This window comes from Sphingobium sp. DC-2, from assembly GCF_000722555.1.
GTDB classification, from domain to species: Bacteria; Pseudomonadota; Alphaproteobacteria; order Sphingomonadales; family Sphingomonadaceae; genus Sphingobium; species Sphingobium quisquiliarum.
In genome coordinates this window covers 1-115,343 of the sequence record NZ_JNAC01000001.1, presented here as the reverse complement: position 1 = coordinate 115,343, position 115,343 = coordinate 1, and the positions used below count along the sequence as shown (strand labels likewise).

Sequence of the window (115,343 nt, the reverse complement as noted above, 5' to 3'; positions counted from 1 at the left end):
CGGCCCGCCACCGGCGGACACGCTCCTCTAAACCAACCGGGCAGCAACTGCCAGTCGGTTCCGAGCGAAATTACCGGATGCCGCAGGTGGGTGCGGGGTCTTCAGCGTGTCGATAGACGCGCCGCCTCGACCGGCCGATACATGTCCGCGCGATCACGCATTACACCCGTAAGCCAGGCGAGATGGCTCGCAGCGTCCGCCAACGGCAACGTGGCTACCGCGTCGAACAGGTTACGCTGATAGGGTGGACCGCTGTCGAGGATATCCACCAGCTTCTCCCGCGCGGGGCTATGGGGATCGGTGATCTCGGCATTGGCTTCGCGGGCCGCCTCCAGAAAGGCCTCAGCCAGTTCCTGGGTCGCATAGTAGCCGCTGTCGAGATCTTCCCCGAGCGCGAGGGCGGCGATCTGGCTGCGCACATCCGCGATGTCGGGGTCGTTGACCGCATCGATCAGCGACAGGTTGAAATCGAAGGTGGCGAGATAGTCCGCGATCATGGGGAAAGTCCTTTCATCCATCACTGGAACATAGGGCAAACATAGTCACAATGGAAATGATCCTCGCAACGGGAACGCGGTCATGAATCCGTCTTCCGCATGGGCCGCCCCGATCGGCCGGCATCCCGCGCCGTGATCGGGACGGTCGCACCCCTGCGTCTCCGGGGACGCCTGCGTCGAACCGAGCGCGGTTTCCTCCTCGATATGGAGGATGGCCACGTCTGGCGCCTCAATGGCGCGCAGGATTTCCCGCCGCTGGTGGACGCAGTCGTCGTCGTCGAGGGACGCAAGGCGAGCCCCAGCCTCCTCGACGTTCTCTGGCTCGGGCCGGCGTAGCATCCCCAGAGGCACGCTCTGTTTCCTTCCTCAAACGTCGCGCTTGCGGCACCGTCGCCGCGGACCTCGGCGAGGACGCCTCGGCCCGCAATCAGCGTCGCACGATGTCTGTCATCACATTCTGCGCCGCCTCGCAGGGTCTCGGCGTGCCAGGGCTGGTCGGGGCAAGCAAGGGCTGCCTCCGGCCAAGAAAACCTAGGAGTAGAAGGGGCCTGCCGACGTTGTCGCTTGGGGTAAGCGGTCGGCAGGCCCCTTCTACTCCAAGCTTTTCTAAAGGCCGCAGCGCGACGTCCCTTGCTTGCCCCGACCAGCCCTGACCCTTGAGCCCCGGCGACGGCGGCTCCGAATGCGATGACAGACGGCCACCGTCGCGTCCTCCGCTGATCAGGAAGGAATGGCTTCGCCATATTTTTCTTTGTTCGAGACGCTACCGCGTCCGTATTATTGGCTCTGGCTCACCAAATGCGATGAAATACTGTCAAGAAAACAATAGAATATACTCGAAAAAGGGGAGGGGGTATAAGTATAGGTGCAGATGGGGATTGGCCCCGGAAGCATCGTTTGGAGTAAAGGCTATGAATATCGGTGAGTTTAACCTTAACAAGGGCCGCATCATCGGATGGATTGCCACCCGCGCAATCGACCTGCCCAAGCTGGCCTTGCGCCCGGTGGAAAGCGAAAACGAACTGGCCCCGGCTTATGAGATCATCGCGCCCAATGTCGGGGGCCGTGTCGTTCAGGTCGGCGCGCTTTGGGAAGCCGTCGCCAAGAAAACCGGCGAGGTTTTCCTGCAAGGCCATGTTGATGACCCGTCGATGCCCGAAGCCCTGCCCATCGCGCTTTTCGGCTCGGTGGAGGAAGGCTATCGGGTGGCATGGCGCAGGCAGGAGCGCGACGATTTCGGCCCCGCCATTCGCACCCCCCGCGACAATGCGCCTTCCGGCAACCGTGGCGATGACTACGGTTTCGGTGACAGCACCGCCGATGGAAGCGGCGGACTGTCCAGCCAAGGGGCCGCATCCGATTTTGACGACGAGGTGAGAGTCTAGGAACCGGACCAAGACGGGCCGGGGGAGCGCAGCAACGCTTCCCCGGACCCTAACCGATCATCCTGCCATCAGGAGTCAGACCCATGACGAAGAAGTCAGCTAAGAAGGCCGTTAGCACATTTGCCGACCTGCCGGAACTTATCGCGGAGGAAACCGCAACCCCCGCTTTTGAAGCATCCTTTGGCGATCCGTTGCCGCTGTCCATCATCGAACACGGCGACGAACCGGGCGAACATGAGATGCCCGAACCGTTCACCGCGCAGAAGGTTTGCGGCGAACTTATCACGTCGCTTTATTGCCTCTTGACGGACACGCGGCTTGACCCGCTCGCCCCGGATATTGCTTGGGGTATCGTCAACAGCTTCCATTTTGTCGCTGGAACGGTGGAGCGCCGGGAGGATCGCCTAGCCGACAAAATCCGCGATATGACGCGGTGCATGGAACCGGGCGAGGTATTCAACAAAGACCTTGAGGATACCCAGCTTCAATGCCGCTCGCTTGCGGAACAGCGCGCCGCCATCGAAACGATGCGCGACTATGCCGCCGCCATGTATCGCGCTTGCTGGCGTCGCGCATGGGCACCGACCAAGGGCAGCAAGGCGTCATCCGTCACCACCGCAAGCTATATCAATGCGCTGGATTTCTTGCAGGAACGCGCCCTTGCCAAGCGCGAGAAGCACCAGCCGCAAGGCCCCGTCGTCATCTTTTCCGGCCCCGCCATCTGGGACGAATGGGAACCGCTTTGGGCGAAGCTGACAGAGATCAAGGCCCGCGTTCCGCATATGACGCTTGTTACCACCGGGCAGCGGAAAGGGGCGGACGCCATCGCGGCGGCATGGGCAGCGCGGGAAGGCGTCCCCGTTGTCGCTTATGGCCTCTATGGAGGCGGGCGCAAGGCTCCCTATCAGCGAAACCGCAAGATGGGCGAGCTTGAGCCGGTGGAAGCCGTCCTTTGCGAAGGGTCCGGCATCCAAGCCAATCTCTATCAGACCATGCGGAAACAAGGCGTTCCCATCCATGCTTTCCGCAAGCCCAAGGATGCCCCCGCATCCCGCAAGCCGCAGAACGGCGAGGGGGACACGTTCAGGCAAGCACGGCGCAGCGCCTGAAACCAAACGGCGCGGCGCTTCCCCCAGCGCCGCGCTACCCATCACACGAGACCCGCCAAGGCTGGCGCGCATCCCCGCGCGCTGGCCTTTTGTCGTGCCCCCGGCCGCCGCCGCGCCTGACGGCGCGGCGGCGGGAAGAACCAAAAGGGGAAGGGCCGACAGGTTCACGCCCCCACCGAAGGGCCGAGCGCCCCACCGTCATCCCCCTTTGCGGGCCTTGGCGCGGCTGGCGCTTTCCCCGAATGGGAAGCATCGGAGGCACCCGACGCCCCCTTGAGCGCAGCCAGCGCGGCAGCGCCGCCCAACCGCAACACATGGCCCAGCACGTCCCGGAACTCGCGTTCCGTCAATTGCTCGACCGGCAGCGCCGTCACCATTGCCGCATAGCGATCGCGTAGCCGCTTGCGTAGCGCAGCCTTCTCGACCGCAATCCTCTTCTCGCGATCTTCCAGATCAGCGAGCCTATCGCGTTCAGACATTTTAGGCATGACCAGTTTCCTTCTCAGGCTGGCCCGCTCGTCACGCGATCCTTGTCGCACAGGCGCACCCGCGCCACAAGCGACCCCACCGCATAGCGCGACCTATCTCCCCACATCGACCACCACCGCAATGGGTGCGCCCGGCAGCGGTAGGGATGACGCAGCAACTCCGTTGCTGCGGGCAAGCGACGCACGCGCTTCGCGGTTTGTAATGCACCGTACGCACGGGTGCTGTGGCCTGAAACTGCCCTATAATCAATGGTTTCCGTTGGCAGACGCGTCAGCCAGATTTCACGTTATTTGGCTGACGCGTCTGCCGCCTCAGTACTATTGCCCGAAAAAGCCCCGCAATTCCGCCGTTTCCGGCTGGCAGACACGTCCGCCACGCTGATTTTATTGTGATCGTCGCTTGTCTGCGCTATAGTTGCTGTGCGTCGTGACCTCCTTGTCGAAGCTCCAGTCGGAGCATCACCTTGGCAAGGGTCACAATCCGGATCGACGATGCCCTTTACGAGCGGCTGCAGCGCCGTGCCCGTAAAGTCGGCGTCAGCGTCGCCGAACTCCTCCGCCCCGCGATCGACCAGACCGCCGATCCCCGCGGCGGCTACGTCTACACGACGCAGGACGAAATCCTCTCCTGCGTCCTGCAGACGCTCTCTATCCTCGCGGCATCGGTGCGACGCCGGTCGCCCGAGACGCTCGAACAGGGCATGGCCGACGCCAGGGCGCTGCTCCTCGAAAAGGGGCTGCTCTCACCGGACGAACAGCCATGACCCGGCGCGCGGATCCCCACCTCGCGGACACATGCCCGGCCTCGCGTTCCCCCTCGGCGGGCTTCCCGTCCGGCCGCGCGATTGCCTGCGATTATTCCCTGCCGGTCAGGGCCATCCCAAATCCGGGGGCATGCCGTAGCGCACCGCCAGCCGTTCGGGGGAGGGGCCGGCCATGAGCATCTTCCGCAACGACACGTTGGGGAGCTGGACGCGGGGCGGGCAGGCGATCGTCCACAATGTCCGCATGACCACCCAGGTCTTTTTCCAGACCGTGCTGGCCGGGCTGATCCTCTGGTTGATGGGGACCTGCTGGTATGCGTTCGAAAAGTCGACCGACTATCAGCGCTTCGTCCTCGCCAAGCTGGTGGAGGCGACCATCAAGGCGGATGCGGCGCCGGGGACCAATGACCCGGTGCTGTTCCGCACCCCCGACGGGCGCCAATACTGGACCTCGGCCGACACCCTCGCCGACTCCGGTGTCGCGAAGCAGGCGCTCCACAAACTCGAAAAGGACCTCATCCACGGGGCGGCCATTGCCGGTGTGGTCGCCCTCTTCGGACTGGTCAGTGCCTGGTTCTATTTTACCAGAACTGGGAAGGGGCTCGGCTCCAACGAATATCTGCGCGGCGCCCGCTTCGGGACGGCCTCGGAAGTGCGGCGCGCGCTCCGGGGGCAGAAGAAGGGGGCGCTCACAATCGGCGGCGTCGCCGTGCCGGAAGCCTTCGAGCCCGAACATATCCTGCTGGTCGGCGCTCCAGGAACGGGCAAGACCAACCTCATCACCACCATGCTCGAAGGCATCCGCAAGCAGGGTAAGCGGGCGATCGTCTATGACACGGCCGGGAGCTTCGTTGAGAAATTCTATCGCCCCGGCAGGGACATCCTGCTCAACCCGCTCGACAAGCGCACCGACATCTGGAGTCCCTGGGTCGATGTTCCGCGGGAGTATCATTACGACCAGATCGCGGAATCTACGATCCCCGACAAACATGGCGATCCGTTCTGGAGCAAGGCCGCGCGCGGCACGCTGGTCGCCGTCCTGCGCAAGCTCGCGCGGCAGAAGCACACGCTCATCTCGGTCCTGCTTGATCGGGTGCTGCGTTCCCCGCTCGCCGATCTTGCCGCCTATGTGAAGGGCACCGATGCCGCCGCTTTCATCTCCGCCGAGGGAGAGCGCACCTCGGCCGGCGTCCAGGCCGAGCTTGCCTCGGTCATGCGCAGCTTCGCCTATCTCGACGATACCGAGGACGGCTTCTCGATCCGGCGTTGGGTCGAGGACGAGAAGGACGACAGCTGGCTGTTCGTCACCGTCAAGGCCGACCAGCTTCCTTCGCTGCGCCCCCTGATCACGGTCTGGCTCGACATCGCGATCAGCGCGATCATGAGCCTCACGCCCGACCGCGACCGGCGGCTCTATTGCGTCATTGACGAATTGCCGACGCTCCAGAAGCTCCCCAGCCTATCCGACTTCCTCGCCCGTGCGCGCAAATATGGCGGCTGCGGCATATTGGGGTTCCAGTCCTATCCCCAGCTGACCGCGACCTACGGCAAGGAGGATGCGGCGGCCATCACCGGCTACTGCTCGACCTGGGTCGCGCTCCGGGCGAACGATAGCGACACCTCGGAACTTATCTCCAAAAACCTTGGCCGGGTCGAGCAGGTCGAAGCCAACGAGGGGATGAGCTACGGCGTCAATGACATGCGCGACGGGGTGAACCTCAGTCGCATGCAGGTGACCCGCCCGCTGGTTCTGGACACCGAGGTCACCCATCTGCCGAACCTTTCGGGTTTCCTCCGTTTCGGGCGCAATCTCCCCGTCGTCCGTTTCACCGATCGCTTCAATCCGCTGCCTTCGATCGCGGCCGCGTTCGTTGAACGCACCGAGCCCCCCAAAAGGCTGCCGCTCGGCAAGGCCATCATCTCCCAGGCGTGGGCAGAGCGCCGCGCGCGCCAGGCGCGGGAGGAGGCCGCGAGGCGAGGGCAGGGTCCGGGACATCCGGACACGCCGCCGTCTCCCGGAACGGGGCAAGGCGATCTTTTTACCGGCGAGGCCAATCCCCCGCCGGCGCGGGAGCCGACCCAGGAGCCGCCCAGCCTGCCGGATCCCCAGGACGCCGTGCCGCAGGATGAGGTGTTCGGACCCACCGACCACAGCGATTCCGGCATGACGGACGAGGGAGCGCCGATCGACGATCATCCCGACGAGGAGAACAGGGTTGCCACCCCCATCCCCTTGTTGGGGGCGACGCGCGGCACGATCCGTGTGCGGCTCGACAGCCATGGCCGTTCCGAAGGCCCGCGTGAGAAGGCGAAGCCGGCATGATCCATCCTCGCCGCCTCAAGGGGACACCCGCCAATATCGGCCGCTACTATACAATCGGCGACTATTATACCAAGGGCGGCAACGAACCCTCCGAATGGGGCGGCAAGCTCGCCGCCAGCCTCGGCCTGTCCGGGCCTGTCGACCCCAAGCAGTTCGAGGAACTGCTCGCCGGCAAGGTCGGCGACCAGCAGCTCGGTCGCCGGCGCAAGGAAGGCATCCAGCATCATCCCGGCTGGGATTTCACGATCAGCGCGCCCAAGTCGATCTCGATCCTGGCGCTGGTCACGGGCGACGAGCGCATCCTTGCCGCGCACGAGCGGGCGGTCGGGGTTGCGCTTGCCTATGCCGAGGAACATGCCGAGCTGCGCCGCCGGGTGGACGGCGAGATCGTCCACGAGACGACGGGCCGGCTGCTGTTCGCGCGTTTCACCGAATATGCCAGCCGCGAGCACGACCCGCAGCTCCATACCCATGTCGTCATTCTCAACATGACCAACCATCTCAATGGCGACCGCATGTCGAGTCTCGAGACGCGCTCGATGTATGCCGAGCAGCTCGTCATGGGTCAGATCTATCGCAACGAGATTGCCCGCGACGTGCGCGCGCTGGGGCATGAGATCGTGTTCGATCCGCGTAAGGGGCTGTTCGAGGTCGAAGGCATGCCCGGCCAGCTTATCCGTGACTATTCGCAGCGCGCCGAGCAGATCAACGAGCATGCCGCGGAGCACGGGCTTGAGGGACAGGCCCAGCGCCGGATCTCCTTCTTCGCGACCCGAAAGGCCAAGGAGACGATCGGCCTCGATGACCTGCGCGAGCAATGGCGCGTGCGTGCTGAACCCTATCGTGAAGATCTCGACAGGCTCCAGGCCGCGGCGCAGGAGCGGGGTGAACGAACCATCGAGACCGATCCGCGCGTTGCCCGCCGCGCCGCTCTGTTCGGCATCCGCCAGAATGAAACGCGCGAGGCGGTCAACAATATAGGCCGTCTCTATCGCACCGCGCTCGCATCGCATGTCGGTGAGGTCCGCCTGGGCGACGTGCGGCCGCTCTACGATGCGCAGGAGAACAAGGGCAAGCTGCTGGTCACGGTGCGCCAGACCGGCGACCAGCCGCTTCCGCGCGGCCGGACATCGCGCCGGACCGCCAAACTCGAACTCGCCCTGTCCGAGCATCTGTCGCTGGCCATGGGCGATGCGAAGCCGGTTGCCACCCGTGAACGGCTGGAAGAGGCTGCGACGGCCGCCAGGCTGAAGCCCGAACAGACCGCGGCGCTGATCGCCATCGGCAGCGGCACAAACCGGGCGGTCGGCGTGCATGGTGTCGGCGGCGCAGGCAAATCCACCCTGGTCGCCGCGTTGGTCGATGCGACCCGCGACGACTATACCACCGTGGCGCTCGCACCGACCTCTTCGGCGGCGGCGGAACTCGGGCACAAGGCGGGCATCGAATCCCGCACGCTCGCCTCGCTGCTCGCGAGCGGCGGTTATGGCATTACCGACAGGCATATTCTCGCGCTCGACGAGGCGGGCCAGCTCGGCAACCGCCAGGCGCTGCGCGTGCTGGAGATCAGCCGCGCGACCGGCGCGCGTCTCATATTCCTCGGCGACAATAAGCAGACGGGCGCGATCGAGCAGGGCAAGGCCTATTGGCTGCTCCAGCAACTCGGGCTGCCGACTAGCCAGCTCAAGGAGTCGCGGCGCCACCTGACCGACGCGACGCAGGAGGCCGCGGACATGGCGCGCAAGGGCGACTATGCCGCGTCGCTCGCCGCGCTGGATCGCGTGACCACCGGCGACACCGCGGAGAACCTCGCCAAGGCGATGGTCGCCGATTGGACCCGGCTCAAACCGGAGATACGGGGCGAAACCAATATCCTCGTCCTCGACAACGCGACCCGTCTGATCGTCAACAGCCATATCCGCGAAGTCCTGAAACGCGAGGGCACCGTCGCGGCCGAAGACCATCGGCTCGAAGTGCTGACCCCGTCCGGCCTGACCGACCAGGAAAAGCAGATGGCGCGCTTCTACAGCGCGGGCCAGGTGCTCAAGTTCACGCGCGACAATCCCAGGCTGGGGATCGCACGCGACGCCGACTATCGCGTCGTCGGGGTCGGCCGGAACAATCATGGCCGCCAGGTCGTGCGCCTGGTCGACGAGCATGGCCGCCAGATCGAATGGCGTCCGGGCCTCGGCAAGGCGGCGCATGTCAATGTGTTCCTGCCTGAGAAGCGCGACCTTGCCCAGGGCGACCGCATCCAGTGGCGGCTGGTCAACAAGGAACTCGAGGTCAAGAATGCCGAACGCGGCACCGTTCTGGCGCTCGAGGGCAATATCGCGACGATCAGATGGGACCGCGGCGAGCGCGTCCAGCAGGTCGATCTCTCGGTCCACCGGACCTGGGATCATGGGTATTCGGAAACCGTCTATTCGTCGCAGTCCAAGACCTATGACCGCGTCTATGCGCTGGCGCCTGTGGAATCCGGCCTCGTCAACGGTCAGAACTATTACACCGCCATCACTCGCGCCGCCTATGGCGTGAAGCTCTGGACCGAGAGCCAGCAACGTCTCGCGGAAAAGCTCGCCTCGCGATCGGGCGAGAAGACCTCGTCGCTCGAAGGGCTCGGCCGGATCAGGGCCGACAGCCACAAGATGCGGGGACTTCGCCACAAGGACCGGCACGACCGCTCCCGCGAGGAGAATGCCCGCGAGCGCGCCGCCCGTAATGCCGAGCGGGAGCAGCGCGAGCGGAAACGGCAGGGCCGCTCCGAACCCCGCCCGAACAGTCTTGCCGAGATCCTCGCCGGCCGCGCGCAGGAGGCTGCCTCGCTGGTCGACCGCTTCCTGCGCGGCACGATCGAACGGGACCGTCAGCACGCGCCGGCGGAGCCCGATCGCGCGGGTACGCGCGAGCCTGTCCACCAACCAGAACCCCAATCCCAACCTCAGCCGCAGCACGATCATGGCGATCGTGGCGGCGGGCATGACCGATAGGAGAAGATGATGGAACTTTTGCTGATGGCGATCGCCTGCGCCGCCCTCGTTGCCCTGCTATACCGCCATTATCGCGTTCCGATCCGTCATCGCTGGCGACGCCGACAGGCTCGAACGATGTGCGAGCAGCTGCGCGGACCGGATCGCGATCAGCCCGCCGTCTTGCACTATGCCCGGCTGCGCGCGATGGATCCGCTGGCGTTCGAGGAATTACTGCTCGAAGCCTTCGAGCAGCGCGGGCACCGCGTCATCCGTAATCGCCGCTATACCGGGGACGGCGGCGTCGACGGGGAGGTCATCATCGATGGCCGGCGCTGGCTGATCCAGGCGAAGCGGTATCGCGATGCGATCAAGCCTGAACATGTGCGTGAGTTCGCCATGCTTTGCGCTGCGCGGCGGCGGCGCGGCATGTTCATCCACACCGGTCGCACCGGCGGGATGAGCCGCACGATCTGTTCGAGCGCCGATGGCATCGAAATCGTCTCCGGGCAGCGATTGCTTGCGCTGCTGACCGGCGCTCCGTTCGAGCCGGATGGTCTGCCGTCTCGCGATCTTCTTCGACGTGGCCCCTCCGATTTTCGTGATCGGATAGTGCAATGAGGGCGTGTCGATCAATGATTTTCCAGGCCTCGGTAGCGGGAAGGGCGCTCACCAGTATAGCGATCCTGTCCGTCATACTGACGCCGGCTCCTGTGCTGGCGAAGCAAGCTGCACCTGGTGAGGTCGCCGAAATCGCCCGTTGCATCCGCGTCGCCGCGCGGGGGCGTGCCTGGCTTGAAAAGACGCTTTGGGGCTTGCGGACACAGGAGGCTGGCTGGCTGGGCGCGGAGATCGCGAATACCAACGGCACCCACGATCTCGGGCCGCTTCAGATCAACAGTAGCTGGGTGCCGAAAATGTCCCGACTGCTCGAACGACCCCAGGAGCAGATCCGTCATTGGCTGCGCTACGATCCCTGTTTTAATGTCGAGGCGGCACGCTGGATATTCCTGTCCGGGCTGGAAGCGACCGGAGACTATTGGAAAGCGGTTGGCGTCTATCATAGCCCAACCGAGGCGAGGCAGGTCGCCTATGCGAAGAAGGTCGCAAGCCACATGCGTCGGCGGTTTGGCCCGGACGTGTTTGCGGCAAGCCGCGGGAACCTGGTGAGGTAGTTTTGGGCGATGAATACAAGCGGTTGAATAGCTTTCAACGCTGGACTCCAAGGCTGGGCAGGCAGCCCGTTCGCTGCATCTGCCCTCCGAGGTCATCCCTTTTCAGCGAACACTGGGATCGTACCTAAGATCGTGCGCTGGCCACCTGCGCTTTGCAGCTTCCGCCCCAATTCAGCGATGCGTCGTTCGCCGTCCTCTTACGTCAGTGTACTCCTTCGATGGGGCTGGCGGACTTGCACAGCTTGGCAGGCTTGGTGGACGGCCTGCGATCTGCTGATCGGTGAAACTGACGACAGGCAGGCAATGGCGCGATAGGGTGAGTATTACGCCCGCGCCCGCAGTTCGTCGATCATGCATTTGTGTTGCCCATAACCTGCTCTCGATCTTGGGCCATCCGGCCGGAGCTGATCCGGTCAATCTGATGATCGAGCCGAAGTCCATCGATACACTCAGGAGCCTTACGTAGTGACGTTGCCAGTCGGCGCGGTGATGGTGACCACAAAAGAGGTGGCTGGGTGAAACCTTGAGGCGGCCTCTGGCACCTTACGCAAGCTGGAGATGAGCTATGTCCAAGCCGATGATTTTGTGGTTCGAAGACATCGGTATCGCTGATGTGCAGGCCGTAGGCGGCAAGAACGCGTCTTTAGGCGAGATGACCGCGGCCCTCGCTCAGAAGGGCGTGAAGGTGCCCTCTGGCTTTGCCACCACTGCGGACGCTTACAGGGCGTTCATTCACGACAATGAGCTTGCACCCCGCATTACGGAACATCTCTCCGCCTTCCACTCCGGCGGATGCACCCTTCAGGAAGCGGGGCAGGCTATAAGGAGTCTGTTTCTGGAAGCGGAAATGCCCTCCCATATCGCCGAGGAGATTGTGTCCGCTTATGCGGAACTTGGCCGGCGTACCGGCACAGAGCGTCCCGCCGTTGCCGTGCGCAGCAGCGCGACCGCCGAAGATCTGCCGGATGCGAGCTTCGCGGGCCAGCAGGAAACCTTCCTCAATGTCCGGGGCCGGGCCGCACTTCTGGCGGCCTGTCGTCGATGCTTCGCCTCGCTGTTCACCGATCGCGCGATCAGTTACCGCGATGCGAAAGGCTTCGATCATCTCGAGGTTGCGCTGTCGATCGGCATTCAGCAGATGGTCCGCTCGGACCTGTGCGGATCGGGCGTCATGTTCTCGATCGATACCGAAACTGGCTTTCCAAATGCTATCGTCATCAGCGCCGCCTGGGGGCTGGGCGAGACCGTCGTCCAGGGGAGCGTAAACCCGGACAGATATGTCGTATTCAAACCGCTTCTCGCGCAGCCGGGGACCGAACCGATCATCGACAAGGAGTTGGGCGGTAAGGCGTTCCGCATGGTCTATGGGGAAGGCGGAAGCCACCGTACGAGGATCGTCGAGACAACCGAGCAGGAGCGTCAGAGCTTCGTTCTCGATAACAGCGATATCGTCCAGCTCGCGCGGTGGGCCGTGGCAATCGAGGACCATTACCAGCGTCCCATGGACATGGAATGGGCGAAGGACGGCGAGACTGGTGAACTCTACATCGTCCAGGCGCGTCCCGAAACGGTTCAGGCCCAGGCCAGCACTTCGACATTCCGGCATTACCGCCTCAAGGAGAAAGGCGACCCGCTATTGACGGGCGCGGCGGTGGGAACAGCCATCGCTGCTGGCAAGGCTTGTGTCATCCGGACCGCCGCCGACATCGCCCAGTTCCGGGACGGGTCTATTCTCATCACTGAGACGACTGACCCCGATTGGGTTCCGGTCATGAAACGCGCGGCGGGGATCGTGACCAATCATGGCGGCACCACCAGCCACGCTGCCATCGTCAGCCGCGAACTCGGTGTTCCCGCAATCGTCGGCACCGGAAACGCGACCGAGATCATTGCCGAGAACAGCGAGATCACGATCAGCTGCGCTGACGGTGACGTCGGAACAATCTACGCCAGCATACTCGATTTTTCCGTGACGGACGTGGATATCGGCTCCCTGCCGGCCACCCGGACGGACATCATGGTCAATATCGCGAACCCGGCGGCGGCATTCCAGTGGTGGCGGCTTCCTGCCCGAGGGGTCGGCCTTGCGCGCATGGAGTTCATCATCAACGCGCATATCAAGGTGCATCCGATGGCACTGGTTCACCCGGATCGCGTGAGCGCTGAAGCTCAACGGCAAATACGCGATCTGACCAAGGGGTATTCCGACCCATCGGAGTTTTTTGTCGATGTCCTCGCGCGCGGCATCGCGAAGCTTGCAAGTCCCTATTACCCGCACCCCGCCATCGTGCGCCTGAGCGATTTCAAAACGAACGAATATGCGCACCTTGTGGGCGGCGACGCCTTCGAGCCGGATGAGGAGAATCCGATGCTCGGCTTCCGCGGCGCCTCGCGCTATTACGATGAACGGTATCGCGAAGGCTTCGCTCTCGAATGCCGCGCGCTCAAGCGGGTCCGGGAGGAACTGGGCTTCTCGAACGTCATCGTCATGGTCCCCTTCTGCCGCACGCCGGCCGAGGCGGATCGCGTGCTCGAAGCGATGGCCGAGAACGGTTTGCGCCGCGGGGAGAATGGGCTGCAAATCTACATGATGTGCGAGATACCCTCGAACGTCATTCTCGCCGAGCAGTTCGCTACGCGCTTCGACGGATTTTCCATCGGCTCCAACGACCTCACCCAGCTTGTGTTGGGTGTCGACCGCGATTCCGGGATTCTGGCCAATCTCTTCGATGAAAGAGACGAAGCCGTCACCCGCATGATCTCGGAAGCCATTCGCAAGGCGCACGCGGCGGGCATCAAGATCGGCATATGCGGCCAGGGGCCGAGCAACCATCCGGACTTTGCGGCGTTCCTGATTTCGGAGGGTATCGATTCCATGTCGCTCAATCCCGACAGCTTCGTGCGAACGATCAAGGCCGTCGCGGAGGCGGAGGGACAATCGGGCTGAGCGCCGGGTGAAATGACACTGATGCGAGGTACAGGAAATTGCGTCTACCGGTGCTGATCCGCCTGGGTTCACCCGCATATTGTCGCGCAATCGCGAGCTCGGGAAGGTTACCCGAGAACGTCGTCTGAGTCCGGCGGCATTCGTAAAAGCCCTAATGGCCCCATCCTGGAACCGCCGATAGCCTTTGAGTGCTGGCTGGAATCGGGGAACAGGGTCCGGCCAGATGACGTTGATAGCAACAGTCGGAATGAGCGCCGCCGGTAGCGGGGAGACGGACGGCAACAGGAGGTTTTCCTATGTCTGCCGTATCTGCCTTTCCATCCTTCTCCCAGCCCCGAATGTCCGCGAAGACATCCGGCGTCGTCGCGTGCATCGATTGCACCGATCGCAACGCGTGGATCTATCCACACGCTCTTGCTCTGGCTTCAACGCTCGACGTTCCGGTAACGCTGCTTCAGGTCTTGGACAGAGACGCGTCGCCCGACGCACGGCCTGACCCCATCGAGTGCAATCTTCGTCGCCGCGAGGCCATGCGGGTGCTCGATCGTTGTGCTGCGACGATCGAACCGTCCTCATCTCAAACGACCATTGAGCTCGCAGAAGGACCGGCGGCGGAGGAAATCTGCCGGTACGTGCGGGAGTGTGACGAAGGGATGGTCGTGCTGGGCAGGCGCGGACGAAAGGAAGCCGGCCGCGACGGCGTCGGGGGCACAGTCCACAAGGTGCTGTCCCAGGCACCAGGCCCTGTCCTGCTTGTTCCGGTGGAAGCGCCCGTCCCGGGTTCGGCCTATCGACGGATCGTGGTGCCGCTCGATGGCTCGCGCTGGGCCGAAAGCGTGCTGCCCCTTGCGGTGCGCCTCGCGAAGGCAGCCGACGCTGAGCTGCTGCTCGTTCATGTCGTCCCCACGCCCGAAATGATCCAGGCGCGACCCCTGGAAACCGAAGACGAGACGCTGCGCGAAAACCTGATCGAACGCAACGAGCAGGCCGCGCGCAGCTATCTGGATCGGACCAGGTCCAATCTTTCGGCGATGGGCCTTCGCGCTCGCGCGATTGTCATCCGTGGCGGCGACGTTCGCGACACGCTTTGCGCGTTGATCGATCGCGAAGCGGCTGATCTCGCGGTGATGTCCGCACGCGGGCACGGGCATCAGCATGTCAGGGACGTCCCGTACGGAACGGTTGCCTCCTATCTGATGGCCCATTGCAGTGTCCCGATGCTCGTCCTGCCTTCGGCGAGTCGCAAGGCGCAAATGACTTCGCCTGCCGCCAGCCAGAGCGTGAGATTGCCAACGGCCATTCAGGTCTGATTGATGGCCGATTATGAGGAGCGCGATCCGCTCGCCGGGGCGGCGGAGGAGGTCGCCGACCGTCATCGCCTGACAGGACTGCTCGGCAAGTCGGTGCCGCTGCCCGCATGGGCGCATCTCGAGGAGATGAAGACCTGGCTGAGGCAGGCCCGACAGGCGGCCGCCAAGGCCGACAAGCGCGCAGGCGCCGCGGCTGAATGGCTGCTCGACAACGATTATCAGATACAACGCGCCATCCTGCAGATCCGCGAGGATCTTCCCGGAGAGTTCTACGCGAAACTTCCGGCGATCTCCGGGGACGGGCTCGGTCGCCCTCGCGTGCATCAGCTTGCCCATGCCTTGCTGCAGGCTTCTCACCTGCAGGTCTCGCTGAATGGCGCGGTGCTGTTCGTAGAGCAATATCAAAAGAAGATGCCGCTCAGCATCGCCGAGACCTGGGCCTTCCCGACCATGCTGCGCATAGTCTGCCTGGAATTGCTCATCGGAGGTTTCAGCCACCTCTTCCCGGAGGTCGAGCCGCCCTTTGAGATCGTCGAGACGCCCGACACGGCGATGGTTGGTTTTGACGATACGGAATGCGTCGCGCGCGCAATCGCGAACCTTGGCGTGATCGCGACGATTCAATGGAACGACTTCTTCGATCGAACGAGCCAGGTCGAAGCCATCCTCCGGCGCGACCCGGCAGGCGTCTATCCACATATGGACTTCGATACGCGCGATCGATATCGCCATGCGGTCGAGCAGCTTGCCGACCAGTCGGGACTCCCGGAATGGGATGTCGCCGAGCGTGCCTTGCGCCAGTGCTATAGCAGCGACGAAGCGCCATCGGGCCATGTAGGCTTCTGGCTCATCGATATCGGACGGCCTGCCTTTGCCGACGCGATCGATCCTCGTCCATGGACGCCGGGCTCGATATTGCGACGCGCGCTGCGTTATCCAGGCCTGCTTTATGCAGCCGCCTTGCTGCTCGCGGGCCTTGCGGGCTTTGCTCTACCCGCAGCCTATCTGGTTTCCACCGGCGCCACCGCCGGATCCTGGCTTCTAGGGATCGCGCTCACCCTGCTACCCGCATCGATCCTGAGCATCACCTTCGTCAATTGGCTCGTGACCCACATCGTTCGGCCGAACGTACTCCCCAAGCTCGATTTCAAGGACGGCATCCCCGAAAGTTCGGCGACGGCAGTCGTGATGCCTGTCTTGGTCGCGCGATTGTCGGATATCGCGCCGCTGCTTCGGCGCCTGGAGGCACACCGCCTTTCCAATCCCGATGCCGCGCTCGAATTCGTGCTGCTCAGCGATTTCGCCGATGCGTCACAGGAAAGTGTCTCGGTCGATGCCGATATCGTTCGCGCGCTGACCAGCGGGATCGAGGAACTCAACGCGCGCTTTGCCAATGCCAAGGGACATGGGCCGTTCCATTTGCTGCATCGGCCACGACGGTTCAACGCGGCCCAGGGCTGCTGGATGGGCTGGGAGCGAAAGCGCGGAAAGCTTGAGCAGTTCAACGCCTTCATCCTGAACGGAGATGCGTCCCCCTTCAATGTGACCGTCGGTAGCATCGAACGGTTGCGGCGATGCCGTTTCGTGATGACGGCCGATGCCGATACCAGGTTGTCGGCCGGCATCGTCCGGCGACTGGTGGGGACGCTATCTCATCCCCTTAACCGCGCCCACTTCAACGCTGCGACCGGCGCGGTCGAACGAGGATATACGGTTCTTCAGCCGCGCGTTGAGCTGGCGCCGGAAGCGACCGGCCAATCCTTGTTTTCGCGCCTCTATGGCGGTGACACGACCATCGATATCTATTCGCGCGCCGTATCCGACGTCTATCAGGATCTGCTCGGCACAGGCGTCTACGTGGGCAAGGGCCTCTATGATGTGGCGGCCTTTCATCGGAGCCTCGAAGGGCGCGTTCCCGAGAATACACTTCTCAGCCATGACCTGTTCGAAGGACTGCACGGGCGAGCGGCGCTGGTCAGCGATGCGATCGTTTATGAGAGCTTCCCGACCAGCTATCTCGACTTCACCTGGCGCTGGCACAGATGGGTCCGTGGGGACTGGCAGATCCTGCCATGGCTCTTTCCCTTCGTGCCCGGCGGCGATGGCCGATGGCTGCGCAACCGGCTCGGCTGGTTCGATCGGCTGAAGATATTCGACAATTTGCGGCGCAGCATAATTCCAGCGAGTATTGTGGCGCTGCTGGTGGGTGGATGGTTTCTTCTCCATGGGCAGCCCTGGGTCTGGACCTTGCTTGCCGTCATCGCGCCCGGTGCATATCTCTTTACGGACCTCGTGACCGGCCTCGCGCAGGGCCGCCGCCGCGGCGTCATGCAGAACCTGCTGCGACGTCTGGCGGATCACGCGGGTCGCTGGTTTCTCGCTATCGTCTTTCTCGTCAGTGACGCGATGATAGCGCTGCATGCCATTGCCATCACCCTATGGCGTCTCCATTCGGGCCAAAGAAAGCTCGAATGGACGTCGGCCGCCCACATGGCGACGCGCAACGCGGCGCGACATCCGCGACTGGCGGCATGGCGTGACATGGCCGCCTCTCCGGTGTTCGCGCTGATCATCGGCGCGGGTCTGTTCCTTGCGGCGCCCGCTTCCCTGCCTGTCGCGGCTCCCCTGCTGCTGCTCTGGTTCATTGCGCCTGAGATCGCGATCCGGATCAGCCGTCCGATTGAGCCGGCAAAGGACACGCTGTCCGAAAACGATCGAAAGTTCCTGAGACTGATGGCGCGGCGCACCTGGCTCTTTTTCGAGACCTTTGTGCGCCCCGAGGACAACTGGCTGCCACCCGATAACTATCAGGAGCCGCCCGACGAGGAAATCGCGCACCGAACCTCGCCGACCAACATCGGAATGATGATGGTATCGGTCCTCACTGCCTGGCGCCTCGGACATATCGGCCTCAACGAGGTTGCGACACGGCTTCACAACACGCTCGATACGTTGGATCGCCTGGACCGCTACCGCGGCCATATTCTCAACTGGTACGAGACGAGAACGCTCGCGGCCCTGGAGCCCCGATATGTTTCGACCGTCGACAGCGGAAATCTCGCGGTCAGTCTGATCACCGTCGCGCGAGCCCTTCAGGAAGCCAGAAGCTTGCCACCGGTCGCCACGGATTTGTGGCGAGGGTTTGACGACAATATCGAGTTGCTCGCCGAAGCGATTGCGACGATCGACCTCGAAGCGGCCTCCGCCGCCGGCTCGATCCTTGAGGCTATGCGGGAAACCGCCCGCAGGATTGAGGAAGGGAGGCAAGACTGGGCCGAGAGGATCGACGATCTCCTGTCGATCGATCTTCCTCGCCTGCGCGAGCAGATTACCCTGATGGCCGAAAGCGTCGGCGAGGATGAAATCGCCTCCCTGCGGAATGTCCAAGCCTGGCTGGAGCGGCTCGAACATCATCTGTCCGGCATGCGGCGAGACCTTCGGCTGTTCTCGCCCTGGTGGGAGACGCTCGCGGCGCATCCGGCAGAGTGTTCGAACGTCGCGGCAAAAGTCGCCGACCTGTTGGCGAACGACCGGCTGCCGTCCACGCACGCGGGCGCCGCGGCAGCAATTGGCGTCCTCAATGCGGCGAGAGACCAGCTACCGGCGGAAAGCCGGCAATGGGCGCACGATCTCCAGGCGGCGATCGAGGAAGGCCAGGCGGCCCGGCAAGCGCTTCATGACCGCCTCGATGACCTCTCCAGTCGCGCTAACGCCGCCGCGCACGCCATGGACTTCTCGTTCCTGTTCGATGCCGGCAGCCGGCTCTTTCATATCGGCTACAATGTGAGCGCCGATCGAATAGATCCGCACCACTACGATCTGCTCGCCAGCGAAGCACGCCTCGCCAGCTTTTTCGCCATCGCGAAGGGCGACATAGAGCCTCTGCACTGGTTCCATCTCGGGCGGCCCATCACCAAGCAGCACGCAGGCCTGGCGTTGATATCGTGGAACGGCTCGATGTTCGAATATCTGATGCCGAACATCTTCCTGCAGAGCGATCCCCAAACCCTGCTCGGAATGAGTGACCGGACCGCGATTGCTATCCAGATCGCATTCGGGCGGTCACATGATATGCCTTGGGGTATTTCGGAGTCGTCCTTCGCATCGATGGGCGAGGACCGCGTCTACCGATATCACGCATTCGGCGTCCCTGCGCTCGGCCTCCAGCGAGGTCTGGGGCGCGATCTGGTTATCAGCCCCTATGCGACGGCGCTGGCGCTGACGATCCGGCCCGCGCTGGCGACGCGCAACCTTCAAACTCTGGCGGATCTTGGCCTCATCGGCCGATACGGATTTTTCGAAGCGGTCGACTTCACGCCCGAGCGGGCGCCTGACGGTGAACGCTTTGCCGTCGTGCGCTCCTACATGGCTCATCATCATGGCATGAGCCTTGCCGCGCTCGGAAACGCGTTGTGCGATGACATGCTCGTGCGCTGGTTCCACACCGATCCTCATATCCGCACCGTCGACCTGCTCCTTAACGAAAGGATTCCATGGGAGCTGCCGCCCGAGATCGCGCGGCTTGAGGTTCGTGAGCCACAGCCGGAACCCGACGAACTGATTCCGGGCCTTTACGGCTGGGCACCCACTCGGCGCCGTGGGGAGCACGCGTGGCAGATTCTCGGCAATGGCCGGCTTTCGAGCCGCATTCGGACAGACGGTGCAGGTGGGCTGAGCTGGAACCAGCATGCCCTGACCCGTGGGGACGCAGGTTTCTGGATCTATCTGCACGACCGGGATGCAGATGTTACCTGGTCGGCAACGGGCGGCCCCTTTTCTCGACCCGAAGACGCGCCGGAGGTGATCTTCCAAGCGCATCAGGTGGAGTTCCACCAGCGCGCCCACGGCTTGTCGGTCACGACAACGATCAATGTCGCCAATGCCGACGACCTGGAGATCCGGCGTGTCGCTCTTGTCAATGATAGCGATAAGCCCCGGACCATCGAAGTCACGGGCTACGCGCAGATCGTTCTGGCTCCGGCCCAGGACGCGGCGCGCCACCCTGCCTTCAGCAAGCTGTTCGTGGGGGCGGAAGCCTTGCCTGGCAATGACGGCCTGCTTTTCACGCGGCGGCCGCGCAGTTCGGCGGAACGTCCGCCCGTCCTGCTGACCCGTGTGATCGGGGATGAAGATGGCGTTACCCTGCTCGGTCTCGAAGCCGATCGCAGCGCTTTCATCGGACGATATGGGTGCCCCAGGCGGCCCGCATTGTTGACCGGGGAACTGCCTGGTGGCCCGCTCGGCTGGACGCTTGATCCGATCTGCGCGATCAGGATGACGGTGGAACTGCCTCCGCGCGCGCGACGTGAATTCGCCTTCGTCACCATTGCGGCTGGATCCCGGCAATCGGCCCTCGAACTTGCCGAGCGCTTTACCACCCTGCCGTCACTCGACTGGGCTGTGAGCGATACGGCAAGTGCGGCGGCGCGCGAGATGCACAAGCTGGGCCTGCAGCCGCACATCGTGCCGCAGGCGCAGGCGTTGCTGTCCACTCTTCTCACCAGAGCGGCAGAGCCGGGATCGGCCGGCGCGCGCACATTTCGGCGCGGGGACCTTTGGGCGCTCGGGATATCGGGCGACCATCCTATTTTGATGCTGCGTTCCGGAACCGCGGAGCAGCAGGACCTGCTTCGACAGCTTCTCTCCTTCCACAAGCTCATGCGGCAGCGTGGTATGCCGATCGACCTGGTGGTGACGCATGAAGGAACGTCGGGCTATATCGAGCCCGTCCGCGAGCGTCTTCTGGAAGTGCTGAAGGATGCCGGGCTACAGGATCGCCTTGGCACCCATGCCGGGATACACCTCGTCGGCATCGGTCCATCCGATGGCGAGCGGGCGGCGCTTCTCGATCAGGTTGCCCGCCTCATCCTTGACGAAGCCGGCGGCAGCCTAGTCGACCAGCTTGCGCGATACGACCAGCCGCCGCATCCGGGCCCGCTGTTCGCGCCGGTCGGGGCGAACTCCGGTACAATCATGACGGCGCCCGTACCGCGCCCGGCTGATCTGCAATTCGATAATGGGTGGGGAGGCTTCGATCCGGATACGGGCGACTATACTATCTATCTGGAACCCGGTGCGCCGACCCCTGCGCCCTGGGCCAACGTCCTCGCCAACGACGGCTTCGGGACGATCGTGACCGAGGGCGGTCTGGGCTTCACCTGGGCGATAAACAGTGGTGAAAACCGTCTCACGCCGTGGTTCAACGACCCTGTCGAAGATCCTCAAGGCGAACGCCTTTATCTGCGCGATGAGGAAAACGCACGGCTCTGGACGCCGACGCCGCTTCCGGCCGGTGGAGACACGGCATGCCGCATCGATCACGGCCCCGACCGTACGTCCTGGCACCGGCATAGCGAAGGCCTTGAACAGGAGCTCTCCGTCATCGTGCCGACGCACGACACCGTGAAGCTTGTCCGGCTTCGCTTGCGTAATCAGTTGCCGCGTCCGCGCCGGATCACGGCTACCTACTATGCCGAATGGCTGATGGGCGCTGTGCAAGGAGAACAGGCGCCCCTGCGCCGCTCATTCTATGATCCGATCTCGCACGCGATTCTCGGCCAAAATCCCTGGACCGACGAATTTGCCGACCGCATCTCCTTTCTTGCTTCGACACTTCCGGTCCACACGCTCACCACCTCACGCTACGATTTTCACGGCGATGACGCCGACCCCACCAGTCCCCTCGGACTTCTGAACTGGGATCTTGGTCACCGGCAGCATGCTGCCGGTGACGACTGCTGCGCCGCCCTGCAGGTCCATCTTGATATCCCGGCTGAAGGAACCGCAGAAGTTTGCTTTGTGCTGGGGCAGGGCGACGACCTGGATCACGCGCGTGACCTTGTCCGTCGCTGGCAGGACCCATCGGCCTTCGAGACCGCGGCGCGGGAGTGTGCCGGTTTCTGGAAGGACAGGCTGGACGCGGTGCAGGTCAAGACGCCCGATCCCGCCTTTGACCTGATGGTCAACCGGTGGCTGCCGCACCAGTCGCTCAGCGCCCGCATCCGCGCTCGCGCGGGCTTTTATCAGGCGAGCGGCGCTTTCGGTTTTCGCGACCAGCTGCAGGATGTTCTGGCACAGATCCATGCCGATCCGAATGCAACACGGCAGCATATCCTTGCCGCGGCTGCCCATCAGTTCGAGGAAGGCGACGTGCTGCATTGGTGGCATCCGCCATTGGATCGCGGCGTCCGCACGCGCTGCTCGGACGATCTGGTCTGGCTACCGTACGCCGTTGCTCATTATGTTGAGGCGACCGGAGACAAAACCATCCTGAGCGAGCTGGTTCCTTTTCTGCGGGCGCCCCCGCTCACGGCCGAAGAAACCGATCGCTATGCGCGTTTCGAGGTGAGTGACTACACGCAATCCCTGTTCGTTCATTGCGAGCGCGCGCTTTCCCACGCCTACCGCCTCGGGTCTCATGGCCTCCCGCTGATTGGTGCAGGGGACTGGAATGACGGCATGGATCGCGTGGGCAACCGGGGGCATGGCGAAAGCATATGGCTCGCCTGGTTTCTCATCGCGACCATCCGAAATTTCACGCGTCATTGTGTGGATGCGGACCGGAACGAGTTCCGCGACCATTGGAACGGCCGCGCAGAGACGCTTGCGGCCGCGGTGGAACGGTCGGGGTGGGATGGCGAATGGTATTTGCGCGCATTCGACGACGACGGCCGTCCATGGGGCGCGTCGGAAGAACAGGAATGCCGCATCGATTCCATCGCGCAGTCGTGGTCCGTATTGTCGGGTGCCGGCAAGGTCGAGCGTACCCGATCGGCGCTCGCTTCGGCCAGACGATATCTGGTTCGGGATGACGACAGTCTCGTGCGTCTGCTGGATCCGCCCTTTGACCGCACGCCGCGTGAGCCGGGTTATATCAAGGCCTATCCGCCGGGAATTCGCGAGAATGGAGGCCAGTATACCCACGCGGCAAGCTGGCTCGCGCTCGCGTTCGCGCGCACGGGGGATGGTGATGGGGCCAAGGCGCTCTTCGACCGAATCAATCCTATTCAGCATGCCGCGACGGCTCGCAGCGCCGCCCATTATCGAACCGAGCCTTATGTCGTGGCGGCTGACATTGCCGGCATGGAGCCCCACCTCGGCCGAGGTGGCTGGACCTGGTACACGGGTGCCGCAGCCTGGACATGGCGGTTGGCGGTAGAGGAGATTCTTGGCGTTCGGCTCGTGGGCGGCGAACTTCAGGTGCGCCCCGTCTTGCCCAGGGACTGGGAGAGCGTCGAATTGACCCTGCGGCGAGGCCGTGGGTCTATTCATGTGACGATCGAGACGGATGATACTCTGGAGAGCGAAGAACCGGTAATCGAGGTTGAAGGGACGCTCTGGGACGCACGCGGAATCCCGTTCCCCGAGAACGATCATACGCGGATAGTCGTCGTGCGGGTTGCGCAGCGAGCCTGAAGAGCAATCCAGGACCGGGGCCAACGTGTATCCGGTGCTTTACGTAGCGCCCAGTGCTTCAGGCTCGGCTACAGGAACACTTCTCAACACCTTGTTGCCGGGGAGCGACCGATGAGCACCATTGAAGAACTTAAGGCTGATCTTGCCAAGCTCCGGGACGAAGCCAAGGTCCAGGTGCATCTGGGCGCGATGGAAGCTCGCGAGGAGTGGGACGAGCTCGAAACCAAATGGCACCATTTCGTTGCAGAAGCTCGCCTTCAGGAGAGCGGCGGTAACATCAAGGCCGCGCTCCAGGTGCTCGCTGATGAACTTCGTTCGGCTTACCTGCGTCTGAAGAAGGCGCTATAAATCTGCACCGAACCCCAAGCCGATTTCGGTACCTACTGTTCTGAAGGAATCTCCGTGACTGACACAGCCGCCATAGAAGAGCGCCTGACAGAGCGACTGTCGGAACTTCGCGCTCGGCTGACGCGAGTGAATGCGGATCTGGCTGAGCCCCTTAATGCGGACTCATCGGAACAGGCCGTCGAAGTCGAAGATGATGCGGGTCTGGAAGCCGAGGCAAGCTTGATCGTGCGGGAGGCCGCTTCGATCGATCGTGCCCTGGAGCGAATTGCGAAGGGCACCTATGGCGAATGCGTTCGTTGTGGGTCGCAGATTGCACCGGCTCGGCTGGATGCACGGCCGGAGGCAGCATTGTGCATCGATTGCGCGCGCGCCGAACAATGATCGGCATCGCGACCTCACCGGATGGAGAATCCCTTCGGCTGGGGCGACATGCGCGGCCTGCATCATTCCCCGTCACAAATGGCGAACATCCAGGACGTCCATGACTTGCGTTGCGACCGTCTTGCGGTCATCCGCCGCGTTGACGCGGTGCCAGTCGATCTCACCCAGATCATAGCGAGTCTGCAATTCGACAACGGCGCCGTTGGCGTCGGAAGCGTCATGTGTCCGGGCGGATACCCTCGCCGTCAGCATATCGGGTGATGCGTCGAGCCATATCCCATCGAACCGCACATCTCGTCGCAGTGCGACCTGATGGATCTCCGTGCGCTCTTCAGGCTTCGCATGGACAGCGTCGGCCACCACCGAATGCCCGGCGTAAAGCATGTGTCCCGCCAGCCGTCTCAGCTCTGTGTAAATCGCTGCGTTCGCGGACAGGGTATATGCGTCTTTGGGAAGCGGCGATTCTGGCGGCACGCCGGCAAGTCGCTTCCGCAGCACATCGGATCTCAGAATACGCGCGCCTGGAACCTCGCCGAGGGAATGGCCGATCAGTTTCGCTATTGTGGACTTGCCGGATCCGGAAAGCCCGCCAATGGCGACGAGCCGCGCGGGCACCGGTTCGAGCACTGCGCGCGCCAGCGTCAGATAGGCGCTGGCCTTTTGGGTCAGAGCTTCGTCTGAACCATCGCTCGCCTGTGCGGCCGATGTATGGGCGCGAATCCCGGCTCGGATCGAAAGAAACAACGGCACAAGGGCCACGCCGGCATCGTCCTGAGGGGAAATGTCCAGATAGCGATTGAACAGGGCATTCGCTTCGCAATGAAGGCCGCGGCCCCATAAATCCATGAGTAGGAACGCAAGGTCGTAAAGGACATCGCCGGTCGCAAGTTCGGGACTGAATTCCAGGCAGTCGAACAGGACGGGGCTCCCGTCGATCACGGCAATGTTACCCAGATGCAGATCGCCATGGCCATGTCTCACGCGCCCGCTTCGCGCACGTGAATCGAGCAGATCGGAGTGCTGGGCCAGCAGGGCGACTTGCCTGTCGATCAGGTCTCTCACGAGCCGAGCGGGAAGAATGTCGGGGAATCGAGCCATGCTTCGATCATTCCCGGCAATGACGGCTTCCAAACGGCTGCGCCCCGATCCGGACAGGCACGTCTCGGCGCCATCATGAAATGCCTTGATCCGGTCTGCGAGCTGCGTGATCAGCACATCGGTCAGGCCACCTTGGGTTGCCACATGATCGAGCAAGGCGTCATCGGGAAAGCGGCGCATCTCCAGAAGCCAATCGACAGGTTCTCCGTCGCCATCGAGGTTCAGGCAGCCCGCCGAATTCTTGGATACCGGGCGAACCGCCAGGTAGAGTTCCGGCGCGGTCCTGCGATTAAGCCGTAGCTCCGCTTCCAGGGCGGCGCGGCGTCTATCGGCGGTTGAAAAATCCAGATAGTCGAACTGGACGGCACGCTTGAGCTTCCATGCGCGATCGCCGACGAGGAATAGACGCGCCGCATGCGTGTCGATCCGACGCATGGGCTCTCCAGAGCCGAAGGCTCGTCCCTCGAGAAGGGTTATGACGTCGGCTTGCGGGTCTGCGTGGTGCCGAGGTCCCGTCGAAGCCTCCGGCAAACTGCTATGCCTGCCCGATTTCGATCTTCCGACTCCGCGCTGGCGCATTTTCATCCTTGGTCAGTGTGACGGTGAGGACACCATCCTTGAATGCAGCGGTGATCGCGTTCGGGTCAACGTCGCTGGGCAAGGATACCTGGCGCCGGAAGGAGCCATATCGCCGTTCGCTGAATACATAGCCCTTGTCCTTGCGTTCGGTCTCCTCCTTCTTTTCGCCGGCTATCGTCAGGAGACCGTCAGCGACGCTGATATCGATATCATCATCGGACAGGCCAGGGAGCTCGGCGGTGAGGCGATAGGCCTTGTCCTCATCGACAAGTTCAACAGCCGGAACTGGCGCGATTGAAGATCGATTGCCGACACCGAACAGACTGGCGGCGGGGCGGCCAAAATCTTCGAAGAGGCGGTCAATCTCCGTGCGAAGCCAATCAACCGGATGATCGAGAATTGGGCTGATCGGATTGGCCTTGGACGTGGTCGCTGGAACCTGATCATTCATGGCGGACCTCCTGCGAAATGAATGCTCGAGGTCCGGATTGGGCGGGGGGGGATGGCCGATGAATCAGGCCAACAGCGATCCGGCCCTCGAGCGAGGAGGAGGCTATGCGGTTGCCTGGGTGGGCTCTATCCGGAAAGTTACTGAGGGGCGTTTGGGGCGCTCACCATCTCACAATGGACCCGCGGGTCCATTGGTTCAGGTAGCAGCGCGCAAGTCGCACGGATGATGACAATCCGAAGAGCCCGGCCTAAAGAACGCCGACGGTTTGAAGCTCGTGGATGCGACGGTCTGGACATGTTTCCAGCGCTGAACTCCAAAGCAAGTAACATCATCGTTGAGATGGTTGCCAATTTTAATGGATCGCACGAGGCGCTGTTGATAGGCTTGAGACAGAAAGGGGTATCAGCGCTTGCTGCTTCCTTCTGACGACGAAGAGGCAGAGTCATCATTAAAACCGCTCCGCGATCCGGGAAATTCCTCCATTCATGGCAAGCGGGTGCCATTGCGCCACTGGTTGACCGTTCGATCCATGCCCGGCTTTTGACCGCGTCCCTTGCGGGACTGGCTATCGCCGTCATCGCGGTGGTCACACGATGGCAGCTTGGCCGGCAGATCGACGAGAGCGTTCATTATTTCGTCTCTCTCGGCGTGGCCGGTATGGTGCTCGTGGCGCTCAGGCCGGATATCGTGGTGTTGGCGGGCGTCACGCTCGTTACCCTTACGACGCTCGCAATCGTTGACGGTTGGCCGACCGTGGCAGAACAGTGGGTTGCCCTGTTCCTGTTTCTCGCCGCCATGGCTCTGCTTTGGCGGAATCACCATCGTACTCTCTCACGCGCTCGCGATCTCGCGGACGGGACGAGGATGCTGGCCGCAGAACTGAACCTGCTCATCGATGGGGCGGAAGATTATGCGATCTATATGCTCGATGCTGAAGGACGGGTCACGATCTGGAACGGGGGCGCCGAGCGTCTGAAAGGCTGGACAGAGGCCGAGATGGCCGGCCAGCTTACAGATCGGTTTTATCCGGCCGATGTCGTCGCCAGCGGCAAGCCGACGTCCTTGCTTGCCGAAGCACAACACCGTGGCAAGATCGAGATCGACGAGTGGCAGATTCGTAAGGATGGCAGTGAGTTTCTGGCTCACATTTCCATCACCGCGTTGAAAAAACCCGACGGATCGTTGGGCGGTTTCGCGACAATTGTCCACGACATCACCGACCAGCGAGCAACGCTGAGCTCTCTTCGCAACAGTGAAGCGCATCTTCGTTCGATTTTGTCGACGGTCCCCGATGCAATGATCGTCATCGATGAAGGCGGCACGATGGTGTCGTTCAGCACGGCGGCCGAGCGTTTGTTCGGTTACACTCAGGAGGAAGTCCTGGGTTCCAATGTCAGCATGTTGATGCCCTCGCCTTATCGCGAACGCCATGACGGTTTTCTCGAGCGCTATCTGCGTACAGGAGAGAGGCGCATCATCGGGATCGGACGCGTGGTTTTTGCACTGCGAAAGGATGGGACGACCTTCCCGATGGAGTTGTCGGTTGGAGAAGCGGCCGGCGAGAGCCAGCGGCTGTTCACCGGCTTCATTCGCGATCTGACGGATCGCCAAAGGACACAGGAGCGGCTAGAGCAGCTTCAATCCGAACTGATCCACGTCGCGCGCGTCAGCGCGATGGGGACGATGGCGTCGACGCTCGCCCATGAGCTGAATCAGCCGATCACCGCCGTAGCCAACTATCTCGAAGCGGTCCGGGACCTGCTCGACCAGCCAGATCCCGATGATCTGCCCGACATCCGGGAGGCGCTGACAGACGCCGCGGGGGAAGCGATGCGCGCGGGTCATATCGTGCGCCGTTTGCGTGATTTCGTTGCCAGGGGGGAGGTCGAGAAGACTGTCGAGAACTTGCCCAACCTCATTAACGAAGCGGCTGCCTTCGGCCTGATGGGCGCGGGCGAGAAATCGATCGAAACCCGCATGGACATCGATCACGAAGCTGCGACGGTCCTCGTCGATAAGGTCCAGATCCAGCAGGTCCTCGTGAACTTGATCCGCAATGCGGTCGAGGCCATGAATGCGCGCGCCAGGCCTGTGCTCACCATCCGCACCGGTCCCGACCAGGCGGGTTTTGTGCGTGTCACGGTGTCCGATACCGGCACGGGAATGGCCCCCGAGGTCGCTGCCCAGCTCTTCAAGGCCTTTGTCAGCACCAAGTCGGACGGCATGGGGTTGGGTCTCTCGATTTGTCGAACGATTGTCGAAGCCAATGGCGGGCGCATCTGGATGGAGCCTGCGGAAGGGGGCGGCACGCAATTCCATTTCACACTGGTCAGGGCAGATAGGGAGCAATCTTATGGAGGATAAGCGGATCGTCCACATCGTCGACGATGAAGATGCAATCCGTCGATCTGCCGGTTTCATGCTCAAGAAATCAGGTTTCTCGGTCGAAACCTGGTCCTCCGGTGTTGAATTTCTGAAAGACGTGAGGAACGCGGCCGAGGGCTGCATTCTCCTCGATGTGCGTATGCCTCAGATGGATGGGCTCGAAGTCCAAAAGGAATTGAACGAACGCGGTATCGCGATGCCCGTCATCATCCTGACCGGGCATGGCGATGTGTCGATCGCTGTAAGCGCGATGAAGGCCGGCGCAGTCGACTTCATCGAGAAACCGTTCGAGAAGGCGGTGTTGCTCGCGGCTATTGAAAGTGCCTTCGAACGGCTTGCCGACGTTGAAGGCAGGGCAACCCGCGCCGCCGACGCAACGATCCGCATCGCCGCTCTGTCCGGGCGCGAACAGGATGTGCTCAAGGGGCTTGCGCGAGGACTGCCAAACAAGACGATCGCTTATGATCTTGGGATTTCGCCGCGCACCGTAGAGGTGCATCGCGCCAACCTCATGACCAAGCTGGGCGTTCGCAGCCTGTCGGAGGCGCTCCGTATCGCGTTTTCCGCGGGGATCACGGGCTGAGGATCGGGACACTTACGTAGCGACCCGGGGATCGTTTCCTGACATCGTCCGAGGGACCAGCAATGCCGCTGGGCCGATGGTGTGAGATGTCAGGCGAGAATATTGCGGCCCCGTTGCGGGAACGCCCGCGTCTTCTTCTGGTCGAGGATGACGCCGGTGTTCGCCGTTCACTGCAGCTTCTCTTTCGTGCGCAGGGTTTTGACGTCCGGGCCTATGCGGCTGGTGCGGCGCTTCTGGACGATCCGTTATCGGGGGATGCCTGCTGCTTCGTTGCTGATTTTCGATTGGAGCAGAGCGATGGCATCGAGGTGCTTTGCCGCCTGCGCGAACGTGGCTGGCCGGGTCCAGCCATACTCATCACCGCGTTCCCATCGGCCGAACTGACCGAGCGTGCCTTGGCGCAGGGGTTCGCCCAGGTTCTGGAAAAGCCCCTGCGGGAACATGCGCTGACTGGCGCGCTTGCCAGGCTGACGGGCGTGGGAAAGCGCATTTGAAACGACGCTCGACCAAAAGGGAGTGCGCAGCATAACAGGAGAAACGTGTGACAGCAGCGGAACAGAAACAGCAGGCGCCCTATGATCTGGTTGGAGGGGCCGTCGTCGTCCGGAATATCGTAGACCGCTTCTATGATCTGATGGATCAGGAGGACGCCTATCGGGAGTTGCGTGCGCTACACGCCCCGGAGTTGGGGCCGATGCGCGTTTCGCTTGCCGGTTTTCTCAACGCATGGCTGGGCGGACCGCGAGATTGGTTTGATGATCACCCTGGCGTTTGCATGATGTCGGCCCATGCGCGCCTGCCGATCACTGGTGAGACAGCGGATCAGTGGTGTGACGCGATGCGCCGCGCCATCGCTGATTCGACGGTAGATCCTGCCCTGGGCGTCAAGATGGCCGAAGCCTTGTCGAACATGGCGCAGGGCATGGCGGCGCGTGCCGCGTCGGCAGCGTGACCCCGCGGCGCGAACAGGCGAAGAAATCACTATGACCGAGATGTTCGCGATGCAGCTCGAAGCGGTCGGCACGCCGCTGCGGCTCGTTGCGCGACAGGTTCCAACGCCTGGTCGAGGCGAGCTTCTCATCGAGGTCGCTGCTTGCGGCGTCTGCCGAACCGATCTGCATATCGTCGATGGGGAGATCGAATCCCGCCTCCCCATCGTTCCCGGGCACGAAATTGTCGGCATCGTTGTTGCGGCGGGGGAAGGGGTCGCCGATGTCGCGATCGGTGATCGCGTCGGCGTTCCCTGGCTCGGACATAGCTGCGGCCATTGCGACTATTGCCGAACAGGTCATGAAAATCTGTGCGATAGTCCCGCATTCACGGGATGCACCCGGGATGGCGGTTATGCGACCCATACGGTTGCGGACGCTCGCTTCTGCTTCAGGATACCCGACGCCTTTTCCAATGAAGAAGCCGCGCCCTTGCTGTGCGCCGGGCTGATCGGCTGGCGGTCCCTGCGCGCTGCGGGGGAGGGAACGCGGATCGGTCTCTACGGATTTGGCGCCGCCGCGCATATCATCGCCCAGATTGCGCTGTGGCAGGGCCGGGCGGTTTATGCCTTTACCAGGGCGGGAGACGACGAGGGACAGGCTTTTGCGCGATCACTCGGCTGCGCCTGGGCCGGATCATCGGAGGATGACCCGCCCGTGGAACTCGATGCGGCGATCCTCTTTGCCCCCGTCGGTGATCTTGTTCCGCGCGCGCTGCGTGCAGTCCACAAGGGAGGCAGGGTGATCTGCGCAGGGATCCACATGAGCGACATTCCGTCGTTCCCCTATGCTGACCTCTGGGGTGAGCGAACCATTGCATCGGTGGCTAATCTGACCCGCGAAGACGGCACAAGCTTTTTCGAGATCGCGCAGAAAGCCAACGTCAAATCCGTGACGACGGTCTTTCCGCTGGCTCAAGCCAATGTCGCGCTTGAGCGGTTGCGCAGTGGCGCCGTTGTTGGAGCGGCCGTCCTGGTGCCATCGAACTACGCGAAGGCTTGAGTATGCACTCGCCGCGAAGCGCCCTCTTCACGGCCCCAGGGGCGAGTGCGCGTCACGCGGTGCCTCTGTAAAGTTACGGAGTGCGGTCATCAATGGCCGGGGCCATGATGCGATCATGAGCAGCATTTCACAGATCAAACATGTGCTCGTCGTCGTGGACGGTGCAGAGCATTCCCTGACCGCCGTTGATCAGGCGCTTGCCTATGCCGGTATGCATGAAGCGGCGCTTACGATCGTCGTCGTGACCGAAAATCTCGCATTCGCCGCGGCGGCTGATGCGATGGCTTTCGCGCAGGCCATCACGGTATCCGAGGACCAGCGCGACGAACATCTGGCGGCCGTTCGCGAACGAACCAGGAATACCGCGATCGAAGTAGAGGTTCACTCGGTGTTCGAGGCCAGCGGGCTGATACCCGGTCTCGTGAAGGCTGAAGGCCAGTACGCGGATATCGCGCTGATTCCGGGTGTCGGGCGCTGGCAAAGGGATGGCTTGAGGCGCCGTATCTCCGAGGCGCTTCTGTTTACGGGCGTGCCGACGGTCATTTTGCCGGCCTCCTGGAATCCTGGTCCCATCGATCACGCCGTATTGGGCTGGAACGCATCACTTGAATCGTTCCGCGCCGCGAGGGCGCTTCTCAATCTGGCCGAACCCGATGCCCGTATCGACGTTGCGATTGTCGATGATCCGGGTGTCGAATCCGGGGAGCACCGGGGCGGTGTCCAGATCGCCCGCCTTTTCGCGCGACATGGCCATAGCGGCGGCGTTTGTCCGATCAGCTCATCCGGTAAGGATACGTCGGCTGTCCTTCAGAATTACGCAGTGGAGCAGAAAGCCGATGTGCTCGTGATCGGTGGCTATGGGCGTTCGCGCGCACTCGAGTTCGTGCTTGGCGGCGTGACGCGGGAACTGATCGATCATCAGCGCCTGCCGATCGTTTTCGTACACTGACTGGCGAACCCGTCTAACGGTTGAACGGAGGAGATCATGAAAGCTCTCGTTTATCATGGCCCCGGCGAGAAGAGTCTCGAGGATCGCCCGAGGCCGGCCTTGCAGGCACCCGGCGATGCGATCGTGCGGATCACGAAGACCACCATTTGCGGCACCGACCTGCACATCCTGAAGGGGGATGTGCCGACGTGCGAGCCGGGCAGGATCCTCGGACATGAGGGTGTCGGGATCGTGGAGGAGGTCGGAACCGCGGTTGGAGCCTTCAAGCCCGGAGATCATGTCCTGATCTCCTGCATCACCTCTTGTGCCCGGTGTGAATATTGCCGGCGCGGCATGTATTCGCATTGCGTCGAGGGCGGCTGGATATTGGGCAACAGGATCGATGGCACGCAAGCCGAATTCGTGCGCATCCCCCATGCCGACAACAGCCTTCACGCGATCCCGCCGGGGGCCGATGAGGATGCCCTCGTCATGCTGAGCGACATTCTTCCGACGGGCTATGAGTGCGGCGTCCTGAACGGGAAGGTTGCACCGGGCAGCAGCGTCGCGATCGTCGGCGCTGGACCGATCGGCCTGGCGACCCTGCTGACTGCGCAATTTTATGCACCGGCCCGGATCATCATGATCGATCTCGACGACAATCGCCTCGCCGTCGCGCGCAAGTTCGGCGCGACGGACACGTTCAACAGCGGACGTGATCCGGTCGTGAGCCTGGTTCGAGAGCTCACCGACGGCAAGGGGGTCGATACGGCTATCGAAGCAGTCGGGATCCCTGCGACATTCGCGTTATGCGAAGAACTGGTCGCGCCCGGCGGGGTAATTGCCAATGTCGGTGTCCACGGCGCCAAGGTCGACCTCCATCTGGAGGAACTCTGGTCGCGCAACATCACCATCACCACCCGGCTCGTCGACACCGTCAGCACGCCGATGCTCCTGAAGACGGTCGAGGCCAAGCGCCTGCGGCCCGAACAGCTCGTCACCCATCGTTTCGTGTTGTCGGACATATTGGAGGCGTATGAGACGTTCGCGCGCGCAGCCGATACTCATGCCTTGAAGGTGGTGATCGACACGTGATCGGGGTTTCCAGCGATATTCCGGGCGATGCGCAGCAATTCCATCCGAATATAGGGAGTTCCGAACCGGCGGAACCATCGTTCGCGCGCGCGCGCCGGCTGCGCCTTCACACGCATCATGAGCTGGTCGCGATCATGCGGACCGACAGCCCGGTGTGCCATGCCGAGGGCCTTGCCGCGCACACCCAGGTCTATATCCGCAACGGCAGCCAGCCGATCGCGGCCACGCTCTATCAGGTGGAGGGCGACTTCCTGGCCGGCGACGAGATCGGTCTGTCCGAAGCGGCCTGGGTCGCGCTTGGCGTGGAGGAGGGAACCGTTGTCCAGGTCGGTCATGCGCCGCCCCTCGAATCGATCGCCTGCGTCCGCCAGCGCATCTACGGACACAGGCTGAACGGGGCCGCGCTGACCAGCATCGTCGGTGACGTGGTGGCGGGCCGCTATGCCGATGTGCACCTCGCCGCCTTCCTCACGGCTACCGCCACGCTTCCCTTCGACGAGGACGAGACCTACCATCTCACCAGGGCGATGGTCGAGGCCGGCGACCGTTTGCGCTGGCCGAGCGAGATCGTCGTCGACAAGCATTGCGTTGGCGGTCTGCCGGGCAACCGCACGAGCCCGATCGTCGTCGCCATCGCTGCCGCCTGCGGTCTGACCATGCCCAAGACGTCGTCGCGGGCGATCACGTCCCCGGCGGGAACGGCCGATACCATGGAGACGCTCACCCGGGTCGATCTCGACCTTGGCGCCATGCAGCGCGTGGTGGCGGTCGAGGGCGGCTGCCTCGCCTGGGGCGGCGCGGTCTGCCTCAGTCCCGCCGATGACATCTTCATCGGCGTGGAACGCGCGCTCGACATCGATACGGAGGGGCAGCTCATCGCCTCCGTTCTGTCGAAGAAGATAGCGGCGGGCGCGACCCATGTGGTGCTCGACATTCCGATCGGGCCGACCGCCAAGGTGCGCAGCGTCGCGGCGGCCGAACGGCTGGAAGCCACGCTTGGCGCCGTCGCCGCCCGTTTTGGCCTTGTTATCCGCTGTGTCCAGACCGATGGCACCCAGCCCGTCGGCCGGGCGATCGGGCCCGCCCTGGAGGCGCGCGACGTGCTGGCGGTGCTGACAGGCGATGCCGATGCTCCGCCGGGCCTTCGGGACCGCGCCTGCACGCTCGCCGGCGTGGTGCTCGAACTCGGGAAGGTCGCGGAAGAAGGCCAGGGACGCGCGCGCGCCGAACGCACATTGGCCGACGGCAGCGCCTGGGACAGGTTCCAAAGGATATGCCAGGCCCAGGGCGGCATGCGCACCCCGCCCACGGCCAGGCTCACCCATCCGATCCTGGCGGCGCATAGCGGCCGCGTCACCCATATCGACAATCGCCGGATAGCGCGCCTTGCGAAGCTGGCGGGCGCGCCCGACTCGCCGGCCGCGGGCATGCTTCTTCATGTTCGCCTGGGCGACGACGTTATCGCTGGCCAGCCTTTGCTGACCCTCCACGCCCAGTCGCAGGGTGAAATGGCTTATGCGCTGACCTACGCCGCCGCCAATGCCGACATGCTTGCGATCGTGCCATGACGGCGATGCTGTTTTCCATGCCCGGGAACGAACGGCTGGCCGCATCCATCGCGGAACATACCGGGTGGGCGACAGGCACGCTCGAGGTTCGCCGGTTTCCCGATCAGGAGAGCTATGTCCGGCTCCGCTCCGGGGTGTCGGGATCAGCCGTGGCCGTCATATGCACGCTCGCGCGGCCCGACGACCAGATCATGCGGCTGCTCTTTGCTGCAAGGCTGCTGCGCGAGAGCGGGGCGCGGTCGGTCCATCTCGTGGCGCCTTATCTTGCCTATATGCGACAGGATCGGCGGTTCAAGGATGGCGAAGCGCTGACGTCCCGCCAGTTCGCCCAGCTCCTTTCATCCGAGTTCGATGGGCTCGTGACCGTCGATCCGCATCTCCACCGCTACGCGGATCTGGGGGAGATCTATTCGATGGAGACGGCTTCGCTCGCGGCATCTCCGCTTCTGGCGGACTGGGTCCGGGCCAATGTCGATGCACCGCTCATCATAGGACCCGACAGCGAGAGCGAGCAGTGGGCGGGCGCAATCGCCAGGCTTATCGGAGCGCCCCATGCGGTCTTCGCGAAATCGCGGCGCGGTGATCGGGACGTCCTTATCGCGGCCTCGGACCTGGGGGCATGGAAAGGCCGCACGCCGATCCTCGTCGATGACGTGATTTCGTCGGGACACACCCTTGCCAACGCCGCGCGCGAGATCATCGACCAGGGCTTCCCTCCGCCGATCTGCCTGGCTGTTCACGGCCTCTTCGCGGCTGGTGCCGAGGCTTTGCTCAGGGAAGTCGGCTGCCGCATGGTTACGACCGAAAGTATCTCGCATGCCAGTAACGCGATCACTCTTGGCGCACTGCTTGGCGATGCGCTGGCCCGGCAGATGGAAGGGGGCGCCGGTCGGCTACGTATAACACCCGAATGAATCACATCACGGCGCTGGGTAGCAGGAATAGCTCAAAGCTGGAGGGACATATGGCTATCAAGGACATTCTCGCCGTCGTCGATACCGGAGACAAGGACGAGCGGTTTTTGCGCGATGCGCTTGCCTTTGCCGAGTTCCACGACGCCAGCCTTGCCATCGTCGTGCTGTCGGCTCTCCCCGCGAGCGACTATGCCCTGACGGTTGCACTGCCTTATGTACTTCTTCCCGATTATACTGAAGCGGTGGAGGCGAAGCAGCAGCGGATCGCGATGCTCGCCCGCTCCACGAACGTAGAGGTGAGGACGATTTCGGACCAGCCGGCGGTGATCTTCGCCAAGACCGCGGTCTATGCCCGTTATGCCGACCTCGTCCTGTTCGGTCCTTCGGACAATTACGACCATCCGCCAATTCGACGTGATACGCTTGAGCGTTGCCTGTTCGCATCTGGGCGTCCCGTTCTGATCCTGCCCACCGGCTATAAACCGGCCGCCATCGATCACTTGGCGATCGGCTGGAATGCGACCCGCGAGGCGACGCACGCGCTGCGCGACGCGACCATGTTCGCGGCGCCTGGGGCAAGGATCGATATACTCATCCTCGATGCGAAGCCGACGGTCCAGGGCCACGGTTCCGAACCGGGAGCCGATGTCGCCCACCATCTCGCCCGGCATGGCTTTACGTCGACCGTAGTTCCCATCCAGGGCGGTGACGTGTCGGATGCGGAGGCGCTGGTCGAAGCGGCTCACCGGCGTGGCGCCGGGATGCTCGCGCTTGGCGCTTATGGCCACTCTCGCCTGCGCGAGATGATCCTGGGCGGCGTCACGCGCGACCTGCTCACTGGCGCGCCGCTGCCGCTGCTGTTTGCGCATTGAAGCCCATTCAATCGGCGGCACGCAAGCGCGGAACCGCGGGCCGGGAATGAAACCGGTCCGCACGGTCTTCGCTCCGCATGCTCAACACGAGATGGTTTGATGTAATACGAAAGAGATTTGATGTCAGGACCCATGGAAACTTCCGAAGTGCGCTGGCATATGCTGTCAACCAGCGAAGTTGCCACGGCACTCGACGTCGGTTGTGCGGGTCTCTCTTCTCCGGAGGTGGATCGGCAATCGGCCCGCTTTGGGCCGAACGCGCTACCCCGGTCGGCGCGTCGCAATGTGTTCCTTAGGTTCCTCGCGCAATTCCATAACACGTTGATCTATGTGCTTCTTGCCGGGGCATTGGCCGCAGCGCTGCTCGATCACATGATCGACGCGGTGGTCATCGTCGCCGTCGTGATCGTGAATGCGGTGATCGGGCATATCCAGGAAGGAAAGGCTGAACAGGCGCTTGAGGCCATCCAGCAGATGATCGCGCCCAAGGCCAGCGTGGTGCGTGACGGCGTGAGGCAAACGATTCCCGTCCGCGAGATCGTGCCCGGCGATCTCGTGATGATCGAGGCCGGTGATCGCGTTCCCGCCGATCTCAGGCTTCTCCATGCGCGGCGAATGCTTATCGACGAGGCGCTGCTGACGGGCGAATCGGTGGCTGCCGAAAAGCAGGAAGCGGTGCTGCCCGAGCAGACCGATTTGGCGGATCGGCGTAATATGGCCTTTTCGGGCACGATGGTTGCGGCTGGGCACGCAAGCGGGCTCGCTGTTGCCACCGGATCTCGCACGCAGATCGGACGGATCAGTTCGCTTATCCAGTCGGTCGAACAACTGGCAACCCCGCTGCTGAAGCAGATCGACGGTTTTGCCCGGCGCTTCACCTGGTTCGTACTCGCGGGGGGGCTTGCGCTGTTCGCCTTTGCCGTTCTGGCGCGGAATTACGATTGGATCGACGCGCTGATCGCCGTGGTCGCGCTCGCCGTGGGGATCGTGCCGGAAGGGCTGCCGGCGGTCATCACGATTACTCTCGCGATCGGCGTGCGGCGGATGGCGGGGCGCAACGCCGTCATCCGAAAGCTCCCGGCCGTCGAAACGCTCGGCGCGACCTCGGTGATATGCACCGACAAGACCGGCACGCTCACACGCAACGAAATGACGGCCCGCCGCGTCATCACCGAGCGGCATACGATGATCGCGAGCGGATCCGGCTATGTTCCCGATGGTCAAATCCGGATCGTCGGGTCCGGGGACCAGGCAGAGGCTATGGCCGATGCGATGCCACTGATCCGCTGCGGGCTGCTGTGCAACGATGCCGCGCTGCGCAAGGTCGGTGCGGAATGGCGTGTCGAGGGCGATCCGATGGAGGGGGCCCTCTTCGCCCTGGCAATGAAGGCGGCCATCGATCCGGAGCAGGAGCGGGCGGAATGGGAGCGGCTCGACGAGATTCCCTTCGACGCCGCGCATCGGTTCATGGCGACGCTCTGCCGGGGTTCCAACGGCACGCGCTTGCTGTTCGTGAAGGGCGCGCCCGAAGCGCTCTTGGCGATGACCGCGCCCGACAATTGTTCCTATTGGGAGAGTTCCATCGCTACCGCCGGAAGCGATGGCGAGCGCGTTCTCGCCTTCGGCGCGAAGGAAATGCCTGCCGGCAGCGAACGGATCTCGTTCGAAGATCTCTCGACTGGCGTGTGCCTCCTGGGCCTTGTCGGCTTCATCGATCCGCCTCGTGCGGAGGTCAAGGACGCCATCGCCGAATGCCGGTCCGCCGGAATCGGCGTCAAGATGATCACTGGCGATCATGCGGCGACGGCGCTGGCGATCGCCCGGCAACTCGACCTTGCCGACGACCCGCGCGTGCTGACCGGGCTGGAACTGGAAAAGCTTCCGGACACCGAACTGGAGCAAGCGGTCGCGGATGTCTCGGTCTTTGCCCGGACCAGCCCGGAACATAAATTGCGGATCGTCCGTGCGCTGCAGGCTCAGGGAAAGATCGTCGCGATGACGGGGGACGGCGTGAACGACGCGCCGTCCCTCAAGCAGGCCGACGTCGGGGTCGCCATGGGCATCAAGGGCACCGAAGCGTCGAAAGAAGCGGCTTCCATGGTGCTGCTCGACGATAATTTTGCCTCGATCGTCAGCGCCGTTCGCGAAGGCCGAACGGTCTACGACAACATTCGCAAGGTCATTTCCTGGGAAATCCCTACGAACGGCGGTGAAACACTGGCGGTCGTATTGGCGATCCTGCTGGGCTTCGCGCTGCCGATGACGGCGACGCAGATCCTCTGGGTGAACCTCGTCCTCGCCGCCACGCTCGGCCTCGTGCTGGCGTTCGAGCCCACGGAACCCGGTGCGATGTTGCGCCGGCCACGGGAGCGCGGCGCGCCGTTGCTTTCGCCGTTCCTGCTTTGGCGTGTCCTTCTCGTCTCTGTGCTGTTCGCGGCCGTCACTCTCGGAATCTTTTTCCATGTTCTGGCGCAAGGCCGGAGCCTGGAGATGGCGCGCACCATGGTCGTCAACATGTTCATCATCGCGGAGATCTTCTACCTCTTCAACGTCCGCTATCTCCACATGACGTCCCTGACATGGCGCGGCGCGATCGGTACTCCCGCCGTGTTGATCGCGATCGGCGTTCTCGTCATCGGCCAGGCGCTCTTCACCTATGCGCCGTTCATGAACGCGATTTTCCACTCGCAGCCGCTGGGCTTCGCGGACTGGGTGTTGCTGGTGGCGTGCGGCATGCTTCTCATGCTGTCGCTGGAGGTGGAGAAGCATGTGATGCGGCGACTGGGCTGGTTTAGCGAACTTAATAATCAGGAGGACATGCCATGACGCGTGACGGTTTCCCTAAATGCATCGCGCTCGCGACCGACCTCAGCCATCGTTGCGACCGCGCCTTCGATCGCGCCCTGCTGGTAGCCCAGGCATGGCGGGCGGAGCTTATGGTCATCCACGCGCTGAACCCGCCGGAAGACGGGATGCTGTCCGTCCGACTCGGCGATCTGCCGTCCTGGCGTCGGCCTCTCGAAGACCCGGTGCGGGCGGCGCGCCATCGCATCTACCACGACCTTGTTCGCGAGGCGCCGCCAATCGACATTTCGGTCCACGTCGAAACCGGCTCGCCGGCACCGGTCGTCCTCGATATCGCCGGAAAGGGCGAGGCGGGCCTGATCGTCACCGGCGTGGCTCGCGATGGGCCGCTGGCCCGGATGCTGCTCGGCGATACCGTGGACCGGCTGATCCGCAAGGCGCCCGTTCCGATCCTGATCGTACGCGACCGCGCTTTCGAGCCTTACCGCGCCATGGTGGTCGCGACAGATTTCTCCGCGCCCGCCCGGATCGCTCTGGAGACCGCCGTCCGCTTTTTTCCCGATGCGGCTATCTCCCTTTTCCACGCCTACGATGTGCCCTTCGCGGGCTATCTCGGCCGATCGGAAATCGAACGGCAATTCGAGGGTTATGGCGAGGCTGCGGCCGACAAGTTCCTTGCCGAAGCGGGACTGTCTGATGTGGCGGCCCGGAACGTCACGCGCATGATCGAGCACGGGGTTCCCGAAGCGCTGCTTCGCGACCGTGCGGAAAATGCCGCACGTCACCTGACGGTCGTTGGAACCCATGGCGGTGGCCTCGTCTATGAGGCTATGATCGGCAGTACGGCGCGCAAGATCCTTGATGCGGTCCCGGGCGATGTCCTCCTCGTACCCGATCCCGCCAGGCGCAAGGTGAACCCGGCCGGATGACGCTGGCGATCGTTTCCAGCCTCATGGGGCTCGCCGCCCTGATCGCTGGTGCGGAGTGGCTGGTGAGGGGAGGCTCGGCGCTGGCCGCGCGGCTGGGCGTTTCGCCGCTGCTCATCGGCCTCACGATCGTGGCGCTGGGAACGAGCACGCCCGAACTCGCCGTCGGGATCGAGGCGGCGCTCCAGGGAAACGGCTCGCTCGCGGTTGGCAACATCGCCGGCACCAACACCGTCAACATCCTCCTTATCCTCGGCCTCAGCGCGATGCTGCAACCACTTGCCATTCGGATGCAGACGCTGCGTCTGGAACTGCCTGTCATCGTCATCGCGTCGGCCGCGCTACTCGTCTTTGCCTGGGACGGTGTGCTCTCGCGCCTTGAGGGGCTGTTTTTGATCACGATGGGAATGGCCTTCACGCTGACCGTCATTCGCGTCGCCCGGCGGGAAAGCATCACGGTGAAGCTGGAGTTCGCGCGGGAATTCGCGGCGCCGCGCTTTTCCCGCCGCCACGGTTTCTCCGCAATGGCGATGCTGGCCATCGGCCTCGTCGTGATCGTCGTGGGCGCCAACTGGCTGGTGGATGGTGCGGTCGCGCTTGCCCGGTTGTGGAACGTATCGGACGCCTTTATCGGACTGACGATCGTTGCGATCGGTACTTCCGCTCCTGAACTCGTTACGACGATCATTTCGACGATTCGTGGCGAGCGCGACATCGCGATCGGCAATCTGATCGGCAGCAGCGTTTACAATATTCTGGTGATTCTCGGCGCGGCCTGCCTGTTTCCGTCGAACGGGATCGAGGTCAGCGCGCAACTGATCCGGGTCGACATCCCGGTCATGTTGGGGGTCGCGCTGGCCTGCATTCCCGTATTCATCAGCGGACGCCAAATTTCGCGGTTCGAGGGTGGAATGTTTGTGAGTGCCTACTTGCTATATCTTGCCTATTTGATCAATGATCGGATTTAACCGATAAGGAAAGCGCGAGGGCATCTTTTGACAACGCCGCGATTTTCCCGCCTTTCGTCTATTATCCAGTGATTTTGGGTCGCAGGCGGTGGCTGCTGCTGTCAGGTTGCTAACGCGGGTCTTTCGATCCCGGTAGAACTTCGCACCCTTTCGATCGGAGCCTTCGCATTCGTGGACCCGCGATAGCGTAACGATTAGGGAAATCCCGGATAGACCCGAGCCCATCCGGGTCCCTCAATGGCGGCCATGATGAACATCGCGACCCTCACCCTGAACCCGACGATCGACGTCGCCTATGAAGTCGATCATGTCTACCACACCCGTAAAATGCGGACGAAGACAGAATTCTATTCGCCGGGTGGCGGGGGAATCAACGTGGCCCGTGTCTATGTCCGGCTCGGCGGGAACGCGCGGAGCTACTATCTTTCGGGCGGTGCAACCGGCCACGCGCTCGATGGTCTGCTCGACCTGCACCAGCTGGTGCGCAACCGTATCCCGATCAAGGGGCATACCAGGGTGGCCACCGCAGTGCTCGAGCGCGAAAGCGGGAAGGAATATCGCCTCGTTCCGTCCGGACCGATGGTCGAACCTGCAGAATGGCGGCAGTGCCTCAATCAGCTCCAGACGGCACAATGTGACTATCTGGTCGCGAGCGGTTCGCTCTCACCCGGCATTCCGGATGATTTCTATGGCCAGGTCGTCGCGATGATGACGGAACGCAATATACCGGTCGTGCTCGACAGTTCAGGCGCTGGCCTGCGCGGAGGCCTTGAGCAAGGCGGCGTCTTCCTCGTCAAGCCCAGCATTGGCGAGTTGCGCCAGTTCACCGGTCGGGATCTTCCCGACACGGAGTCGGTGGGACGGGCGGCCATGCAGATCGTCGGGGGCGGTCATGCGCAATATGTGGCGGTGACGATGGGGCACGAGGGCGCTCTCCTTGCCTCGGCCGAGCGCCAACTCCTGCTTCCCGCAGTGGACATCGAGGTCAGAAGCGCGGTCGGCGCGGGCGACAGTTTCCTTTCGGCGATGGTCTTTGCTATCTCCTCAGGCTGGGAGATCGAAGAAGCGTTCCGCTTCGGCATCGCGGCAGGCGCGGCGGCCGTGATGAATCCGGGGCACGATCTTGCGCGACCCGAAGACATCCGGCGGCTCTATTCGCAGGTCCGTGCAGCCTCCTGAACCTTGCGTTGAACTTGAGCGTACTCCACCGACCAGTTCATGATCGTGGTTCCCGGTCGCGAAATTCGCGACCGGTTCGGCGCACTGCCGGTCAAGTGTTCGGCTGTTTCGATTTCACGGCGTATTATTGTTTCGCTTGATCGGAGAACTGATCGAAGGCCTCGACCGCCTGCGCGGCATACATGAGGCTGGGGCCAGCGCCCATGTAGAGCGCCATGCCCATCGTCTCCATCACTTCATCGCGCGTGGCGCCATGCTTGACGGCGGCCTTCGAATGGAAGGCAACGCAGCCGTCGCAGCGGATGGCGACCGAGATGGCAAGAGCGATCAGTTCCTTGGTCTTGGCATCGAGCGCCCCGGCCTTGGTGGCCGCAGTCGCCATGGCGGAAAAGGCCTGCATCACGTCGGGCGTGCCGAGCCGCACTTCCTTGATGGCGCCATTCAGCTCGGTCGCCATTTTCGGCCAGTCCTTGTGCATATCGTCTCCTGTAAAGTTCAGCGTCCGAGAAGGGCAAGCAGTCGGTAAGCCGCGACGATGCGATCGCTTCGCGCGCGAGCTTCGCTGACCGCTGCGGCGGTTGCCTCGCGTTCGGCATCGAGCAGATCGAGCTGGGGCTTCATCCCCACGCGAACCTCGTGGCGCACGCTGTCGCGCGCCTGTCCGGCGGCAAGGGCTTGCTGGGAAGCAGCCGCTTCGACCAGGGCGGCCGAGCGCACCCCGGAAAAGGCGCTGATCGTCTGTTCATCGACGGCGGCGCGTGCGGCGCGCATACGCGCATCGGCGGCCCTGACCGCACTATCGGATTCGGTAATCTTGGCTGAGACTCGCCCGCCCGCGAATATCTGCCAGCGCGCCCGCACGCCGACCGTGGCGGCATCGGAGCGATAATCGGGAAAGAACTGGTCACGCACCGTCGAACCTTCGGCGAAGGCGCCGATCGTGGGCAGGCGTTCGGCCCGCGCGCCCCGCGCGCCGGCCTGGGCGGCATCCAATGCCGCTTCGGCTTGCGCCAGCGCCGGGTTGTTCCCGCGGGCGCTGTCGAGCGCTTCATCGAGCGAGGCAGGCAGGACCGGACTTGCCGGAATGGGCTGGAGATCCTGCGGGGCAAGGCCAGTGAGGTTGGTGAATCGCGCATCGGCCGAGATGGCAAAGCCGCGCGCGCCTTCAAGGGCTGCCTGTGCTTCGGCAAGGCGCGCCGCCGCCTGCGCAACATCGGTGCTGGGGCTTTCGCCTGCCTTGAAGCGGAGCCGGGCCTGGCGCTGGATCTCCTCCATCTGGCCGACCATCTGTTCATAGAGCGCTATCATTCGGTGCGTGGTCAGCACGTCGCCATAGGCTTGGACCGTCGCGACAACGATCTGGCTGCGGGTCATCGTTTCACCGGCGCGTGCTGCTTCGCTGCCCGCTTTCGCCTGTGCGATCCCGGCGCTGACCCTGCCGCCCATAAAGAGGGGCTGTTCGATAGTGAGCTGCGCCGCGCGCGGCGTGACGTTGGCCGCCGGAAGCCCGAAGAAACCCTGCGGATCGAGTCGTCCATAGCCGATCGTCCCGCTCAGCGTCGCGGTTGGCAGACCCTGGCCGCGTGCTTCCCTGATCCGGGCGTCGGCCGCATCGGCATCGGCCCCCGCCGCCTCGATTTCCGGCGCGTGGTTCACGGCGGCCGCAATGGCTTCTTCAAGCGTCGTTGCCTGCGCGGGCATGGCGACACTCGCCAGCAGGCCGGCGAGCAGGGGGAGGGGGATCGTCCGCCTGAGCGTCATTTGAAGGCGGTTCCCGGACGGACGCCGAACGCCTTGAACACCATCGCAGCCGGGCAGAAACCAGTGAAGCTTGCCTGAAGCATATTGAGGCCGGCAAAGGCGGTGAGCGCGATCCACCAGGGATGCACGGTCAGCGACAGGACGACGCCGAGCAGTACGACACAACCGGCGAACGCCATCACGGCACGATCGAGAGTCATCAGTCTCACTCCTTCGCTTGGGAAACCAGAAGCCGGGGCATCAGAAACGCAGCTTGCGGATGCCCATCGCGTGCATGGCGAGCTTTTCGTAGAAGGGCTCGCTCTCGCCCTTGCGGACCTTGCGCAGGAAATATTTCTCAAAGCCGACCTTGGCCAGATGGACCCATTTGCCGCTGGACGACCAGTTGACGTTGCGCGGCGGGATCTGCGGCTGGGCGACGAAGGCGACGCCTCCGTCGCCAAAATCGGCGAGACACACCGCGTTCCACGTCGCTTCCGCCGTCGGCTCCTGGCCGTCGAGAACCAGCGAGAGATTGGCGGCGATCGCCGTGACCATGGATTCGATCATGAAACCGGTCTTGGGCACGCCCACCGGAACCGGCGTCGGGCCGGTCGGCGGGATGGCGACACAGACACCGAGCGCGAATATCTCGGGGAAGGCCGGATTGCGCTGGTGCTTGTCGACGATGATGAAGCCGCGCGGATTGGCCAGCCCTTCGATATTGCTGACCGCGGGGACGCCCCGGAACGCAGGGAGCATCATCGAGAAGCCGAAGGGCAGGTCGTGCGTCTTCTTCACCGCGCCGTCCTCGCCGACTTCCTCGACGTGCATGACGCCGGGCTCGACCTTGGTGACGCGGGCGTTGGTGATCCATTTGATGTGGCGATCACGCAGCTCGCTCTCGAGCAGCGACTTGGTATCGCCGACGCCGTCGAGCCCAAGGTGGCCGATATAGGGTTCGGGCGTCACATAGATCATCGGCACCTTGTCGCGGATCTTGCGCTTGCGCAGTTCGGTGTCGAGGATCATCGCGAATTCGTAGGCCGGGCCGTAGCAGGACGCGCCCTGCACCGCGCCGACGACGATCGGGCCGGGATTTTGTGCAAAGGCATCGAACGCATCGGCGGCGGCTGAGGCGTGGGGCGTCTGGCAGATGGAGAGGGTATGGCCGCCATGCGGACCCAGCCCCTCGATCTCGTCGAACGCGAGTTCCGGGCCGGTAGCGATTACAAGATAATCGTAATTGATGGATGAGCCGTCATTGAGTTCGAGTCGCTTTTCGCCGGCATGCAGCCGCTTCGCGCCGACCGAGGTGAAGCCGATCTTCTTTTTGGCGAACACGGGAGGGAGGTGGACCTGGATGGCTTCAGGCTCGCGCCAGCGCACGGCGACCCAGGGATTGGACGGGATGAAGTTGTAGGTATCGCTATCGGATACCGTCATCACGTCGGCGCGGTCTTTGACGGCAGCCTTGATCTCATAGGAGGCGATCGTGCCTCCCAGACCCGCGCCCAGCACCACGATCAAAGGCTTGCCCATCTGCGATCCTTCCATGTCTCAATGGCATTGACGAATATCATCATTACACGTTATATGCAAATAACAAAGTTGAGGAAGCTGCCATGTTCGGATTCAAGAAACGTGATGCCCACCGTGAGATCGGCCCCGCCGAGCTGGACGCCATGCTGAAGGGCGGCAAGGCGCTCCTGATCGACGTGCGCGAGACAGGCGAGTTCGCCGCCGGCCACATACTGGGCGCAATAAACATGCCACTGTCGGGCTTTTCACCTCGTAACATCCCTGATCCCAAGGGCCGGACTGTCGTGCTGCAATGCGCGGGCGGAAAGCGCTCGGGCCAGGCACTCGATCAATGCGCGGCGGCGCAGAGCGCGATCGACACCCACCTCGCTGGCGGGATCGGTGCGTGGAAAGACGCCGGCTTCCCGGTCGTTGGTGATTGAGAGCCTGAAAGAGAACCAAAAAAGAGGGGTATCGGCGGCATGATGAGCGGCAGGGGCAAGTGGCTCTGGTTGGCGGGCGCCGCGCTGGCGCTGTCGGCATGCGGGAGCAAGCCGGAGCAGGAGCAGGCGGCGGCGACGCTACCCGCCGGGGAAACTCTGCGGCTCGCCGCAACCGAAATCCCGGACATGAAGGTAGTCGGCGCGGAGATCGCCACGCGCGACCAGGCCGAAGTGCTCGCCCGCATCCCCGGCATCCTCACGTCGCTTTCCGTCCGTGCCGGCGACACGGTGCAAAAGGGCCAGCGGATCGGCATGATCGTCGATTCGCGGCTCGGCTATGAGACAAGCGCCTATGGCGCCCAGACCGCCGCCGCCCAGGCCGAAGCCGCGCGGACCAATGCCGATCTCGCCCGCATTCGCGATCTCTATGGCCAAGGCGTCTATGCCAAGGCGCGCCTGGATCAGGCCGTTGCGGCCGCGCGCGCGGCCGATGCGCAGGTTGCTGCCGCTCGGGCGCAGCAGGGCGCAAGCGTCAGCGTCGCGGGGCAGGGGGCGGTGATCGCCCCGGCGAGCGGTCGGGTGCTTCGCGCCGATATTCCCGCCGGATCACCGGTGGCGCCGGGCATGTCGATCGCGACGGTTACCGCGGGGCCGCCGGTGCTGCGGTTGATGCTGCCGGAGTCGGTTGCCGGACAGGTCCATCCCGGTGCGCGCGTGATCGTCAATGAAGCGGATATGCCGTCCGGGCAGCGCGAAGGCAGTGTGGCGCAGGTCTATCCCGCGATCACTGGCGGCCAGGTCCGCGTCGATGCGACTTTGCCTGGGCTTTCCACCCAATTCATCGGCCGCCGCGTGAGCGCGTCGGTCGAGATCGGCACGCGCAAGGCGCTGGTCGTGCCGCGCTCCTTCATCACCACGCGCTATGGCATGGATCAGGTGCAGATCGTCGCGGAAGGCAAGCGGCTCAGCATGGTGCCGGTCCAGATCGCGCCGACGGCCGATCCCGCCCTGGTCGAGATATTGAGCGGTGCGGCCGCCGGCGACGTGCTGTTCGCCCCCGGTAAGCCGGCCAAGGCTCCGCGGCCATGAATCTCGGTGTTTCCGGTCGCCTCACCAGGGCCACTATCGCTTCCCCCCTGACGCCGCTGTTTCTGCTGGCGGCGATCGCTGTCGGTCTGCTGGCTCTTCTTTCCATCCCAAGGGAGGAGGAACCGCAGATCAGCGTGCCGATGGTGGACATTCAGGTGATGGCGCCCGGCCTGTCCGCCGCCGATGCGACCGAGCTGGTGGGCATTCCGCTCGAAACCATCGTCAAGAGCGTCGACGGGGTGGAGCATGTCTATACCCAGGCGCAGGACGATGGCGTAATGGTGACGGCGCGCTTCCTCGTCGGGTCGAACCCGGAGGATGCAGCGATCCGCATCGAGGAGAAGCTGCGCGCCAATTGGGATCGTAAGCCGGTCGGCATCCCCGATCCCAAGGTGACGGTGCGCGGCATTAACGACGTTCCCGCTGTCGTCCTGACCCTTGCCCCCAAGCCCGGCGCGGCAGGGCAGTGGAACGATGCCAGCCTCTACGAACTCGCCGCGAAGCTGCGCACCGAGATCGCCAAGGTCGACAATGTCGGGATCAGCTTCCTCGTCGGTGGCCGCCCCGAGGAAATCCGCATTGCGCCCGATCCGGCCAGGCTCCGCCAGTATGGCGTGCCGCTGGGGAGCGTGATCGAGGCCGCGAGCCAGGCCAATCGGTCCTTTCCGCTGGGTAATATCCGCGAGGACGGCAAGGCGGTCGGCGTCACGGCGGGCCGCACCCTGTCATCGGCGCAGGAGGTCGGACTTCTGACCGTGCGCTCTGCCTCCGGCTCGCCCGTCTATCTGCGCGACGTTGCCAGCGTAACGCAGGGGCCGCGCGAGGATCAGGCGCGGGCGTGGCGCTGGGCGAAGGAGGAAAACGGCAAGTGGCATAGCGCCCCCGCCGTCAGCATCGCCTTCGCCAAGCGCGCCGGCGCCAATGCCGTGGTGGTGTCCGATGCGATCCTCGAGCGCGTCGAGAGCCTGAAAGGCAAGCTCATCCCCGATGACGTCACGGTCGCCGTCACCCGCAACTATGGCGAGACGGCGAACGAGAAGGCCAACGAGCTGCTGTTCCATCTGGCGCTGGCGACCGTCTCCATCGTCGTGTTGATCGGCTTCGCGATCGGGTGGCGCGAGGCGGGCGTGACCGCCGTGGTCATTCCGACGACGATCCTGCTGACCATGTTCGCCTCGAACCTCATGGGCTACACCATCAACCGCGTCAGCCTGTTCGCGCTGATCTTCTCGATCGGCATCCTCGTCGACGACGCGATCGTCATGATCGAGAATATCGCGCGCCATTGGGCGATGGACGATGACCGCAACCGTACCCAGGCCGCGATCGAGGCGGTGGCGGAGGTCGGCAATCCCACGGTGGTCGCGACATTGACCGTGGTTGCGGCGCTGCTGCCGATGCTGTTCGTTTCCGGCCTGATGGGCCCCTACATGGCTCCCATCCCGGTCAATGCGTCGGCGGCGATGATCTTTTCCTTCTTCGTCGCCGTGGTCATTGCGCCGTGGCTGATGATCCGTTTTGCCCGCAAGACGCTCGGCTCTGGCCACGGCCATGACGAGAGCGGCGGCAAGCTGGGGCAGCTCTATGCCCGTGTCGCGCATCGCGTCATCGATACGAAGAAGTCCGCCCGCAATTTCCTGATCGCGGTGGGCGTGGCGACACTGGTCGCCTGCTCGATGTTCTATTTCAAGGCCGTTACCGTGAAGCTGCTGCCCTTCGACAACAAGTCGGAGGTTCAGGTCGTGGTCGATATGCCCGAAGGCACCGCGCTCGAAAACACGGGCCGCGTGCTGGAAGATGTTGCCGGCGTGGTGCGAGGCTTGCCCGAAGCGACGGCGATGGAGGCCTATGTCGGCACATCGGCGCCGTTCAACTTCAACGGCCTTGTCCGCCATTATTTCCTGCGCTCGCAGCCCGAGCAGGGCGATGTGATGGTGACGCTGCTGCCCAAGGGGGATCGCAGCCGGTCCAGCCATCAGATTGCGCTCGACCTGCGCCAGCGGCTGAAGGCGCTGCGCTTGCCCAATGGCGCATCTATCAAGGTGGTCGAGACGCCTCCAGGACCGCCCGTCCTCGCGACCCTGCTGGCCGAGGTCTATGGCCCCGACGAAGTCACGCGCCAGAAGACAGCGTCCGAGCTGGAAAAGATCTTCAAGTCCGTCCCCTTCATCGTCGACGTGGACAACAGCTTCGGCGAGGCGCGCCCGAAGCTCCGCCTCGACGTGCAGCGCGACCGGCTCGATTATTACGGCCTTTCCCAGCGGCAGGTCGCCGACAGCATCGGTATGCTCATGGGGAGCCAGACTGTCGGCTACGCGCCGCGCGGCGATGGCCGCAGCCCACTACCGATTACAATCGCGCTGGAACAGAAGGACCGCAGCTGGACGCAAGCCTTGTCGAGTATGCCTGTCGCACAGACGCCGGGCGGCCAGCTCATCGACCTTGGCGCGGTGGTCGAAGCGCGCACCGAGACGGGGAGTCCTGCGATCTTCCGCCGTGACGGTCGATATGCCGACATGGTCACGGCCGAGCTGGCCGGAGCCTATGAAGCGCCGATCTACGGCATGATCGAAGTGAACCGCGCGGTCGATGCCTATGACTGGGCGGCCAAGGGCCTCCAGAAGCCGGAAATCCGTCTCAACGGTCAGCCCGAGGATGAGAGCGTGCCGTCCCTGCTCTGGGATGGCGAATGGGAGATCACCTGGGTCACGTTCCGCGACATGGGCGGCGCCTTCATGGTCGCGCTGCTGGCGATCTACATCATCGTCGTCGCGCAGTTCAAAAGCTTCCGCCTGCCGCTCGTGATCCTGACGCCGGTGCCGCTCACGCTGGTCGGGATCGTCATTGGCCACATGCTGTTCCGTGCACCGTTTACGGCAACCTCGATGATAGGGTTCATCGCGCTCGCCGGTATCATCGTGCGCAACTCGATCCTGCTGGTCGACTTCATCCGCCATTCGGCCACGCCGGACAAATCGCTGCGCGACGTGCTGCTGGAAGCCGGCACGATCCGGTTCAAGCCGATCGTTCTCACGGCCGCCGCGGCGATGATTGGCGCGGCCGTGATCCTGACCGATCCGATCTTTCAGGGTTTGGCGATCTCGCTGCTGTTCGGCCTTGCGTCCTCGACGCTGCTGACCGTGCTGGTTATTCCGGCCATTTACATCGTGCTTCGAGATGATGGGAAACCCGCGACCAGATGATGCCGCTTGAGACGCCCCTTGCACAACTCGCCGAGCACGCCGCCCATGCGGCGAGCGTGCTGAAGCTGCTGGCCAATGAACAGCGTCTGCTGATCCTGTGCCGGCTGACCCAGGGCGAATTCTCCGTCGGGGAGATGGTGGAGTTGTGCGGGCAATCGCAATCCAGCGTGTCCCAGCATCTGGGGAAATTGCGAGAAGGGGGTCTGGTCAAGACCCGGCGCGAGGCGACGACGATCTACTACAGCCTTGCTGACAGCGACGTCCGCAAGTTGATCGACATGCTCTGCGATCGCTTCGGTCCCGGTGCTGGACAATCCTGAGAAATCCGATGCGACGCGCCGTCCTTCCGCTCCTGTCCATGGTCTCTCTCGGGGCTTGCGCCTCGAATGAGCCGCCGTCGGATCCGGCGGTGATGGTGCAGGAGGCACAAGCGCGCTCCGATATCCTGGCCGACCGCTTCCAGAAGGAATTATTGAGCGCGCTGACCGCCGCGATGGCGGCGGATGGTCCGCAAGGCGCGATCAGCGTCTGTTCGAGCATAGCGCCCGCGCTCGCCGCGCAGATCTCCGAGGAAAGCGGAGCGACCGTCCGGCGCACGGCGCTGCGCACGCGTAATCCCGCTGCCAGTCCTGACGCTACCGAACGCCGCGTCATGGAGAGCTGGGCCGCCGCGCCGTTTGGCGTCGACGGCAAGCCCAGGCGCTGGTCGGCGTATGAGGGCGGGCAATATCGCTATATGCGCGCCATACCGACCATGCCCATGTGCCTCGCTTGCCATGGCGAGAATGTCGCCCCGGAGGTGATGGCGGCGATCCGCGCGCATTATCCCGCAGATCAGGCGACGGGTTTTGCTTCCGGCCAGCTTCGGGGCGCCTTTTCGATCCGGTGGGAGGAGGCAGCCCTGGCGCGTGCGATCAAAGGCGGGGAGGGCGCGCAGCGAGGTCTGCACCCATGACGATCTTGCGCGCGCTTGCGCTGGCCCGATTTTACAGCGCTGCGGCAGCTGTCGCCTACCGCTCAGCGGCGCCGTGATCGCCAGAGTGCTTTGCCATCAGGTTCGGCCCGGCAGCATTCGGCGCAAGGTATCATCCTTGACGATGTAATGATGGAAGAGAGCGGCAAGGGCGTGAAAGCCGATCAGGAAATATCCGATGGTCCCGACTGTCTCGTGCCAATCCTTCATCTGTCCCGCCAGGGCTTTGCTCTGGCCGACAAGAGCCGGCAGTTCCAGACCGAAGAATGGAATCGGCTTGCCCGACGCACTCAGGATCACCCAGCCCGCCAAGGGCATCGCCAGCATGAACGCGTAGAGTGCGAGATGCGTCGCATTGGCTAAAAGCGTCTGCCATGACGGCGGTTCCGGCGTGATCGGGGGGGTGCGCTGGCTGAGGCGTGCCAGCAGGCGGATGATCGCCAGCGCCAGAACGGTGAGTCCGAGTATGAAATGCCAGGTTTTCAGCCCCTCGCGGATGTCGGTTCCCTTGGGATAGTTCTCCCGCAGGAGAATGGTAGCGTAAACGACCGAGATCAGCAGCACCATGAGCCAGTGCAGAGTGATCGACAGGGAAGAGAAGCGGTTACGGATATCGGTTGTACTCATGGCGAACCTCCCATCAATTTTCATATTGCCAGCGAGATGAGAAAAATGCCTTGATCCTTCTCAAGAAGCTTTGCGCCGAACAACCGCAATAACCGGTCAGCTGCGCTTGCGGACAAATTCCGCACGAAGCACCAAACCTTTGATGCCTTCATACCGGCAGTCGATTTCCTGCGGGTCATCCGTGAGGCGGATCGACTTTATCAGCGTTCCCCGCCTCAGAGTCTGGCCGGCGCCCTTGACGACCAGATCCTTGATCAACGTGACCTGGTCGCCGTCGGCAAGCAGGTTGCCCACGGCATCGCGGACTTCGATCCGGTCCGCGGTGGCGCGCCGTTCCTTCAGTTCGGATGCAGCCATCCATTCACCGGATTCTTCATCGTAGACATATTCATCTTCGCTCATGGAGTTCTCCATCGGTCAGGAATGTGCGTCAGGCACCGAACAGATCGCGTTCAATCAGCCAGGCGCGCATTGCCAGCAATGCGGCGACGAGGGCAGCCACGGCAAAGGCTCTGGCGTCGAGCGTGATCCACGCAACAGCGCCTGCAAGCCCGCCAATAAGGAAGACCAGCCAAAAGGATGCATGCAAGCCAAGCTGGCGATAGTTCGCGTGATGCCGTCCGCCGGCCAATGCCTCCCCGAACCGCACGACCTGCGTGGAGGGCGAAATAGCCTCCTGCAGGTCGGGATCATCCCTCTCAAAAGTGCAATGAGCACTACCCATGGCCATCGCGATCAGCACGGCCGGGATGATCGCCAGATGCGAGAGGAATGTCAGATAGGCGGCGGCCAACGCGATTGCGGTACAAACGAGCGCGATTGTGCGCCGGTACCGGCCTAGCCAGTGCGTAATCAAGGTCGTGAGGACCACACCCCCCACGAAGCTGAAGATCATTCCGCCCACAAATTTCGTGATACCAAAGCCACCGGGAAGGCTCGTGCCCAGAACAGTGGCGTTGGCCTCGGGCGAGGCAAGGAAGACGTGCCCGAATGCCAGAAAGCCGGCTGCATTGATCGCGCCGGCAAGGGCCGCCAGCATGGCGGCCAGTTGGACCAGCGCGCGCTGCGCTCTGCCGATATCCAGGGAGCTGGGCCGTCTGCCTGTCCGATCCGGTTCGCTCATGCTCGCCTCTTACGCATCCTGGCTCGGCAATCGCTCGATCACGAGTGCAATGCCTTGTCCGCCGCCAATGCACATGGTCACAAGCCCGTAGCGGCCGCCAATACGCTCGAGCTCGTAAAGCGCCTTGATGGTGATGATGGCGCCGGTTGCCCCGACGGGATGCCCAAGTCCAATGCCGCTGCCATTGGGATTGACCTTCTCGGGCGGGAAATCGAGCAGTTTGGCGACCGCGCAAGCCTGCGCGGCAAAAGCCTCGTTCGCCTCGATCACGTCGATGTCGTCAAGCGATAGTCCGGCCCGCTTGAGGGCGATGGGCACGGCTTCGACGGGACCGAGCCCCATCACTTCGGGGGCAACACCGGCATGTCCCCAGCTTACAACCCTGGCGCGGGGTGTCAGGCCGTGTCTCTCGGCGGCGGCGGCGGAAGCCAGCACCAGAGCCGCGCCAGCGTCGTTGATGCCGCTGGCGTTGCCCGCCGTTACGGTCCCGCCATCCTTGCGGAAGATGGGCGTGAGTGCGCCGAGGCCTTCGCTGGAAACGTCGGTGCGCACATGCTCGTCGGCCTCGAACATAAAGGTGCCGCTACGGCCCTTGACCTCGACGGAAACGATCTGCTCGCGAAAACGGTCTTCCTGCTGTGCTCTTGCTGCCCGGCGATGGCTTTCGGCCGCCAGCGCGTCCTGCTCGGCCCGGGTGATGCCATGACGTTCGGCAACGTTCTCGGCAGTGACCCCCATGTGACCTGCACCGAACGGATCGCTCAGCGTCGCGTTCATCGCGTCGATCATCATTTCATCGCCCATCCTGCGCCCCCAGCGCAGGCCCTTGAGAACGTGTGGGGATTGGCTCATGCTCTCGACACCGCCAGCAACGGCGATGTCACACTCGGCCAATGCGATCATTTGGGCGGCGGAAATAATCGCCTGCACACTCGATCCGCAAAGGCGGTTCAGGGTGAGCGCCGGGGTCCGATCGGGAATCCCCGCCGCGATAGCGGCAATTCGCGAGACATATGCATCGCTGGGTTCGCTTTGAATGACCTGGCCAAGGACAACATGCTCGACATGGCCTGGTTCGATTCCGGCCCGCTTGATGGCTTCGGCAATGACGATGCGGCCAAGCTCCCACGGCGCGACGTCCTTAAGGCTGCCTCCAAAATCCCCGATAGCGGTGCGCACACCCGACAGGATCACGACGTCGTTCAAATTTCCTTCCTTTCGACAATATGTTCGCCCGAACCGCAGCAGGGTGCGCCGATCAGTGCGGCTGAGTTTTGGGCGCTTCGAGCAAGCTGACCGCGAGCGACTGGGCGCTGGCGAAGTCCGCGGCATAGAAAAGCTTGTCCGAACCAGCTTCCAGGTGAACGCGCGCAAGCATCGACTTCGGTTGCGGCTGCACGCCGGACAACACGACCGTTGCGCCGGCGACGCGCGCTTGTTCGATGAACTGTTCGAGCGCCTGGACGCCGCTTGCATCGAGCAGGGGAACGAGCCGCATGCGCAGGATGATGACTTTGGGCGACTGACCGACGCGGCGCAGCGTATCGAGCAGTTCGCCTGCTACGCCGAAGAAGAACGGGCCGGTGATCCGGAACACCTCGACACCCTCCGGCAACGCGTCGCGCTGGTGAACGTCTTCGGAATCGAGATCGATGTCCTGCCGGCCGCTGCTGTCGACCTCGACAGCCTCGCTCATGCGGGCCATGAAGAGGAGCGAGGCCAGAGTTACGCCGACGCCGATTGCGACGGTGAGATCCACCAGTACCGTCAGGCCGAATGTCAGTAGCAGCACGGCCCGGTCGCTGTTGGGCATGTGCAGCAAGGCAATGAACCGCTCATATTCACTCATGCCCCAGGCGACCATGAACAGGATCGCGGCAAGCGCGGCCATGGGTACGAATGCCATCAGGTCCGTGGCGAACAGGATGAACAGAAGAAGGAACACGGCATGCATGATTCCGGCAACCGGGGTTCTGGCCCCGGAGCGGATATTGGTGGCGGTACGCGCAATCGCGCCCGTCGCGGGTAGCCCACCGAACAGGGCGGATCCGATATTGGCGACGCCCTGGCCGATCAATTCCTGGTTGGAGCGATGCCGCGTTCCGGCCATGCCATCGGCGACGACGGCCGACAGCAGGGCTTCGATGCCGGCGAGAAATGCAATGGTGAATGCCGAAGGCATCACCGCATTGATCTTGGCGAAGGTGAATTCCGGCAGGGACGACATCGGCAGGCCGGAAGGAATGTCCGGGAAGCGGGAGCCGATAGTGTCGACCGGGAGCTTGAGCAGAGCGACGGCGAGGGAACTTACCACGACCGCGATCAGGAACCCGGGCAGTCTGGGCGCGAGTTTGCGCAGCACGATGATGGTCGCAAGTGCTCCGACCCCGACGCCTAGAGTTGCCCAACTGGTGCTCGGCAGAGCGGCGAGATAGGACTGCCATTTGGGCAGGAACTCAGCCGGGACCTCGGTCATCGAGAGCCCGAGGAAGTCCTTCACCTGACTCGAGGCAATGATAACGGCGATCCCCGCGGTGAATCCGGTGACGACCGGATGGGGGATGAATTTGATCATCTGCCCGAGGCGAAACGCACCGGCGGCAATGAGGATGATGCCTGCCAGGAGCGTCGCGATCAGCAGCCCATCATAGCCGTGCTGGGCGATAACATTGAAAATGACGACGACAAAGGCGCCCGTGGGTCCGCCGACCTGGACCCGCGATCCGCCGAGCGCGGAAATCAGGAACCCCGCCACCACGGCCGTGACAAGCCCCTTGTCGGGAGAAGCGCCGCTGGCGATGCCCAGGGCCATGGCAAGAGGCAGCGCGACGATCGCGACCGTCAGGCCCGCTATGGCGTCGGCGCGGAAGGTCTGAGCGGTGTACCCTTCGCGCAAGGTCGTGATGAGCTTGGGCGTATAGGCTTTCGCGCTCACCTGACCGGTTCCTCCGCCTTGTCATAGAGAAGCGACTGCCCCTGGCCGCCGGACTTTCCCGCGGTCGTTTCGCGCAGACGCACACCGCGGCCCACGCCCGTGCTGGGCGCATTCTCGCCCAGCAGTTCGATGCCTGCGCCTTCCAGCGCGGTGATCACCTTGACCAGCGTGTCGACCACACCGCGCACTTGGCCATCGGATGATTCCATGCGCTGGATGGTCGGCAGGGAGAGGCCGGCCAGCGCGGCGAGCTGGCGTTGATCAAGTCCGAGGAGGGCGCGCGCGGCGCGCATTTGCTGCGACGTGATCATGTTGGCTCCATGATGTTTAATACATCAAATATCACTCTTAACAAATTAGGAGGGAGTTGTATATGTGCATTGTACCGGATAATCGATCACACGCGCTTTGTCGGGGTGAGGTATTTCCGCGTCTGAGAAAGCCGATGGTCTTGAGGGCTGCGACCTTCGAGCCTCCAGATCGGAGATGAGCAAATGATCGTGGAGAAAAAGCACCGCCGCAAAGGTGCAGGTCGACAGGCGCCGCCATCGGATGCCCCGGCGGCGGCGAGTCCGGTGTCGCAACCCGATCGTCTTCGGCGCCCGAAGCTCAGGCTGAAACTTCCCGTCGGAACAGGTTCGGGCGACGCCCGATCCGCCTGCTTCCTTCCAACCCGATCCGAAAGGCCACACAGCAAAATCACGCAGATCCCCGCAGCTTTGGACATCACGGTCAAATCCGGTGGGACGCTTCACGAAAATCTCGATACGCCCGAACTCGTCGAGATCGCCTTGCGGCGCGGTGAAGGCCGCCTGTCCGAGCATGGCGCCTTCGTGGTTGAAACCGGAAAACATACCGGCCGTTCGGCCCAGGACAAATTCATCGTCCGTGATGAGGTCACCAGGGATGATGTCTGGTGGGGGGCTTCCAACAAGCCGATGTCGGAAGAAGCCTTCGCCAATCTGCGCGAGGATTTCCTCAAGCATCTTGCCGCACTCGACGACGTCTTCGTCCAGGATCTGTTCGGCGGCTCGCAGCCGGAATTCCGTGTCGGAGTCCGGGTCGTCACGGAACTGGCCTGGCACTCGCATTTCGTGCGCACCATGCTGGTTAGGCCGACGGCGGATGAACTCACGCATTTCACGGCGGATTACACCATCATCGACTTGCCCGGCTTCCGCGCCGATCCCGAACGCCATGGCTGCCGGTCGGAAACCATCATCGCGATCGATTTCACCCACCGGCTGATCCTGATCGGCGGCACCGGCTATGCCGGCGAGATGAAGAAGGCGGTGTTCTCGGTGCTGAACTATGTGCTGCCGCAAAAGGGCGTCATGCCGATGCATTGTTCGGCGAACATCGGTCCCGATGGCGACACCGCGATCTTCTTCGGCCTCTCGGGCACCGGCAAGACCACTTTGTCCGCTGATGTTTCGCGCACGCTGATCGGCGACGACGAGCATGGCTGGTCGGACAGCGCCGTCTTCAATTTCGAAGGCGGCTGCTACGCCAAGATGATCCGTCTCTCGGCCGAGGCGGAGCCTGAAATCCATGCGACCACCCGCCGCTTCGGTACGATCCTCGAGAATGTCGTCATGGATCCGGAAACCCGCGCACTCGACCTCGACGACGCCTCGCTCGCCGAGAACAGCAGGGGCGCCTATCCGATCCACTTCATCCCCAATGCCTCCGCCGAGAACATGGGGCCGGTGCCGAAGAACATCATCATGCTGACGGCCGATGCCTTCGGCGTGCTCCCGCCCATCGCGAAGCTAACGCCCGAACAGGCGATGTATCATTTCCTGTCCGGCTACACAGCCAAGGTCGCGGGCACCGAACTCGGTGTCACCGAACCCGAAGCGACGTTCTCGACCTGCTTTGGCGCGCCGTTCATGCCGCGGCATCCCAGCGTCTACGGCAATCTGCTTCGCAAGCGTATCGCCGCGGGGAATGTCGATTGCTGGCTGGTCAACACCGGCTGGACCGGCGGCCAATATGGAACGGGATCGCGGATGCCGATCAAGGTGACGCGCGCACTGCTCAATGCTGCGCTTTCCGGGACTCTCGAAGGCGCACAGTTCCGCACCGATCCCAACTTCGGCTTCGTGGTCCCCGTTGCTGTAGAGGGTGTGGATTCGAGTATTCTCGACCCGCGTTCCACCTGGGCTGATGGGGCCGCCTATGACGGCACGGCGCGTTCCCTGGTCGACCGCTTCAAGCGCAACTTCACGCAGTTTGTCGCTCATGTCGACGAAAGCATCCGCGCGGCGGCCCCTCCCGGATGGTTCGATGCCTGACCTCATCCGGTTCCCCTTTGACAAGTTTCACGAAAAGCCAGAATCCATGCCCGCTCATGAACAGGGATCGGTAACCGGCAAGCTTGTCTTGCCGGTCACAGGTTGGGCCGCGATCCTGCGCGGGTTGCGCGGGCGATGCCCCCGGTGCGGCGAGGCGCGCCTGTTCATGCGGTTCCTGAAACCGATCCCTCATTGCCCGCAATGCGGCCAGGACTGGACGCATCAGCAAGCTGATGATTTCCCGGCCTATGTCTCGATCTTCGTGACGGGGCATCTGATGGCGCCGCTCATTATCGCCGTGACCAGTCGCGCGGAAATGTCCGTGCCGATGTTGATGGCGATCCTGCTTCCGTTGGCGTTGCTCCTGATGGTCGGGCTGCTTCAGCCCGCCAAGGGAGCCATCATTGCCTTGCAGTGGTGGTTCGGCATGCATGGGTTTCGCAGGGAACGCCCGGGAGCAATTCCGGACGACGCCGATACATGATCTTCAGCTTCGGCCGTGGCCAGTCTCGAGATTGACCAGGGTATGAGGCTGTCGGGCCGATGCGCGACTTCTCAAATTCAACTTTTTGCCGGAGAACTTTGTCTTGCCTCAGAGCAAAGTCCTGACGCGTTACGTGAACGCCATTTCAACGGGTCAGCTGCGCCCTGACGACGCCCAGCGGCAGGTCGCTCTGCGTTTCGGCAAGGCGGTTGCGGAATTGGAAGCACAGGCGCGCCGTCAGGGCCTCCTGTCGCGTTTCGTCAGGCGCAAACCCGATCCCGTGCGGGGAGTCTATCTCTGGGGAGGGGTCGGCCGCGGCAAATCGATGCTGATGGATCTCTTCTTCGACTGCGTCGAGATCGCCGGGAAACGGCGCGTCCACTTCCACGAGTTCATGCAGGAGGTGCATGACCGGCTACGCTCCGAACGCGCCAAGGAGACCGGCGATCCGATATTGCCGGTCGCCGATGCCATCGCGGCCGAAGCGCGGCTGATCGCCTTCGACGAAATGATCGTAACCAATTCGGCTGACGCGATGATCCTGTCGAGGCTGTTTACCCGGATCATCGGACATGGCGTTACCGTGGTCGCTACATCCAACCGGCCGCCTCAGGACCTCTACAAGAACGGCCTCAACCGCGAACATTTTCTGCCATTCATCGCGCTCCTCAAGGATCGGCTCGATGTGCTCACCCTGGATGGGCCGACTGACTATCGCATGCAGCGCCTTGGAGGGTTCCAGACCTGGCACGTGCCCAATGGCGATGCGGCGACGGAAGCCCTGAGCCGGGCGTTCTTCCGGTTGACCGATTTTCCGGTCGAGGACCGGGAGCATGTTCCCTCCGAAACACTGGCAATCAAGGGCGGACGAGAACTGTTCGTGCCCAAGTCGCTGAAAGGCGTGGCCGTCTTCTCATTCAAGCGGCTATGCGGCGAACCGCGCGGCATTCCCGATTATCTTGCATTGGCCTACCGCTATCACACCGTGATCCTGGTCGGGATCCCCGTTCTCGACGCAAACCGGAAATCGGAAGCGGCGCGATTCAAGACACTGATCGACGCCTTCTATGAAAATGGCGTCAAGCTGCTGGCTTCCGCCGATCGCGAACCCGACGCGCTGTATTGCGCGGCAGACGACGCCTTCGAGTTCGAGCGGACGATCTCGCGCCTCAACGAAATGGGATCGCAGGACTATCTCGCCCGCGGTCATGGAGTGAGCGACGAGGTCGCGCTCGCCGAGGTTCAGCGTCCATCGAGAACACAAAGGCTTATGGAATGATTCCGAAACCGGATCTCAAGCCGGCAGTCCGAAACAGCGATGTCTATCTGAACAGACGTGATGTGTGCCTCGCCGAGGCGAAGGAAATGTACGAGAAAGCGCAGCTGTTCGAGGAACGCCAAAGGCGCTGACGCCGACAGGTCATGCCTCGCGCCCTCTGTCGATGCCATCCACCGTCGATTACGGATCCCAAAAGCAGCCTGTGCCTGAGTGATCGCGATTGAGGGAGGCCGTCACGAACGGCGATCGCGTTCCCGCTCCAGGCATTGCCTGAAAGCTGGAAGGTGGCGCTCGCGCGAGGCGGCCTGCAGGTTTTCCATCACCTGGCGCGCCGCGGGGTCGTCGACCATCGGGATCAGCCGGTCGTAAAGCGCGATATTCTCGATCTCGCCCTGGACCGCGCTTTCGCAAGCCTGCGCGAGAGAAGCTGGTGCCGCCACTTTCCCCGTCCATGGATCGGGCGGTACGTCGATGCCCAGCCGGGCAAGCTGGCGCTCAAGTGCGGCGGCATGGCGCTGTTCGGCCTCTATGATGTTGGAAAAGGGCCGGACAGGGCCGAACTTTTCGATCACGGCGGCATAGGTCGCCTCCGCCTTCCGCTCGTCTTCGAGCGCATCGAGGAGGATGTTTGCCAGCTTTGACGTAGCCAAGGTCTCGTCCTTTCAATGGCGGCAGTTCGCTAACGGCCCCGGCCTCGCAGAGATTGCGCGGCCGGGGCCAGTCGTTGAGCGTGTCTTACTCTTCGAGCAGGGCGCGCAGCATCCATGCGGCCTGCTCATGCACGCCGATCCGTTGGGTGAGCAGGTCCGCGGTCGGCTCGTCGCTCGCCTTCTCGACCAGAGGGAACAGCGTGCGCGCCGTGCGGGCGGCCGCTTCATGCCCCTTGGCGAGGATGTCGACCATGTCGAGCGCCTTCGGCGGCACTTCCGGCGCGTCGGGCAGGGAACTGAGTTTGGCGAACTGCGCGTAGGAACCGGGTGCGGGCTGTCCGAGCGAGCGGATGCGTTCGGCGATCGGGTCGATCGCGTTCCACAACTCGGTATATTGCGTCATGAACATGGCATGGAGGCTGTTGAACATCGGCCCGGTCACGTTCCAGTGAAAGTTGTGCGAGGTCAGATAGAGAGTGTAGGTGTCCGCCAGGAGGCGGCTCAGGCCTTCGCAAATCGCAACCCGATCTTCCTCGCCGATTCCAATATTCACTTGTCTGGTCATGGTCTTCTCCTTGATCGAAACTCTACTTCAGATCGCGTAGTCCCGCGAGCAGGGCGGCCCGCGAGATTTCACCGACATGGAGCGCACGGATCACGCCTTTGCTGTCGACGAACAGCGTCGCGGGAAGCCCGGCCGAGCCGGTCGCGGCAGCTATGCGCAGGTCGCGGTCGAGATGGACGTGCGCCGCTTCAAGGCGCTTGCTGTCCAGCCACGCACGTACGTTGTCTGCATCCTCGCCCTGATTGACAAGCAGGATCGGCACGGCCGAGTGTGCCGCTTCTACGACCATCATCGGCATTTCACGCTGGCACGGCGGGCACCAGGTTGCCCAGAGATTGACGACGAACGGCTTGCCCCGGCGATCGTCGAGCAGGCTCGTTCCGCTGTCCAGCGACTGGAGAACGATTCCTTGCGGTAGAGGTCGCTGCGCCGAGGCAAGGGCCGCTGCCGTGGCGCCGGATGTGACCGCGACGCAGCCCGCGAAGACGAGTGTCAAAGGTGCTAGGGCGCGAGATCGCCGTAGTGACACGCCCAGCACGATTGCGGCAGTCACCAGACCGGGGAGCGGCGAGAAACCTCCTTGCCAGACATAGAGGATGGTTGCGGGTTCGATGGCGAAGGCATGCCAGTTCTGCGCCACAAAACCCGCGCGAGCTGCAACGAGGCCAGCGAGCAATGCCCGCCACGCGGCCGTATCGCAATCCACGCCGCGACGGCGGCCTATCCAGTTCGCCGCCGCCAGGAAGGCGATGATCCCGAGAATCGCGAACAGCCGTTCCAACGCGAGCGCGAGAGGGCCGATGGCAATCATGATCCGTCGCGGTCAGGCCGCAATGTCCTCATCGGGATCGGCGTGGAATTCATGCCACATGCCGTTGAGGATACCGAACCCGACGGCGAGGCCCACGCCCAGAATCCAACTGAAATACCACATGGAAAGTCGTCCTTTCAGTAATAGTCGGGGTTGGTGTCGACATCGCGCAGCGTGATGCGGCCGAACAGGACCTTGTAGACCCAGGCGGTGTAGAGCAGGATGATCGGCAGGAAGATCACCGTCACGGCCAGCATGATGAACAAAGTCACATGGCTGGACGAGGCGTTCCAGACCGTCAGGCTCGAGGCCGGGTCGATCGAACTGGGCAGGATGAACGGGAACATCGAGAGGCCCACGGTCGCGATGATGCCGATCGCGCCGATCGATGAGCCGCCAAAGGCCAGAACCTCGCGGCCCTTGCGGATGCCGATCCACGCCAGCAGCGGCCCCGCGAAGCCGAGGATCGGGGCGATCAGCATCCAGGGATGGGCGCCATAATTGTTGAGCCAGGCCCCCGGCGCCGCGACCGTTCCCGACAGCAGCGGATTGGACGGGCCGAGCGGATCGGCCGCATGGGTCAGGCGGAAGCCCATGCCCATTTTCGCGACCATGACCCCGCCCAGCGCGAACAGCAGGATCGACGCGACCGCCGCGACCTTGCCGAAGGCGCGCGCGCGGTCATGCACGACGCCGCGTTCGATCTTGATCGCAAGCCAGCTCGCGCCGTGCAGCACGATCATGGCGACCGAGAGCAGCCCGGCGACCAGCGAGAACGGATGGAACAGGCCGAGCAGGCTGCCCTCGTAGAAGGAGCGCAGATCGCTATCGAGCCGGAAGGGGATGCCGGTCAGGACATTGCCGACCGCGACGCCGAACACCAGCGCAGGCACGAACCCGCCGACGAACAGCGCCCAATCCCAGCGCGAGCGCCATGTGGCATCGGGCTTCTTCGAGCGGTATTTGAAGCCCACGGGCCGCAGGATGAGCGCGGCGAGGACGAGGAACATGGCCAGATAGAAGCCCGAGAAGCTGACCGCATAGACGAACGGCCAGGCCGCGAAGATCGCGCCGCCGCCGAGGATGAACCAGACCTGGTTGCCTTCCCAGGTCGCGCCGATCGAGTTGATGACGAGACGCCGTTCGGCGTCGGTCTTCGCGACGAAGGGCAGCAGCGCGGCGGTGCCGAGGTCGAAGCCGTCGGTGAGAGTGAAGCCGATCAGGAGGACGCCCATCAGCAGCCACCAGATCAGCCGGAGCGTTTCATAGTCGATGGGAGGTGCCATGACCTGTTCTCCTTATTCGGCAGGGATGGGCGCGTAGCCGCTGTGGGTTTCGGGGGATGGCGCCGGAGGCCGATGCTGGTCCGGTCCCTTGCGGATTGCCGCCAGCATCAGCCGCACTTCGATGACGGCGAGCGCGCCATAGATCACCGTGAACCCGATGATCGTCGTCCAGAGCTGCGCGACGGTCAGGCTCGAGGCGGCAAGGAACGTCGGCAGAACGCCATCGATCGCCCAGGGCTGGCGGCCGATCTCGGCCAGGATCCAGCCAAATTCGATGGCGATCCACGGCAGCGGGATGACCCAGACCGCCGCGCGCAGGAAGGTGCGGCAGAAGCGGCTGTCGCAGTTCAGCTTGCGGATCGAAGCCATCCAGAAGGCGGCGCCGAAGAAGGCGATGAAGAAGAAGCCGAGGCCGGCCATCACCCGGAACACCCAGAACATCACCGGGACATTGGGCACGGTCGACCATGCGGCCTTTTCGATGTCCTGGGGCGTGGCTTGCCGCGGATCGGCGACGAAGCGTTTCAGCAGCAGGGCATAGCCAAGATCGGCCTTGGCTTCCTCGAATGCCTCGCGCGCGACCATGTCCTTCTGGTCCACCTTCAGCTTTTCCACCGCATCATAGGCCTTGATGCCGTTCTCGATGCGGTCCTGCGCCCTGGCGACCAGTTCGAAGATGCCGGAGACTTCGCCCGTCAGGCTGCGCGTGGAGATGAGACCGAGCACATAGGGGATCTTGACCTCGAAATAGGTCTCGCGGTCGGCGACGCTGGGAAAGCCGACAACGGCAATGCCCGCGGGCGCGGGCTCAGTGTGCCACATGGCCTCGAGCGCGGCGAGCTTCATCTTCTGGTTATCGGTCAGCGCGTAGCCGCTTTCGTCGCCGAGCACGACGACCGACAGCGACGAGGCAAGGCCGAAGGCGGCGGCGACCGTGAAGCTGCGCCGCGCGACCGCGACCCACTTGCCCTTGAGCAGATACCAGGCCGAGACGCCCAGCACGAAAACGGAGGCGCAGACATAGCCCGCGCTCACCGTATGGACGAACTTCGCCTGCGCGACCGGATTGAACAGCACCGCCATGAAGTCGGAGACTTCCATCCGCATCGTTTCGGGATTGAAGCGCGATCCCACCGGATTCTGCATCCAGCCATTGGCGACGAGGATCCACAGCGCCGATAGGTTCGAGCCGAGAGCCACCATGAAGGTGGTGAGCAGATGCCCGACCCTGGACAGCTTGTCCCATCCGAAGAACATGAGGCCCACGAACGTCGCTTCGAGGAAGAAGGCCATCAGCCCTTCGATGGCGAGCGGCGCGCCGAAGATGTCGCCGACATAATGCGAATAGTAGGACCAGTTGGTGCCGAACTGGAATTCCATGGTAATGCCGGTAGCGACGCCCAGCACGAAGTTGATACCGAACAGCTTGCCCCAGAAGCGCGTGACGGTGCGCCAGATCTCACGGCCCGTCATCACATAGATGCTCTCCATGATGACGAGGATGAAGGAGAGGCCGAGCGTCAGGGGGACGAACAGGAAATGGTAGAGAGCCGTCAGGGCGAATTGGAGGCGTGAAAGCTCGATCACAGCCATGTCCATGGCAAGACTCCTTGCGTTCCGGCCCGGCTTCCATGGGTGTCCTGAGTCGGTTGAAAAGATTATGATTATTCGTTACTCGTAATTGAGTATATGAGCAACCCGTTAGATAGACAGGCTGCGGCCCTTTTCTGGATCGGCGACAGCGGCGCGGCGATCCTCATGGCGGCGGCGCTGGCCGGAGCCGTGGCATCAATGGAGCAAGGGGCGGGGCAGGGCCATCTTGCGCTTGCCGCGGGCGGACTGATAGCCGCCGCCCTGCTTCGCGCCGGGATGCAGATCGGTGCGACCAACGCCGGCGAAGCGGCTGCTATGCGCGTCAAGACGAACTGGCGCCAGCGGGTGTATCCAGGCATTCTCGTCGCCGCGCCGGGGGATCGCCGGATGCTGGGCGAGGCGGTCGCCGATGCCGTCGACCGGATCGAGGACCTGGGCGGCTTCCATGCCCGCTTCCTGCCGCTGCGCCGCGCCGCGGTCCTGTCCCCGCTCATAATCGCGATTGCTGCCGTATTTGGGAGCTGGGTCGCCGGCGTGATCATGCTCGCGACGCTGATTCCCTTTGCCATGGGCATGGCGCTCGCAGGAACGGCGGCCGCGCGGGCCGCCGCGCGCCAGCTCGATGCGCTGAGTCGCCTGTCGGGCCTGTTCGTCGACCGGGTGCGCGCGCTCCCGGTGATCGTCGCCTTCGCCGCGCAGGACCGTATCGGCCGCCACCTTGCCGACGCTACCCGCGAGGTCGCCGCGCGCACGATCGATGTGCTCAAGGTCGCCTTCGTGTCGAGCGCGATCATCGAGTTCTTCGCGGCGCTGTCGGTGGCGCTGGTCGCGCTCTATTGCGGCTTCAACCTGCTCGGCATCCTGCCCTTTCCGGCTCCCGAAAAGCTGACCCTGGGCCAAGCCCTGTTTGTTCTTGTCCTCGCGCCGGAATTCTATCTTCCCATGCGCCGCCTTGCCGCCGCCTATCACGACAAGCAGGTCGGGGAGGCTGCGGTGGAACGCCTTGAAGCGCTCGCGCCCGCTTCTCCGCCCGCGCCGAAACCCGCGATCGAAGGGCCGCCAGCGCTGCGCTTTGACGGCGTGGTGATCGACTATGGCGAGACGGCCATCGGTCCCTTCACGCTGGATATCCCGGCGGGCACCAGCCTTGCCCTGCGCGGAAGCACCGGGGTCGGCAAATCGAGCCTGCTCCATGCGCTGCTGGGGCTGGCCCCCATTGGTGGGGGACGGATTCTGGTTGACGGCCGGGATGCGGCCGAGGTTGCGCTTCCCGGCCATGTCGGCTGGGCGGGCCAGACGGTTGCGTTCGTCCCGGGCACGCTGGCCGACAATATCCGTCTTGCGCGTCCCGATGCCGACGATGCGGCAGTCGAAGCCGTGGCCCATCTGGCAGGCCTTGGGCCGATGATCGAAGCGCGCGGACAGGGATTGGCCTTGCCGCTCGATCATCGCGGGTCGGGCCTGTCCGGTGGGGAACGCCGGCGCGTCGGCATCGCGCGCGTGTTGCTCAAGGACGCGCCGCTCTGGCTGCTCGACGAACCGACCGCGGATCTCGACGCGGGATCGGCGGCCGACATCGCCGGGATACTGGCGTCCGCCGCAAAGGGCCGCACGGTCCTGATAGTGACGCACAGCGCCGAGCTGGCCGCGATCGCCACCAAAGAAATGGTGCTTTCATGAGCCGCGCGGATATGGACCTGCTGCTCGCTGAAGCTATCGGCCCCGAACGCCGCGCCTTCCGAATCGCGGGCTTGCTTGCCTCCGCTGCGACAATCGCCGCGGTCCTGCTGCTGGGCCTGTCTGGATGGTTCATCACCGGCGCGGCACTGGCCGGGCTGGGCGGCGTGTTGGCCGCGCAGGGTTTCAACTACCTGGTGCCGAGCGCGATGATCAGGCTGCTCGCGATCGTAAGGACGACGGCGCGTTACGGCGAACGGCTCTATGGCCACCGCGCGGCCTTGATGGCGCTCGCCGCGGTTCGCGCGCGCCTGTTCGACCGCATCCTGTCGGTGCGCGACGTGCGGGCCGTATCGGCGGGCGATGCCGTGACGCGGCTCGTGCAGGACATCGGCGCGCTGGAGGACAATCTGGTCCGTAAGCCGGCATTGCCCGCCGCGTTCGCCGGCGCTGCCATCGGCCTTGCCCTTGCGTGGCTGGCCAGCCCCTGGACGAGCCTTGCCTTGCTGGCGTTGCTTGCCGGTCTTGTCCTCTGGGCGCATCTGGCGACCCCCCGCCTGCTGGCGAGCGCCGCGACCGATATGGCGGAGGCGCTGGCGCGGCTCAAGGCGAGCATGGTGGACTATGCCGCCGCTTCGCCCGAAATCCTTGCCTACGATCTCGCTCCGGCGATCGGGCGAAGCCTCGCGGTCGAGACGGCCGAGTTGGACAGCGCGCGACCTCGGTTCGCGCGCGGCGAAGCGATCATCGATGCGGGCCTCGTGTTGGGTGGGGGCATCGCCATGGGCGCGATGCTGATCTTCTCCCATGCCTCCCTGCCGGTGACGGTCCTTGCCGTGCTGGCGGCGGCGGGCGCGATCGAAGCGCTTTCCGGCTATGTGCGCGGGGTGTCGCGCGGCGCGCTGGTCGCGGCCGCCCTCTCGCGATTGGAGGGCATGGCGGGTCAACCGTCTGCGCCTGTCCGAAAGGCGACGGCATCCATGGCGCCCGCGCGGACCATTGCCTTTGACCGGGACGGCATGAATATCCGGATCATGGCGGGCGAGCGCTTGGGGATTTCAGGCAAATCCGGCAGCGGCAAGACCAGCCTTCTGGAAACGCTCGCTGGTATTCGGCCCGCTGGCGAGCATTGCGGCATTGCTCTTGATGACCAGCTTCTTGCTTCCCTGCCGTCCGAGGACGTGCGAGCGGCATTCGCGCTCTCGCCCCAGGATGCCCAGCTCCTGTCGGGAACCATCCGCGACAATTTGCGTGTGGCGCGCCCCGGCCTCAGCGACGAACGGCTTTGGGCGGCGCTGGAAGTCGCCTGCCTCGCTGTCGATATTCGCGCGATGCCGCATGGGCTTGACCAATGGGTCGGCGACGGCGGAGCGCGGTTGTCGGGCGGCCAGCGCAAGCGGTTGTCGATCGCCCGCGCCTTGCTTGCCGGCAGGCCGTGGCTGCTGCTCGACGAGCCGAGCGAGGGGTTGGACATGGCGACGGAGGCGCGGCTTGCGGGCCACCTCGACGCGTGGCTTCGCGAGACAGGGACCGGAGTCGTGGTGGTGAGTCATCGACCGATTTTCTTGAGTCTCGTCGGCAAGGGTCGAACAATCAACTTGAAGGATCGCCGCTAATATAGGGATATCTGTAGCTGGCCTGGGGGCGGATCGATTTGGCGCGCGTAATCAAATCCATTCAATCCACGTCGCGCATAAGGAGGAGCCTATCTGCCGCGTTCATACTACCGTTCCCGATCGATTACCTTGCCGTGGAGTGATCATTTGATATCGCTTGATATGGAACTGCTTCGTTCGCTTGCTGCGGCGCTCGCGGTAGGCGTGCTGATCGGTATCGAGCGAGGCTGGCGGCAGCGCGAGGCAGCGGATGGCAGCCGGGTCAGCGGTTTGCGCACCTTTGGCCTGCTCGGTCTTGCCGGCGGCCTTGCCAGCCATATGCCCGAAAGCCTTGCGGCGGTAATCGGGCTGGCGGTCACTGCCAGCCTGGTTCTTGGATATCGCAGCGAACAAGCCCGCACGGCCAGCCTGTCCATCACCAATACGTTGGTCGGCATTATCACCTTCGCCTTGGGATATATGGCCGGGCAGGGCCTGGTGAGCGAGACGCTGGCCGTCGCGGCGGTAACCACCTTGATCCTGACGCTCAGGCAGCAATCCCACGCCATGCTCAAAGGGATGAGCCACAAGGAGGTCGAATCGATCGCCACGTTCGCGATCGTCGCGTTGGTCATCCTGCCGCTGCTGCCGGATGCGAGCTACGGCCCCTTTGAGGCCTGGAACCCGCGGCAAATCTGGATGGTCGTCGTCGTCGTGCTCGGACTCTCCTTCGCCGGCTATGTCGCCAGTCGTCGGCTCGGCGCGGACAAGGGGGTCATGATAACCGCTTTGTTCGGGGCATTGGTATCGTCCACGGCGGTCACTGTTGCCTATGCCCGGCGTTTGCGCGCCAATGATGGTCCGCAAGGCCCCTTGATTGCTGGTATTGCGCTCGCCTCGCTCGTGATGTTCGCGCGCGTCCAGATACTCTCTTTTACCCTCATCCCCTACGCCAGCACATCGCTCGCGCTTGCAATGGTTCCGGCTTTCGTCGTCGGCGGTCTGACAACCCTTCTGGCGCTACGCTCCAAGGTGGATGGTGATGGCGCCAGCGAGGTGAAGCTGGGCAATCCGCTGGATTTCGGGCCGGCGCTTCTGCTGGCGGGCGCGGTTGCGTTGATTGCTGTCCCGGCACGTTGGGCGCTCGCGCGGTTCGGCGATCAGGGCATTGTCGTTGTGCTTGGCCTTACGGGCATGTGGGATGTGGACGCAGCCGTACTCACGCTCGCGGGGCTGCCTGAGGATATGCTGAAACCCGACACGGCCGGACTGGTGCTTGCGGTGCCCGTGCTCGCCAACACGATGTGGAAGGCTGTACTCACGCTGGTACTGGCAGGGCCATCAAAGCAAGGCTGGAAGGCGTCCGGCCCACTCTTCGCATCAGTTCTGGCATCTGCTGCCGGTATCGCCGCGCTCATGGTGTTTCGCTAGGAGCGATGAGCGGGCAGCTCGTGACTGGTTCGAAGCTGGTTCAGGTCCATTCCTGAGCGGGGATGCGCGCTTTCGTTGCTGGCCGTGAATTTGTGGCGACGCAGAGCCATGGCCGGCTATTGTCGTAAGGGCCGAACGCGCGGCATCCGGCCCTTGGGCAGATCAGGCGGCCTGCGACAGGGCTTCGGCGATCTGATCCTTGATCGCGAGGCGGCGCTTGCGAAGTTCGGTCTCGTGATCTTGCGAGGTCGGTTCGATATTGGTTTCAGCCACGTGGATTTCGTCATTCACGACATCATAATCGAGAAGAAGCTGCGCGAAGCGAGAGTCCGAAGCCTTCAAGGCGTGAATCTTGTCCATCTGACCGGGGAATTCCTCGCTCAGGGTGTGGGGGGTATTCGACATAATTACTCCTTTGATGAAACTATGATATATAGCGAATTCGCGGGTGGCCGCACCCGTTTATGTCTGGGGCTGGTCACTTTGTTTTCGCCGATCAGCTCGATCGGCTCTTACGATGCTCGCGATAGGCCTGATAGGAATGCAGAATCTCGGCCATGCGGGCGAGTGCCTCGCGCCGGCCCGACGCGCTCTCGATATTCTGCAGTTCTTTTTTCAGATGGGTCGAAAAATCCGCATAGTCATTCTGCCAATCGCGGCCGACAGCCTCCTGTAGTTCCGGCTTTCCGGTCTTCAGGCGCTTGGACGGGGCGCGTGACGGCAGTGAATAGGTTTCCCCGATCTTCGGCGTGACAATCGATGCCGCGGCATCGTCCGCCTGCATCAGGCGGCGGAACGTCTCGATCGAGCCCTCTTCGCCGTGTCCCAGGAACAGGCTGCCATCGATCGGCTTCCGCGCCCTTATCCAGCGCTGCAGATCCTTCTGGTCGGCATGCGCCGAATAAGTGTCGATCCGCCGGATCTGCGCGCGCACCGCGACGTCCTGCCCCCAGATGCGCACGCGGTTCGCGCCATCGAGGATTGTCCGGCCAAGGGTGCCTGCGGCCTGGAAACCGACGAACAGGATCGTCGATTCACGGCGGCCGAGATTGTACCGCAGATGGTGACGGATGCGTCCCGCTTCGCACATGCCGGATGCCGCCATGATGATGGCTCCGGACATGTCGTTGAGCCGCATCGATTCCATCGTGCTGGCAGTGTAGTGGAACGAGGGGTGACGGAAGATTTCACCCGAGCCCATGTCTTCGAGTTCCCCGGCATGTTTGGCGAACACCTCTGTCGCGCGGGTCGCAAGTGGCGAATCGATGAACACCTGCGGATGCGCCAGGCGTCCGGTGTTGATCAGGGTCGCGATATCGAGGAGCAATTCCTGGGTGCGTTCGAGCGCGAAAACGGGAATGACGAGGTTGCCGCCGCGCGTAAGCGCTGCATTGATCTCGGCTTCCAGCAAAGTCCGGCGCTGCTCGATCGTCACGTCCTCGCGGACGCGGTCGCCATAGGTGCTCTCGCAGAACACATGATCGAGTCCTGCCGGACCCTCGGGATCGGCATGAAAGGCCTTGTGGTCTGGACCCAGGTCGCCGGAGAAGAGCAAGTGCACGCCACCGACCTCGATCTCCACGGATGTGGAACCCAGGATATGGCCCGCATTCCACAAGCGCGCCCGAAAACCGGCGGCAGGTGCGAACCAGTCGTGCAGCGCTACTGTCTCGACCTGTTCATAGGCCGCTTTGGAATCCGCTTCGGTATAGATCGGTTCGATCGGCTCCTCGTCCCGGCGATCCTGCCGTCGATTGCGGCGCTCCGCATCGCCCTCCTGAATTCGTCCGGCGTCGGGCAGCATGTAATACAGAAGGTCGCGGGTTTGCGGTGTCGCGAAGATCGGCCCGCGATACCCTTCCGCCGTGAGCCTGGGCAGCAGGCCGCTATGGTCGATATGCGCGTGCGTCAGGACAACGGCGTCGATCTTGCGCACGTCGAACGCGAAGGGGTCGCGATTGAGTGTTTCCAGCGTCCGGGATCCCTGGAACAAGCCGCAATCTATGAGGATCGTCTTTCCGCCATGGCGTAGTTCCATGCAGGAACCAGTGACTGTGCCGGCAGCGCCGTGGAAGGTTATGGTGGGTACGCTACTCATCGGTCCTCTCATTCTCTCGCCGGCGGTCCAATAGGCTGGTTATGCGCGGGTCGCAGGCCAATCATCTGTAAACTCGCCGATCTTCGTCTGTCCTTACGTATGGTTCCGAATTTGATCGGTGAAGCCCGGATCGATAGTGGCGCTGAGATTGATTCCATGGAGTTCTTGCAAGGACGTGGGCGACGTCCGCGAACTGGTTGAGCTCAAGCAGGGAAAATGGAGGACGATGCCGCCCTCGAAGGCCAGACCTCGCTTCTTGACCGCGAAATTGCTCCCATGAGCCGGGCGCTGGAGCGGATCAGGCGAGGCGCTTACGGCGAATGCTTGCAGTTATGGTATTCCACAAGCCTCGAAATGCTCTCTAACGTTGCAGCGATGATGTTCAGAACTTTCTTGGAAGACATCGTCCAGGACAATATCGTCACAAAATCTTGGCGAAGGTAGCGACCGATCCCTGGGGAAAAGGTCGCTTTGTTTTCGCGGCAGTGTCTCCTCTATTTATCGGAGTTCCCGCTAGAGCGCATAGCAATTTCGCTGTTCCCTCCATATTGGCCGATACGATGCTATAGAAAACGAGTTTCGCATCGCGGCGCGTCTGAACCAGTTCCGCCTTGCGCAAAATTGCGAGTTGTTGGGACAGGCCCGGTTGACCGATGCCGGTGAGGGCTTCGAGTTCGCCTACAGACTTCTCGCCATGTTCGAGGAGCGTCCGCAGGAGCTTCAGGCGGACGTCATGGGCGATCGCCTTGAGGACGCTGGCAGCCTCTTCAAGCTGCGTATCGGTGAAAGTCATCACTTGCCTGTCTTCCCATGCTTGTCGGGCTGCGTGCGGTGGAACCAGCAGCCATCGCCCGCCGCATCGAGCGCACCGTGCTGGTCCTGATAGGGCGGAAGAAGCACGTCATCGCCGGGATGCCAGCCTTCGGGGGTCACTATGTTGTCGTTGTCGACCCGTTGCAGCGCGGTCAGGACTCGAAGCAGCTCCTCCACCGATCGCCCGATGGTGGCTGGATAGCAGAGCTTGGCGCGGACAATGCCTTCGGGGTCGATGAAGAAGGTCGAGCGCAGCGTGGCCGCGTCGGGGGCGTTGTCCGCGAGCATTCCATAGGCGCGGCCGATCACCATCGAGGGATCTTCGACGATCGGGAAAGCGATGGTCACGCCGAAATGCTCGCGGATCGCCCTGATCCATCCGAGATGGGAATAGAGGCTGTCGACCGACACCGCGACCAGGTCGCAGCCGAGCGCCTTGAACCGATCGCTGGCGCGCGAGAGGGCGACGAATTCACTGGTGCAAACCGGCGTAAAATCGGCGGGATGAGAGAACAGCAGTACCCAGCGGCCGCGATGGCCGGACAGGGTCATGTCGCCCATCGTCGTGCGGGCGCGGAAATCAGGCGCGGGATCGCCGATCTGGATAGGGGAGCACACGGCATTGTCGTCTGCGTTCGAGTTCAACTTTCTCACTCCTGCAGAGAGGCAAGTCTTGAACCCTCTCCCTTACACGGTTACATCATGCGGGTAAACGATTAAGCGGTATTGGCGTTCCACAGGAGAGAAGCGCATGTCCGATGTCCCGCTGGTAGCCTGCCCGGTTTGCGCGAGCATCAACCGCGTTCCTGCAGCGAAGATCGGCGCGGCGCCAATTTGCGGGAAATGCGGAATGCCGCTTTTCCAGGGACAGCCGGTCGATGTCGACCAGGCGGCATTCGATCGGCATGTAGGTCGCGGAAGCCTGCCGGTTCTCGTCGATTTCTGGGCGAGTTGGTGCGGACCTTGCCGCGCCATGGCGCCGGCGTTCAAGGCGGCCGCTGCGGAGCTGGAGCCGCATGTCCGGCTCCTGAAGGTCGATACCGAAGCTGAGCAGGGTATTGCCGGGCGCTACCGCATTCAGTCGATTCCGACGCTGATCCTGTTCAGGGGTGGCCGCGAGGTCGCCCGACAGGCCGGGGCGATGGACCGTGCGCGACTCGTCGCCTGGACAAGGCAGGCGCTCGTCACCGCCTGATTCGGGGTGTGATGACCCCATACTTAGCATAAACGATGCTTTGACGTGTTCGCGCCTCTGGTCCCGTGCGCTGCGAATCCGGCCTAATTCGGCCGATTGCAGAAGTGATTGAAAAATCCGATCAAAGGAATTAGATTTATCGTGTTATCACGATTAATAGAAATGTGTATTCAATGTCTGTCACTCACTCAGTCATAGGAGACGATAAAATGACAGACCAGGTCACTCCCTCCATGCCGCGGATCAACGAACCGGCGCCTCCCTTCAAGGCCAAGACGACCCACGGCGAACGCTCGCTCGACGATTACAAGGGCAAGTGGCTCGTTCTCTTTTCCCACCCCGCCGACTTCACGCCGGTCTGCACGACCGAATTCATGGGCTTCGCCAAGGCCGCCGACCGCTTCAAGGCGCTCAACTGCGAGTTGCTGGGCCTCTCCATCGACTCGGTGCATTCGCACATCGCCTGGATGCGCAGCATCGAGGAGAAGTTCGGCGTCGAGATCCCGTTCCCGATTATCGACGATCTGTCGATGAACGTCGCCAAGGCCTTCGGCATGATCCATCCCGGTGCCTCGGACACCTCGGCCGTTCGCGCCACCTTCATCATCGACCCCGAAGGCATTGTCCGCGCGATGGTCTATTATCCGATGTCGAACGGCCGCTCGGTCGATGAATTCGTCCGCCTGCTCACCGCGCTCCAGACGTCCGACGCCAACAAGGTGGCGACGCCTGAAAACTGGCAGCCCGGCGAGCCGGTGATCGTGCCGCCGCCCGCGACGGCCGAAGCCGCCAGGGCCCGCAAGGACGAAGGCTACGACTACACCGATTGGTATTTCAGCAAGAAGACCCTCTGAGGCAGCTGGGCCGGCTTCGCGTCCCAAGTGCGAAGCCGGTACGCCGGGCCAGACAGGAAAGGACAAGGCCATGGCCGACCCGCAAATCCGTGAAGCCACCCGCATCGTCGAGGCCGCGAGCAATGCGCGGCCCGCCGTCATCCGCAGCTTCTTCGACGAGGACACGTTTACCGTGACCCACGTCATCTCAGATCCCGCCACGGCCAAGGCCGCGATCATCGATAGCGTGCTCGATTTCGATCCGGCTTCGGGGCGCACCTCCTTCGCGTCGGCCGACAAGGTGATCGACTATATCCGGAGCGAAGGGCTCGAGGTCGAATGGCTGCTGGAGACGCACGCCCATGCCGACCATCTGTCGGCCGCGCCCTATCTTCAGGAGAAGCTGGGCGGCACGCTGGCGATCGGTCGCCATATTCTCACCGTGCAGGAGGTCTTCGGCAAGATCTTCAACGAGGGAACGCGCTTTGCTCGCGACGGCTCGCAGTTCGACCGGCTGTTCGATGACGGCGACCGTTTCAGGGTCGGCTCGATCGAGGCGATCGCGCTGCATGTGCCGGGCCATACGCCCGCCGACATGACCTATGTGATCGGCGATGCGGCGTTCATCGGCGACACGCTGTTCATGCCCGACTACGGCACGGCCCGCGCCGACTTCCCGGGCGGCGATGCGCGCACGCTTTATCGGTCGATCCGCCGCCTGCTGTCGCTCCCCGATCAGACCGGCCTTCATCTTTGCCACGACTACAAGGCCCCCGGGCGCGACACCTATGCCTGGGAAACGTCGGTCGGCGAGGAGCGAGAGCATAATGTCCATGTTCGCGACGGGGTGAGCGAGGACCAGTTCGTCGCCATGCGCGAGGCGCGCGATGCGACGCTCGGGATGCCGCGCCTCATTCTGCCGTCCATCCAGGTCAACATGCGCGGCGGCCACCTGCCCGAGCCGGAAGACAATGGCATGCGCTACCTCAAGCTGCCGATAAACGCGCTGTAAGGCCATGGCACTCGAATCCATCCAATATCTGCTTGGTGCCGGATCGGGCTCGCTCGTCGGATTCACGCTGGGGCTGGTGGGCGGTGGGGGCTCAATCCTCGCCGTCCCGCTCATGGTCTATCTGGTCGGCGTCGCCTCGCCGCATGTCGCGATCGGCACCAGCGCGCTGGCGGTCGCCGCCAATGCCGGGGCCAATCTCGTTCCCCACGCGCGCCAGCGGACGATCAAATGGCGTTGCGCCGGCATGTTCGCCGCTGCTGGTGTCGCCGGCGCCTATGCCGGATCGACACTCGGTAAAGCGTTCGATGGACAGAAGCTGCTGTTCCTGTTCGCTCTGCTGATGGTCCTGGTTGGCGGGCTGATGCTAAAAAGCCGGGGCGATCCCGGCAATCCCGATGTCCAATGCCGGCGCGAGAATGCGCCCAAGGTGATCGGTTATGGGGCCGCCACTGGTCTCTTTTCCGGGTTCTTCGGCATCGGCGGGGGCTTCCTGATCGTGCCGGGACTGATGGCTTCGACCGGGATGCCGATGCGCAACGCCGTCGGATCGTCGCTGGTCGCCGTCACCGCTTTTGGTCTGACGGCCGCGCTCAACTATGCCCTTTCCGGCTTGGTTGATTGGGGGCTTGCTGCGGCGTTCATCGCCGGCGGCGTCATCGGCGGCCTTGTGGGCGCGGCGCTCTCTCGGCGGCTGTCGGCGCACAAGGGGGCGCTCAATACGATATTCGCACTGCTGATCTTTGCGGTTGCCGCCTACATGCTGTGGCAAAGTACCGCCGCGATCCTGGGCTGATTCTTGAAACGACGATGGGAGTACATCGATGAACGATGCTGGCGAGAACAGGGAAGGTTTGGCCGCGCACGATTGGGCCGGCCAGGCGGGCATGCGTTGGCTCGCCCAGCTCGACCGCTTCGAAAGCATGATCGAGCCGATCGGCAGGGCGTTGCTTGCCCAGGCCGCATACAACGCCGGCGAAACGGTGGTCGATGTCGGATGCGGCGGTGGCTGGACCACGCGGCAGATCGCCACGGCCGTCGGCAACACCGGATTTGCGCTCGGCCTCGACATCTCACCCGATCTGGTGGGGATGGCCAGGGAACGGGCACAGCGCGCGGGCCTTGCCAATATCCGCTTCGAGCAGGGCGATGCCGCGACGACGATGCTGGAGGAAGCGCCGTTCGATCGGCTGTTCTCGCGCTTCGGTTCGATGTTCTTCGCTGAGCCTTATCCCGCTTTCGCCAATCTGCGCCGGATGTTGCGCGATGGCGGGCGGCTCGACATCGCTGTCTGGGCGTCCATCGCTGACAATCCGTGGCAGCTTAGTGTCATGGGCATCATCAAGGAGCATATGGACCTGCCGACGCCGCAGTCGCGCGCGCCGGGACCATTCGCGCTCGGCGAGCAGGACTATGTGATCGACCTTCTCCAAAGCGCGGGTTTCTGCGAGGTCAGATTCGATGCCTGGACAGGTGAGCAGCGCGTGGGCGGCCCCGGCAGTGATCCCGAGAGCGCCGCTCGCTTCGTGCTTGAGGGGATGCAGATCGGCGATCTTGTTCGACAGAACGGGGCAGAGGTACGCAAGGCCATTCACCAGCATCTTGTCGAGCTGTTCGAGCGCCATTGCGATGAGAATGGCGTTCATATGGGGGCGAAGGCCTGGCTGGTGAGCGCACGGGCCTGAGAGCATTCAAGAAAAGGGTGATAATATGGCGCGCAAGAAGCTATCGCTTCGGCTTCCGGGGAAAGGTTCATCCGATGGTGACGCTGCCAATTCCGAGGAAATAGCGGCGGCGCTCGCACTGATCGAGACGCATGGGCAACGTGCCGGACAGGCTCTTGTCGATGAGGCGCAGGCTGCCATCAAGGCTCGCGACGATCACCGTGTTTTGTTTCTGGAACGTGTGCGCGTCGCCCTATTGACGATCGAGCCATCCTCGTCCGCCATGCGGCCTCAATGAAAGCTGAATGGTATCGTAAAGACCAACTGCTCGCTTTCCACGCCCATAGGCGGTGTTGGAAAAGGAGCAGCATTGCGCACCGTGCGGAGCGCCAGGCGATCGAGCGCGGCATTCCCGCTGCTGCCGGCCAGCTCGACGGCAATCAGCGCGCCGTCAGCCCCGACGATGAAGCGGACCGTTGCGACCCCGTCGAGGTGGATCCCCGCGGGCTTGCGCGCGGCTATTCGCGCCCAGAGCTGGCGCTGATAGGCCGCAAGCGCGGACTGTTTCTTATCATCCTGGGCTTGCGGCGGCGCGACCTCGGGTTCCGGCGCGGGCGGTCTGCTTACCGGCGCGACAGCGAACGGAGAGGCGATTGCTGGAGCAGCGGGTATAGGCGACGAAGCTGGTCCGCCTCTTTCTCCCGTCGTAGCCAGCTCGGGCGGGTGCGCAGGGCGCCGCTCCGGCGATAGGCGGGCCTCGTCTGTCCGCGATCGCGACAACGTTGAAGGCGGTGGTGACGGTGGCGACGGGGTAAACAACCGGAAGCGGCTCACCTGCACAGGCTGCGTCATTCGCAGCCGTCCCGATAGATTGGCATTGAGCGCCACTAGCACCAGCAGGCAGCATGACGCGGCGGCAAGGCCCGCGCCCAGGCGCTGCGACCAGGCCGAGGGCTGGCCATAGCCTGCCCTCGGCTCCTCGTTCATGTCGTGCGAGTTCGGGAGCATGGGCGCTCAAAACGCAATCGTGATCCCGGCGTTGACCGATCGCCCCCGGCCCGGAACCGGGCGGCGCACGCCGGTCGCCTTCAGATCGCCGAGCGACATGCCGCTAAGCGGAGCATAATAGGCCTTGTCGAACAGATTGTCGGCGCCGAGCGTCAGGCGAACCTTGTCGATGCGATAGGCGAGCTGGACATTGAGCAGCGCGTAGCTGCCCGTCCGCGGTTCGTTGCGGGTCGGATCGGCGCGATCCTTTTCCGTCACGATGTCGAGGTCAATCCGGGTTTCGAGGCCGCCGATCCGATGCTCGAGGCTCAGCGCCGCATTGAACGGCATCTGGTGATAGAGCGGTGCGTGGTCGGTCAGATTCTGGCCGTGCAGCCAGCTCGCGCGCGCGGTCAGACGCGCGGTGCCGGCCGACGACGATGACCATAGCGGCACGGCGCCCGATATGTCGATGCCGTAGATCTCTGCCTTCTGGTTGGCGAACTGCAATTGAACGAACCCGGTCGGACTGCCCATCATGTCGGTGAAGTCCGCCAGCTTAAAGGCGTCGATATATTCGTCGACATGGGTGTAATAGGGCGCGATCTTGAACGACCAGCCATCCTTGCCGCCTCCGGAAATGGCCAGGGCGGCGCTCAGCGTATCGGCCTTTTCGGGGCGAAGGTCGAGGTTGCCGACATAGCCGTTCCCGTCGCCGAACCACCCGATCATGCGGCTCGCCATGCTGCCCCGGCCCCAGCTATAGCGCTCGTAGATATTGGGCGAGCGAACCTTGCGGGCATAGCCGATCTCGATATCCGCCCCGTCCGAAAGCGCGTAGCGGACCAGCAGGCTGCCGCTCCAATTGCTGTCGTGGCGCTTGCGGTCGGCCTTGTTGAACGCCGCTGCCGCCATGACATCGGCCATCTGCATCATGCCGGTGCCATAGGGCGCGACCTTGCCGGTGTTCATCCAGACCTGATCGTTACGGATGCCGGCGATGAGGGAGAAACCGCTATCCCAGCGCGTTTCCCACTCGAGGAAGGTGCCGAGCCGATCGCGCTTGGCCCCGTTGACGTTGATGAACGCATTCGGCCCCATCATCATATTGCCCACAACGGGCGGCCAATAGTCGTTGAGCCATTGATGCTGGAATTCGCTGCCCAGGCGCAGCGTGCCGCCGCCGAGCAATATATCCGCCTGGACGGTATAGCTCGCGCTGTGGACCTCCGTGTTCATCGGCATCCCGCCGGTCGCGGTCCCGCCCTTGTCGGCGAGGAAGTTCATGACGTGGTCGGTGTCGCGCCAGCTCGCCCGCACATCGAGATTGCCCCAATCGAAGACGCCGGCATAATGGCCGTTCAGGAACCACGACTTGTTGGACGTCATGTCCATATATTGGTTCGGGAAACCCTCATAGGGCGCGAAATGATAGCCGCCTTTCAGCTCGATCAGGCCGTTGCTGACTTGCGCTGCGAGATTGAGGCTGTGGTCGGTCTTGGCATATTCGCTGGATCGCACGACGCCCAGCGAGCCGCCGCCCTTGAAATTGTCGGCTTGAGTGTAGGAGCCATTGTAAGTCAGGCTGACCTTGTCGCTCGCGGCCGTCACTGACAGGGCGCCGCCGAACCCGTCGCCATTGCTGCGATAGAAGGCCGAGGTTTCGCCGGTCAGCAGCGTTTCCCCTTGCTTAGCAAAGCGGGGCGGAGCGCTCTCGACGCGAATGATCCCGCCGATGCTGTCGCCGCCATAGCTGACTGGCGAAACGCCGGTAATGACGTCGATCGCGCTCACGGTTTGCGGATCGGTGTAGGACAGGGGCGGATTCATATCGTTCGGACAGGCCGAGGCAATCGCCACGCCGTCGACCAGCACGGTCAAGCGCTGCGCTTCAAGGCCCCGGATCACCGGCAAGGTCGAGAAGCCCCCGGCCCCATAGCCGCTGACGCCGGGTACGCTTTGCAGGATCGCTGCGGTATCGCTCGAGCCGACCTGAAGGTCGCGCAGGCGCGAGGGGGAAAGCCGCTCACCCGAAACCGTCGACCCCGCCTCGCTCGCCGAGCTAACGTCGACCTCTGGCAGCGGCGTCCCGTCCTGGGCGAAGGCTCGCGAGATGGGGGCGCCCGCCAGCACAGCGACGAGTGCGGGAAAAGCGAAGCTCCCGGCGAGGCGAACCTTGAAAGTTGGTTGCTTGCTGGTGGAGCGAGCGAAGGCAGGCATGGTGGTTGCCGCGCAATGCGCGGAATCAAGCATAATCGTCATGTCGGAATCCTGATTCACATGCGGCGCCCCGGCGAGGGGCGCCCATCAACGGGGAATGTCGAAGGAATCAGGTGGTGGGAGGACCGATCGCCGGCGGGCGCAGATAGGTGCCGCGCCGGAGGACTAGGCGGTTTGGACGCCGAAAAACCGTTGCGAGGATGAAGGCGAGGGCGACGGCTAGGAGCAGCGCATCGACGGCCGCGAGCGATGGCGAGGACAGGCCGGTAAAGGCGCAAGGCGCTTCCGCCTTCTTGTGCTCGTCATGGTCCTGCTCGCCGCCTTTGCTCGGCAACTTGATTGCGATCTTCTGAGGCCCTTGCCCCGAGCACAGCTGGACCAGGATCACGCCATTCGAGACGACCGGCATGAAACCCGCCGGCACCAACGCCTTCACGAGCAGCGCAGCGCCTAGCAGGAGCGCGCACAGCCAATGGTGCCGGACAAGGAATTTGCGAGCTTCGGTCACGCAGCATCCTCTAAGTGCAGGCTCGTTTCATGTCGAGAATGTTTGCTTGCCGTATGTTAGCTAGTCGTGCCCCGCTTCATCTGGTGCCCAGATGCTGTGGGAATCGATCTGGATCTTGAGCAGAGCACGATCGGCTTCGGAGCGCGCCTCGATTTCCATTCGGCGCGCGTCATTGGCCTGCCGGCGGGCATAGAGCATATCGGAGAGGTCGATCTGCCCGAGTTGGTAACCGCGCACCGTCCTTTCGGCGGCGTCGCCGGCGCTGCGCGCCGAAGCGTCGGCATTGCGCCAGGCATCGAGCCGGGTGTGCGCGTTGGAAAGGTCGGCATTGGCGGTCGCCTCGATGCTGCGCTGCACGGCCGCGAGTTCCATGCGCGCGGCATTGGCCTCGGCTGACGCCTGATCGGCTGCGGCTCTGCGATAGCCACCGCCGAGCGGGATTAAAGCCACCACGCCCGCGCCGGCTTCCGCGCCGCCGCGCTCGCTGAACAGGCGGACGCCGAAGCTCGGGTCTGCGATGCGATCCGCTCGCACCCGACGCGAAGTCACGTTCAGACGCTGCGCTTCCTTGTCGGCGGCGCGGATCTCGTGACTGCGCTCGATTACCAGGTCGCGCATCGCTTCCAGCCCCTGGGCGGGCAGCATGGGGTCGGCCAGTTCTGGTGGTTCGGAGGGGAGCGGGATTTCCGGAAAGGACGCTGCGAAGGTCACGCGCGCCTGTTCGCGCAGCGAGAGTGACGATGCGGCCTGCGCGCGCGCCTGAGCCAGCGCCGCCTGCGCCTGGTCGAGGTCGAGTTGGGCGGCGTCTCGCAGCGTGACCCGCCGCTTTATGGCGGCGATTGCCTCCTCCAGCCCGCGGACGCTGTCGAGATCGTTGCGATAATGGCTTCCCGCAGTGAGCCAGTCGTGCCAATAGCCGGCCAGCAGCAGCGCGGTTTGATGGCGGACATCCTCCATCTGGTTTTCCGCGACCTCAATGCCGAGCGCACCGGCTTCGCGGTCGAGCGCGGCCTTGCCCGGCAGGCGGAATGGGCGGCTGATTGTCGTATCGAATTCGTCGAACCCGCCTTCGCGATCGACGGTTCGGCGAATGTAGCTGCCGCTCACCGTCACTTCGTGGGGGCCTTTGCGCAGCATATCGCCGCGTGCCCGTGCGGCTTCGACGCGCGCAATTGCGGCGGCGACGCTGGGGTGATTGTCGAGCGCTTCGTTGACCTTGTCGGCAGGCGGCAGATCGGTATGCTGGGCCAGGGCAGGCGCGGCCGTCAGAAGGCCGAGAGCGGCGAGTACGATCCGCATCAGGCGATCCTTCCATGATCGAGCAGGGGCGTCGTGCGCCACCGGACCGGCAGATCGCGCCGCGCGTCTTTTACGGTGCGGAGCAGGTCGGGCACCGCGTCCGCGCTCACGATCAGTTCGAGCGTCGAACGCTTCAATTCGCCCGACACGCGCTCGGCGGTTCCCGCATCGCCAAAATCGCGACCTCGCACAGCTTCCCCGCGGACATGGATTGGCGTGGGGGAGACGGCGCGGATCGCGTCCACGAGAAGCTCGGTATCGCGGGTGGCGCAATGGAGGGTGAACAGCAGGTCAGGCATTAGCGGCCTCCCCGGCGCTTTCCCCGAAGCGCTCGAACAGGATCGGCAGCAGGACCAGCGTCAGCAAAGTGGAGGTAATGAGGCCGCCGATCACCACGATCGCGAGCGGCCGCTGGATCTCGGACCCCGGCCCGCTGGCGAACAGCAGGGGGACGAGGCCGAAGGCCGTGATGCCGGCAGTCATCAGCACCGGTCGCAGCCGACGCTGCGCGCCCAGGCGCACGGTCTCGGCCATACCCACCCCGTCGGCGCGCAACTGGCGGAAATAGGCCACCAGCACCAACCCATTGAGCACGGCGATGCCGAGCAGGGCGATGAACCCCACCGACGCCGGGACCGAGAGATACTCGCCCGACAGCCACAGCGAGATCAGCCCGCCGACCATCGCGAAGGGGATGTTGGAGAGGATCAGCAGCGCGGCGCGCAATGAGCGCAGCGCCGCCAGCAGGACGAGGAAGATCAACACCAGCGCTACGGGCACCACCATCATCAGCCGGGCCGATGCGCGCTGCTGGTTCTCGAACTGACCGCCCCAGACGATGCTGTAGCCTGCCGGTAGCCGTACCTTGGCGGTGACCTGCGCCTTCGCCTCATCGACATAGCCGACCAGATCGCGGCCGGAGACGAAGGCCTGCACCAGCGCGAAGCGCGAGCCGTTCTCGTGATCGAGCTTCACCGGTCCCTGCGTGCGCTCCACCCGCGCCATGTCGCTGACACGCGCCAGCGTGCCATCGGGCGTGCGCAATTGCAGGTCGGCGAAACGGGCCGGATCGCTCCGGATGCCGTCGTCACCGCGAATGACGATCGGAATGCGTTTCTGACCTTCGGCCACGACCCCGGACCGCACGCCCTCGACCTGTCCGCGCAGCGCGTCCTGGAGCTGGTCGACCGGCATCCCGAACCGCCCCGCTGCCGCGCGGTCGATGTCGAGTTGGAGATAGTCCACATTGTCGTTGGCGACCGTCAGGACCTCCGATGAGCCGTGGATGCCGGACAGGATATGCTGGATCCGACCCGCGAGCTCGGCGAGCGTTGCGGTGTCAGGCCCGAAAATCTTGACCGCTAGATCGCCGCGCGCGCCGGTGAGCATCTCCGAGACGCGCATCTCGATCGGCTGGGTGAAACTCGATTGGATACCGGGCAGGCCGTCCAGCGCCTTGCGCATTTCCCCGACGACGAAATCCTTGTCCCCGCGCCATTGCGAGCGCGGCTTCAACTGGACGAAGCTGTCGGTCTCGTTCGGTCCCATCGGATCGAGACCGATCTCGTCGGAGCCGACGCGGGCGATCACGTCCTCCACCTCCGGCACGGTGCGGAGCGCGCGCTGCACCGCCATGTCGCCGGCCACCGATTGGTCCAGGCTGATCGAGGGCAGCTTGGTAAGCTGCACGATCACCGAGCCTTCGTCCATCGTCGGCATGAAGGTCTTCCCGGCCGCGCCATAAGCGAGGCCCGCCAGCACCAGCCCGGTGGCGGAGAGACCATAGACCAGCTTCTTGTGCGCGAACGCCGCGTCGAGCAGCGCCTGGTAGCGTGGGCCGATCTGCCGCATGATCCATGGCTCACCATGATGGCCGCTCCTGAGGCTGAAGGAGGCAAGGACCGGCACCAGCGTCAGGGCGAGCAGCAGGGAGCCCGCGAGCGCGAAGACGATGGTGAGCGCGACGGGCGCGAACAGCTTGCCCTCCAGCCCCTGCAGCGAAAGCAGGGGCAGGAACACGAGCGCGATGATGACGATGCCCGCCGACACCGGCACGATCACCTCGCTGGTTGCGCGGAATACGTGGTTGAGTCGGGGCGTGTCCTCGCCCTGGGCATGGCTCAGGCGCTCGACGACATTCTCGACCACCACCACCGCGCCGTCGACCAGCATCCCGATCGCGATGGCGAGCCCGCCGAGGCTCATGAGGTTCGCGGACAGCCCCATGCCGCGCATGAACAGGAAGGTGATGAGCGCGGCCATCGGCAGGGTCGCCGCGACGATCGTGGCCGCACGCCAGTCGCCGAGGAACAGGATCAGCAGCACGACGACCAGCACGGTCGCTTCCAGCAGCGCCTCCTCGACCGTGCCGACCGCGCGCCCGATCAGATCGGAGCGATCGTAGAAGACATGGATCTGCGTGCCTGCGGGCAAGCTGTGCTGAAGCCCGGCAAGCCGCGTCCGCACGCCATCGACCACCGCCCGCGCATCCGCGCCGCGCAGCGCGATCACCAGGCCCTCCACCGCCTCGGCCTTGCCGCCGCGCGTCACCGCCCCATAGCGGGTGAGGCTGCCGGTGCCGACTGTGGCGACGTCGCCCAGGCGGACGATGCGGCCGTCCCGGCTGGCGATGACCAGCGTTTGCAGATCCTCCACGCTGCGGATCGCGCCCACGGCTCGGACGATCAGCGATTCCTCGCCATCGGTCAGGCGCCCCGCGCCGTCATTGCGATTGCCGCTTTCGATCGCGGTGCGCAGATCGGAGATCGAGAGCTTCGCGCTCGCCAGCGCCACCGGATCAGGCCGGACCTCGAAGGTACGAACATAGCCGCCCAGCGCGTTCACGTCCGCGACGCCGGGCACTGTGCGCAGCGCCGGGCGGATCGTCCAGTCGAGCAGTTCGCGTTTCTGCTGGAGAGACAGCGGCCCTTCGATCGTGAACATGTAGACGTCGGACAGGGGCGTCGAGATCGGCGCGAGACCGCCGGTCACGGCAGCAGGCAGATCGCCCGTCACGCCCGCCAGCCGTTCGGCGACCTGTTGGCGCGCCCAGTAGATGTCGGTGCCGTCGGTAAAGTCGATGGTTATGTCGGCGATGGCATATTTGGCGCTCGAGCGCAGGATCGCCTGGTTGGGAATGCCGAGCATCTCCGTCTCGATCGGCGTGATGACGCGGCTCTCGACCTCCTCCGGCGTCATGCCGGGGGCTTTGAGGATCAGCTTCACCTGGGTCTGCGCGATGTTGGGATAGGCATCGACCGGCAAGTTGACAAAAGCCCAGACCCCGAGCCCGGCCGTGGCGGCGGCAAGGATCAGGACGAGCAGACGATAGGACAGCGCGGTGGCGACAAGCGAACGCAGCATCGGGAGAGCCTATTGCGCGGTGGCGAGCGCCTTGAGCGCGCTCGTACCGGAAACCACCACCTGTTCACCGGGCCTGATCCCGGAGAGCAGCACCGTGCGGCCATCACTGCCGCTGCCGCCGGTCACGGCGCGCACGGCAAAGCCGCCGCGCGCGGTCACGAACACAACCGGCTTGCCGTCGATCATGGTGACCGCCGTATCGGGCACGCTGACCGCGCCCGCCGGCGCCGGGCCGACGATGACGATGCTGGTTGCGCGCCCCGCGACAACACCGGGTCCGGCCGGAATCTCCGCCTTGAGGCCGGCCGAACGGGTCGCGGGATCGATGGCCGTTCCCACCGCGACGATCCGGCCGGTGAGGTTGGGAAGTAGCCGCACGCTCATGCCGGGGCGCACTTGCCCGATCAGCCGTTCGGGCAATTGGCCGACCACTTCATAGCGATCCGTCGCGTCGATCACATAGGGCGCGGTGGTGCCGTCCACCGGATTGCCGGTCTGGATGGAGGCGCTGGTGACGCGACCCGCGATAGGAGCCGTCAGCGTATAGGAGCCGCTGGCGCCATGACCGCCCACCATCGCCAGGATGCGCGACTTTTCCGAAACGTCGGCGCGAGCCTCGGCTGCGATGGCATTGGCTTCGTCAGCGCGCGCGCCTGCGATGATGCCTTCGCGGCTGAGCAGGGAGAGCCGCGCGGCATTGGCCTCGGCTACGCCACGCCGCGCGTTCGCGCGGCTGAGGTCCGCGCCGATCGTCAGCACGTCGCGGCTGGCGATGATCGCCAGCGGCTGGCCCCGCCGCACGCTGTCGCCCTCGACCACGAGAGTCCGCAACACGGTGCCGGGAAAGGTCGCGGCCACCGCCACCCGGGCGTTGGCGGGAGGCTCGATCATCGCGGGGATGGTGGCGAGCGCCGCATCCGCGGCTGCCGTCGCGGGCATAAGGCGGATACCCATCTGCGCGGCGCGGCGCGCATCCACCGCCAGGATCCCATCTGTCGGTTGGGCGTTGCTTGCCGGCGCGGAGTTGCCCGTCTCGACCGGTCGACTGGCGAACCACCACAGGCCTGATAGAATCAAGGCGATCGTCGCGGCGCCCGCAATGAGGGTGTATCGTCTGGACATGCGCTCGGGCTAGGGAGCGTTCCTGACCGAACCCTGACGGGATATGAGGATTGAAGATCAGGTCGCGGGAAAACGCAGCACCAGTTCACGGTCGGCCGGATCGGTCTCAAGCGTGCCGCCATGGGCCGCCATGATCCGGTCGACGATAGCGAGGCCGAGGCCGGCGCCATCCTTGCTCGCATGGTCGGCGCGGCGGTGGCGTTGCACAAGGTCGCGCAACCTTTCGAGCGCCAGCCCAGGGCCCTCGTCCCGCACGCCCAATAGCGCGTGGGGGCCGGCGAAGACCTGGATCGTGCCACCAGCCGGCGTCACGCGCGCGGCATTCTCGATCAGATTGCGCAGCGCTGCCGCAATCGCTTCGCGCCTGCCGTTCACGACCGCAGCCTGACCGCGGGTATCGAACGCGATCAGCTTGCCTTGTGCGATGATCCCCGGCGCCACGGCGCTGACGACCTCGCTCGCCACATCCGCGAGTGACACCTGTTCGGGAGCGGTCTGGGCGGCCTCCGCCGCGTCGATCTGCGCGAGCAGCATGAGTTGGTCGATCAGCCGGCGCATGGCCGCCACGTCTTCCTTGAGGCGCGCGCCGTCGTCATAGTCAAGCCGGTCGAGTTCGAGAGACAGGAGGGCGAGCGGCGTGCGCAACTCGTGCGCGACGTCGGCGGCGAACGCTTCCTGCCGCCGCGCGGCCTGATCGAGCCGCGCCAACAGATCGTTGACCGCATAGACGAAGGGTAGCGCCTCGGCGGGCATTTGCGACGCATCGATGCGGAACCCTCGTTCGTGGCCCTGTGCAGCCTCGATCCGGGCGGCGGCATCTTCCAGCGGTGCGAAGGCCTGGCGGATCACTCGGAGCACCATGATCGCGACGGGAACGAGCAGGACGACAAGCGGCAGAGCGACATGCTCAAGCATTTCCTTGATCGCGCGGATCATCGCCGCGCGTGCATCGAGATGTGTGAAGGTGACACTGTAGAAGAAGGCGACCGCCGCCAGCAGCAGAACGGTGCCCGCCACACCAATCAGGCCCAAACCGCGTTTGAGGCGCCGTGAGATGGAGCGCTGCACGGTCATGCCTTCCCGTCCTTCAGCATATAGCCGACACCCCGAACGGTATGGAGCGCGCCGGCCACGCCCGTGTCTTCGAGCTTGCGGCGCAGACGCGAAATGGCGGCTTCGACCGCATTGGGGGTCACCGGATCGTTGAAGCTGTAGAGCGCGTTCTCGATCACTTCGCGATGGACCACCGTGCCGGCTCGCCGCATCAGCAGTTCCAGAAGGTCCGCCTCGCGGCGCGAAAGGTCGATCTCGCGATCGCCAATGCTGGCAGAGCGGCTTGCCGTGTCGAAACGCAGCATGCCGACTTCGATGACGGGCTGGGTTCGAACGCCAGGCCGGCGCAGCAGGGCGCGGATGCGCGCGGCGAGCTCGTCGATCTCGAAGGGTTTGACGATATAATCGTCTGCGCCGGAATCGAGACCGGTGACGCGATCCTCCAGCGCCCCACGCGCGGTCTGGATGATGGCAGGCGGCATCTGCTGATATTTTCGGCGGCTCGCGAGCCAGTCGATCCCGTCGCCGTCGGGCAGGCCGAGGTCGAGTATGATGGCATCATAGCTCGCGCTGCCCATCGCAGCGTCGGCTTGTGCGAGATCATGGGCAACATCGCACACGAAGCCCCGGCGCTGAAGACCGTCGGCGATCAGTGCCGCCATTCGCTCATTATCTTCGACGATGAGAAGGCGCATGGGTTTAATGTAGACTTTCCACCAGGAACGAAAGGCAAGAAGGATTGAAGCTTTCTACCAGACCATCAACCGATGTTTTCAATCCCTTTCCTCGTGCGAACCGTGATGGGAATGGCGTTGCTGCGGCGCGAAGGCGGTCGGATCCACCATGACAATGGCGATGATTGCCAGAACGATCGCTGCGGCACCAAGTAGAGCCGCAAACAAGCCTGGTCCCCGAGCCTCACGCACATTCGGATAGAGGCTGTTCTTCTTGCGGCCGCTGATCATCGCGCGAACAAGGTTTTCGCCGGTGAGCAGCGACATCAACAGCACGGCGCCGACATGAAGCCCGATCAAAGCAAGCAGGCTGTAGGCGAGGGTTTCATGAAGGTCTTTGTCCATGCCGCCTGCCGCAACGCTGCTGCCGCTCCAGATGACGATTCCGGTCAATCCGATCAGCGCCACGACTGCGATCGCGCCCAGTGGATTATGACCCACGGAACGTCGAGGATGGCCAGCTAGAAGGTCGCGTGCATGGGTGGCGATTGCTGTTGGCCGAATGAAATTCACGAACCGGGCATGCTCGCCTCCGACGAAGCCCCAGATCAGACGGAACGCAAGCAAGGCAGCAGCAGACCATCCTGCGACCATATGCCACGATGCGATCGGACTATCGTCGTCGGAAGAGAGAAACGCGATCGAGATCGCTAGGACCAGCAGCCAATGGAATAGCCGTAGCGGCGTGTCCCAAACCTTGAATGTCCTTGTATATTCAGAATTTGTCATCACGTTCGCCTTTCCAGCTGGAAGGGCTACGGGTGTTCACTGACCGAATCCTGACGATGTGAGCAGCGTGGTTCAAACCACTGTTCCGAACAGCCTCCCGATGCCCGCGGTCGCAGCCAGGGCCAGCGCGCCCCAGAATGTGACCCGTAGGATTGATTTCATGGGGCGGGCGCCCCCGGCCCAGGCGCCAAGCGCGCCCAGCAGTGCGAGAAACAACAGGGTTGCCGCGACCTCGATTGCGACGAGGCTATCATGCGGAACGACGGCGACCAACAACAGGGGCATGAGGGCGCCTGTGCTGAAAGTTGCGGCGGATGTGAGCGCGGCCTGGATAGGGCGGGCGGTCACGACTTCGGAAATGCCGAGTTCGTCGCGGGCATGCGCGGCCAGCGCATCCTTTGCCATTAGTTCGTCGGCTACCTGCCGGGCCAGTTCCTCATTCAGACCGCGTTTGACATAGATGTCCGCCAGTTCCTGATGCTCGAGCACCGGTTGAACGGCGAGTTCACCTCTTTCCCGGGCGAGGTCGGCATTCTCCGTGTCCGCCTGAGAGCTGACCGAGACATATTCGCCGGCGGCCATCGACATGGCGCCTGCCACCAGCGCCGCCATCCCTGCGACCAGGATATTGGCCTTGCCCGCGCCGGAGGCTGCGACGCCGACGATGAGGCTCGCGGTCGAAACGATCCCATCATTGGCTCCCAGCACTGCCGCGCGTAGCCAGCCGATGCGTGACACCGCATGGCGTTCGGGATGGGATCTTAGTCGGCTCATGGTGTCCTTCGTAAAATGCCGTGAAAAAGTTCAACAGTCTTTCCTGACGAAACCCTGACGATGATTGGTAGCCGGCATAGCTCAGCAATCCCTACTTGAATCGGTCTACATTTGTCGCACCACGCTGAAATCGGCACTCGGTGAAGGGGCCGTCACGCTTGAATCCATAGAGATTGGAGAGACCCGGCCTAGTTCATGTGATCATGGCCTCCTGCAGGCGGCTCATGAGAGGCAGCGCCAATTCCAGATCATCCGGTTCGACGGCTGCCTCCAATATGGTTTCGACGTGCATGACGGCTATGTTCACAGCTTTGGCCTTCGCATGACCGCGGGGATCGATTTCGGAATCCGTCTTCTTGCGAAACTTCGGGGTGAAGAGACTGCAAAAATTACGTAACTCGCGATCGAATATGATCCAGCCCCCCGTTCGATACGGGTCGTCCACGTAATGCGAGTCCTGAACTAATCGCGACAGCGCGTGCGATTATGGGTGAGGATGCGGCCTATCAGGCCGCTTTGATCGCTGCGGAACGTCGCGTATGAGTGAGAGGCGCGTTAGAGGGGCTTACAAGCCGCATCAGCTTCCAGCCCAGGAAATAGCGGAACGGGAGCCGAACTGGGCAAGGATAACTTGCACTGCGTCGCTCAATAACTGCGGCAATCCCCATTCGGATAACGGAAACCGAGCGTATATTGCGAGATGAAGTGATACGGCCTTCCGCTCGAACATGATCGCCGTCGCTGGACAATGGAAGCCGTGGACCGAAAGGGAGGTCCACGAAATCGTAGCCCGATCACGGGAAAGGAATTATCTTTCCCGATTGCTGACCCACATGCTTGCCGTTTTTCGCTGGCGGATGATCGAACAAGATTGGCGGCGCCTCCTCTCGCTGCTTGCTCCGTCAAAGTGAGCGGTTTCGCGCGGGCATCGTCCCCAGTCTACCGTTTCGGCGCCTTTGGGCGCTGCGCGCGGATTTCCGCCAGCAGCACGCCAAGATATTTCTCAGCTTCGGCAGCTTCGCTTTCGGGATAGGCGGCCGTCATGCGTCCGCTCCAATAGCCATAGTCGACTGTCGTCAGGCTGGAACGCCATGGTTTGCCGTCGCGATAGCCGGTGAAAGTTCCGCGATAGGCCTTGAGGCGGCGATTGGTTGGGATCGTCGCCGGTCCTTCCGACACGATGGTCGGCGCGGCAAAATGGGACATCGTAGCCTGACGCATGATCATATAGTGGTCGCGTGGCGACATCTGGTCGATATGGACCACCGCCATCCGCACCACGATGCGATCGTCGCCGGTGCCGAGTGGCCGGTCGTAGCCGATGGCGATATACTCGCAGCCCGGATCGAATGCCCGTTCCCTGAGGCGGGTAAAGCCCTCGAATTCCTCCGGGAAGCGCAGGCCGCTGGCCACGTGGACAAGAGTTGTGCCGTCCGGCGCCAACTCAAATCCGTCGGGTACCGCGATTGCCGTGGCGTCGGCCGAAGGCGGCGCAGCGGGCGCGGTTTCAGCCAGTGACGGAGCCGCCGAGGACAGCCCCAGCAGGATGGCGGCGGCAAGGGAAACTGGAACGCGCAATGATCGGGACATCGAAGTCAAATCCTCTGGTGAGTATGTCGTAATTAGGCCGGTCTTCGCAATTATGGCAGGGGGCTGTTTGGAATCAGGCGGTAAGACGCTGCGATGGACGCGAAGTCGGGATTGCGCAACGTCATCGTTCGTTTGTATCCGCTTGGGCATCCTCGCCCGTGAGCACGGTCAGGGATGTGCCTGTACTCCCGCTTTCGAGGGTATCGGCCGTGACGATCAGCGTGCTTCCCGGTTTGAGCACCGACAGCAGGCCCCGTCTGAAGTCCTCGGGAAGGATTAGCCGCTCCCGGTCCTGCCGCGAGACTTCCCCCGTCTGTGCACCGCCAAATACAGGGAGGAACATCCAATGCGTCCCGTGTTCGTCGATGGAGGCGAGGTTGAAGGCCTGAAGGCCGGAGATCTTGCCGCGGATGGCGACAGGCGCCGAACCGATTTCGATGCCGTTTCGCAACACCACGGCGCGCTGGTCCGCCGCGCTGACGATTATGGAGATCGGCCCTGTGAGTGCTTTCTCTGGCTGCCAGACCGTCAAAAAGGCATTCCCGAACGACGAGCGCCGGGCCGTATCCTGCAGGATACGGGGAGCTGGGGCAAAGCGCGGAATCTCGCTTGCCTGCGTGATGATGACCGTCAGGCCAAGCTGCGTGACATCATAGAGGTGCTCGGCGAACGTCAGGGGAAACCGGATGCATCCGTGCGAGGCGGGATAGCCCGGAAGATTGCCGGCGTGCATGGCAATCCCGTCCCAGGTGAGGCGCTGCATGTAGGGCATCGGCGCGTCATTGTAGAGGTTCGATCTGTGCGCGACTTTCTTTTGGAGGATGGTGAAAACCCCGGTCGGCGTTTCGTGGCCGGCTGCGCCGGTGGAAACGGTCGAGATGCCGATCAGGACGCCGTTGCGATAGACATAGGCCCGCTGCCTGGCGAGGCTGACGATGATGACCACCGGACCATCGGGAGCCGCTTCGGGCGCCCACAGGAACTCTCCTGGCCGTAACGCTTCCACGCTCGCCGCGATCGATCCTGGATCAAGCGCCATAGCGCGGATCGGAGCGGCGGTCAGGCAGAGCGCGGCAGTCATGGTGCCGGCAAGAAGCGTTCGGCGCGAGAAGCGTGTCGATGGTGCGTGGGATGCGCCGGCCGTTGCCACGGCAGTGAGCGTCGGGGTTCGCAATATGATGTCTGGTGTTGTGATTTTATCCATCCTCTTCTGATCAGGCCATAATATCGGTCTGCTTCGCGACGGCCAGCGAATCCTTGCCGAAGAACATTTCTGTCCGTCCTGCAAATACACGGCGACACGTTCCTTGGTTGGCGGACCACTGCTGATATGTTGCGTCGATATGACCCCGCGAACGATTCTGTTTCCAACCGATTTTAGCGGTCGCTGCGACCGAGCCCGCGACCGCGCGATACAGCTGGCGAGCGAGTGGCGCGCACATCTGGTTCTTCTCCACGTTCAGAGGGATCCCGATCCCGCAGACATGCTCGACGGACTGCAGGCCGCCGAGAGTCGCCTTCATGCCCGCTTGCGGGCGGAGGTGGCGGACCCGGATATTCCGGTCGAGACACGCCTCGCCACCGGCGCCGTCTCGCAGGCGGTGCTGGAAGCGTCAACCGCATGCGGGGCGGATCTCATCGTGACCGGCATCTCGCGCCATGACGATATCGGGGATTTCCTGATCGGCACGACCGTGGAGCGCATGATACGCCATGCTCATGCGCCGGTGCTTATCGTGAAGGAAAAGACCCAGCACCACTATCGCCGGGTCTTGGTCGCAACCGATTTCTCCGGCTGCTCGGCCCAGGCGCTTCGCACGGCCATGGCCGCATTCCCCGCTGCCGAGATCACTCTCGTTCACGCCTATCACGTGCCGCTGGAGGCACTTCGGGGCCGGGAAGGGCCGGCAGCTGCGCTGCAGGCCAGGATAGCCTATGATCTGGATGCCTTTCTGGACAGGACCGATCTGCCCGCCGACGCACGCGACAGGCTGGATATCAATGTCGACTATGGCGAGGTTTGCGAGGTTGTCCGCAATCATGTGAAGCTGAGCGAAACCGACCTGGCCGTGATCGGAACGCACGGTCGATCGGCCCTGACGGTGGCGGTGCTCGGCAGCACGGCGCGGGCGCTGCTCAGCCGTCTCGATTGCGATGTCCTGCTCGTGCGCCAGCAGCCGCAGGCGGATGCTGCCGTCTGATCCGGATCGTCATCCTTGCCTGCCTGGGCTTCGTCGCGGCGTCGATGCTCGCGACTTGGGTCTACGGCCTGTTCGCCAGTCGCGCGCAGGGGGAGCCTTCCTACGCACTGTCGATCGAACGCGGCCGGACGCCGCTCGATCAGCGTATCGGCGCCACGACGGATGCGCACCCCGGTGAGAGCGGCCTGCTTTTGCTGGACGAGAATCTCGACGCCTTCGCGGCACGTGGATTGTCGGCGCGCAAGGTCGAGCGCTCGCTCGATCTGATGTATTACATCTGGCACGACGATCTGACCGGCCGCCTTCTTCTGGCCGAGGCCCTGTCCGCGGCCGATCGCGGCGTCAGGGTGCGGATCCTGATCGACGACATCGGCACCAGCCATACATCTGATGCGATGATCGCCATGGCGCATCATCCGCATATCGAGATCCGTATCTTCAACCCGACCCGGGCGCGGCAGGGCGGCTTGCGGCGCGGCATCGAAATGATGCTGCGCGCCTTCAGCGTGACCCGGCGCATGCACAACAAGGCCTGGATCGCTGATGGCCGCGTTGCCATCCTTGGCGGGCGCAATATCGGCGACGCCTATTTCGATGCCGCGACGCAAACCAATTTCCGCGACATGGACGTGCTGGTGATGGGGCCAGCCGTCGCCCAGACGGAGAAGATCTTCGACGATTACTGGAACAGCGGCCTGGCGTTGCCGGTCGATAGGCTTTCGCCCTTGAAAGATCCTGGCGCGGCGCTGACGCGGATCGCCGCCGAATTGAGCAACGCTGCCAATGAGGCTGCCGCGCGCCCCTATCTGGAGCGCATCGCCAAACGGCTCTCGCTTCTCGATCCCGAGACCACGCGGCCCGACTGGACTCGCGCCGCCCGCGTGATCGCCGATCCGCCGCGCAAGGTGCTGGGCAAGGAGGGCAAGAACTGGCTGATGCACGACCTGCTGCCGGTCTTCGATGCGGCGCGGGAAAGGCTTGAAATCACTTCGCCCTATTTCATCCCCGGCGAGGAAGGCACGGCGGCGCTCGCCGCGATTGCGGCAAAGGGGGTTTCGGTCTCGGTCCTGACCAATTCTCTTGCGGCAACCGATGTCGCCGCGGTCCATGGCGGTTATGCGCGCTACCGTGTTCCGCTGCTCGAGGCAGGGATCAAGCTCTGGGAATTGCGCCCCGAGCATCAGGAGCGGGACTTTTCCCTGCGAGGATCGAGCCGGGCAAGCCTGCACACCAAGGCTTTCACTGCCGACGGGCATATGGGGTTCATCGGCTCGATGAACCTGGATCCTCGTTCGGCTTCCCTCAACACGGAAATGGGCGTCCTCTTCGAGTCCGAGGCCCTGGCCCGGAAGATGGCTGCCATCTGGCAGCGCGATACCGCGCCCTCCCGCAGCTATGAGGTCTGTCTGACGTCGGATGGCGACGTGGCATGGGCCGGGAGCCGGAACGGCGTGCCCGTCCGATACGACCGGGAACCGGAAGCCTCGTTCTGGCGCAGACTAACCGCACAGGCCATTGGCCTTCTGCCGCTGGAATCGCAGCTTTGACCCAAGCAGGCTTTCGGCGCCGTCTTCAATTTTGCGTGTTGCCGACGAATGGACCGTCTGCGACGGGGACCTGTTTCCTTGAGATCATGCGCTTGAGCGCGGATCGTTGTCGGAGCGCAGAAATCTGCTCCAGTCGATCTGGGCGAGCGCAGCAAGCAGGATGATCATGCCGATCTGCATCGCGATGCCCCACGGACTGGTGAGGCGCTCGGTAAAGACGTCACCCAGGCTCGATTTGCGGATCACGCCTGCTGTCGCGGCATAGATCGAATAGGAGACGAGACGCCCGACGAAAAACGCTGCTGTGAACTTCCCCAGCCTGATACCCGCAAGGCCGGCCGCTTCGAACAGTTGCGCCGAGGGAAGCGGAGAGAGCGCGAACAACGCGAGCCCGAAAATCGCGCTTTTCGGTCGGTCCTCGACGACTTTTTTCGCTGCTTCGAGGTTGCGCTTTTGTTTCGCGGGCAAATAGTCCTTGAGAAATCGAAAGCCCCAGGCAAGCAGCAAACGTCCAAGAGCGGCCGCGAGCGCGCCAATGAACACGATCAAGGCGACAGGCAGATCGGTCGTCAGGCCATAGAGAACGATGATCGACCATGTCGGGGGACCGAACGCGGGCAACAGGTTGATACCAAGGACGATCAGGAAGAGAATCAGGCACGCGGTCATTTCGCCTTCGGCGTTATCGCATTTGCGCAGGGTCAGCGAGCCGGATGGGAGAGGTGTCTTTCAGCCTGTCAATCCATGCGTCTACTTCTCGACGCGCGTCCAGATCTGCGACCGGCACCCGATGCGCCCGACGAGGCAGCCGTTCGCCTCGAGCCTGTTGCTGTCGAGTACCGTGACGCGCCCGGTGAAGGTCCGGCCGATATCGGGCACGAAAACGCGGCCGCGCCACACGCCGGGCTGCTCCTGCTCGAAATCACGAAACAGCTGTGCGCCCACCAGAGGATCCGGGCTGCCCTTGCGCGCATCGGCTTTCGCCTTGTCGTTAGCCCAGACGACGACACCGCACATCCTGTCGTCGCACGGTTGCGCGCGGATATGCACACTGTTTGCAGGGTTGCGCCAGATAGTCCCGGAAATGCTCGATGCCGGAGCATTTCCGACCGTTGCCGCCAGGATGAGCAAGACCGAAAGCGGTTTGTATCCTCCGATCATCCTGGCGTTTCCTTTGTTGTTCGGGGCAGGGCACCCTTGCCGCACTAAGTCTATAGCTTACCGATGCGGCGCAGACCCATGGCGAGGATGATGAGGAAGGTTCCTCGCAGCAGGAAGCTCAGGCCGACCGCCAATGCCAGGAAGGCAAGTCCGGTCGCGGGATCGCTGAACAGGAGGAGACCGCCCAGAACAGTGTCGAGAACGCCGAGTAGCAGGCGCCAGCCCCGGTCATGCGCAGACTGGAATGCGCCGACGATTTCGAAAACGCCGATGATGAGCAACCAGGCGCCGATCAGCGCGACGAGCGTCAAGGCCCCGGCGAAGGGATTGAAGAAAGTGATGGCGGCCGCGACGAGGCTCAGCACGCCGAGGAGGATCTCGATCCAGCGTGCGCGCCGGGAGAGCGAGGACAACCCGGCCGCGATAGCCAGTATTCCGTATATGAGGAGCGCCACGGCAAGGAAAACACCTGTCGCGAAGCCCGTCGCGATTGGGTTGAGGAGCGCAAAAACGCCGATCAGGATCACGAGCAGCCCATAAGCCAGGACCCAGCCCCAACTGGTCTCCAATGCCGGGTCGGCCATACCATAGGGGCTGGAATAGCGCCTCGATTGTGACGGCATGTGAAGGGCTCCTTCTTGGTGACTCGGAACTTTTGCTGTGAGCGTGTCGACTATTGCCAGAGTGCAACCTCAAGTCGAGCAGGAAGCGCTGATGTCGCAGGAGGCGTCGCTCAAGTGCGTGATGTGCATGAAGGCGGGTTTCAACGCACCAGTGCCACGCCCAGACGAAAACGGGTCGTATGGCGATCATAGTCGAGCAGATTCTCGCCATAGCCGATGAAGCTCTGGCCGAAGAGATAGAAGTCGGGTCCCCCGCCCAATAGCCGCGAGAGCGGATAGGAAAAATCGGCGGCGAGTGCGCCTTTGCCGCTGGAGACGCTGAACCGCGTGGATGTCGTAAGGCGTAGGCCGTCATCTTTCCCGACTTCCAGGAAGAGCGAGCTATTGCCTCTGTAGCGGCGGATATCGGGATTGTCGGATTTGTCGCCGACAAGGAGGGAGAAGCGCGGAGCTACCGACAGGCGATAGCCGCCGCCGAGCGGGAAGGCGGCCATCGGCGCCACATAGAGCGTGTTGAGGCTGCGGGAATCGAGACCGGAGCGACCGTTGGATTCATGGCGAAAGCCGCCCTGTGCGCTCAGCGAGATGCCGCGTGTCAACGTAGCTGAAGGGGTCAGGTAGAAGAGTTCCGGCTGATAGTCGATGTTACGAAACGGCGAGGAATCCGCGCCAAGATCCCAGAACATGCGCTGGGTATAGGCAAAATGCAGTCCGTCGCGCCAGGAAAGTGGCAAGCCCTGGGCGCGTCTCGTTCCGAAAATCTGATATTTGAAGCTGATCTGGATGCGTGCGGCGCTGTCGGTGCCCGGACCATAGACAGCATAGATCGGTTCATAGGCCGACAGGTTGGCGAAAAAGGCGTTGCCCGCCGACCGGTCCGAGGGAGGCGGCACAGCCTTGTTTTCCAACCCCGGCGCGTTGGGAGGCCCGGATTGCGCGGAGGTGTTCGTGGCTATTTGCGCCCCTCGGTCCGCGGGCCGCAATGCCAGCGTGATCTGCCGCGTGCCCCATGCGGGAACGGAGATCGCGGCGCCTTCCAGCGACAGATTGGTCCTCCGCGCAAGCCGGTAGGTCGCGCGCGTGAAACCGCCAGGTGGAATGATCGGGTTTGGAGGCGTCGTCGCCATGCGCTCCAGCCAGGCGGTGCGAGAGACGCCGCTCTGCTCCACCTGCGCTTCGATGCGGTCCGGAAGGGCCATGCCCTGCGGATCGCCGCTGTCATTGAGCAGGCGCAGATCGACTAGGACAGCGCCGGTTTCGTCCTCCTGCCCGGCATCGCTGATCAGGATTTCGACGGGCGATGCGGCATGAGCCGCGGCAGGGACGGCAAGCGCGATGGTGGCAAGGCTTATCGCGCGCCTCATGATGGATTCTCCCCCAGCACGTGCAAGGTGTGGAGCGCGATCATCCGTTCCTCGTCGGTGGGAATGACGCGCACCGCGACATGGCTGCCGGGCGTGCTGACAAGCGGGGCGCCGGCAGCGTTCGCCTGTTCGTCGAGTTCCACGCCCAGCCATGCGAGGCGTGCGCAGATACGCTGGCGCATCGCGGCGTCGTTCTCTCCGATCCCGGCGGTGAAGACGATGCCGTCCAGCCCGCCCATCGACGAGGCGAGCGCGGCCGTCTCGCGCGCGGCGCGCCAGGCGAACAGCGCCATGGCTTCTTCCGCTTCCGGCGCATCGCTGGCCGCGAGCGCCCGCATGTCGCTCGACAGGCCGGACACGCCGAGCAGGCCGGACTGCCGGTAAAGCATGTCCTCCACATCGGCCGCGCTCATGCCCATGCGGAGCTGAAAGTGCAGGATCACGCCGGGATCGATAGTGCCGCAGCGCGTGCCCATCACCAGGCCGTCGAGCGCAGTGAAGCCCATGGTCGTATCGACGCTCCTGCAGTCCCGCATGGCGCAGAGGCTGGCCCCGTTGCCCAGGTGCGCCGCGACCACGCGGCCCGCGGCCAGCGCCGGGTCGATCTCCGCGAGACGCATTGCGACATATTCATAGGACAGGCCGTGAAAGCCGTAGCGGCGGATGCCCTGATCGTGGAACTTGCGCGGGATGGCCAGGCGCGAGGCGACGTCCGGCTTGTCGTGGTGGAAGGCCGTATCGAAGCAGGCGACCTGCGGCAGGTCGGGTTTCAGCTTCGCGATCGCGCGGATCGCCGCGAGGTTGTGCGGCTGATGCAGCGGGGCGAGGGGGCACAGCGTTTCCAGCCTGTCCAGCAGGTCGGCATCGACCAGGCGGGGCGTGACGAAGTCCAGGCCGCCATGCACCACGCGATGGCCGATGGCGATCACGTCCCGCCCTTCCAGCGGATGGTCTCCTGCCCAGGCGAAGAGGTCCATAAGCAGGTCGGCATGGCTGAGCGCGGCGCCGTCCGGCCAGTCCCGCTCGATGAGCGTTTCCCCCGTCGCGGAGCGGGCCCGCAGGCTGGGCGCGATGCCGATCTTCTCGATCTTGCCGCCTGCCGAGAGCGTCAGCCCGTCCCGGCCATCGAGCGTGAACAGCGAGAACTTGATGCTGGACGAACCGGAGTTGATGGCGACGACGGCTTTCATGCGCTCGCCGCTCCCGGCAGGCCGGGCGCGGCCTTGGTGGCGGCGCGCGCCATCAGCACCGCGACCGCGCAGGAGGCGAGGCGGGTGCGCAGGCTGTCGGCCCGGCTGGTGAGGATGATCGGCACGCGCGCGCCCATCACGATGCCCGCCGCGTCCGCGCCGCCCAGGAACGTCAACTGCTTGGCCAGCATATTGCCCGCTTCCAGGTTGGGCACGACGAGGATTTCGGCCTTGCCCGCCACCAGCGAGACGATGCCTTTCTCCTTGGCGGCGGCTTCGCTGATCGCGTTGTCGAAAGCCAGGGGCCCGTCCAGAATGCCGCCCGTGATCTGCCCGCGATCCGCCATCTTGCACAGGGCGGCAGCGTCCAGCGTGGATTGCATCGCGGGATTGACCGTCTCCACGGCGGAAAGGATCGCCACTTTCGGCTTCTCGATGCCGATGACATGGGCAAGGTCGATGGCGTTGCGGATGATGTCCGCCTTTTCATCGAGCGTCGGGGCGATGTTGATCGCGGCATCCGTGATGATGAGCGGCGTCGGATGGCCCGGCACGTCCATGATATAGGCATGGCTGATCCGCCGTTCGGTCCGCAGGCCCGTGGCGGAGCGCACGATGGCGCCCATCAGTTCGTCGGTATGGAGCGAGCCTTTCATCAACAGCTTCGCTTCGCCGCCGCGCACCAGGTCCACGGCCTTTGCCGCCGCTTCGTGGCTATGGGCGGCGGATACGATGCGGAAAGGCGAAATGTCCTTGCCGGCGTCTTCGGCCGCCTTGCGGATCTTCGCTTCCGGCCCGACCAGGATCGGCATGATGAGATTGGCTTCGGCGGCTTCAATCGCGGCCAGCATGGCGGCCGCGCTGCAGGGATGAGCCACCGCCGTCGGTTCCGGCACGCCATTGGCGGTCATCTCGATCAGCTTGCGGTAGCCGTCATGGTCGCGCAGGCTGACCTCCGGCAGCGCCGCACGGGGGCGGCGGACCTTCTCGGCCGGCGCCTTGACTTCGGCCTGGCCGCTGATGACTTCCTCGCCGTCCTGGTTGACGCAGCGGCAATCGAACAGGATATCATGGTGCGCGCGTTTTTCCGCCACCGTCACCGACGCCGTGATCGTGTCGCCAAGGCCTACCGGCCGCGTGAACTGCAGCGACTGGCTGAGATAGATCGCGCCGGGGCCGGGCAGTTCGGTGCCCAGCACGGCGGAGATGAGACCGCCGCCCCATAGTCCGTGCGCGATGACGCGGCGGAACATGTCGGTCGCGGCATAGTCGGCGTCCATATGCGCCGGGTTCACGTCGCCGGACACGAGCGCGAAAAGCTGGATGTCCTCTTCGGTCAGCGTGCGCGAGATACTGGCGGTATCGCCCACTTTTATCTCGTCGAAGGTGCGGTTCTCGATCATGGTTCCGTCAGTCATTGCTCAATGCTCCAGCACATAATGGCCGGGAGCATCGGCGATCGCCGCATAGCCCTTGTCCGCTGCGCCCATGGGCGGCGGCGCACCAGGTTCTCCCGAACGCGCGGCCAGCCATTCTCCCCACGCCGTCCACCATGAGCCTTGCTTTTGCTCGGCGCGGCTTGCCCATTCTTCGGGATCGTAGGAGGTGCCGTCGACCTCGCGGGTCAACACGCGGTAGCGGCGGCCCTTGTGGCCCGGTTCCGAAACGATGCCGGCATTGTGCCCGCCGCTGGTCAGGACGAAAGTGATCTCGGCCCCGGTCAGCAGGTGGATCTTGTGGACGGAATGCCACGGCGCGACATGATCGCGCTCGGTTCCGACCACGAACAGCGGTTTGCGGATGGAGGCAAGGTTGATGGTTCGCCCATCCACCCGGTATTTTCCTTCGGCCAGGTCGTCGTCGAGGAACAGGCGGCGCAGATACTGGCTGTGCATGGCATAGGGCATCCGTGTGCCGTCGGCGTTCCAGGCCATGAGGTCGTTCATCGGTTCGCGCTCGCCCATCAGGTAGGTGGCGAGCACACGCGACCAGACCAGGTCGTTGGAACGCAAGACCTGGAAGGCGCCGCCCATCTGGCTGCTGTCCAGATAGCCCCGGCTCCACATCATGTTCTCCAGCAGGTTGAGCTGGCCTTCGTCGATAAACAGGCCCAATTCCCCCGGCTCGCTGAATTCCGTCTGTGCGGCCAGCAGTGTGACGCTGGCGAGCCTGTCATCTCCGTCGCGCGCCATGGCCGCGGCCGCGATGGAAAGCAGCGTGCCGCCAAGGCAATAGCCCATGGCATGGATGCCCGTCGCGCCGGTGATCGCCGTCACCGCATCGAGCGCCGCCATCGGTCCGAGGTGCCGGTAGGCGTCCATGTCGAGGTCACGGTCGGCACTGCCGGGATTGTGCCACGAAATCATGAACACGGTGAAGCCTTGCGCCGTCAGCCAGCGGACCAGCGAGTTCTCGGGCGACAGGTCGAGAATATAGTATTTCATGATCCACGCGGGCACGATCAGGATTGGCTCGGGCCGCACGGTGTCCGTGGTCGGTTCATACTGGATCAGTTCGATCAGCTTGTTGCGGTAGACGACCTTGCCTTTGGCAGTGGCGACGTTTTCGCCCACGCGAAAGGCTTCGGCGCCGACCGGCGGCAGGCCGCGCGCCATGTGCTGCATGTCCTCGACCAGGTGCCGGAAGCCGTCGACCAGGCATTGGCCACCTGTTTCCGCGATCTTGTGTTGGAGAACGGGATTGGTGGCGAGAAAGTTGGTCGGCGCGAGCATGTCCAGCATCTGCCGTGCGGCGAATTCCACCATGTCTTCATGATGTTTCGAGACACCGCCAATGCCTGTCGTCGCGGCGTGCCACCATTGCTGGTTGAGCAGGAAGGCCTGAGCGACGAGATTGAAAGGTAATTCTTTCCAGGCGGGATCGGCGAAGCGCCGGTCCTGCGGCAATGGTTCGATGGCCGGTTCGGCCTCGCTGTCTTCCATGCGGCGCTGCAGATAGTCGAAAAGCCGGGCATGCTTGCGGATGGCCTTGGCGCCAAGCTGCATTTGTTTGCCCGGCGACGTGGCGAGATGAATCCCCCAATCGGCCATGGCAAGCAGGAGCGTGGCCGGCGAAAGGCCGAAAGTCGTCTGCGCGATGGCCGCCGATGCCGTGCGGTCGAGCGTTTCGCTGATTCCGTCCAGCGGATCGTCGGAAGGCGGAGGGGACGTGGCCATGACTATATACTCCGAGTTCCGCTGGAAGGTGCCTCGTCTCTCCGACAGGATTCCACAGCAGATGTTTGGGCCGCCCCTCCCGGTTCTTCTTATGCCGAACGGTACTGCATAGGTAAGATAGAATGCAAGCCGCACGGAGCTTGGTTGCGACCGGACGGCTGTCTGACGGCCAGTCGCAACCGCGGGCGCGGGGATATTCGGCCATGGCCTGCTGGAGAAAAAGGAGCCTCAATCATTGAGCGTAAAGCCACTAGGTATAGTTCACGATGGCGATGCATTGCCTGGAGATACAGTGTACGGCGGTCGTCATCCCGGGCAATTTTGCGGGAAATTGAAGGAGAATGGATGATCCGCGAGATCGCCATGATGGCAGCGGTTGCGCTGGTGCTGGCCGGCCGGGATGGAGACGCGTACTGACCCGGCTTTTGAGGGACCTTGGCGGAAATCTCGGGCATGATGCCCAACTCGTATCGCCGGCCGCGCGTTCGGAGAGCGAGCCGCTTGCGCCCGCGTCAATCGGACCGGTCGCAGTCGAGCGCGCGCCGACGGTTCTTTCGATCGCCGGGATCGAGAAGTCCTTTGGCAAGCGGAAGGTGCTTGACGATGTCGCGCTCGAAGTGCGGGCAGGCGAAATCGTGGGGCTTCTGGGGCCAAACGGGGCCGGCAAGACGCTCTGCTTCTATGCGATTGCCGGCCTGATGAGCGTGGATGCCGGCAGGATCGAGATTGGCGGTCAGGATGTCACCGCGCTTCCCATGGATCGAAGAGCGAAGCTGGGCCTCGGCTATCTTCCCCAGGAAGGATCGATCTTCCGCGGCATGACGGCTGCGGAGAATATCGCGGCCGTGCTCGAACTGCATATCACCGATCGCGATGTAGCTGCCGCGCGGCTCGATGAACTTCTTGCCGAGTTCAATATCGCCCACATTCGCGACGTTCCCGCACAGCGGTTGTCCGGCGGGGAACGCAGGCGCTGCGAGATCGCCAGGGCCATGGCGGCAGCGCCCTCGGTCATCCTGCTCGATGAACCGTTCGCGGGCATCGATCCCATGTCGATCGCCGACGTCAAGGCGATGGTGCGAAAGCTCAAGCGAGAAGGCGTGGCGATCCTTCTGACCGACCACAATGTGCATGAGATGCTCGAACTGGTCGAGCGGGCCTATATCATCGATCAGGGCAGGATGCTGTTCGAGGGCGGCCCAGAAGCGGTACTCGACAACCCCGAAGTCCGGCATCGCTATCTTGGCGAGGGCTTCAGGATGTGAGGCGGTTACCGCGCCCTTCGTTCAGGAACGGAATGGCCTTTGCCATGAGGTCGAGCGCTCGCTCGATATAGGCAGCCTTTGTCCGGGTGGTGTTGTGCAGATCATGGCGCTGCAGGATGCGCTGGCGCGGCACGGTGACCAGCGCGTCGAAGAGAAAAGCAGCGAGGAACGGAAGATCGCCTGCTTCCTCGCTGTTCGGTTCGCTCGCCTCGGCAAGGATCGTCTGCATCAGATCGATGCCGAACTGGGTGCCGATCGCGGGCTGTGCCCGCATCATGCCCGGATTGTGGTTTGCCAGCCAGATGATGAGCGCTTCGATGCCCACGACATCGCCTTGAAGCGACAGGTCGAGCATCCTGCGAGCGATATAGGCGATTTTTTTGCGGGTGCTTCCTCGAGGGACCGATGCCGCGATCGGATCGAGATAGCGGGCAAGGCCGTGTTCCATGGCGGCGACGAGCCGGGCGAGCTTTGAGCCGAAGCGGGAATAGAGCGTTCGCTTCGATGTCTGTGCGGCGGCGGCGATAGCTTCCATACTCGTACCCTCGACGCCGCCGGCGATGAATTGGGCAAGCGCCGTCTCGAGGATATGATGTCCAAGCCGGGCTGCGACCTCCTGTGGCGGCCTTCCTCCCCTGGGATCGCGGGCAGGCAGACGCGAGCCGGTTCCCGATGCGGCGCCGTCATCTTTCATGAATCGCTCGCGGCCCATCGCTGCTTCATTCCAGCTTTCGCGCTTGATCGGCAAGTGATACCGGGCAATATCAAAACCACTAAGTGTAGATACTAATAGTCCGGAGAGGTGCTTGCCCATAGGCGTACCGCCTGTTTGAACCAGAATGGAACCGGACTAGATGGCTCGCCGCGCTCATATTACTGGCCGTTTATGCGGGTTCCGGGCCGTCATGGCGGCGATGATCGTGCCATCTTTCCTGTCCGGCTGTTCCTTCGCGCCGCCCAATGTCCGGCCGGCCCAGCCGGTGCCGCAGGACTATCCCGCGCCAGCCGCGCTGGGCGCGTCCATCGCGCGGATCGGTTGGCATGATTTCTTCCGGGAAGAGCATCTGCGTGCGCTGATCGCGGCCGCGCTGGAGAACAACCGCGATATCCGTATCGCCGCGGCCCGCGTCGATCAGGCGCGCGCGGCCTGGCGTATCGAGGGATCGGCGCTCTATCCCGAACTCAACGCCGTCGGCACCGGCACGCGGGGTCGTTCCATCATCAGCCTGCCGGGCGCAGGCACGCAGAGCTATGACATCAAGCAGGTCACCGCGCAGGTGAGCGCGAGCTGGGAAATCGATTTCTGGGGCCGTCTGCGCAACCTGAACGACGCCGCGCGCAATCGTTATCTGGCGACGGAAGAGGCGAAGCGCGCCGTTGCCACCGGCCTGATCGCGCAGGTCGCCAATGGCTATCTGCTGGAGCGCGAATATGAGGAACGCCTCGCGCTTGCCCGGCGGACGATCGTCACGCGCGAGGACTCGCTGCGGATCATGCGTCGCCGCTATGAAGTTGGTTCAGGTTCCAAACTGGAAATGACCCAGGCGCAGTTGCTGCTGGCGCAGGCGCAGGATGCGCTGCAAGCGCTTGAGCAGGACCGCGACGTGAACCGCAACGCGCTGGCGCTGCTGGTCGGGCGGCCCGTGGAGATCGTGCCTGGGCCCCTCGGTCTTGCCGAAACCGGACCGGATATCGCCCTTCCGCCGGGCTTGCCCTCCGACCTTCTGGTCAACCGGCCTGATATCGTGGCGGCGGAATATCAATTGCGGGCGGCCAACGCCGATATCGGCGCGGCGCGGGCGGCGTTCTTTCCCAATATCAGCCTGACGGGTGCCTTCGGCACGGCGAGTTCCGATCTCGACGGGCTGTTCGGCGACGGGAGCCGCGCGTGGAGCTTCACCCCGACGATCGCCCTGCCGCTGTTCAATGCGGGCCGCCTTTCCGGCAACCTCGATCTGGCGAAAGCGCGGCAGGTCGAAGCCGTGGCCAGCTATGAAAAGACCGTGCAGGGCGCGTTTCGTGATGTTTCCGACGCGCTGGTCCGGCGCCGGCAACTGGCGTTGCGGATCGACACCGCGCGCAGCTCGCTGGACGCCTTGCGCGAACGGGCTCGGCTGGCCGGGTTGCGGTTCGACAACGGGCGTTCGGCCTATCTGGAAGTGCTGGACGCGCAACGCGACCTTTTCGACACCGAACAGGCGCTGATCCAGTTGCGCCGCGCTCATCTGGCGAGCGGCATAGCCCTCTACGCGGCGCTTGGCGGGGGTCCCGCCGAAGTCGTCCACGACAGCAACGATCAAGGCGGAGAACACAGGTGATGACGGCGTCCCGGAAGACATGGCTCATCAGGGGCGGCATCGCGGCGGCGCTCGTCGTTGTAGCTCTGCTCCTTTGGCAGGTGCTCAAGCCCGGCGATTTGCCCGAAGGCATCGTCGGCGGTAACGGCCGGATCGAAGCGGTTGAAATCGACGTTTCCGCCAAATCGCCCGGCCGCATCCGCGAAATCCTGGTCGACGAAGGCGCGTTCGTGCAGGCGGGGCAAGTCGTCGCCCATATGGATACGGACGTGCTGAGTGCCCAGAGGGCCGAAGCCGAAGCGCAACTGGCGCAGGCGCTGAACGGCATCCAGATCGCGACCAGCCAGGTCGCGCAGCAGCAGAGCAACCGGGCGGCGGCTCTCGCCGGCGTCCGCCAGCGTGAGGCGGAGCTGAACGCGGCGCGCAAGCGGCTGGCGCGATCGGAAACGCTGGCGCGAGAAGGTGCGACCGCCGTGCAGGAACGGGATGACGATCAGGCCCGCGTCGAAGGCGCGGCGGCGGCAGTGGAGGCCGCTCGCGCCCAACTCGCGGCCGTCGACGCGGCGATCACGACGGCGCGCAACCAGGTGATCGGCGCGCGTTCGCAGGTCGATGCCGTGCGCGCCACCATCCAGCGGATCGAGGCCGATATCCGCGACAGCGACCTCAAGGCGCCGACGGCCGGCCGCGTGCAATATCGCGTCGCCCAGCCGGGCGAAGTCGTGGGTGGCGGCGGGCGCGTGCTCAACCTGGTCAATCTGGGCGACGTCTACATGACCTTCTTCCTGCCGGAAACGGTCGCGGGCAAGGTGGCGCTGGGCAGCGATGTACGCATCGTGCTCGATGCGCTTCCGGATCGTGCGATCCCTGCGAAAGTCAGCTTCGTTGCCGATGTGGCCCAGTTCACGCCCAAGACGGTGGAGACGCAAAGCGAGCGCCAGAAACTGATGTTCCGCGTGAAGGCGCAGATCGATCGCAAGTTGCTCGATCGCTATATCACCCAGGTCAAGACCGGCCTTCCGGGCATGGCCTATGTGCGGATCGATCCGAAATCCGAATGGCCCGCGAAACTGACCGTCAACGTGCCGCAATGACGGAAGCTGTCGCCCGCGTTTCGGGCGTGAGCCTGCATTACGGCAAGGTGCTGGCGCTCGATGATGTGAATCTTGAAATCCCCGCCGGGCGCATGGTGGCGATGATCGGCCCGGACGGCGTCGGCAAGTCCAGCCTGTTTTCCCTGATCGCGGGCGCGCGAGCCATCCAGGAGGGCCGGGTCGAGGTGCTGGGCGGCGACATGGCCGAGGCCCGCCACCGCAACGCCGTGTGTCCGCGCATCGCCTATATGCCGCAGGGGCTGGGCAAGAACCTCTATCCTACGCTCTCCATCGACGAAAATCTCGAATTCTTCGGGCGGTTGTTCGGGCAGGACGCGGCCGAACGCGAGCGCCGCATTGCCGACCTCACCGAAAGCACGGGCCTCGCGCCGTTCCGCAAGCGCCCGGCGGGCAAGCTTTCGGGCGGCATGAAGCAGAAGCTCGGCTTGTGCTGCGCGCTCATCCACGATCCCGATTTCCTGCTGCTGGATGAGCCGACAACCGGCGTCGATCCCATGTCGCGCGCGCAATTCTGGGATCTGATCGACCGCATCCGCGCGAACCGCCCGCACATGAGCGTGCTGGTCGCCACGGCCTATATGGAAGAGGCCGAACGCTTCGACTGGCTGATCGCGATGGACGCGGGAAAGGTGCTGGCCACCGGCACCGCAGCCGACTTCTATGCACGCACCGGCGAACAGTCGCTGGAACAGGCGTTTATCTCGATGCTTCCCGAGGAGCGCCGCCGCGGGCACAAGCCGGTGGAAATTCCGCCGCGCAGCGACGGCGGCGAGGCCGAGATCGCCATCGAGGCGCAGGGGCTCACCATGCGTTTCGGCGATTTCACGGCAGTCGATCATGTCGATTTTCGCATCGAGCGCGGCGAGATCTTTGGATTCCTCGGCTCCAACGGCTGCGGCAAGTCAACCACCATGAAGATGCTGACCGGCCTGCTGAAAGCCAGCGAAGGCCAGGCCTGGCTGTTCGGCCGCGAGGTCGAGAATGACGACATGGCGACGCGCCGGCGCGTCGGCTATATGAGCCAGGCCTTCTCGCTCTACTCGGAACTGACGGTCCGGCAGAACCTCGAGCTGCATGCCCAGCTCTTCCATGTTCCCGCCGAAGACGTGCCGGCCCGCGTGAGGGAAATGGCGCAGCGGTTCGGCCTGGATGGCATCATGGATGCGTTGCCCGGCGCCTTGCCGCTGGGCCAGCGCCAGCGGCTCAGCCTAGCCGTCGCCATGATCCACAAGCCGGAAATGCTGATCCTCGATGAACCGACGTCCGGCGTCGATCCGATCGCGCGGGACCAGTTCTGGCAGATGATGATCGACCTGTCCCGGCGCGACAAGGTGACGATCTTCATTTCCACGCACTTCATGAACGAAGCGGAGCGGTGCGACCGCATATCGCTGATGCATGCGGGCAAGGTGCTGGTCAGCGACACTCCCGCCGCCATTGTCGAGAACCGCGGCGCGGCGGACCTGGAAGAAGCGTTCATCGCCTATCTTCAGGATGCGAGCGGCGAGACGCCGACAGAAAAGAGGGACGATCCGGTTCCTGCGGGCGCGCCTGCCGCGGCCGATCAGGACATTTCGGCTGCACCGGCCCGCTCCCCATGGTTCATGCGGCGCCGGATGATGAGCTATGCCCGGCGCGAAGGGCTGGAATTGCGCCGTGATCCCATCCGCGCCACTCTGGCTCTGCTCGGCAGCGTCATCCTGATGTTCATCATGGGCTATGGCATCAGCATGGACGTGGAGGACTTGCCGTTCGCCGTGCTGGACCGCGACGGCACGACCACCAGCGAGAACTACGTCCTCAACCTGGCCGGATCGCGCTATTTCATCGAACGGCCGCCGATCACCGACTATAGCCAGTTGGACCGGCGGATGCGCTCGGGCGAACTGAGCGTGGCCCTGGAGATTCCGCCCAATTTCGCGCGCGACCTGCGCCGGGGCGTGCCGGTGCAGATCGGTGTATGGGTCGATGGCGCCATGCCGCAGCGGGCTGAGACCGTGCAAGGCTATGTCCAGGCCCTGCATGCCCACTGGCTCAGTGAAATGGCCGTGCAGGAAACAGGTGCGCGGCCATCGATGGGTCTCGTCAATATCGAGCTGCGCTATCGTTACAATCCGGACGTGAAAAGCCTTGTGGCCATCGCGCCGGCCGTGATTCCGATGATGCTGCTCTTGTTCCCGGCGATGCTGACGGCTTTGAGCGTGGTGCGGGAAAAGGAGCTGGGATCCATCGTCAATTTCTACGTGACGCCGATCAGCAAGGTGGAATTCCTGCTGGGCAAGCAGCTTCCCTATGTCGCGCTCGCCATGCTGAACTATGTCCTGCTGGTGTTCCTCGCCGTCACGATGTTCGGCGTGCCGTTGACGGGCAGTTTCCTCGCGATGACGCTGGGCGCTCTCTTCTATACGCTGTCGGCGACGGCCATCGGCCTGCTGTTCTCCATCTTCATGCGCAGCCAGATTGCCGCGATGTTCGCCACCGCCATCGGCACGATCCTGCCCGCCGTGCAGTTTTCCGGCCTGATCAACCCGGTGTCCTCGCTCGAGGGGGCGGGCGCGGTGATCGGATCGATATATCCCGCGACCTGGTTCGTCACCATCTGCCGCGGCGTCTTTTCCAAGGGGCTGGGGTTCGCCGACCTCTGGCCCGACCTTCTCGTGCTGTTCGCGACGTTTCCCGTCATCCTGGCGCTGTGTGTCGCGTTGCTGCGCAAGCAGGAGAGCTGATATGCGCCACGCGGCCAACATCTACCGGCTCGGCATCAAGGAACTGCGCAGCCTGTGGCGCGATCCGATGATGCTGTTCCTGATCCTCTATTCGTTCTCGGTGGGGATCTACGTCGCGGCAACCGCCATGCCGGAAACGCTGCACAAGGCGCCTATCGCGATCGTCGATGAAGACCAGTCGCAGCTTTCCAGCCGGATAACCGGCGCCTTTTATCCGCCGCACTTCACGCCCCCTTCGATCGTGGGACTGAACGAAGTGGACAAGGGGCTGGATGCCGGGCGCTATACGTTCGCTCTCGACATCCCGCCCGATTTTCAGCGAGACGTACTTGCGGGACGCCAACCCGGCTTGCAGCTCAACGTTGACGCTACGCGGATGAGCCAGGCTTTCACGGGCGGCGGCTACATCCAGCAGATCGTGCAGGGCGAAGTTGCCGAATTCATGAAAGGCACGCGTGCGAGCACGCCGGTCCCGGTCGAGCTGGCGCTGCGCGTGCGGTTCAATCCTACGCTGGCGCAAAGCTGGTTCGGCGCGGTCATGGAAATCATCAACAGCGTCACCATGCTGTCGATCGTGCTGACGGGCGCGGCCCTGATCCGCGAGCGCGAGCACGGCACGATCGAACATTTGCTGGTGATGCCGGTGACGCCATTCGAGATCATGGCCAGCAAGGTCTGGGCCATGGGGCTCGTTGTCCTGGTCGCCTGCGCTTTCGCGCTTTTCGCGATGGTGGAAGGGGTACTGTCCGTTCCCGTCGAAGGGTCGATCGCGCTGTTCCTCGCCGGAGCGGGGCTGCACCTGTTCGCCACGACCTCCATCGGCATCTTCATGGGGACGATCGCGCGCTCCATGCCGCAGTTCGGCTTGTTGCTGATGCTGGTGCTGCTGCCGTTGCAGATGTTGTCCGGCGGTTCGACGCCGCGCGAAAGCATGCCTGAGTTCGTCCAGACGGTCATGTTGGCCGCGCCCACCACCCATTTCGTGAAGATGGCGCAGGCCATCCTTTACCGGGGCGCGGGCTTTGACGTGGTCTGGCCCCAGTTCCTGGCTATCATTGCTATCGGCGCGATCTTCTTCGCCATTGCGTTGGCGAGGTTCCGGCGAACCATCGGCACGATGGCGTGAGGAGGCAGTCGAATGTCAGAACACCAAATTGCGTGGGGCATCGTAACGATGCTTCAGACTAACGATTGCCGAACGGTTCCGCGCAGGTTTCGCAGGAGAATAATACCGGCGGCGGTGTCACGGATCCTGAGCCAGGTTTTCGAAACAGCGAATCCACGATTGCCCTAGCAGCCTCACGCGTCAGCCATAGCGCTGGCTGACGGCTGTGAATGCCCCCTATCTCCCATAGGTATCACAACGGCTTCTTCTGGCACGTTTGCCGGTGCACGGCCAACACAACCCAAGGAGGATGCCATGTATGTCAATGCCAGACTGCGTGAGACACTCTCACGCTTCAATGTCGCTTCTTCAATGGAAGCGCTGCTCGCCGCCTTAGCTGATGCCGCCACGAAAATGGGCTTCCCCTATGTCGCGATGATCCAACATGGCGGCCTCCCACGCTTGGTCGAACGGGCGCTGGTTATTACCAACTATCCGGCGGAGTTCGTGCGTTTCTACACCGAGAGCCACGCGTACGTCATCGATCCAGTCTATGAGGTGAGCCAGTTGCTGGACCGCCCGTTCAGCTGGGACGAGATTCCCGGTTATGTCGATCTCACAGGCACACAATCAGCCCTGTTCGAAGAAGCGCGGCTGCATGGTCTCGTCCACGGTGTCACCGTGCCGCTCCACATACCGAGCGAATCCCATGCGTCTTGCACTTTCGCACGCGCGGAGCCGATCATGGCTTCGCCATCGCTACTGACGACGCTCCACATCGTCGCTGCCTTCGGGTTCAAGGCGGGCCTCAGACTACATCATGCCTCGCGCGGACATGACGTACCCAGGCTCACGCGCCGCGAAGCTCAATGCACGGCATTGGTCGCCGTCGGCAAGAGCGATTGGGAGATCAGCCAGATACTCGGTCTGAGCGAGACCTCGGTGCGCTATTTCGTCTCCCACGCAAAGCAGCGTTACGGCGTCTACAAGCGCTCAGAGCTTGTCGCCAGGGCGCTCATCGACGCGCAGATCCTTCGAAACGACCAAGGGATCATTGAGGCTGGACCCCGCCGCCCGCGCCACAGGGCGAAACGGCGCAGTCCTTGACAGTCCTGTCGGTGTCGCCGTGTTGCGCATCCCGTCAATTGGCCCGCGAACCGCCATGCCTAGGGCGGATAAGTGTATTGACCTACGGTCGCACGATCCAGTTTGCCGAGCTCTGATAATGCCAAGCAAGGCTTAGCTAATTTCGAAATTAATAAACTCGACAGTAGTTTCCCAATCTGTCAAAATGCATAGCATGGCTTCGCAAACATTAGGAAAATTAAACCGGCTGCAACGGGATCTCCCAGAGAGCCTGCTGGTCGACGCGGCATGGATGGAAGCCCATGGTTACTCATCATCGCTGCGGAGCCAATATGTTCGCGCGGGATGGCTCGATAGCCCGACCCGGCGCGTCTATCGCCGCTCGCGTGGACCGCTCACCTGGGAACAGGCCGTTATCTCACTGCAATCCCTGTTGGACCTGCCTTTGACAGTTGGCGGGCGCACAGCGCTCGAACAGCAGGGCTACGCTCATTATCTCTCCATAACGGTGCGCGAAGTCCATCTCTATGGGCCAAGCCGGCCGCCGACATGGCTCGACAGCCTGCCACTCGATGTCTCGTTCCGCTGGCATAACAGCCTCCGGCTGTTTCCAGTCGACGGCGAGATTCCTCCCGAGCCTGCGCCCCGGATGTCCAGCACCGCCGGCACGACCTTGCCGATCCGCTGTTCGAGCAAGGAACGCGCCGTTCTCGAACTGCTCGATGAGCTTCCCCATGAGAGCTTCCATCAGGTCGACATGCTGATGGAAGGAATGAGCGACCTCAGCCCACGTCGCCTTCAGACACTTCTTGAGGCGTGCGCGAGCGTAAAAGTGAAGCGTCTCTTCCTCTTCTTCGCGGATCGCCATGGCCATGCCTGGCGTTCGAAGCTCGATGTTTCCCGCCTGGATCTCGGATCGGGCAAACGCGTCCTGGTCAAAGGAGGGAAGCTCGACCGGCGCTACAACATCACCGTGCCCTCCGACCTGGCGGGAGAATAGCTGTATGGCGTTTCTCGACGGCTACCGGAGACAGGTCGCTCTTCTTCTGCGTGTTATGCCTCACGTCGCGAAGGAGGATATCTTCGCGCTGAAAGGCGGAACAGCGATCAATCTGTTCGTGCGTGACCTGCCGCGACTTTCGGTGGACATCGACCTCACCTATCTGCCGATCGAGGACCGCGCGACCTCGCTCGCCACGATCGATGCGGCGATGCTGCGGATCAAGGAACGCATCGAGGAAGGACTGGTCGGAGCCAGGATTCATGCGTCGCGTTCCGCTGACGAAAAAATCGTCACCAAGCTCATCGTTCGTGCGGATGATGTGCAGATCAAGATCGAGGTCACGCCAGTGTTGCGCGGGACGGTCTATGATCCCGTCGTTATGGGTGTCGTTCCCGCAGTCGAGGACGCCTTTGGTTTTGCTGAGATTCAGGTGGTGTCCTTCGCCGATCTCTATGCGGGAAAAATCGTGGCGGCGCTCGACCGGCAGCACCCTCGCGACCTCTTCGACGTCCGCGACTTGCTGGCGAACGAAGGCGTCACAGACGATTTGCGACGTGCATTTCTCGTCTACCTCGCCAGCCATAATCGCCCGATGGCCGAGGTTCTCGCTCCCGCCCGTAAACCGCTCGCCGAGGAGTTCGAGCGCGGTTTCGTCGGAATGACTCACCAGCCGATCACTCTGGCGGAACTGGAATCAGCGCGTGAAGACATCATCGCGTGCATGGTTGCCGGGATGCCTGACACTCATCGGCAATTCCTTGTCGGCTTCAAGCGTGGTGAACCGGACTGGGCGCTTGCGGGCATTGATGAGGCGAGGCGACTGCCCGCGGTTTTGTGGAAGCAACGTAACCTGGACCGGTTGGACCCTGGCAAGAGGCAGGAGCTTGTTGCCGCGTTGGAGAAGCAATTGCTGCCGGGATAGGTCAGGCGCCCCTCCGACGCCTGCAGGTCAGCCTGTTTGCGGCGAGCAGCGCGGAAGGGTGGTGGTTAGGTGAAGTGCGGGAGCAGCGAGGAAAGGGTGGAGGTGATGGGAGAGGGAGCCGCTCGCGTTTGGGACCAGCAGGTACATTGAAGGCTTACGGTTCGACATGGATTTTGGCGGAATGGCCGGGCAATGTCTTTCCGCCAGCGCTGGCTATATTCTTGGTGATGCAGGCGCGCGAACATAGCGCACAGCGTGGTCGAGGCGCTCCGCCGCGTCGGCCTCGCTGATGCGGAGGCGGCGTGCGATCTGGCCAACGGTAAAGCCGTCATTGCGATGAAGGAACAAGGCCCGCATGGTCAGGTGCGGTAGATCGGTAAAAACAGAATCCCATACCTCGCCTTCTTCCCCCATCTTGCCCGACGACCCCATGACCCTCTCAATCACATCGTGGAGATCGGCAGCAGCGGGTTCCTGCAAGGCGTATAGGATCGCCAAGGACTGCTCCATCATTTCCAGCGCTTGTTCTTTTAATTCGTCGTTGCCCGGCTCGTTACCGCTCCCCATGCTCTCACCTCCTTCTTAGTTGCAGAGGAGCATGACAGAAATCGCGGGATTTTCATCAACAACAACCCCCAACTTGGATATTGTTGTGCGCTGGCTCTTTGCGCGAAGGTGCCATGCGCTATTTTATGGTTTCCGAGCCGTTAGCCGGACTTCAGATTTTGAAAACATCATGACTGCCAGCCTTAGAGCCTGATTCGAAATTATCCGACGTATTTTCATGCTCTTGCGA

The 115,343-nt window shown here is 63.5% G+C and carries 104 protein-coding genes; 56 read left to right on the top strand and 48 right to left on the bottom strand.

Annotation, left to right across the window (positions count from 1 at the left end; genetic code table 11):
- Positions 1-101: 101 nt before the first annotated feature.
- The gene (locus ET21_RS0100530) at positions 102-497 is read right to left on the bottom strand and encodes a hypothetical protein (RefSeq protein WP_013846867.1); all 396 of its coding nucleotides are present in this window, start codon (positions 495-497) and stop codon (positions 102-104) included.
- Between the two features lie 99 nt (positions 498-596).
- Here ET21_RS0100530 and ET21_RS27470 point away from each other — a divergent pair, with 99 nt between their 5' ends.
- From ET21_RS27470 to ET21_RS0100515, 3 genes are all read left to right on the top strand, one after another.
- Positions 597-833, top strand: coding sequence for a DUF5818 domain-containing protein (locus tag ET21_RS27470; RefSeq protein ID WP_062116437.1), 237 nt, complete (start codon positions 597-599; stop codon positions 831-833).
- A gap of 575 nt (positions 834-1,408) precedes the next feature.
- Complete coding sequence (locus ET21_RS0100520) at positions 1,409-1,882, top strand: DUF736 domain-containing protein (RefSeq protein WP_030538182.1); 474 nt, start codon at positions 1,409-1,411, stop codon at positions 1,880-1,882.
- 83 nt (positions 1,883-1,965) lie between these two features.
- On the top strand, positions 1,966-2,991 hold the full coding sequence (locus ET21_RS0100515) for an SLOG family protein (protein WP_013846864.1): 1,026 nt from the start codon (positions 1,966-1,968) through the stop codon (positions 2,989-2,991).
- Between the two features lie 164 nt (positions 2,992-3,155).
- On the opposite strand, the gene ET21_RS0100510 is transcribed toward ET21_RS0100515, so the two are convergent.
- Positions 3,156-3,479, bottom strand: a complete 324-nt coding sequence (locus ET21_RS0100510) for a hypothetical protein (RefSeq protein WP_013846863.1) — start codon at positions 3,477-3,479, stop codon at positions 3,156-3,158.
- Positions 3,480-3,943: 464 nt separating this feature from the next.
- Here ET21_RS0100510 and ET21_RS0100505 point away from each other — a divergent pair, with 464 nt between their 5' ends.
- The 10 genes from ET21_RS0100505 (at position 3,944) to ET21_RS0100460 (ending at position 24,111) form a co-directional block, all read left to right on the top strand.
- Positions 3,944-4,243, top strand: coding sequence for a CopG family transcriptional regulator (locus ET21_RS0100505; RefSeq protein WP_013846862.1), 300 nt, complete (start codon positions 3,944-3,946; stop codon positions 4,241-4,243).
- A 172-nt stretch (positions 4,244-4,415) separates the two neighbouring features.
- Positions 4,416-6,566: a type IV secretion system DNA-binding domain-containing protein gene (locus ET21_RS0100500; RefSeq protein ID WP_013846861.1), complete on the top strand. Its 2,151-nt coding sequence runs from the start codon at positions 4,416-4,418 to the stop codon at positions 6,564-6,566.
- Positions 6,563-9,556: a MobF family relaxase gene (gene mobF / locus ET21_RS0100495; protein WP_013846860.1), complete on the top strand. Its 2,994-nt coding sequence runs from the start codon at positions 6,563-6,565 to the stop codon at positions 9,554-9,556. The genes ET21_RS0100500 and mobF overlap by 4 nt, the downstream gene beginning before the upstream one ends.
- A 117-nt stretch (positions 9,557-9,673) precedes the next feature.
- Positions 9,674-10,156: a restriction endonuclease gene (locus tag ET21_RS0100490; protein ID WP_237751457.1), complete on the top strand. Its 483-nt coding sequence runs from the start codon at positions 9,674-9,676 to the stop codon at positions 10,154-10,156.
- 14 nt (positions 10,157-10,170) lie between these two features.
- The gene (locus ET21_RS0100485; protein WP_013846858.1) at positions 10,171-10,710 is read left to right on the top strand and encodes a lytic transglycosylase domain-containing protein; all 540 of its coding nucleotides are present in this window, start codon (positions 10,171-10,173) and stop codon (positions 10,708-10,710) included.
- A 565-nt stretch (positions 10,711-11,275) separates the two neighbouring features.
- A complete protein-coding gene (ppsA, locus tag ET21_RS0100480; RefSeq protein WP_030090317.1) occupies positions 11,276-13,657 on the top strand; it encodes a phosphoenolpyruvate synthase in 2,382 nt (793 codons plus the stop codon).
- Between the two features lie 338 nt (positions 13,658-13,995).
- A complete protein-coding gene (locus tag ET21_RS26825) occupies positions 13,996-14,967 on the top strand; it encodes a universal stress protein (RefSeq protein ID WP_081465117.1) in 972 nt (323 codons plus the stop codon).
- 3 nt (positions 14,968-14,970) lie between these two features.
- Positions 14,971-23,382: a glucoamylase family protein gene (locus ET21_RS0100470; RefSeq protein ID WP_030090319.1), complete on the top strand. Its 8,412-nt coding sequence runs from the start codon at positions 14,971-14,973 to the stop codon at positions 23,380-23,382.
- Positions 23,383-23,493: 111 nt separating this feature from the next.
- On the top strand, positions 23,494-23,730 hold the full coding sequence (locus tag ET21_RS0100465) for a hypothetical protein (RefSeq protein WP_013846854.1): 237 nt from the start codon (positions 23,494-23,496) through the stop codon (positions 23,728-23,730).
- Positions 23,731-23,784: 54 nt separating this feature from the next.
- Complete coding sequence (locus ET21_RS0100460) at positions 23,785-24,111, top strand: TraR/DksA family transcriptional regulator (RefSeq protein ID WP_013846853.1); 327 nt, start codon at positions 23,785-23,787, stop codon at positions 24,109-24,111.
- A gap of 72 nt (positions 24,112-24,183) precedes the next feature.
- Here the strand turns inward: ET21_RS0100460 and ET21_RS0100455 are convergent, their stop codons facing one another.
- Together ET21_RS0100455 and ET21_RS0100450 are read right to left on the bottom strand one after the other, a co-directional pair.
- Complete coding sequence (locus ET21_RS0100455) at positions 24,184-25,644, bottom strand: bifunctional aminoglycoside phosphotransferase/ATP-binding protein (RefSeq protein ID WP_119034650.1); 1,461 nt, start codon at positions 25,642-25,644, stop codon at positions 24,184-24,186.
- A 100-nt stretch (positions 25,645-25,744) separates the two neighbouring features.
- Entirely contained in the window at positions 25,745-26,239 is a 495-nt protein-coding gene (locus ET21_RS0100450) for an Hsp20/alpha crystallin family protein (protein WP_013846851.1), read from the bottom strand.
- A gap of 864 nt (positions 26,240-27,103) precedes the next feature.
- Here ET21_RS0100450 and ET21_RS0100445 point away from each other — a divergent pair.
- The 14 genes from ET21_RS0100445 (at position 27,104) to ET21_RS0100380 (ending at position 42,453) form a co-directional block, all read left to right on the top strand.
- Positions 27,104-28,603, top strand: coding sequence for a PAS domain S-box protein (locus ET21_RS0100445; protein WP_231746480.1), 1,500 nt, complete (start codon positions 27,104-27,106; stop codon positions 28,601-28,603).
- On the top strand, positions 28,593-29,207 hold the full coding sequence (locus tag ET21_RS0100440; RefSeq protein ID WP_013846849.1) for a response regulator transcription factor: 615 nt from the start codon (positions 28,593-28,595) through the stop codon (positions 29,205-29,207). Before ET21_RS0100445 ends, ET21_RS0100440 begins: the two co-directional genes overlap by 11 nt.
- 62 nt (positions 29,208-29,269) lie before the next feature.
- Positions 29,270-29,701: a response regulator transcription factor gene (locus tag ET21_RS0100435; protein WP_013846848.1), complete on the top strand. Its 432-nt coding sequence runs from the start codon at positions 29,270-29,272 to the stop codon at positions 29,699-29,701.
- Positions 29,702-29,748: 47 nt separating this feature from the next.
- The gene (locus ET21_RS0100430) at positions 29,749-30,159 is read left to right on the top strand and encodes a group II truncated hemoglobin (protein WP_013846847.1); all 411 of its coding nucleotides are present in this window, start codon (positions 29,749-29,751) and stop codon (positions 30,157-30,159) included.
- 31 nt (positions 30,160-30,190) lie between these two features.
- On the top strand, positions 30,191-31,198 hold the full coding sequence (locus tag ET21_RS0100425) for a zinc-dependent alcohol dehydrogenase family protein (protein ID WP_013846846.1): 1,008 nt from the start codon (positions 30,191-30,193) through the stop codon (positions 31,196-31,198).
- Positions 31,199-31,313: 115 nt separating this feature from the next.
- Entirely contained in the window at positions 31,314-32,147 is an 834-nt protein-coding gene (locus ET21_RS0100420) for a universal stress protein (protein ID WP_013846845.1), read from the top strand.
- 36 nt (positions 32,148-32,183) lie between these two features.
- Complete coding sequence (locus ET21_RS0100415) at positions 32,184-33,221, top strand: zinc-dependent alcohol dehydrogenase family protein (protein ID WP_013846844.1); 1,038 nt, start codon at positions 32,184-32,186, stop codon at positions 33,219-33,221.
- 98 nt (positions 33,222-33,319) lie between these two features.
- Entirely contained in the window at positions 33,320-34,789 is a 1,470-nt protein-coding gene (locus ET21_RS0100410; protein WP_081856552.1) for a thymidine phosphorylase family protein, read from the top strand.
- Positions 34,786-35,703, top strand: a complete 918-nt coding sequence (locus tag ET21_RS0100405) for a ribose-phosphate diphosphokinase (RefSeq protein WP_030090325.1) — start codon at positions 34,786-34,788, stop codon at positions 35,701-35,703. Before ET21_RS0100410 ends, ET21_RS0100405 begins: the two co-directional genes overlap by 4 nt.
- Positions 35,704-35,753: 50 nt before the next feature.
- Positions 35,754-36,575, top strand: a complete 822-nt coding sequence (locus ET21_RS0100400; protein WP_030090326.1) for a universal stress protein — start codon at positions 35,754-35,756, stop codon at positions 36,573-36,575.
- A 132-nt stretch (positions 36,576-36,707) separates the two neighbouring features.
- On the top strand, positions 36,708-39,401 hold the full coding sequence (locus ET21_RS0100395; protein WP_162849038.1) for an HAD-IC family P-type ATPase: 2,694 nt from the start codon (positions 36,708-36,710) through the stop codon (positions 39,399-39,401).
- Positions 39,398-40,309, top strand: a complete 912-nt coding sequence (locus tag ET21_RS0100390; protein ID WP_021246219.1) for a universal stress protein — start codon at positions 39,398-39,400, stop codon at positions 40,307-40,309. Before ET21_RS0100395 ends, ET21_RS0100390 begins: the two co-directional genes overlap by 4 nt.
- A complete protein-coding gene (locus ET21_RS0100385; RefSeq protein WP_030090329.1) occupies positions 40,306-41,274 on the top strand; it encodes a calcium/sodium antiporter in 969 nt (322 codons plus the stop codon). The genes ET21_RS0100390 and ET21_RS0100385 overlap by 4 nt, the downstream gene beginning before the upstream one ends.
- 246 nt (positions 41,275-41,520) lie before the next feature.
- Positions 41,521-42,453: a 1-phosphofructokinase family hexose kinase gene (locus ET21_RS0100380; protein ID WP_030090330.1), complete on the top strand. Its 933-nt coding sequence runs from the start codon at positions 41,521-41,523 to the stop codon at positions 42,451-42,453.
- Positions 42,454-42,577: 124 nt separating this feature from the next.
- On the opposite strand, the gene ET21_RS0100375 is transcribed toward ET21_RS0100380, so the two are convergent.
- The 4 genes from ET21_RS0100375 to ET21_RS0100360 are packed head-to-tail and all read right to left on the bottom strand — an operon-like array spanning position 42,578 to position 45,735.
- Complete coding sequence (locus tag ET21_RS0100375; RefSeq protein WP_030090331.1) at positions 42,578-42,931, bottom strand: carboxymuconolactone decarboxylase family protein; 354 nt, start codon at positions 42,929-42,931, stop codon at positions 42,578-42,580.
- A gap of 17 nt (positions 42,932-42,948) precedes the next feature.
- Entirely contained in the window at positions 42,949-44,214 is a 1,266-nt protein-coding gene (locus tag ET21_RS0100370) for a TolC family outer membrane protein (RefSeq protein WP_030090332.1), read from the bottom strand.
- Positions 44,211-44,414 carry a DUF2892 domain-containing protein gene (locus ET21_RS0100365; RefSeq protein WP_021246224.1) on the bottom strand — a complete coding sequence of 68 codons (204 nt, stop codon included), beginning with the start codon at positions 44,412-44,414 and terminating at the stop codon, positions 44,211-44,213. Before ET21_RS0100365 ends, ET21_RS0100370 begins: the two co-directional genes overlap by 4 nt.
- A 40-nt stretch (positions 44,415-44,454) precedes the next feature.
- Positions 44,455-45,735, bottom strand: coding sequence for an NAD(P)/FAD-dependent oxidoreductase (locus ET21_RS0100360; RefSeq protein WP_030090333.1), 1,281 nt, complete (start codon positions 45,733-45,735; stop codon positions 44,455-44,457).
- A gap of 83 nt (positions 45,736-45,818) precedes the next feature.
- Here ET21_RS0100360 and ET21_RS0100355 point away from each other — a divergent pair, with 83 nt between their 5' ends.
- The 5 genes from ET21_RS0100355 (at position 45,819) to ET21_RS0100335 (ending at position 51,404) form a co-directional block, all read left to right on the top strand.
- Complete coding sequence (locus ET21_RS0100355) at positions 45,819-46,157, top strand: rhodanese-like domain-containing protein (protein ID WP_021246226.1); 339 nt, start codon at positions 45,819-45,821, stop codon at positions 46,155-46,157.
- Between the two features lie 39 nt (positions 46,158-46,196).
- Entirely contained in the window at positions 46,197-47,246 is a 1,050-nt protein-coding gene (locus tag ET21_RS0100350) for an efflux RND transporter periplasmic adaptor subunit (RefSeq protein WP_030090334.1), read from the top strand.
- Positions 47,243-50,449: an efflux RND transporter permease subunit gene (locus ET21_RS0100345; protein WP_030090335.1), complete on the top strand. Its 3,207-nt coding sequence runs from the start codon at positions 47,243-47,245 to the stop codon at positions 50,447-50,449. Before ET21_RS0100350 ends, ET21_RS0100345 begins: the two co-directional genes overlap by 4 nt.
- Entirely contained in the window at positions 50,446-50,769 is a 324-nt protein-coding gene (locus ET21_RS0100340) for a helix-turn-helix transcriptional regulator (protein WP_030090336.1), read from the top strand. The genes ET21_RS0100345 and ET21_RS0100340 overlap by 4 nt, the downstream gene beginning before the upstream one ends.
- 92 nt (positions 50,770-50,861) lie before the next feature.
- Positions 50,862-51,404 carry a DUF3365 domain-containing protein gene (locus ET21_RS0100335; RefSeq protein ID WP_231746296.1) on the top strand — a complete coding sequence of 181 codons (543 nt, stop codon included), beginning with the start codon at positions 50,862-50,864 and terminating at the stop codon, positions 51,402-51,404.
- 96 nt (positions 51,405-51,500) lie between these two features.
- Here the strand turns inward: ET21_RS0100335 and ET21_RS0100325 are convergent, their stop codons facing one another.
- From ET21_RS0100325 to ET21_RS0100300, 6 genes are all read right to left on the bottom strand, one after another.
- The gene (locus tag ET21_RS0100325; protein WP_030090338.1) at positions 51,501-52,049 is read right to left on the bottom strand and encodes a cytochrome b; all 549 of its coding nucleotides are present in this window, start codon (positions 52,047-52,049) and stop codon (positions 51,501-51,503) included.
- Between the two features lie 96 nt (positions 52,050-52,145).
- Complete coding sequence (locus tag ET21_RS0100320; protein ID WP_030090339.1) at positions 52,146-52,451, bottom strand: alkylphosphonate utilization protein; 306 nt, start codon at positions 52,449-52,451, stop codon at positions 52,146-52,148.
- Positions 52,452-52,479: 28 nt separating this feature from the next.
- Entirely contained in the window at positions 52,480-53,172 is a 693-nt protein-coding gene (locus tag ET21_RS0100315; RefSeq protein WP_030090340.1) for a DUF1275 family protein, read from the bottom strand.
- A 9-nt stretch (positions 53,173-53,181) separates the two neighbouring features.
- On the bottom strand, positions 53,182-54,378 hold the full coding sequence (gene bktB / locus ET21_RS0100310; RefSeq protein ID WP_030090341.1) for a beta-ketothiolase BktB: 1,197 nt from the start codon (positions 54,376-54,378) through the stop codon (positions 53,182-53,184).
- Between the two features lie 52 nt (positions 54,379-54,430).
- Positions 54,431-56,107 (bottom strand): SulP family inorganic anion transporter, encoded by a 1,677-nt coding sequence (locus tag ET21_RS0100305; RefSeq protein WP_030538180.1) that lies wholly within the window; start codon positions 56,105-56,107, stop codon positions 54,431-54,433.
- Positions 56,104-56,418, bottom strand: a complete 315-nt coding sequence (locus ET21_RS0100300) for a helix-turn-helix domain-containing protein (protein ID WP_030091389.1) — start codon at positions 56,416-56,418, stop codon at positions 56,104-56,106. The genes ET21_RS0100305 and ET21_RS0100300 overlap by 4 nt, the downstream gene beginning before the upstream one ends.
- 408 nt (positions 56,419-56,826) lie before the next feature.
- On the opposite strand from ET21_RS0100300, the gene ET21_RS0100295 reads away from it, so the two are divergent.
- The 4 genes from ET21_RS0100295 (at position 56,827) to ET21_RS28715 (ending at position 60,298) form a co-directional block, all read left to right on the top strand.
- Positions 56,827-58,404 (top strand): phosphoenolpyruvate carboxykinase, encoded by a 1,578-nt coding sequence (locus tag ET21_RS0100295; RefSeq protein ID WP_030091390.1) that lies wholly within the window; start codon positions 56,827-56,829, stop codon positions 58,402-58,404.
- A gap of 46 nt (positions 58,405-58,450) precedes the next feature.
- Positions 58,451-58,888, top strand: coding sequence for a DUF983 domain-containing protein (locus ET21_RS0100290; RefSeq protein WP_051743820.1), 438 nt, complete (start codon positions 58,451-58,453; stop codon positions 58,886-58,888).
- A 103-nt stretch (positions 58,889-58,991) separates the two neighbouring features.
- A complete protein-coding gene (gene zapE, locus ET21_RS0100285) occupies positions 58,992-60,167 on the top strand; it encodes a cell division protein ZapE (protein ID WP_051743818.1) in 1,176 nt (391 codons plus the stop codon).
- On the top strand, positions 60,164-60,298 hold the full coding sequence (locus ET21_RS28715; RefSeq protein WP_255210268.1) for a hypothetical protein: 135 nt from the start codon (positions 60,164-60,166) through the stop codon (positions 60,296-60,298). The genes zapE and ET21_RS28715 overlap by 4 nt, the downstream gene beginning before the upstream one ends.
- Before the next feature lie 102 nt (positions 60,299-60,400).
- Here the strand turns inward: ET21_RS28715 and ET21_RS0100275 are convergent, their stop codons facing one another.
- The 6 genes from ET21_RS0100275 to ET21_RS0100250 form a co-directional block, all read right to left on the bottom strand.
- Entirely contained in the window at positions 60,401-60,817 is a 417-nt protein-coding gene (locus tag ET21_RS0100275) for a hypothetical protein (RefSeq protein WP_030091393.1), read from the bottom strand.
- 85 nt (positions 60,818-60,902) lie between these two features.
- The gene (locus ET21_RS0100270; RefSeq protein ID WP_021246237.1) at positions 60,903-61,382 is read right to left on the bottom strand and encodes a Dps family protein; all 480 of its coding nucleotides are present in this window, start codon (positions 61,380-61,382) and stop codon (positions 60,903-60,905) included.
- 22 nt (positions 61,383-61,404) lie between these two features.
- Positions 61,405-62,193: a TlpA disulfide reductase family protein gene (locus ET21_RS0100265; protein ID WP_030091394.1), complete on the bottom strand. Its 789-nt coding sequence runs from the start codon at positions 62,191-62,193 to the stop codon at positions 61,405-61,407.
- A 12-nt stretch (positions 62,194-62,205) separates the two neighbouring features.
- Positions 62,206-62,316 (bottom strand): cytochrome bd-I oxidase subunit CydX, encoded by a 111-nt coding sequence (cydX, locus tag ET21_RS26820; RefSeq protein ID WP_030091395.1) that lies wholly within the window; start codon positions 62,314-62,316, stop codon positions 62,206-62,208.
- A 14-nt stretch (positions 62,317-62,330) separates the two neighbouring features.
- Positions 62,331-63,479, bottom strand: coding sequence for a cytochrome d ubiquinol oxidase subunit II (gene cydB, locus ET21_RS0100255; RefSeq protein ID WP_030091396.1), 1,149 nt, complete (start codon positions 63,477-63,479; stop codon positions 62,331-62,333).
- Between the two features lie 12 nt (positions 63,480-63,491).
- Positions 63,492-65,078 (bottom strand): cytochrome ubiquinol oxidase subunit I, encoded by a 1,587-nt coding sequence (locus ET21_RS0100250; protein ID WP_030091397.1) that lies wholly within the window; start codon positions 65,076-65,078, stop codon positions 63,492-63,494.
- Positions 65,079-65,168: 90 nt separating this feature from the next.
- Between ET21_RS0100250 and cydD the strand changes: the two genes are divergently transcribed.
- From cydD to ET21_RS0100235, 3 genes are all read left to right on the top strand, one after another.
- Positions 65,169-66,752 carry a thiol reductant ABC exporter subunit CydD gene (cydD, locus tag ET21_RS0100245; protein ID WP_030091398.1) on the top strand — a complete coding sequence of 528 codons (1,584 nt, stop codon included), beginning with the start codon at positions 65,169-65,171 and terminating at the stop codon, positions 66,750-66,752.
- On the top strand, positions 66,749-68,365 hold the full coding sequence (locus ET21_RS0100240; protein ID WP_030091399.1) for an amino acid ABC transporter ATP-binding/permease protein: 1,617 nt from the start codon (positions 66,749-66,751) through the stop codon (positions 68,363-68,365). Before cydD ends, ET21_RS0100240 begins: the two co-directional genes overlap by 4 nt.
- Positions 68,366-68,512: 147 nt before the next feature.
- Complete coding sequence (locus ET21_RS0100235; protein WP_210766563.1) at positions 68,513-69,775, top strand: MgtC/SapB family protein; 1,263 nt, start codon at positions 68,513-68,515, stop codon at positions 69,773-69,775.
- 162 nt (positions 69,776-69,937) lie between these two features.
- Here ET21_RS0100235 and ET21_RS0100230 read toward each other — a convergent pair whose 3' ends face one another.
- Positions 69,938-70,180: a YdcH family protein gene (locus ET21_RS0100230; RefSeq protein ID WP_030091400.1), complete on the bottom strand. Its 243-nt coding sequence runs from the start codon at positions 70,178-70,180 to the stop codon at positions 69,938-69,940.
- Positions 70,181-70,271: 91 nt separating this feature from the next.
- Positions 70,272-71,873, bottom strand: a complete 1,602-nt coding sequence (locus tag ET21_RS0100225; RefSeq protein ID WP_030091401.1) for an MBL fold metallo-hydrolase — start codon at positions 71,871-71,873, stop codon at positions 70,272-70,274.
- Between the two features lie 216 nt (positions 71,874-72,089).
- Here ET21_RS0100225 and ET21_RS28100 point away from each other — a divergent pair, with 216 nt between their 5' ends.
- Positions 72,090-72,317 (top strand): hypothetical protein, encoded by a 228-nt coding sequence (locus tag ET21_RS28100; protein ID WP_030091402.1) that lies wholly within the window; start codon positions 72,090-72,092, stop codon positions 72,315-72,317.
- Here the strand turns inward: ET21_RS28100 and ET21_RS0100215 are convergent.
- Both ET21_RS0100215 and ET21_RS0100210 read right to left on the bottom strand, forming a co-directional pair.
- The gene (locus tag ET21_RS0100215; RefSeq protein ID WP_030091403.1) at positions 72,295-72,669 is read right to left on the bottom strand and encodes a helix-turn-helix transcriptional regulator; all 375 of its coding nucleotides are present in this window, start codon (positions 72,667-72,669) and stop codon (positions 72,295-72,297) included. The two genes, ET21_RS28100 and ET21_RS0100215, sit on opposite strands and share 23 nt — an antisense overlap.
- Complete coding sequence (locus ET21_RS0100210; RefSeq protein ID WP_030091404.1) at positions 72,666-73,331, bottom strand: peroxiredoxin; 666 nt, start codon at positions 73,329-73,331, stop codon at positions 72,666-72,668. Before ET21_RS0100210 ends, ET21_RS0100215 begins: the two co-directional genes overlap by 4 nt.
- A gap of 106 nt (positions 73,332-73,437) precedes the next feature.
- Between ET21_RS0100210 and trxC the strand changes: the two genes are divergently transcribed.
- From trxC to ET21_RS0100180, 6 genes are all read left to right on the top strand, one after another.
- A complete protein-coding gene (gene trxC / locus ET21_RS0100205) occupies positions 73,438-73,881 on the top strand; it encodes a thioredoxin TrxC (RefSeq protein ID WP_021246250.1) in 444 nt (147 codons plus the stop codon).
- A gap of 209 nt (positions 73,882-74,090) precedes the next feature.
- A complete protein-coding gene (locus ET21_RS0100200; protein ID WP_030091405.1) occupies positions 74,091-74,735 on the top strand; it encodes a peroxiredoxin in 645 nt (214 codons plus the stop codon).
- Positions 74,736-74,805: 70 nt separating this feature from the next.
- Positions 74,806-75,726, top strand: coding sequence for an MBL fold metallo-hydrolase (locus ET21_RS0100195; RefSeq protein ID WP_021246252.1), 921 nt, complete (start codon positions 74,806-74,808; stop codon positions 75,724-75,726).
- Between the two features lie 4 nt (positions 75,727-75,730).
- Complete coding sequence (locus ET21_RS0100190) at positions 75,731-76,519, top strand: sulfite exporter TauE/SafE family protein (protein WP_030091406.1); 789 nt, start codon at positions 75,731-75,733, stop codon at positions 76,517-76,519.
- A gap of 28 nt (positions 76,520-76,547) precedes the next feature.
- Positions 76,548-77,408 carry a class I SAM-dependent methyltransferase gene (locus ET21_RS0100185; RefSeq protein ID WP_030091407.1) on the top strand — a complete coding sequence of 287 codons (861 nt, stop codon included), beginning with the start codon at positions 76,548-76,550 and terminating at the stop codon, positions 77,406-77,408.
- Between the two features lie 25 nt (positions 77,409-77,433).
- On the top strand, positions 77,434-77,685 hold the full coding sequence (locus ET21_RS0100180; protein ID WP_030538178.1) for a hypothetical protein: 252 nt from the start codon (positions 77,434-77,436) through the stop codon (positions 77,683-77,685).
- Here ET21_RS0100180 and ET21_RS26815 read toward each other — a convergent pair.
- The 15 genes from ET21_RS26815 to ET21_RS27990 form a co-directional block, all read right to left on the bottom strand.
- Positions 77,679-78,395 carry an energy transducer TonB gene (locus ET21_RS26815; RefSeq protein ID WP_021690801.1) on the bottom strand — a complete coding sequence of 239 codons (717 nt, stop codon included), beginning with the start codon at positions 78,393-78,395 and terminating at the stop codon, positions 77,679-77,681. The genes ET21_RS0100180 and ET21_RS26815 overlap by 7 nt on opposite strands.
- 6 nt (positions 78,396-78,401) lie before the next feature.
- Positions 78,402-80,636 (bottom strand): TonB-dependent receptor, encoded by a 2,235-nt coding sequence (locus tag ET21_RS0100170; protein WP_231746294.1) that lies wholly within the window; start codon positions 80,634-80,636, stop codon positions 78,402-78,404.
- A gap of 67 nt (positions 80,637-80,703) precedes the next feature.
- On the bottom strand, positions 80,704-81,102 hold the full coding sequence (locus ET21_RS0100165) for a DUF2946 family protein (RefSeq protein WP_231746293.1): 399 nt from the start codon (positions 81,100-81,102) through the stop codon (positions 80,704-80,706).
- A 60-nt stretch (positions 81,103-81,162) separates the two neighbouring features.
- Complete coding sequence (locus ET21_RS0100160; protein WP_021246259.1) at positions 81,163-82,401, bottom strand: TolC family protein; 1,239 nt, start codon at positions 82,399-82,401, stop codon at positions 81,163-81,165.
- Entirely contained in the window at positions 82,401-82,700 is a 300-nt protein-coding gene (locus tag ET21_RS0100155; RefSeq protein ID WP_021246260.1) for a DUF3240 family protein, read from the bottom strand. Before ET21_RS0100155 ends, ET21_RS0100160 begins: the two co-directional genes overlap by 1 nt.
- Positions 82,693-85,764: an efflux RND transporter permease subunit gene (locus ET21_RS0100150; RefSeq protein WP_030538175.1), complete on the bottom strand. Its 3,072-nt coding sequence runs from the start codon at positions 85,762-85,764 to the stop codon at positions 82,693-82,695. Before ET21_RS0100150 ends, ET21_RS0100155 begins: the two co-directional genes overlap by 8 nt.
- Positions 85,765-85,773: 9 nt before the next feature.
- Positions 85,774-86,886 carry an efflux RND transporter periplasmic adaptor subunit gene (locus tag ET21_RS0100145; RefSeq protein ID WP_030093018.1) on the bottom strand — a complete coding sequence of 371 codons (1,113 nt, stop codon included), beginning with the start codon at positions 86,884-86,886 and terminating at the stop codon, positions 85,774-85,776.
- A 57-nt stretch (positions 86,887-86,943) separates the two neighbouring features.
- Positions 86,944-87,960, bottom strand: coding sequence for a HAMP domain-containing sensor histidine kinase (locus ET21_RS0100140; protein ID WP_030538174.1), 1,017 nt, complete (start codon positions 87,958-87,960; stop codon positions 86,944-86,946).
- Complete coding sequence (locus ET21_RS0100135) at positions 87,957-88,634, bottom strand: response regulator transcription factor (protein ID WP_021246264.1); 678 nt, start codon at positions 88,632-88,634, stop codon at positions 87,957-87,959. Before ET21_RS0100135 ends, ET21_RS0100140 begins: the two co-directional genes overlap by 4 nt.
- 78 nt (positions 88,635-88,712) lie before the next feature.
- Positions 88,713-89,402, bottom strand: a complete 690-nt coding sequence (locus ET21_RS0100130) for a cytochrome b/b6 domain-containing protein (protein WP_030538173.1) — start codon at positions 89,400-89,402, stop codon at positions 88,713-88,715.
- Between the two features lie 72 nt (positions 89,403-89,474).
- Entirely contained in the window at positions 89,475-90,176 is a 702-nt protein-coding gene (locus ET21_RS0100125) for a VIT family protein (protein ID WP_030538172.1), read from the bottom strand.
- Positions 90,177-90,369: 193 nt separating this feature from the next.
- Positions 90,370-90,621 (bottom strand): hypothetical protein, encoded by a 252-nt coding sequence (locus ET21_RS0100120; protein WP_021246267.1) that lies wholly within the window; start codon positions 90,619-90,621, stop codon positions 90,370-90,372.
- A gap of 494 nt (positions 90,622-91,115) precedes the next feature.
- Positions 91,116-91,766, bottom strand: a complete 651-nt coding sequence (locus ET21_RS26315; RefSeq protein ID WP_051767860.1) for a hypothetical protein — start codon at positions 91,764-91,766, stop codon at positions 91,116-91,118.
- A 121-nt stretch (positions 91,767-91,887) separates the two neighbouring features.
- A complete protein-coding gene (locus ET21_RS0100110; protein ID WP_232037387.1) occupies positions 91,888-92,916 on the bottom strand; it encodes a L,D-transpeptidase in 1,029 nt (342 codons plus the stop codon).
- Between the two features lie 64 nt (positions 92,917-92,980).
- Positions 92,981-93,223, bottom strand: coding sequence for a hypothetical protein (locus tag ET21_RS27990; protein ID WP_162180676.1), 243 nt, complete (start codon positions 93,221-93,223; stop codon positions 92,981-92,983).
- On the opposite strand from ET21_RS27990, the gene ET21_RS0100105 reads away from it, so the two are divergent.
- Both ET21_RS0100105 and ET21_RS0100100 read left to right on the top strand, forming a co-directional pair.
- Entirely contained in the window at positions 93,110-93,967 is an 858-nt protein-coding gene (locus ET21_RS0100105) for a universal stress protein (RefSeq protein WP_021690797.1), read from the top strand. The genes ET21_RS27990 and ET21_RS0100105 overlap by 114 nt on opposite strands.
- 44 nt (positions 93,968-94,011) lie before the next feature.
- The gene (locus ET21_RS0100100; RefSeq protein ID WP_051743722.1) at positions 94,012-95,514 is read left to right on the top strand and encodes a phospholipase D family protein; all 1,503 of its coding nucleotides are present in this window, start codon (positions 94,012-94,014) and stop codon (positions 95,512-95,514) included.
- An 84-nt stretch (positions 95,515-95,598) separates the two neighbouring features.
- Here the strand turns inward: ET21_RS0100100 and ET21_RS0100095 are convergent, their stop codons facing one another.
- The 7 genes from ET21_RS0100095 to ET21_RS0100065 all read right to left on the bottom strand — a co-directional run bounded on the left by ET21_RS0100095 (position 95,599) and on the right by ET21_RS0100065 (position 103,028).
- Entirely contained in the window at positions 95,599-96,183 is a 585-nt protein-coding gene (locus ET21_RS0100095) for a hypothetical protein (RefSeq protein WP_021246272.1), read from the bottom strand.
- Positions 96,184-96,264: 81 nt separating this feature from the next.
- The gene (locus ET21_RS0100090) at positions 96,265-96,675 is read right to left on the bottom strand and encodes a DUF2147 domain-containing protein (protein ID WP_021246273.1); all 411 of its coding nucleotides are present in this window, start codon (positions 96,673-96,675) and stop codon (positions 96,265-96,267) included.
- Between the two features lie 50 nt (positions 96,676-96,725).
- Complete coding sequence (locus ET21_RS0100085) at positions 96,726-97,259, bottom strand: HdeD family acid-resistance protein (protein ID WP_086400778.1); 534 nt, start codon at positions 97,257-97,259, stop codon at positions 96,726-96,728.
- Between the two features lie 179 nt (positions 97,260-97,438).
- A complete protein-coding gene (locus ET21_RS0100080; RefSeq protein ID WP_030090399.1) occupies positions 97,439-98,662 on the bottom strand; it encodes a phospholipase A in 1,224 nt (407 codons plus the stop codon).
- Positions 98,659-99,852 (bottom strand): acetate/propionate family kinase, encoded by a 1,194-nt coding sequence (locus ET21_RS0100075; RefSeq protein WP_030090400.1) that lies wholly within the window; start codon positions 99,850-99,852, stop codon positions 98,659-98,661. The genes ET21_RS0100080 and ET21_RS0100075 overlap by 4 nt, the downstream gene beginning before the upstream one ends.
- Positions 99,849-101,270 carry a bifunctional enoyl-CoA hydratase/phosphate acetyltransferase gene (locus ET21_RS0100070; RefSeq protein ID WP_030090401.1) on the bottom strand — a complete coding sequence of 474 codons (1,422 nt, stop codon included), beginning with the start codon at positions 101,268-101,270 and terminating at the stop codon, positions 99,849-99,851. The genes ET21_RS0100075 and ET21_RS0100070 overlap by 4 nt, the downstream gene beginning before the upstream one ends.
- Before the next feature lie 3 nt (positions 101,271-101,273).
- Complete coding sequence (locus ET21_RS0100065; protein ID WP_030090402.1) at positions 101,274-103,028, bottom strand: alpha/beta hydrolase; 1,755 nt, start codon at positions 103,026-103,028, stop codon at positions 101,274-101,276.
- Positions 103,029-103,369: 341 nt separating this feature from the next.
- On the opposite strand from ET21_RS0100065, the gene lptB reads away from it, so the two are divergent.
- Positions 103,370-104,293, top strand: coding sequence for an LPS export ABC transporter ATP-binding protein (lptB, locus tag ET21_RS0100055; RefSeq protein ID WP_081856542.1), 924 nt, complete (start codon positions 103,370-103,372; stop codon positions 104,291-104,293).
- On the opposite strand, the gene ET21_RS26305 is transcribed toward lptB, so the two are convergent.
- Positions 104,283-104,987: a TetR/AcrR family transcriptional regulator gene (locus ET21_RS26305; protein WP_081856549.1), complete on the bottom strand. Its 705-nt coding sequence runs from the start codon at positions 104,985-104,987 to the stop codon at positions 104,283-104,285. The two genes, lptB and ET21_RS26305, sit on opposite strands and share 11 nt — an antisense overlap.
- A 160-nt stretch (positions 104,988-105,147) precedes the next feature.
- Here ET21_RS26305 and ET21_RS0100045 point away from each other — a divergent pair, with 160 nt between their 5' ends.
- From ET21_RS0100045 to ET21_RS0100015, 7 genes are all read left to right on the top strand, one after another.
- Entirely contained in the window at positions 105,148-106,611 is a 1,464-nt protein-coding gene (locus ET21_RS0100045) for an efflux transporter outer membrane subunit (RefSeq protein ID WP_231746291.1), read from the top strand.
- A complete protein-coding gene (locus ET21_RS0100040) occupies positions 106,611-107,684 on the top strand; it encodes an HlyD family secretion protein (RefSeq protein ID WP_021246282.1) in 1,074 nt (357 codons plus the stop codon). Before ET21_RS0100045 ends, ET21_RS0100040 begins: the two co-directional genes overlap by 1 nt.
- Positions 107,681-110,431, top strand: coding sequence for a ribosome-associated ATPase/putative transporter RbbA (rbbA, locus tag ET21_RS0100035; RefSeq protein WP_030538167.1), 2,751 nt, complete (start codon positions 107,681-107,683; stop codon positions 110,429-110,431). Before ET21_RS0100040 ends, rbbA begins: the two co-directional genes overlap by 4 nt.
- 1 nt (position 110,432) lies before the next feature.
- A complete protein-coding gene (locus ET21_RS0100030) occupies positions 110,433-111,557 on the top strand; it encodes an ABC transporter permease (protein WP_030090407.1) in 1,125 nt (374 codons plus the stop codon).
- A 294-nt stretch (positions 111,558-111,851) separates the two neighbouring features.
- Positions 111,852-112,643: an autoinducer binding domain-containing protein gene (locus tag ET21_RS0100025; protein ID WP_013846843.1), complete on the top strand. Its 792-nt coding sequence runs from the start codon at positions 111,852-111,854 to the stop codon at positions 112,641-112,643.
- A gap of 193 nt (positions 112,644-112,836) precedes the next feature.
- Positions 112,837-113,622: a type IV toxin-antitoxin system AbiEi family antitoxin gene (locus tag ET21_RS0100020; RefSeq protein WP_021690794.1), complete on the top strand. Its 786-nt coding sequence runs from the start codon at positions 112,837-112,839 to the stop codon at positions 113,620-113,622.
- 4 nt (positions 113,623-113,626) lie between these two features.
- Positions 113,627-114,547 carry a nucleotidyl transferase AbiEii/AbiGii toxin family protein gene (locus tag ET21_RS0100015; protein ID WP_013846841.1) on the top strand — a complete coding sequence of 307 codons (921 nt, stop codon included), beginning with the start codon at positions 113,627-113,629 and terminating at the stop codon, positions 114,545-114,547.
- Between the two features lie 213 nt (positions 114,548-114,760).
- Here ET21_RS0100015 and ET21_RS0100010 read toward each other — a convergent pair whose 3' ends face one another.
- Positions 114,761-115,114, bottom strand: a complete 354-nt coding sequence (locus ET21_RS0100010; RefSeq protein WP_013846840.1) for a hypothetical protein — start codon at positions 115,112-115,114, stop codon at positions 114,761-114,763.
- Between the last annotated feature and the right edge of the window lie 229 nt (positions 115,115-115,343).

Excerpts from the sequence above, each read along its gene's own strand:
- ET21_RS0100520 (WP_030538182.1), top strand. The coding sequence starts at position 1,409 with ATGAATATCGGTGAGTTTAACCTTAACAAGGGCCGCATCATCGGATGG.
- ET21_RS0100180 (WP_030538178.1), top strand. The coding sequence starts at position 77,434 with ATGGCGCGCAAGAAGCTATCGCTTCGGCTTCCGGGGAAAGGTTCATCC.
- ET21_RS0100315 (WP_030090340.1), bottom strand. The coding sequence starts at position 53,172 with ATGAGCGAACCGGATCGGACAGGCAGACGGCCCAGCTCCCTGGATATC.
- ET21_RS0100160 (WP_021246259.1), bottom strand. The coding sequence starts at position 82,401 with ATGCGGATCGTACTCGCCGCTCTCGGCCTTCTGACGGCCGCGCCTGCC.
- ET21_RS0100445 (WP_231746480.1), top strand. The coding sequence starts at position 27,104 with ATGCTGGCCGCAGAACTGAACCTGCTCATCGATGGGGCGGAAGATTAT.
- ET21_RS0100370 (WP_030090332.1), bottom strand. The coding sequence starts at position 44,214 with ATGACGCTCAGGCGGACGATCCCCCTCCCCCTGCTCGCCGGCCTGCTG.
- ET21_RS0100395 (WP_162849038.1), top strand. The coding sequence starts at position 36,708 with ATGGAAACTTCCGAAGTGCGCTGGCATATGCTGTCAACCAGCGAAGTT.
- ET21_RS0100455 (WP_119034650.1), bottom strand. The coding sequence starts at position 25,644 with ATGCGTCGGATCGACACGCATGCGGCGCGTCTATTCCTCGTCGGCGAT.
- ET21_RS0100240 (WP_030091399.1), top strand. The coding sequence starts at position 66,749 with ATGAGCCGCGCGGATATGGACCTGCTGCTCGCTGAAGCTATCGGCCCC.
- ET21_RS0100135 (WP_021246264.1), bottom strand. The coding sequence starts at position 88,634 with ATGCGCCTTCTCATCGTCGAAGATAATGAGCGAATGGCGGCACTGATC.
- lptB (WP_081856542.1), top strand. The coding sequence starts at position 103,370 with ATGGATGATCCGCGAGATCGCCATGATGGCAGCGGTTGCGCTGGTGCT.
- ET21_RS0100080 (WP_030090399.1), bottom strand. The coding sequence starts at position 98,662 with ATGAGGCGCGCGATAAGCCTTGCCACCATCGCGCTTGCCGTCCCTGCC.
- ET21_RS0100365 (WP_021246224.1), bottom strand. The coding sequence starts at position 44,414 with ATGACTCTCGATCGTGCCGTGATGGCGTTCGCCGGTTGTGTCGTACTG.
- ET21_RS0100040 (WP_021246282.1), top strand. The coding sequence starts at position 106,611 with ATGACGGCGTCCCGGAAGACATGGCTCATCAGGGGCGGCATCGCGGCG.
- ET21_RS28100 (WP_030091402.1), top strand. The coding sequence starts at position 72,090 with ATGGAGGACGATGCCGCCCTCGAAGGCCAGACCTCGCTTCTTGACCGC.
- ppsA (WP_030090317.1), top strand. The coding sequence starts at position 11,276 with ATGTCCAAGCCGATGATTTTGTGGTTCGAAGACATCGGTATCGCTGAT.
- ET21_RS26315 (WP_051767860.1), bottom strand. The coding sequence starts at position 91,766 with ATGTCCCGATCATTGCGCGTTCCAGTTTCCCTTGCCGCCGCCATCCTG.
- ET21_RS0100435 (WP_013846848.1), top strand. The coding sequence starts at position 29,270 with ATGCCGCTGGGCCGATGGTGTGAGATGTCAGGCGAGAATATTGCGGCC.
- ET21_RS0100385 (WP_030090329.1), top strand. The coding sequence starts at position 40,306 with ATGACGCTGGCGATCGTTTCCAGCCTCATGGGGCTCGCCGCCCTGATC.
- ET21_RS0100125 (WP_030538172.1), bottom strand. The coding sequence starts at position 90,176 with ATGAGCCGACTAAGATCCCATCCCGAACGCCATGCGGTGTCACGCATC.
- ET21_RS0100350 (WP_030090334.1), top strand. The coding sequence starts at position 46,197 with ATGATGAGCGGCAGGGGCAAGTGGCTCTGGTTGGCGGGCGCCGCGCTG.
- ET21_RS28715 (WP_255210268.1), top strand. The coding sequence starts at position 60,164 with ATGATTCCGAAACCGGATCTCAAGCCGGCAGTCCGAAACAGCGATGTC.
- cydD (WP_030091398.1), top strand. The coding sequence starts at position 65,169 with ATGAGCAACCCGTTAGATAGACAGGCTGCGGCCCTTTTCTGGATCGGC.
- ET21_RS0100100 (WP_051743722.1), top strand. The coding sequence starts at position 94,012 with ATGCTCGCGACTTGGGTCTACGGCCTGTTCGCCAGTCGCGCGCAGGGG.
- ET21_RS0100390 (WP_021246219.1), top strand. The coding sequence starts at position 39,398 with ATGACGCGTGACGGTTTCCCTAAATGCATCGCGCTCGCGACCGACCTC.
- ET21_RS0100425 (WP_013846846.1), top strand. The coding sequence starts at position 30,191 with ATGACCGAGATGTTCGCGATGCAGCTCGAAGCGGTCGGCACGCCGCTG.
- ET21_RS0100270 (WP_021246237.1), bottom strand. The coding sequence starts at position 61,382 with ATGACCAGACAAGTGAATATTGGAATCGGCGAGGAAGATCGGGTTGCG.
- ET21_RS0100380 (WP_030090330.1), top strand. The coding sequence starts at position 41,521 with ATGATGAACATCGCGACCCTCACCCTGAACCCGACGATCGACGTCGCC.
- ET21_RS26305 (WP_081856549.1), bottom strand. The coding sequence starts at position 104,987 with ATGAAAGATGACGGCGCCGCATCGGGAACCGGCTCGCGTCTGCCTGCC.
- ET21_RS0100075 (WP_030090400.1), bottom strand. The coding sequence starts at position 99,852 with ATGAAAGCCGTCGTCGCCATCAACTCCGGTTCGTCCAGCATCAAGTTC.
- ET21_RS0100335 (WP_231746296.1), top strand. The coding sequence starts at position 50,862 with ATGGTGCAGGAGGCACAAGCGCGCTCCGATATCCTGGCCGACCGCTTC.
- ET21_RS0100095 (WP_021246272.1), bottom strand. The coding sequence starts at position 96,183 with ATGACCGCGTGCCTGATTCTCTTCCTGATCGTCCTTGGTATCAACCTG.
- ET21_RS0100415 (WP_013846844.1), top strand. The coding sequence starts at position 32,184 with ATGAAAGCTCTCGTTTATCATGGCCCCGGCGAGAAGAGTCTCGAGGAT.
- trxC (WP_021246250.1), top strand. The coding sequence starts at position 73,438 with ATGTCCGATGTCCCGCTGGTAGCCTGCCCGGTTTGCGCGAGCATCAAC.
- ET21_RS0100465 (WP_013846854.1), top strand. The coding sequence starts at position 23,494 with ATGAGCACCATTGAAGAACTTAAGGCTGATCTTGCCAAGCTCCGGGAC.
- ET21_RS0100500 (WP_013846861.1), top strand. The coding sequence starts at position 4,416 with ATGAGCATCTTCCGCAACGACACGTTGGGGAGCTGGACGCGGGGCGGG.
- ET21_RS0100045 (WP_231746291.1), top strand. The coding sequence starts at position 105,148 with ATGGCTCGCCGCGCTCATATTACTGGCCGTTTATGCGGGTTCCGGGCC.
- mobF (WP_013846860.1), top strand. The coding sequence starts at position 6,563 with ATGATCCATCCTCGCCGCCTCAAGGGGACACCCGCCAATATCGGCCGC.
- ET21_RS0100150 (WP_030538175.1), bottom strand. The coding sequence starts at position 85,764 with ATGCTGCGTTCGCTTGTCGCCACCGCGCTGTCCTATCGTCTGCTCGTC.
- ET21_RS26815 (WP_021690801.1), bottom strand. The coding sequence starts at position 78,395 with ATGCTCCCGAACTCGCACGACATGAACGAGGAGCCGAGGGCAGGCTAT.
- cydB (WP_030091396.1), bottom strand. The coding sequence starts at position 63,479 with ATGGCACCTCCCATCGACTATGAAACGCTCCGGCTGATCTGGTGGCTG.
- ET21_RS0100510 (WP_013846863.1), bottom strand. The coding sequence starts at position 3,479 with ATGCCTAAAATGTCTGAACGCGATAGGCTCGCTGATCTGGAAGATCGC.
- ET21_RS0100170 (WP_231746294.1), bottom strand. The coding sequence starts at position 80,636 with ATGACGATTATGCTTGATTCCGCGCATTGCGCGGCAACCACCATGCCT.
- ET21_RS0100155 (WP_021246260.1), bottom strand. The coding sequence starts at position 82,700 with ATGCCTGACCTGCTGTTCACCCTCCATTGCGCCACCCGCGATACCGAG.
- ET21_RS0100405 (WP_030090325.1), top strand. The coding sequence starts at position 34,786 with ATGACGGCGATGCTGTTTTCCATGCCCGGGAACGAACGGCTGGCCGCA.
- ET21_RS0100345 (WP_030090335.1), top strand. The coding sequence starts at position 47,243 with ATGAATCTCGGTGTTTCCGGTCGCCTCACCAGGGCCACTATCGCTTCC.
- ET21_RS0100010 (WP_013846840.1), bottom strand. The coding sequence starts at position 115,114 with ATGGGGAGCGGTAACGAGCCGGGCAACGACGAATTAAAAGAACAAGCG.
- ET21_RS0100070 (WP_030090401.1), bottom strand. The coding sequence starts at position 101,270 with ATGACTGACGGAACCATGATCGAGAACCGCACCTTCGACGAGATAAAA.
- ET21_RS27470 (WP_062116437.1), top strand. The coding sequence starts at position 597 with ATGGGCCGCCCCGATCGGCCGGCATCCCGCGCCGTGATCGGGACGGTC.
- ET21_RS0100090 (WP_021246273.1), bottom strand. The coding sequence starts at position 96,675 with ATGATCGGAGGATACAAACCGCTTTCGGTCTTGCTCATCCTGGCGGCA.
- ET21_RS0100530 (WP_013846867.1), bottom strand. The coding sequence starts at position 497 with ATGATCGCGGACTATCTCGCCACCTTCGATTTCAACCTGTCGCTGATC.
- ET21_RS0100360 (WP_030090333.1), bottom strand. The coding sequence starts at position 45,735 with ATGGGCAAGCCTTTGATCGTGGTGCTGGGCGCGGGTCTGGGAGGCACG.
- ET21_RS0100130 (WP_030538173.1), bottom strand. The coding sequence starts at position 89,402 with ATGACAAATTCTGAATATACAAGGACATTCAAGGTTTGGGACACGCCG.
- ET21_RS0100195 (WP_021246252.1), top strand. The coding sequence starts at position 74,806 with ATGGCCGACCCGCAAATCCGTGAAGCCACCCGCATCGTCGAGGCCGCG.
- ET21_RS0100190 (WP_030091406.1), top strand. The coding sequence starts at position 75,731 with ATGGCACTCGAATCCATCCAATATCTGCTTGGTGCCGGATCGGGCTCG.
- ET21_RS26825 (WP_081465117.1), top strand. The coding sequence starts at position 13,996 with ATGTCCGCGAAGACATCCGGCGTCGTCGCGTGCATCGATTGCACCGAT.
- ET21_RS0100230 (WP_030091400.1), bottom strand. The coding sequence starts at position 70,180 with ATGTCGAATACCCCCCACACCCTGAGCGAGGAATTCCCCGGTCAGATG.
- ET21_RS0100515 (WP_013846864.1), top strand. The coding sequence starts at position 1,966 with ATGACGAAGAAGTCAGCTAAGAAGGCCGTTAGCACATTTGCCGACCTG.
- ET21_RS0100485 (WP_013846858.1), top strand. The coding sequence starts at position 10,171 with ATGATTTTCCAGGCCTCGGTAGCGGGAAGGGCGCTCACCAGTATAGCG.
- ET21_RS0100225 (WP_030091401.1), bottom strand. The coding sequence starts at position 71,873 with ATGAGTAGCGTACCCACCATAACCTTCCACGGCGCTGCCGGCACAGTC.
- ET21_RS0100490 (WP_237751457.1), top strand. The coding sequence starts at position 9,674 with ATGTGCGAGCAGCTGCGCGGACCGGATCGCGATCAGCCCGCCGTCTTG.
- ET21_RS0100030 (WP_030090407.1), top strand. The coding sequence starts at position 110,433 with ATGCGCCACGCGGCCAACATCTACCGGCTCGGCATCAAGGAACTGCGC.
- ET21_RS0100065 (WP_030090402.1), bottom strand. The coding sequence starts at position 103,028 with ATGGCCACGTCCCCTCCGCCTTCCGACGATCCGCTGGACGGAATCAGC.
- ET21_RS0100185 (WP_030091407.1), top strand. The coding sequence starts at position 76,548 with ATGAACGATGCTGGCGAGAACAGGGAAGGTTTGGCCGCGCACGATTGG.
- ET21_RS0100300 (WP_030091389.1), bottom strand. The coding sequence starts at position 56,418 with ATGATCACGTCGCAGCAAATGCGCGCCGCGCGCGCCCTCCTCGGACTT.
- ET21_RS0100340 (WP_030090336.1), top strand. The coding sequence starts at position 50,446 with ATGATGCCGCTTGAGACGCCCCTTGCACAACTCGCCGAGCACGCCGCC.
- ET21_RS0100145 (WP_030093018.1), bottom strand. The coding sequence starts at position 86,886 with ATGTCCAGACGATACACCCTCATTGCGGGCGCCGCGACGATCGCCTTG.
- ET21_RS0100140 (WP_030538174.1), bottom strand. The coding sequence starts at position 87,960 with ATGACCGTGCAGCGCTCCATCTCACGGCGCCTCAAACGCGGTTTGGGC.
- ET21_RS0100105 (WP_021690797.1), top strand. The coding sequence starts at position 93,110 with ATGACCCCGCGAACGATTCTGTTTCCAACCGATTTTAGCGGTCGCTGC.
- ET21_RS0100265 (WP_030091394.1), bottom strand. The coding sequence starts at position 62,193 with ATGATTGCCATCGGCCCTCTCGCGCTCGCGTTGGAACGGCTGTTCGCG.
- ET21_RS0100015 (WP_013846841.1), top strand. The coding sequence starts at position 113,627 with ATGGCGTTTCTCGACGGCTACCGGAGACAGGTCGCTCTTCTTCTGCGT.
- ET21_RS0100200 (WP_030091405.1), top strand. The coding sequence starts at position 74,091 with ATGACAGACCAGGTCACTCCCTCCATGCCGCGGATCAACGAACCGGCG.
- ET21_RS0100250 (WP_030091397.1), bottom strand. The coding sequence starts at position 65,078 with ATGGACATGGCTGTGATCGAGCTTTCACGCCTCCAATTCGCCCTGACG.
- ET21_RS0100025 (WP_013846843.1), top strand. The coding sequence starts at position 111,852 with ATGTATGTCAATGCCAGACTGCGTGAGACACTCTCACGCTTCAATGTC.
- ET21_RS0100420 (WP_013846845.1), top strand. The coding sequence starts at position 31,314 with ATGAGCAGCATTTCACAGATCAAACATGTGCTCGTCGTCGTGGACGGT.
- rbbA (WP_030538167.1), top strand. The coding sequence starts at position 107,681 with ATGACGGAAGCTGTCGCCCGCGTTTCGGGCGTGAGCCTGCATTACGGC.
- ET21_RS0100470 (WP_030090319.1), top strand. The coding sequence starts at position 14,971 with ATGGCCGATTATGAGGAGCGCGATCCGCTCGCCGGGGCGGCGGAGGAG.
- cydX (WP_030091395.1), bottom strand. The coding sequence starts at position 62,316 with ATGTGGTATTTCAGTTGGATTCTGGGCGTGGGCCTCGCCGTCGGGTTC.
- ET21_RS0100085 (WP_086400778.1), bottom strand. The coding sequence starts at position 97,259 with ATGGCCGACCCGGCATTGGAGACCAGTTGGGGCTGGGTCCTGGCTTAT.
- ET21_RS0100020 (WP_021690794.1), top strand. The coding sequence starts at position 112,837 with ATGGCTTCGCAAACATTAGGAAAATTAAACCGGCTGCAACGGGATCTC.
- ET21_RS0100320 (WP_030090339.1), bottom strand. The coding sequence starts at position 52,451 with ATGAGCGAAGATGAATATGTCTACGATGAAGAATCCGGTGAATGGATG.
- ET21_RS0100375 (WP_030090331.1), bottom strand. The coding sequence starts at position 42,931 with ATGCACAAGGACTGGCCGAAAATGGCGACCGAGCTGAATGGCGCCATC.
- ET21_RS0100325 (WP_030090338.1), bottom strand. The coding sequence starts at position 52,049 with ATGAGTACAACCGATATCCGTAACCGCTTCTCTTCCCTGTCGATCACT.
- ET21_RS0100355 (WP_021246226.1), top strand. The coding sequence starts at position 45,819 with ATGTTCGGATTCAAGAAACGTGATGCCCACCGTGAGATCGGCCCCGCC.
- ET21_RS0100440 (WP_013846849.1), top strand. The coding sequence starts at position 28,593 with ATGGAGGATAAGCGGATCGTCCACATCGTCGACGATGAAGATGCAATC.
- ET21_RS0100290 (WP_051743820.1), top strand. The coding sequence starts at position 58,451 with ATGCCCGCTCATGAACAGGGATCGGTAACCGGCAAGCTTGTCTTGCCG.
- ET21_RS0100450 (WP_013846851.1), bottom strand. The coding sequence starts at position 26,239 with ATGAATGATCAGGTTCCAGCGACCACGTCCAAGGCCAATCCGATCAGC.
- ET21_RS0100400 (WP_030090326.1), top strand. The coding sequence starts at position 35,754 with ATGGCTATCAAGGACATTCTCGCCGTCGTCGATACCGGAGACAAGGAC.